Below are 114,015 nucleotides of genomic sequence, written 5' to 3'. Positions count from 1 at the left end.
CATGGTGGCCATCAGCCGGAAGCGGGCATTTTTCCGCTCCAGCTCTTGCAGCTCGCCAAGAAAGGCGGCATCTTCGGGCCGCCGATTCGAATACAGCAACAGTATTTGATGCGGCAGGGCTTCGTGCGCGGCCTGCCGCAGCATGCTCATGAATGGCGTAATGCCTATTCCGCCGGCAATAAAGACCGCCGCCCGCGCGGATCTGCCATGCAAGGCCAGGGAGCCGAAAGGGCCATCTATCTGGACCGACGCGCCCAGGCTCAGCGCATCCAGCCGGCGCTTATAAACCGTGTCGCGCATCCGCGTCGTTATACAAAGCTCATCCTGGAAGGGCGCGCCGACCAGCGAGAATGCATGGCGCTCGCCCTCGGCCCCCGGATGCTTCGGGTCGGGCAAGATCAGGTCGACCGCCTGGCCCGGCTTGAAAGTGAAACCCTCAGGCCGGGAAAAATAAAATGCAGTCGTGCTTTCTGCTACCGTGCGTTTCGATTTCAGCTGCGCAATATGGGTCATGGCTCATTCCGCTTGAAGGTGGCTTCAACGGATTAGATGTCATGAGGGATTCCGGCGTTCCCATAGCCGAGACAACGGAATCCAGGCTATGCGCCTTTCAACCGTCAGGTTGCCGATCGCGCACTGTCCTCACTTGTGCCTCTTGGAAGCCGGGCTCTCCAGGCATCGATATACGGCGCTTTCGATATATTCAAATGCTGGCCGCACAATGCCGCCAGCCTTCCAGGATCGCCGGCCTTGAGCGCATCAATCATTGCCCAGTGCTCTTCACGAGCCTTGATCGCATATTCTGGCTTTAAGACCGAATACGAGCGTATGACATGCGCCTTTTGTGCGAAATCCTCGATTGCCGTAGAAAGGTACGCGTTCTCGCACAAAGAGAACAGCCAGCGGTGAAATGCATTGTTGGCGTGAAAAACGCCTATCGGATCGCCCTGACTGATCGCTTCATCGTGCTTGCGCTGCAAATTGACAAGTTCGTCTATCCATTGCTGATTCGGCGGCATGGACATCCTGGCGACAGCGGATGTTTCCAGAATCTCTCGCACCGAATACAGGTCGTTAACCTCGCCCGGCATGAAATCACGCACTGCCGCGCCGCGATTGCGCTTGCGGTCTACCATCCCGATGCGCTCCAGTTCGATCAGCGCCTGCCGGATAATGTGCCGTTTGACCTGGAAGCGCACAGCCAGCTCTTCCTCGACCAAACGCTCGCGCGGCAGCAGCCGCCCCAGAACAATTTCAATTTCCAGCGCACCGACAACTTGCTGCACTTCGCCAGGCACCATATCGTGCGCCCGGCCGACCGAAAAATCTGTTGCTGGCAAATTCATGAGCAAATTCTAGTTAGCGATGGATGGAAGCGGAAGCGCTTCGACATTCTACGATAGCTCTTCGCCCTAGGACCAAGCGATCAAGAACGCCTGTTTCAATAGTAACGCGATTCCCAAAAATATTGGCAAATATATTGTTGACAATCTTTGAGTGCAGTTTTAGACTCCCTTCAACCTGGTTCACCTTCCCGGAAAAAAGATAAGCAACCAGGATAGCCAAGCCTCCTTCGGTCGAAGGCGGGCTAATTGAGGAGACACATTTATGTTTGCCGGACTATTCAGAAGCGCGACTTTTCTTGTCGTTACCACACTGGCCTTGGTGCTGCCGCAAGTCGTCAGCGCCCAGGATTACCCCTCCCGCCCGGTCAGGATAATCGTTCCCTTTTCGCCTGGGGGCGCGTCGGACATCCTGGCAAGGGTGGTGGCGCAGAAGATGACCGAAAGCATGGGGCAATCCGTAATAGTGGAGAATCGTCCAGGCGGATCGGGCATCATTGGCACGGAGGCGGTTGCCAGGGCGCAGGCAGACGGCTATACCTTGCTGTTTGGCACCATCAGCACTCTCGCCGTCAACCCCAACATTTTCTCGAAACTGCCCTACGATCCGCGGACAAGCTTTGCGCCCATCACGCTTGCCGCCGATGTGCCGCTGGTATTGGTGGCCAATTCCACGGTGCCGGCCCAAAGCCTGGCAGAGCTGATCAAATACTCCAAATCGGAGGCCGGCTCTTCGCTCAGCTATGCGTCGGGCGGCAATGGCACATCGCAACATCTTGCCGCGGAGCTTTTTAAATCGCTTGCCCATGTCAATTGGCTGCATGTGCCCTACAAAGGCAGCGCGCCGGGCATGGTGGATTTGGTGGGCGGCCAAGTCAACCTGATGTTCGATAACATCAATACGGCGATGCCGCACATCAAAGCGGGAAAACTGCGCCCTCTTGCGATCACAAGCTCTCGCCGCTCCTCCCTGATCCCGGATCTTCCAACCGTCGCCGAAGCCGGATTGCCTGAGTTCGAGGTCAGCACATGGTTCGCGTTCCTGGCCCCGGCGGGAACCCCCGCGGAAATCGTTTCCCGCCTGAATGCGGAGATGGTCAAAGCCTTGGCCGATGCCGAGGTCAAGAAAAAACTTAGCGTCCAGGGGCTGACCACCATAGGCAGCAGTCCCGAGCAACTTGCCGCATACATCCAGAAAGAAATTCAGAAATGGGGGCGGGTTGTAAAAACCGCCGGCATCAAAACCGACTGAACGCCGCGGCACCCGCTAAACCGCATTGCCACACCAATATCCTTCCAAACCTCATCAGGAGAAAACCCATGGCATCGACGCCTCCGGCTCTGGTCATCCGAAAGCATTTCCCCCGGCCTACGGCAGAACAGTTGGCCGCATTCACTAGCACCCAGACCGGCTTTGTCGTCGACGCCCAAGGCAGGCGGGGCGCGCTGAATCATCGTATCCGGCCGCTTTCGCAGGCAGTCCGCTTTTGCGGAGTAGCCCTTACTGTACAAAGCCGTGCACGCGACAACCTGGCCTGCTGGGCGGCGCTCGACGCATGTCGACCAGGTGACGTCGTCCTGATCGCCGTCGACGAGTATGAAGAAGCCTCTGTTGTGGGAGACGTTTACGTGGCAATGGCAAGGAACAACGGCGTTGTCGCCTGCGTGACCGATGGCATGGTCCGGGACATCCGCGGCATCAATGAAGCGGGTATCCCGGTTTTCGCCAAAGGCTTGTCGCCCAACTCGCCATTCAAGGATGGCCCTGGCGAAATCGGGACGGCCATTACGCTGGGCGGCGTACATGTCGGTTCGGGCGACATCGTCCTGGGCGACGAGGATGGGGTCGTCGTCGTTCCCTATGCAAACATCGACCAGGTCATCAAGGATCTTGCCCAAGTCCAAGCCAAGGAAGCCGTCATGGAGGCGGGCGTCAAAAAAGGCGACAAGACTCCGCCCTGGCTGCAACAAGCCCTTGCCGCCAAGGGAGTACGCTACATCGGTGCTGAAACGTCATGATTCCTGTTTTCTATAACAGCTACGCCACGGAACAGGTTTACGACATTATCCGCGGAGCAATGCCCAATGGTTTCAAGCTGCTTACATTAAGCAAGGACTCTGATGCCGAGAGAATGCGCCTGGCCAGTGAATGCGAGGTGGCGATATGTGCCGCACATCCGCTCTCGGCGGAAATAATCCATGCGGCAACCAGGCTAAGGCTGGTCCACCACCAAGGCGTCGGCTATCACGATACCGTAGATATCGCAGCGCTTCGCGAGCGCAAGATTGCACTTGCGCTCACTCCGGAAGGCACGACGACGGGCGTGGCGGAACACACAGTATTGCTGATGTTGGCAGCCTGCAAACAACTGTCATTTGCCGATTCAGAACTGCGGCAAGGGCGCTTCCATATCAATGAGCTCAGGCCGGTATCGCGCGAAGTGTCGGGCATGACCATAGGCTACATAGGCATGGGCCGTATTGCACAGGCCGTCGCGGAAAGGTTGCGGCCATTCGAAACCAGGGGTATTTATTACGACCAATACACCGGATTGAATACCAGCCGGGAACAGGCCCTTGGTCTTGAACGAATGGAGACTCTAGAGGCCTTGCTGCAAACAGCCGATATCGTCACGCTGCATCTTCCCCTGACACCACTGACCAGGCATCTAATCAACGCCGGGAGCTTGGCAAAGATGAAGCGGGGCTCCATTCTGATCAACACGGCGCGCGGATCCTTGGTAGACAACAACGCCCTGGCGGACGCATTGGCCGGACGGCACCTGGCGGCGGCCGGGCTTGATGTATTCGAACAAGAACCGTTGCCCATTTCCAGCCCGCTCGTCGGCCTGCCAAACATCATACTCACGCCCCACATTGCCGCGGGTACGCGTGATGCCCTGACCACGAAAATGCGGGCGCTATTCGCCAACATCGAACGGTTTTACCAAGGCATGCCGCTGCGCAACCAGGTAGCCCTTGATTGATGCGCCCAATCGCACGATCCGCATTCACCGCCCACCGATAATCGGATTCATGGTATGTCCGTATGATCCTTAAGCGGCATATCGTCGCGTATGGGTACGGTCTGGCGTTCTATCATGCGGTGTACACGGGGCGGGTTCTGGCCGCGGTGCAGCGCCTTCAAGCGGTCAAACACATCGGCGTCCGCCTGCGTGCGGCGCTGATGGTGGCGCACATACTCCAGCCATGTGGGCACATGGTAGCTTTCGGTCCAGATGCGGGGGTTTTCCAGGTCGCGCAACAGCGACCATTGGCGCGCGCCATCGCGCAGCCGGATGCGGCGCCGCTGCGACATGGCTGAAAGAAAGGCATTGACGTCCTGTTGCGCAATTTCATAGTCCACCATGATCATGATGGGTCCGCTGCGCGGCCTCAAATCCAGTTTCAATGCGGGTTCGTTGAAATGATCCAGTGGGTCCAGGCTAAGTTTGCTGAACTCGGGCAGTACATAGCGCAACCCCACTGCCGCGCCCAGTACCAGCACGACGCCCGATGCGGTCAGGGCGCCGTCCGTCCCATGGGCTTCGGCGCTTACGCCCCATATCCAGCTGCCCACCGCCATGCCGCCGAAGGTGGCCGTTTGGTATAGCGACAGGGCCCGCCCCACCACCCAACGTGGCGTCGAAAGCTGTACGGTCACATTAAAGAGGGACAGCGTCATGACCCAACATGCGCCCGCCGGCAGCACCGCCAGACAGCTCAGCCACATCTGGCGGCTTTGTGCCAGCACAAAGACACTCAGCGCAAAAATCAAGAAGGTGGCCCGCACAATGGTTTCATTGTTCCAGCGGTCGCGCACCCGCGCATTCAACAGGGCTCCGCAAATGGCCCCTGCGCCGAAGCAACCCAATATGATGCCGTATGAGAACGCACCGCCCGCCACGAGGTCGCGGGTGACCAGTGGGAGCAAGGCAAGAACCGACACTGCGGCGAGCCCAAAGATGAAGCTGCGGCACATGACCTTCAGCAGATTCGGCGACATGGCGATATAGCGCAGCCCCACCGATATGGCACTGCCGAAGGACTCACGCGGCAGCGTGTTTGCGGCGCGTTCCGGCTTCCAGCGCGCCAGCGCCCTTATCAGGGCGATGTAGCTGACAGCATTTAACGCAAAAGCAAACGCCGCGCCCGCGACCGCAACGATCAGGCCGCCGACCGCCGGGCCGATACTGCGCATAAGGTTGTAGCTCATGCTGTTCAGTGTGACGGCGCCTGGAAGATCCTCGCGCGGGACAAGATCGCCCATCGACGCCTGCCACGATGGGTTGTGCAACGCCGTGCCGCAGCCGATGAAGAAGGTAAAGGCCAGCAGCAGCCAGGGCGTAAGCAGTCCCGCCACGGCAAAAATTGCCAAGCCGGTGGACACCGCCATCATCAATATCTGCGCCACCAGCATGATATTGCGGCGGTCGAAGCTGTCGGCCAGCGCCCCAGCCGCCAGCGAGAAAATCATTATGGGCAGCGTGGTGGCCGCCTGTACCAATGCAACCATATCGTCCGAGGTCGAAATGGTGGTCATCATCCAGCCGGCGCCCACGGTCTGGACAAGGCCGCCCAAATTGGACGCCAGGGTGGCGGTCCAGAGAGCGCGGAAGGTAGCGTGCTGAAAAGGGGCTAAAGGGGAAACGCTCATAAGGATATCGGTCCATGGCGAGGCGAGGCTGTCCAAGTGCTAAATGGCATCTTATGACAGTTGGCCCGCAAGAGCTACGGACGGATATCTGGAATTTTGCGCCGCCAGGGAGGGGGCGCTAGTCAGAAAGTACCCGGATAGGCGCCGCCGTCAAGCAGTACATTCTGACCTGTCATATAGCCGGCATGAGCGCTGCACAGGAAAGCGCAGGTGGCGCCAAACTCTTCCGGGCGGCCAAAGCGGCGCGAGGGATTGCTGGCGATCCTGGCTTCGCGCACGCTGTCCACCGAGTCGCCCGACATGCGCGATGCGGCCTCCAGCGTGGACGCCAGCCTGTCCGTATCGAATGGGCCGGGCAGCAGGTTATTGATAGTGACATTATGCTGGGCCACGGCACGGGCCACCCCGGCGACGAAGCCGGTCAGGCCGGAACGCGCGCCATTGGACAAGCCGAGAATGTCGATGGGCGCCTTGACGGCGCTGGATGTAATGTTCACGACCCGTCCGAATTTGCGTTCGGTCATCGCGTCCACCGTTGCCTTGATGAGCTCAATGGGCGTCAGCATATTGGCATCCAGGGCCTTGATCCAGTCGTCCCGGTTCCAATCGCGGAAGTTTCCCGGCGGAGGACCGCCGGCATTGGTGACCAGGATATCGGGGTCCGGCAATACCGCCAGAACCTGCTCACGTCCTTGCGCGGTCGTGATATCGGCGGCGACGGTGGTCACTTTTCCAGAGCCCTGCTTGCGCAGTTCGCCGGCGGCCGCCTCAAGCCGCTGCGCGCCTCGCGCCACCATGACGACATCCACCCCGGCTTGGGCCAAGGAGCGGGCGCAGGCCAGTCCAAGCCCGGCGCTTGCGCCACACACAACAGCCCGTCTTCCCTTGATTCCCAAGTCCATGCTTCCCTCCGATCGAATATTCATGTGCCATGCACCAGTGCCAGACATTCTATAGCAGGTTCCTAGCGTTTCCCCGCTCTTGCTTGCCTCGCTATCATGGCGCATCGTGAAACACCAGTTCCAGGCCGATGCGCTCGCCGCTGCGCACGCGGCTGATCGCGTGCCTGGCGTTGACACGATAAAAGCCCTTGCCGCCCTTGAAAGGGCGTTGCGCTACCGCGATGATGGCCGCATCGCCCATGCCCAAAGGAAGCACCATGGATCGAGACTGCATCCGGGGCCGCTGCTCGATCATCACCAACTCGCCGCCCGTAAAATCCCGCTCCGGCTCGGACAGGAGCGCCACGAGTTGCAGCGGGAAAATCCACCGACCTTCGGCATATTGGTGCAAGGCTTGATAAGCCGGCCCGCGCAGCCTGCTCAGGCTCGATTGCGGACGGGCTTGGCCCGCCTTCCCGTTCTGTGCGCGAAACGCATCGAAAGTGGGCGGAAACCTTCCCTCGATTCCCAGTATCTCGTTCCATCGATTGGCAATGGGCAGCAGTTGCGCATAAAGGGCGGTGCGCAATGCATTCATGGGCTCGGGCAAGTTTTGCGTCAAGCGGAGCACCTCGCCCCCGCCTGACTCACACAAGCCCGGCATCGGATTCTGAACGGCTTCTGCGCCGATCAGCGCAGCCATGGCGCCTGCCTGTCCATGATCGAACAAGCCCGGCAGGACGGCGCATCCATCCTGATCCAGTTCGGCGGCAATCCGCTTCCAATCCAGCATGGCAAGACGATGACTGAAGGCAACCATGATTGATTTCCCGCCCTATCGATCCCGCGTTTCACGCCGCAGCAATTCGCGCTTGCGCTCGACGCCCCAGCGGTAACCCGAAATATTTCCATCGTGGCGCACCACCCGGTGACAAGGAATGGCCACCGCCAGGTGATTGGCCCCGCAAGCCTGTGCAACCGCGCGCACTGCCTTGGGCGCACCGATACGTTCGGCAAGCTGCGCGTAGCTGACCGTGGCGCCCGGTGGTATCTCGCGCAATGCCCGCCAGACTCTCTCCTGGAACACCGTACCCCGCACATCCAAGGGCAAATTCAAGCCTATCGCCGGCGCTTCGATAAAGCCCACAACCTGCGCCACCAGCCGCTCGAACTGGCCGTCGCCACCAACCAGCTGCGCCTTGGGAAATTGATCCTGCAGATCGCGCGCCAGTTGGTCGGGATCGTCGCCCAACAGTATTGCGCAAATGCCGCGCTGGCTTTGCGCGACCAGGATGGCGCCCAGCGAGCACTCGCCCACGGCAAAACGGATCTGCGCATTCCGGCCGCCGCCTCGATAATCCCGCGGACGCATTCCCAGTATAGATGCCGACTCCTCATAGAACCGGCCATTGGAGTTGAAACCGGCTTCATATATGGCGTCGGTGACCGTGCCAGGCTCACCCAGCTCTTCGCGCACTCTTGCGGCGCGCACGGCGTTGGCATAAGCCTTGGGGGTAAGGCCTGCTTCAGCCTTGAAGACACGGTGAAAATGAAATGGGCTCATACCGGCCCGCGCCGCCAGCTCGTCCAGGCTGGGCGGGGTTTCGGCCGCCTCGATCCGCCGGCACGCCTGCGCAACGATGGATGCGCGTTGCATCGCCGCCGCGGTTCGATCGCCCAGCGCACGCCGGCTGGCCCGGTACCCGGCAGCTTCAGCCGCTTTGGCGGTGGTGAAGAATTCGACGTTCTCCCGATTCGGCAGGCGCGCCGAAGAACTGGGCCTGCAATAGACGCCGGTCGTCCTGACCGCATAGACAAAGTGGCCGTCCGCCGCCGGGTCACGGTTTCGTACCGCCGCCCAACGCTGATCGTCCGTAAGATAAATGGAACGATCCGTGATCGAACCTGGATCGAGAGTCGCTTTCATGGCATTTCTATTGGCAGAGAGAGTACAGTCAGGATATGCCGGAATTCAAACGCAAGCACCCTGTTTCTTGCGCTTGAATTCAGCGCGAAGCCGGGAATCTTTCATCCTGCTTTGCGGAAAGTGAAGTTGATGCGCTGGCTGCCCAATAGCGGGTGGGGATGTTCTTTAAGCGGCATCACGCCGTGGTAGCGCAAGCGGTCCTCGCCGCCCCATACCACGACATCGCCGTGATAGAGCGGAACCTTCATCGCCTTGTCGGCCCGCTCATGCCCGCCGAACAGAAAAACGGCGCTCATGCCCAGCGACACCGATACGATAGGCGCGTCGTAGTCGCGTTCGTTCTTGTCCTGATGCAGCGACAGCCGCGAATCGGGCTGATAGCGGTTGACCAGGCAGGCGTCAGGCTCAAAGCCCGAAAAGCCCGCGGCTTGGGCCGCCTCGCGAGCCAAACGGTCGAATGCCGCCGGCATGGCCGGCCAAGGCCGGCCGCTATCGGGATCGATTTTCGCGTAGCGATAGCCGCGGCTGTCTGTCGTCCAGCCCAAGGCTCCGCAATTGGTCAAGGCCACCGACATGGAAAAGCCGCCCGGCGTGACCATATGCCTGAACGGCGCGTCTTGCTCGATGACCAGAATGGCGGGCAGCAGCGCGTCCACATACGGCAAGGCGAAGCCGCGCAGCACAAATGCGCATCGCCCCAAAGCCTCGCGCTCACCCGCTACGGGGGGAAACAATTCTCCATTCATATCCGAACGTTCATTTCGCCTTCATTGCATCAGCGCGCATCATGAAAGATAAGGCCGGCGGTGTAACGGCGTCCGCTATGGACTCGGCTGACGCCGTGGCGCATCGCCGCTTTACGCATCCCGCCCCGCCTGCCCGGGACCGGGCGCTGATTGACGGTGAAGATCACGGCATCGCCCTGCCGCAGCGGCACGACATCGGCGCGCTGATAACCCGAACCGCTTTCCGTCATGACAAACTCGCCTCCCGTAAAATCGGTGGCGGGGCGCGATAGCAGGATGGCAGCCTGCAATGGAAATACATGCTCGCCATATAGATCCTGATGCAGACAATTGTAATCGCCCAGGCCATACTTAAGCATCAGCGGTGTGGGCCGTGTCTGGCCGGCCGCATGGCAGCGATCCAGAAACGCCTGCAGCGTATCGGGATAGCGCACATCGATGCCAAGCTGCTGGTTCCACCGATTGGCAATGGGAGCCAGATGCGGATACAGGGAACGCCTTAGCTCCTGTATCAAGGACGGCAGCGGATACGCCCAGTATTTGTATTCCCCCCGCCCAAAGCCGTGGCGCGCCATGATGATACGCGCACGATAGCTTTCGTCCAGGGAATAGAGGGCAGCCAGATCAGCGCACTGCGGCGCCGTCAGCAAGCCAGGCATCACCGCATTGCCGTTCGCATCGAGTTCCCGCTCGATGGCTGCCCAATTTTGCCGATCAGCGCATAGCGCATCGTCGGTTGGCGGCATGATCGCCGTCACATCTGTTCCCGGCGCAAGAGATCGCGCTTCCGTTCAGGCCCCCAACGATAGCCGGTAATCGACCCATCGCTGCGCACGATCCGATGGCAAGGAACGACGATGGCCAGCGTATTGGCCGCGCAGGCGCTGGCTACGGCACGCACCGACTTGGGCAGGCCCAGGGACTGGGCCAGTTGGGTATAGCTAAGCGTCCGGCCCGCGGGGATATGGCACAGCGCCGACCAGACCCGCTGCTGAAAAGGCGTTCCGCCGATGTCCAGGTCGATAGGCGCAGCGGTTACCCGCCTATCGACATAATGGACGATGCGCTCAAGATCGTTGCGCATGGACTGTGCAGCTTCCACCAGCTCAATGCGCGGAAAAGCCTCACGCAGTTGATTGCGCAGTTCCGGGGCATCGTCTCCAAGAAAGATTGCGCAAATCCCCTGCGTACTGCGCGCAACAAGAATCGCGCCATGCGTGCAGTGGCCGATGGCATACTGTATGGAATCGGCCGGGCGTGATCCCGGCGCACGAAAATGAAGTGTGAAGTCAGGAATGTTTATCGTTTCCATGGTCGGCACTCGCGGTCATTGTGAAGGAATACCAAGTTTAGGAAAACCAGCCGCCTGGAACACTCCGCTCCTTGCGCTTGAATAAATTTAACAGACTTGGGGCGTCTTCAAAACGCAACGCCACCGCAGTGGCGACGTATAATTCAAAGATGCCTGAAAAAGACCATCATCCCGAGTTCGTCACCGCGCTTGCTCGCGGATTGGATGTCATTCAGGCGTTTTCCAGTTCAACGCCGGAAATGACGCTCAGCGAAATTGCTGCGCGCACCGGGCTTAGTCCCGCCACCGTCCGGCGCTCGCTTATTACCTTGGCTACCCTGGGTTATGTGCGCCAGCACGGCCGCCGCTTCGTCCTGACGGCCAAAGTGCTTCAGTTGGGCTCGGCCTTCGTCGAGTCGATGAACCTGAATGAAGTCGCTCAAATTTACTTGCAAGAGCTCGTTGACACCTTCCACGACGCCTCGTCCCTGACGACATTGGACGGCAACGATGTGGTCTACATCGTGCATATCCCCAGCAATCGCCCGGCGCGTCTGCGCCAGCACATCGGTGCGCGCATGCCGGCCCACGCCGCATCCACGGGTTATGTACTGCTGGCCTACCAGGACGAACGGCAGCGCGCCGATTACCTGGCGCAAGCGCCTTTTCCCGCGTTCACGCCGAAAACACCCGTGACGGCCGAAGCGCTGCAAGCGCATTTCAACGAGGTCGTCGAGAACGGCTACGGCATCGCGGAGGACGCGATTGCCTTCGGGACAATCGCTATTGCGGTTCCGGTGCGTGACCACCACGGCCGAGTGGTGGCAGCCATCAATTGCTCAGCCGACTCCACACGCATAGACAGGGAAACCCTGGTCCACAGCAGGCTGCCCGCGCTGCTGCATGCCTCGGGCGAAATCAGCCGACAGCTTGCCCGATACCCCGCCCTGACACTGGCCGTTCAAGCATGACAGCGTCCGGGCGGGCAAGCACGAAGGCGCCCCGGCCTGTTTAATCGATAGATATATTTGCCATTGCGGCGATTTTCTTGGTTCGCTCCACTTCAGTGGCCATTCTCTGCTTGAACTGTTCTGGCGTCAGTTTCAAGGGAATGGTTCCCTGCGCAATCAAGTCTTTCCTGAAGTCGGGCTTATCCAGCACCTGGGCCAGGGACTTGTTGAGCTTGTCGATCACTGTGTCGGGGGTTCCCGCTGGCGCCAGAAAGCCATACCAGCCGCCAATATTCATCTCGGGGTAGCCCGCTTCGGTGAACGTGGGCACATCCGGCAGCAAAGGCGAACGCGCCTCCCCCGACAGAGCCAGCACTTTTACTTTGCCGGCCTTCAGGTGGCCCTGCACGGTTGCCATTGCCGGAAAGGTGAACAGGGTCTGACCGCCGATCACATCGACCACCGCAGGCGAGGATCCTTTGTAAGGAACATGCGTCACTTTTGAACCGGTCAGCTTGTTGTACATTTCGCCCATTAGATGCGGCTGGCTCCCTACACCGAAAGAACCGTAAGCCGACTTGTCGAGATTTGCCTGCGTATATGCGGCCAGCTCCTTCATGGAATTGGCGGCCGTGGTCGACGACACCACCAGGCCCAAGGTCAGGTCGCATACCGTGCCAACGGGTTTGAATTCCTTGTCGATATCGTAGTTCAGCGATTTGAACAACGCGGGGTTCAGGACAAATGTCGCGTCATTGGTAAAGAGCAGCGTGTAGCCGTCGGCGTCCGCACGGGCAACCTGTGTCGCGGCAATACTGGTATTGCCGCCGGCCTTGTTTTCTATCACCACGGGCTGGCCCAGATTCTCCGACAACTGCTTGCCTACCATGCGGGCCAGTATGTCCGTCGCGCCGCCCGGCGCGTAGGGCACCAGGACACGAATGGGTTTATCGGGATAATTTGCGGCCATGGCGGGGCCGCACAGCGCCGCCGTGACAATGCCGGCAATCAATGCCTTGTTTAGGCGATGTACTTGATTCATGGTGAGTCTCCGTGGTTGGCACAGCGCTCTTGCCCCGCCGCGCCTATTATGTTGAGTTGCTAGCTGGCTGCTGAGGTGACCGTGGCGCGTGCCAGCAATTCGCGATCGGCCTTGAGCTTGAATTTTTCCACCCGATGCGTGGCGGTTTTGGGTAGCGCTTCTGAAAACACAACGTACTTCGGAATCTTTATGGCAGCCAACTGGCTGCCGACCCAACGCGCAATGTCGTCCGCTTGCAGCGTCGAACCCGGGCGGGCCACAACGACGGCCAAGACATCCTCCTCGCCCAAATCCGACGGCACGCCTATGGCCGCGGCCTCAAGGACATCCGGATGGCTAGCCATGATTCGATCCAATTCGACGCCAGAGATGTTTTCCCCTCGGCAGCGGATTATGTCCTTCTGGCGCGCCACGAACCAATAAAAGCCATCGGCATCGCGCCAGACGATATCGCCCGTGATGAACCATCCCTCGTGAAACGCAGCCTGGCTGCGCTGCGGGTCTCCGTAATAGCCTTGCATGACGGTTGGCGTACTAACCAGCAATTGCCCTTGCTGGCCGTCCGGCAGGTCGGTGAACGATTCATCCACGATGCGTAGCCGCGGCTGCGGCAAGCCCGGTGCAAGATGCGGCGAGACCTTGCCCATGCTACCCAGCTTGCGCGGCCCCTTGAAGGGATTGGATAGAACGCCTGGGATTTCCGTCATGCCGTAACATTCGATCAGCGTGGGCACATTGAAGTCATTGCAAAAGACGTCTATCAACCTCTGGTCCAGGGGAGCTACAAAGGCCTTGGACATCGCATGGCCCGCCACGTATTCTGCGCGGTCGCGCTTGGCCAGAATCGTAGCGGCCGCGCCAATCAGGTTGACGGTGGTCGCCCGGGTTTCCGATACGGTCCTCCAAAAGCCGCCGGCCGAGAACCGGCGCGCCAGCACCAGCGTTGCCCCCGCGGCCAAGGTGCCGCCCAGCGAATAGAACAGCGCATTGATATGAAATAGGGGCAACACGCATAGGATGCGGTCTTCCGGTTGAAGATATAGACGCACCACGAAACTTTCGGCGGTAATGACGTAGCTTCGCTGGCCATGCATGGCTCCTTTGGGCGAGCCCGTGGTGCCGGAGGAATATATGAATACGCAGGTGGAGTCAGGCGCCGGCGCCAAGACAGCGGCCTGACATGGCGCCGCGGCAACTTCCTGGTCCATAGACCTTGCGTCCTGAACACCCGTCTCGTTCGTCACGATCCACGGCGCGTAATCCAGGCTGGCGCAGGCTTGTAGCGTCCGGTCATAGGCTTCGGGGGAACACACCACGCCGCGCACCTTGGCATTGTTCAACACATAGGACGCTTCGGACACGCCGAACTCCGGATTGACCGGCACCATGACGCCTCCTATGCGAGCCAGGGCCAGAAAAAGCATGACGGTGGATGGGTGATTGGTGGAGAACACGCCTACGCGATCCCCAGCCTGTACACCGTTCTCGATCAGCCACCAAGCCGTACGCTCGACATCCCGCGCCAGCTCGCTGTATGTCCAGGTACGCCCTTCGAACACCAGGCAAATCTTGTCCGGCAAGGCCTGGACGCGGCTGGCCAGCAAACCGGTAACCGTATAGTCATGCGGTGGATAGAGGCCCATGACCTGCGCCGGTTCCTGTAGTACGGCGGCGATACTTTCCATCAGGCGCTCCGATCGCCAGGCGCCGGACCGTCGTAAGCTATGCCCTTCTCGGCATGCGCCGCGATCTTGAAACCCAGCGGATTATGTTTTTCTTCAAGCAGATGCGCAACCAGCGAACCGGTGCGTGCCACCAGGGGAACCCCGCGCAACGCTTCCAGCGGGAAGCCGGCATCCAGCAGTACCGCGGGAATCGCAGCGGATACATTCAAAGGCAAAAACCGTCCATAAGCGGATTCAATCTGCCGCTCCACCGCCTGCAGCGCCTGTATGTGCTTTCCACTCACGCCCAACTCAGCGGCCAGCGTCAACAGCCTGGTAGCGCGAGGATCCTCGGCTTTATGCACGGGATGGCCGAAACCTGGAACCGGCAGCCGGGCTACCCGCATCTCGCGCAGGATAACGGCGGCTGCGGCATCGATATCGATGGCATCGGCATCCCGCCGCTTCAGAACATCCGAGAACAGGACGCCCGCTGTTTCAGAGGCGCCCAGAATTACCGTGCCGCAGCCCAGCAAGCCTGCCGATACCGCGCCTTGCAGGGCATCGGGCGCCGCGGCGTATGTCAAGCGCGCCGCTTGTATGGAAGGCACAAGGCCGTGCTCGGCAATCGCCACCAGACAAGCGTCCGTCATGGCTACCAACTCCTGGCTAGGCTTCCCTCCCGTAAGAAGGAACAGAAAGTAATGCGTAAACGAGGTTTTCCCGATCAAGTCTTCGCATAAATCCTGGCCGCGGATCGTAATCCTGTCCGGTTCGACCTGGGCAATGGAGCTTGTACCGAATATTTGCGTTGTGCCTGCCACTTGCTTCTCCTGCTGGAAACGTAGCAACCCATTAAAGAAATGGACGATTTTCGTATACCGAATAAATATTCGATAAGCGAAATCAGTATCGCCCTGCTTGCCGTATCCTGTCAAGCGACTTCAAGAACCCCAAAAACCGGTACATTCCCCTCAAGCAGAACCATAATGACCAGGACAAATATGAATAGCCGCTCATCCTTGTCAGCCCGTCCGGCGAAAGCCGAAAATGAAGTCAAGCGCCGCAATCTTAAGGATATGAAGCGTCTTGCCGTGGCAGTCTTGGCTTTCTTCGCCATTATTTACTTCGCTTCGATAAAGCTTCAGGATGAATACACCTGGCTGGAATATCTGGCGGCGTTTTCAGAAGCGGCGATGGTCGGGGCGCTGGCCGACTGGTATGCCGTGGTCGTGCTGTTTCGCCATCCACTGGGCATAAAGCTGCCGCACACCGCCATCATCCCTAGAAACAAGGATCGCATCGCCGATAACCTTGGCGACTTTGTCCAAGGCGAATTCTTTTCCACCGACCGGATTATTTCGGTAATAAGAAAAATCGATCCCGCCACCCGGCTTGCCGAATGGCTGTCCAGCAAAGAAAACGCAGACAAGGCCGGCGGCATGGCTGCACGGTTCTTCTCTTATGCATTGACCTCATTGGATGATCAGAGTGTTCGGCACTTTCTGAAAGGCGCCGTCTCCGACAAGATAAGAGCGTTCGATCTGGCCAGCCTGCTGGGAAAAATCCTGGACCTGCTCACGCGCAACAACAAGCATCAGGAGCTGTTGAATCAGTTAATCGACTATCTGGCGCACTACCTGCAAGACCCCGCCGTCAGGGAAAAATTCAACAGCATGGTCGCGAAGGACATGCCGCTGTATTTCAATAGCCTGAAAGGCTGGGCCGGCACCGCCCTGAGCGAGCGGTTCATTACAGCGGCCGCCAAAATACTCGTTGAAATCAACGAAACCCCCGGGCATCCAGCGCGCATTGAACTGGACATTAAATTGAAAAACCTGATCGAGAAGCTGCAAACAGACCCCGCTTTTCGCTACTAGTTGGGTCAGTTCCAGGATCAGATCGCCAATCACCCTGCGGTGTCCGCCTATCTTGACAGCCTGTGGCAGGACTTTCTAGCCTGGGTCCGGCAGGACCTTGGCCGCAAGGATTCGCAAATCCAGGCCGCAATCACCGAGCAGACCTTGCAGTTCGGCCAGTCGCTCAAGCGCGATGACAACATACGCCAGTGGATGAATGAACAGCTAATTCAATATGCGCCCGGATTCATCGACGCATACCGCCCCAAGCTCGGCCGCTTCATTTCGGACAAGATGAAGGAATGGAAAGAAGATGAGATAGTGGAAAAGCTGGAGCTCAATATCGGGCGCGATCTGCAATTCATCCGAATCAATGGAGCCGTGGTCGGCGGCATTGTCGGAATAATCATTCATCTTGTGACTGGGTGGTGGGTATGAGGCATGACTTGCCGCTTGAGTTCAAGATGGTTTTACCTGACGCATACCAAAAAAGCCCCAGCATCTTGCCACGAGAATGCGGATGCTTTAAATCGACCCTATTAGTTCAAGCCGCCCAACCTCCGTCTATAAGATACGCATGGCCCGTGGTGTAGGTAGCCGTGGCCAAATATAAGGCAAGGTCAGCGACCTCGTCGGGCGTGCCAATACGGCCTAGTGGTTGGCGATCGATAAAGTCTCTAAGTGCCGCATCGTAATCACCGGAAGCGTGCAAGCGCTCGTGCAATGAAGGGCTATCCACCGTGGCCGGGCAAATGGCATTGCAACGAATACCATCGGCGATGTAATCAACAGCCACCGACTTGGTCAAGCCAATGACCGCCGCTTTTGTAAGACTGTAGGCGCAGCGGTTCGGCACGCCCTTTACGCTACTCGCGACAGAGGACATATTGATGATGACGCCTTCTTTCTGGTCCAACATGCTTGGCAAGTACGCCTGGATCATCCGCAGCATCGCCCTGACGTTCAGGTTGAATGCAAAATCCAAGGATTCATCATCAATGTCCATCACCGTCCCATCGTGCACAACGCCTGCACAGTTAAAAAGGATGTCGATCTTACCGATACTTTCCACACTGGCTTGAATGCCGCGCGCAGACATAACATCCAGCTGCAGGGTTTTGATGGCGGGATGCCTCAGTGTATCCAGCAAGTCGGTATTAATGTCCGTTGCGAATACCTGAGCGCCGGCCTGCGCATAGCGCAGCGCCACAGCCCGGCCTATACCCTGACCAGCTGCGGTCACCAGCGCTCTCTTGTTCTCCAATGTTTGAATCATGATCAATGCCCCTCCTTTTTGGGCCAATCAGCACTAAGAAAGACAGGCCAGGTACTTTTGCCATGGCTTGAGCTGATTCCGTATGGCGCCGGGAGCGTCCTTGCCTGATGGCCAGATCAACGTTTTCTCTTGACCCGTTTGTAGATCGATTACCGTGAGCTGATCGTTGGGAGCATCCATATTTGCCAACCACGATGCCACGTCGTGACCCTGCGAACCGGAAATGGAGAGGATGACGTCCTTGCTGCCGGCCCGAAGTTGTGCTTGCCAACCATCATGCTCATCGGTATGGCTGGATACAAAAACAGGGGCTTCGCCAAGTCGATCAAAGAGTTGGTGGACATTGCGCATCAATTGACCAGCGGGGCGCGGATCATAGCGTCTATCCATCACGCCATGTCGAGGGTAATAGCCTCGGTCCAAGTCCGAAAAGATGTCCAACATCACTTTGCAGCCAGGCACGGTGGCGGCTGCGGACAGCTTGAGAACGTAGCTTGTGATTGCCGCGTCATCGGCCTGAAACTCGCCCGGCTCCGATGGGGCCCAAGAAGCCGTCATAATCGTTTGCAAGGAAGAGTCTTTGAGCTGCTTTCGAGTCGCTTGGGCGAAGGCACTGGGATCCTCCGACCAGCTTGTACGATACACGAGGCTATTGAGAATTTCAGGAGCATCTGCGGTTTTGGCAATGAGTTCGGCAATCCATTGGTTGTCGAGTCCGGGATTAAAACCGGCCGCCAAGAAGTGAGGATAATTGATTTGCTCATGGCGATACTGAGCCGAATTCTCGAATTTGGCCAGCGCAACGCGCACGTGCCGATACGGCAACCGCGGCAAAAGCGAAAGCAACATGGAATGCTGCTCGACGGGCAAGACAATCTCCCAGCAATGGATATCCGAGGCATTTGACGTAATGAGCTGTATATCCTGATTGGTGGGCAGGCCCGCGGACTGAATATGAACCTCATATCCTAAGCTCGATAGCAAAGCCAGCCGCTGCCGACTGTCCTCGGCGTATAGATCGTCCATGAAAACCCGGATGGTCTTGATGCCCAGGTGCCAGATGCCTTCCAGGACATAGTCGGATCGAACCTGCTTGCGGATAAACTCGTCCGTGGTGTTGTTCGCTGACAATGTGGTGATTCCGAACCAGCGATGGCGCAGTGTCACTCCCAGTCCGATGCCATTCTGGCAGAAAACTGAAGAGGGTAAGGAATCGGCCGGGAGGGTATCGGCAACTTCAGTCAAGCCATAGCTACGTACATAATGCGGTCGGCATCCTTTAGCCAATACATCAACCAGCAGGAACCCCAGCTTGCCCGGTTCGTTACGGCCAAACTCCGCATCTTGTCCGGGCTCAATATTGAATAGCTCTGAATAATCACGGCGGACAAAGGCAGTGGAGGGCAGAATGTAATAGTCCGAGTTTTTTCTTCTGGTGTAGAAAAAGTTGTGTACATGACCCGCAAAGACCGCTTCAATTCCATAGCGGTCAATGCGTTCTAATAACCAGCCCCGGGCAGGCTCATCAATGTTGTCGTAATGGCTCGGCTCGTGCTCATCAAGCAAAAAAATCGGATAATGCGTGATAAGAAAAATTCGTTCACCCTTTGCTTTTTCAAGATAGGAATCCAGCCATACACGTTGCTCCTGCTCAATAGTGTGGCCCGAATTCAATATGGGAGAGTTTATGAAGACAAAGTGGCAGCCCTGATGCACGACACTTTGCCACGCCGGTCCATAATGCTGCTCATACATTTTGGTGTATTCGGGCGTGGCCGCCGGAGCCGGCATCCACGCTGACGGTTTGTCACCAATGTCCTGATTGCCCGGCGTCGAGTAGATGGGCATTTCCAGGGCGTTGTAAATCGATTTGGATATGCCGGCAGCATCGTGAAAATGAGGCCCAAAAGCGGGAACATGCAGGATGTCTCCACAATGAATAACAAACTCGGGCTGATGTGCGTTAAGCATGCGAACGACAGCGGCGTTACGCAGATTGTTCCGCGTCGACGTGCCGTTCGGCTCCGGTTCGATATGTGAATCAGCAATGACTGCAAATCGAAATAATGGTGATTGCATACTGTCTTGTCTCTTTTCCTGGCCGCGCCTGTGAATGTTTTGATAAAGCGTTAAATAGGCATTACCGGTTTTCAAGCTGTTCTACCGCTTTAGACCAACGGCCAATTTCTTCATCAAGAAATGCCTTCAAGTCATCCGGCGTACTCACGACAGGGTAGTTGCCGGCTGACACCACGCGATCCCGGATGGCGGGATTGTCCATCGCGGTTTTCGCTGCCTGGTATATCTTTTGGAGAATGGGCTTGGGCAGGTTGGCCGGACCGAATAGCGCCAGCCAACTTGATACCTCGAAACCAGGCAGCCCCGCTTGCGAAAATGTCGGGATATCTGGAAATTCCGACCAGCGCTCTGGTAAAGCAATAGCCAGAATTTTCAGTTCCTTGCTCTCTACAAAAGGCTGCACAGCAGAGATGTTGTTGAAGGAAAGCTGTACGCGGCCAGCGATCAGTTCCGGCACCAGGGCGTTCTGCCCCTTGTGCGGAATGTGGACAATGTCGGTATTGGCGATTTTGTTGAACATTACGCCCGCAAGATGCTGTGTAGTGCCCACGCCGCTGGTCCCATAGTTCAGTTTTCCCTGGTGGGTGCGCGCATAGTCTATAAATGACTGAACAGAGTCGGCCGGAATATTAGCGGGCACCACCATAACCGAAGGCACCATTGCAATCAGCGAGATCGGAGTGAAGTCATCGACCGGATCAAAAGGCGTGTTTTTGATCATGCTTTTATTGATCGCCAGCGATGCGCTTGACAAGATGATTGTGTAACCATCTGGTTTGGACTTTGCAACGTAGCTCATGCCGATATTGGCGCTGGCACCTGGCTTGTTCTCGACGATAATTGGTTGGCCAAGCGATTTCGCCATGTCATCGGCCATCAGACGCGCCACGACATCGGGTGCGCCCCCCGGAGGAAAGGGCACGATCAGGCGTATAGGATGAGAGGGGTACATGTTTGCGGCAAAGAGGTTGCCCAGAGGGGCGACCAGCAACGCCAAGCACAGTGCTATTTGTTTTTTCATAATGCTCCTCTTTGGTGGTAATAGTATGGTCGCTGAAAAGACGGCTTCATCACCGACCTAGCTTTTGAGCTATCAGGCCTATCTCTTTCTTAAGCAAAGTATCGATGCGGTTGCGGGTGCAATCATCAAAACGATTCTTCAAGCCCGATACGCTGATGGCCCCCAAGACATTGTTGGCACTGTCCAGAATCGGACGGCCAATGCAGTAGGCGCCCACTTCGTTCTCTTCGAAGTCCAAGGCTGCCTGCCCCTGCCGGATTGCGTCGAGTTGTCCGTACAGCACAGCAACATCGGTTATGGTGGATTCAGTAAGCGCAATCAAGGGCGATGCTTCACAAATATGGCGCCGTTGCTGCTCTGGCAGATGCGCCAGCATGGCTTTGCCGCAGGAAGTGGCATGGTAATAGGAGCGTGTGCCTGCATAATAGGCAGCACGCAAACCGTAGTTGCCTTCCAGGCATTCGACAATCAGCAGACGATCTGGCAATGGCTGCGCCAGATTGACGGTTTCCCGGGTTTCGCTGCATAGCCGCAGCAGGCTGTCGTAGACCAGATCCCGAAATGGCAGATGACGGCGCACCATGCTGCCCAGCTCCAGGTTCTTGAGCCCGAGGCGATATTTGCGATTGCCTTCGGCACGGCTGACGAAGCCCAAATCTTCGAGAGTGGCCAGAATGTGAAACGCTGTTGTTTTATGCAAGCCGCTTTGGCGCGACAGCTCGGCAATACCAACGCCTTCGGGCTCGTTGGCTGAAATCAAATCCAATAATTGACTCGCACGGGCGATGGCTTGAATACGTTGCGACCCGCCGCCATCCTTAACCTGTGTCGAACTCATCAAAACACACCGTAGCTTTTATACGTCTCTGCCGCGGAAGCTCCTGCTGCCAAGGCAGTGCGAACTTGATCCTCCGTGAGACTTTTATCGGCCGCCTCGCGAATCACCAATTCGATCATTTTCCCTGGTATGACAACGACACCGTCAGCGCCACCCAGAGCCAAATCGCCCGGCTCACAGTAAACGCCCGCGCATGAGACGGCCTGGTTGATGGCAATGATCTCGCGATGATAGAGCAGGTCGCTCATATGACGCCCACGGGCAAAGACCGGATAACCTGAAGCCAATACGCGTTCTGCATCCCGATAATATCCATCGATGATTACGCCGTTGCTGTTTCGGCGTTTGGCACGCTCCGCGCAGAGCTCTCCCCACACGCAGCAGTCGACGGTATCGGTGACGAGCACCTCCCCAGAAGATAGTTGATCGATCGCCTCAAACAGTAAACCGTATTCCTTGCTCGGATCGGGAGCCTGCTCGCGGGGGCGTGAAGACATGGTCCGAATGATGCCGGCTGTTTTCATTCCCGGCGCAATGCCTTGCAGATCGGCTCGCATGGTGCGTTGACTAAAGCCATACTTGTTGAGCACGTCTGATACGGCGCAAGGATCAACACTCAGGCACAGTTGCCACAACTCACTTGAATGAATCCCATTTGGTTGATGAAATTTATACACAGCCTCTCCAGTTGTTTTACATAGTAAAACCATTTAAATTCAATTAAATAGCTTTGTTTTTTCTGGATTATGTATGGCTTGTTATGCTTCAGTCAATGCGCATACTGGCTAATATTGTTTTTTATATTTAATTTATTATTATTGTTTTATATAGAAAAACTTTTCAGGCAATTCTGACGCTTATGACACACGTTCTTGGCGCGAACGCTGTGTGCGCAAGGGCCGCTGGCCGTCGATCTTGGCGCCTCACTCCTCTTTCATGTCCCTGAACGTCTGCGCCAGAAAATCCAACAGTGCGCGTACTGCCGGCAGTTGGCCCCGGCGCGATGCGTAGACAGCATGAATGATTTCCGGCCTTGGCTCCCAATCGGGCAAAACCCGAACCAGAGTGCCGTTGCTTAGTTCATCTTGAATGAACATGGTTGGCAACTGCACCACGCCCACTCCGCTGGCGGCGGCATCACGCAAAGCGAGCATGGATTGCGTCACGTAGCGCGGGCTATGTCGCACTTCAGCCTGTACTCGTTCCGGCCCCTGCAGCAGCCAACGATGTGTATCCTGCGGCAGCCCCATTTCCAGGGTAGGCCAATGCGATAAATCCATCGGCCCCGAAGGCGAACCACACTGCTTCAATAATTTGGGGGATGCGACCAGGCATTGGCGCCGCTCGGCCAACGTGCGCAAAATCAGATCGCTGTCCTGTAAAGGCGGTGGGCGCACGCGGATGGCCAGATCCAGGCCTTCCGCCACCACATCCACACGACGATTGGTTTCATCCACGTGGAGCACGACCCGTGGGTACTCGGCCATGAAGCGGCCCAATATCGGCCCCACGCGCGCAGCCAGCAGGGCGACGGGGCAGCTCATACGGATCACGCCGCTTGGCTCGGACTGCGCCAACGCCGCAAACTCCTCAGCGGCTTCCGCTTCGATCAGCATCGCCCGGCAGTGCTCGTAGTAGCGCCTGCCCACTTCCGTGACGGTAAAGCTGCGCGTCGAACGCAGCAGGAGCTGCACCCCAAGACGCTCTTCCAGCAGGGCAACGCGGCGGCTTAGTTTCGACTTCGGAATGCCTAGGGCACGGCCGGCCGAAGCAAAGCCGCCGTGCTCCACGACTTTCGCAAAGTAGTGCAGTTCATTGAGATCGGGCAGTTTCATCGTTTCAAAAATAGGACATTAAGGATGAAAATCAGGGTATAGCGAATCATTAATTACAAATATATACTGATTTCCATGTTCAGTGAATCGCATTGCGTCTCAGACAGCGATTCCGTCAAATGGAGAAAAGTCATGCTGAGAAAAATCCAAGGCATTTATCAAGCGCCCCGCCCTCATTGGGTAGGCGACGGTTTTCCGGTTCGTTCCCTGTTCAGTTATGGGGATCATGGCAAAGCGCTGAGCCCGTTTCTGCTGCTTGACCATGCCGGCCCATACACTTTCGACCCGACTACAACCCGGCGCGGCGTCGGTACGCACCCCCACCGCGGATTCGAAACGGTGACCATCGTCTACGAAGGTGAAGTCGCGCACCGCGACTCCACAGGCGCAGGCGGCACCATCGGACCCGGCGATGTGCAGTGGATGACTGCGGCTTCCGGCATCCTGCACGAAGAGTTCCACTCCGAAGCCTTTGCCCGCCAGGGGGGGCAAATGGAAATGGTGCAGCTATGGGTCAACCTGCCGGCCAAGGACAAGATGTCCGCACCCGGCTACCAGACGATCTTGAATCGCGACATCCCGACGGTGGCGCTGCCCGACGGTGCCGGCCAGGTCCGCGTCATTGCAGGCGAGTTCGATGGCCAGCGCGGCCCGGCACGCAGCTTCACGCCGATGGACGTATGGGACGTGCGGCTGGTTCAAGATGGCGTTATGCGCTTCGACACGACGCCGGGTCATACGCTGGCGCTGGTCGTATTGCACGGCACAGTGCTGGTCAATGGCGCCGAAATTGTGCGAGAGGGTCAACTGGTGCAGTTCGATCGCGACGGCAGCGGCCTGGAAATCGAGGCCAACAACGATGCGACGCTGCTGGTGCTAAGCGGTGAACCGATCAATGAGCCGGTTGTCGGCCACGGCCCCTTCGTCATGAATAGCAAAGCCGAAATCCTCCAGGCATTCGAAGACTTCAACAGCGGGCGCTTCGGACAAATGCAGGCCTGAACCACTTACTGCTGCCCGGCCGATTCGCCCCGGCGGCCGGCGCAGTCCAAGGTATCGCGGGCATTTAACCGTGCAGTTAAACTTTTCAAGGAGTCAATCATGACCAAGCCCTATGTTCGCCTCGACAAAAACAATGCCGCAGTGTTGCTCGTCGATCACCAGGACGGCCTCCTGTCGCTGGTGCGGGATATCGATCCCGACAAGTTCAAGAACAACGTATTGGCCCTGGCCGACATCGCTCATTACTTCAAGCTGCCGACCATCCTGACGACCAGCTTCGAAGACGGCCCCAATGGCCCGCTGGTACCCGAGCTGAAAGCACAATTTCCCGACGCGCCATACATTGCCCGGCCCGGCCAGATCAATGCCTGGGACAATGAAGACTTCGTCAAGGCCGTGGAGGCGACCGGCAAGAAGCAGTTGCTGATTGCAGGGGTCGTCACCGAGGTGTGTGTGGCCTTCCCGGCACTATCGGCCATCGAAGCCGGTTATGACGTCTTCGTCGTCACCGACGCCTCGGGCACTTTCAACCAAATGACTCGCGATGCCGCGTGGAATCGGATGTCGCAAGCGGGTGTGCAACTAATGTCCTGGTTCGCCGTGGCCAGCGAACTACACCGCGACTGGCGCAACGATGTGGAAGGCCTGGCCACGCTGCTGAACAACCATATCCCAGACTACCGCAATCGGATGAACTCCTATAGCGCGACTGCCAAGGCCAAATAACCTGGACGAGGATATCTGCTGAGCGAAGGGCCGCCCATACAAGCGGCCCTTCGCTCATTGGCGTCGGCGCCAAGCTGGACAGTTTTAATGCGGTGTACCATGAGCACAAAAATATCGCATACTTGCCGAAGACGTCCCTCCATCTTGTCATCATGATGCAATCCATACTGCAACTCATTGAAGAATACGGCCTGCTGGTCGTGTTCTTCAACGTGCTCATCGAGCAGGCCGGCGCCCCGGTGCCTGCCTACCCCATTCTCGTCATCACCGGAGCATTGCAGGATTCCGGCAGCTACAGTGGATTCGCCCTGGTGGGTATCGCCGTCCTGGCCGCAATGATTGCGGATTTTGGGTGGTATCTGGCGGGCCGGCGCTACGGCGCCAGACTGATCTCCACGCTTTGCCGCATATCCCTGTCTCCTGACTCCTGCATCAGGCAAACTGAATCAATCTATTTACGCTGGGGGCCGTCCTCGCTGATGGTGGCCAAGTTCATCCCCGGATTCGCATCCATCGCCAGCGTACTGTCCGGCACGGTAGGCACGCGCAAAAGAAGTTTTTTACTGTTCGACGGCATCGGTGCCGCCATCTGGTCGGGCTCCGCCGTCTATCTGGGTTCGCTGTTCAGCACGGCCGTTGATGAGTTGTTGAACGTACTGGTCAACCTGGGCATGCTGGGCGCGCTGTTGCTGGCCATCGCGCTTCTACTGTTCATCGCAAAAAAATGGTGGGAGCGCCAGCGCTTCATCAAGTCGCTGTGCATGGAGCGGGTCAGCGTTCAAGAGCTCTACGATATGTTGCAGTCGGAGTCCCGCCCCATCGTTGTCGATGTACGCTCCCCATTGGCGCAAGCCCAGGGCCGCATCCCCGGCGCCATCGCCTTTCGGGCTGGAGACATTGCACCAAGCGCAATGCCTGGCGAAGAAGTCATCGTGTATTGCGATTGCCCTAACGAAGCATCGGCCGCAATCGTATCCAAACGCTTGATGAAAAGCGGCTATAGCCGAGTCCGTCCACTAGCGGGCGGACTCGATGCCTGGCTGAACGCGGGATATGCGGTGGATACCGATACGTAATTGACATGGCCTGCTTATCGTTCCCACCTCCCTTCTGATCATTTCGGAGGCGCTTTTGCTCCGCTCATTTGAACGCTTGCTCAATCCCTTCCCACCCGAAGATACGCCTCTTCCGCCCAAGAGCCTGTTTTCCTTCCTGTGGGCATGCACACGCGGTTCGCGCCGCTATCTGGCGGCGCTGGCCCTGTTTAGCGCCAGCGTATCGATCTACGAGGCTTGGCTATTCGCCTTTCTCGGCCAGGTCGTCGAACTGCTCTCGGTCTGGCAAAGAGGCGAGCCCGCGTCCGCGCATGAGCAGCGTGTACTGTGGACGGTTGGCATCGTATTGCTTGCCAGCATCGGCCTGGTGGCGCTGCGCACCATGGTGCAGCACCAGGTGCTGGCCATCAATCTGCCGCTACGGCTGCGCTGGGACTTCCACCGCCTTATGCTACGCCAAAGCCTATCGTTCTTTTCCGACGAATTCGCCGGCCGCGTCACCACCAAGGTCATGCAGACGGCGCTGGCCGTGCGCGAGGTGCTATTCACCTTCATCGAAATCGTGCTGGGCATTGGGGTGTACTTCATCACTATCGTTGCGCTGGCGGGCGGGTTCGATGCGCGGCTGATGCTGCCCTTCATCAACTGGATCATCCTGTTCGGCCTGGCCATGGTGTATTTTGTGCCACGCCTGGGCAAAGTGGGGCAGGAGCAGGCCCATGCCCGATCCTCCATGACCGGGCGCGTCACCGATGCTTATGCCAACATAACGACCGTCAAGCTATTCTCGCACACCAGGCGCGAGGCCCATTTCGCGCGCGAGGCCATGGAGGATTTCAAGGACACCGGCTTTCGTCAGATGCGCCTGGTCAGTCAGTTCGAGATCGTCAACCAGGCTCTGGTGGTCGTACTGATCTTTACAGCGGGCGGTTATGCTCTATTGCTTTGGCATGACGGACAAGTCAGCACAGGTGCCGTAGCCGCCGTCACGGCCATGGCCTTGCGCGTAAACGGCATGTCGCACTGGATCATGTGGCAAATGACATCATTGTTCGAGAACATCGGTACCGTCCAGGACGGCATGGCCACACTCTCGCGCGTGGCCAAGGTGCAAGATATACCGGGCGCCCCCTCACTGAAGGTGGAATGCGGCAAAGTGGAATTCGACGACGTCTTCTTCAACTACAACGGCGAACGCCAAGTGCTTGACGGCCTGAGTCTGACGGTGAACCCCGGCGAGAAGATCGGCCTGGTGGGCCGTTCGGGCGCCGGAAAATCCACGCTGATCAGCCTGCTGCTGCGCTTCTACGATTTGGACAGCGGCCGGATACGCATCGATGGACAGGACATTTCCCAGGTGACGCAGGACAGCCTGCGCAGCGCCATCGGCATGGTCACGCAAGATACGTCATTGCTGCACCGGTCCATACGCGACAACATTGCCTATGGACGCCCCGACGCGAGCGATGCCGAGATCCAGGAAGCCGCCATCCATGCCCAGGCCGATGACTTCATCCACCAATTGAGCGATGCGCATGGACGCAGCGGCTACGACACTTTGGTGGGTGAGCGTGGCGTCAAGCTCTCCGGCGGGCAACGCCAGCGTATCGCTATTGCCCGCGTCATGCTAAAAAACGCACCTATCCTGCTACTGGACGAAGCCACCAGCGCCCTGGACTCCGAAGTGGAGGTGGCCATACAGGAAAGCCTGGACGAAGTGATGGAAGGCAAGACAGTCATCGCCATCGCCCACCGGCTTTCCACCATTGCCGCCATGGATCGCCTGATCGTCATGGATCAGGGAAAGATCATCGAACAAGGGACCCACGCCGAGCTGCTGGCGAAGAACGGCACTTATGCGCGACTATGGCGACACCAGTGCGGCGGATTTCTAGCCGATGAGCGAGACGAGATGGCAGACTAGTTCCGTTGCTCAAATGCCGGCTCGTTGTATCCTATGTTTGCAGAAGGAACTTTAGCGCGCTCGAAGAAGTGCATTCAAGTCAAGCAAGAAGGGCTCCAGAAATGAGCAACAAACGGTTATTGAACACGGTGGAAAGCCTGACACGCCTGATGGAAGGCCGCGCCCCCGGGGATGACGGAGTCCTGGATCAAGCCCGCGAATTAATGAGCGGCCTGGTCGCTCAAGACGACTGGCTGGCTGAAGCCTTTGCGGAACCGCATCCGGAGTTCTATAGGCAATATCTGCTGTACGGCGATCCGCTGGACCGCTTTTCGCTGGTTAGCTTCGTCTGGGGGCCGGGGCAGAAAACGCCCATTCATGACCACACCGTATGGGGCGTCATTGCCATGCTGCGAGGCGCCGAACTGGAACAACACTATCGATGCACCAGCGAAGGCATGATGGCTGTCGGCCCGGAAGTTCGCTTGAACCAGGGCGAAGTCTCTTGCGTATCACCCACTATCGGCGATATCCACCGGGTCAGCAATGCCTATGCGGATAAAGTTTCCGTAAGCATCCATCTATATGGCGGCAATATCGGGCGCATACACCGCTCGGTGTATGACCCGCAAAGCGCTGAACCAAAGGAGTTTGTATCGGGCTATTCAAATGCGCTGACACCTAACTTGTGGGCAGGCTGACGGCAACCGGCAATGGCATTCCGCCGGTTCGCAAAACTATCTACTCTTGTCTGCCCAGCTTTCGCCCGCCATATTCAGCCAGACTGATTCCTGCCAGAATCGCTATCAGCGCCACCGCGTGATAGAGGTGAAACTCTTCTCCCAGAATGGTCACCGCCAGCAAGGCTCCCCACACGGGCAGCAAGTTGATGAACAGGCCGGCTCGATTCGCGCCGATAAGTTCGACTGCCCGGATGTACAAGACTTGACCTATAAGGGATGGGAATATAACGACATAGGCAATGACTGCCCAGCCTCGTGTATCCGGCAGAATGGTTTGACCCCGAGCCGCTTCGAAAGCCAGCATGGGCAGAGACGCCAAAGTGGCCCCCACGCACAGAATGAATATCAAGCTTGTCCAATGCATCTGAGGCTTGCTGCGTAGCGCGGCGGTATAGATGCCGTAAGCCATGACGGCGATAAGCATCAACGCATCGCCAACATTAATGTCAAGGCCAATCAAGTTGCCCAGATCGCCGCGCATGGCGATGACGATCACGCCTAAAAAAGAGAAAGCAAAACCTGCCGCCTGCTCTGCGCTTATGCGGCTGGAAAATAAAATGAAGCTCGCCGCAAACACGAAAAGAGGCATGCCCCCTTGCAAAATACTGGTGTTGATTGCGGTGGTGTAGATAAGCGCGTAATAAAGCGCCACGCTAAAGACGGTGAAGCCAAGCGTTCCCAGCAAAAGCAGATAGCCCAATCGCGGCCGGATCGCCGTCCAGTCGGCGGCAATCTGCCCTCTCTTTAGCAAATACAGCACCACCATCACACCGGCCCATCGCAGGGTAACAAGAACCATCGGCGAAGCATGGCCGACCGCCAACTTGCCCGCAATCGAATTACCCGCCCAGAAAAGTGTTGTCAACGCCAGAAGAATGTAGGCTTTATAGATGGCAATTCTCCGCATCGGAGCCAGAGCAAACAACTCGGGCCCCACCCCGAATCAAGCCAACAATATACCGCGTCACGTCGGCGAAAGCCTTGCTTCCACTGCGGATTCTTCGACGAGTTGGCGGGCTTGCAGGACGCGGTCCGCCATTTCGACGAAGCCGGCGCCATGGCCAGCGTCGCAAACCCAACGGGGAGGATGGGACAAACTGTTCAGATGAGGCTTTATGTTCGCCACACCCACGCTTAATGCGTAGGCGCGAAAAAGCGACTCGTCATTGGGCGCGTCGCCAATGAACAATACCCGCCGCGACTGATCCCGAGGATCAATATCCAGGTCCTCAGCTAGCATTTCAATTGCCATGGTGGCCTTGTCATAGTCGCCAAACCAGGCATTGACGTGTATGGAACTGGCGCGCGCCCGTGCGCCGGCGTCCTCGAATATCTTGATGATCGTGGCTATGCTGGATGCGGGCAGTGGGCCCACATCCTGCGAGTGGTCAATGGCCACATCGGCAAGCCGGTATGCCTGGTCGGCTGCCATGCGCGCCTCGGGCACGGCAGCCAGCGCCCGACGCGCAATTTCCAATAGCCGCTGCTGGTCGGCCCGCAATTGTTCGAGCGGCCGTACGAAACGCCGTCCGAGTCCGCCGTTGGCCCGCATCTGAAATCTGAATGCGCCGCTTTCTCCGATAACGGCGGCCACCGGCCATGCGCGCACGATGTGGTCGCACCAGCCCGCGCAGCCGCCCGTAACCGGTATGACCCGCAGCCCGCCGCATGCCAACCGTTCCATGGCGTCAAGCGTCAAGGCCGACAACTTGCCGCCCCGGGTCAGGGTATCGTCCACATCCGTCAAAATAACGTCGACCTGGGCGAGCAATTGCAGATCCGCATCGGCGAAACGGGTCATTTTTCCTCCTGGGAATGGGGCAAAACGGGATCGGTCGTGTCGGCGTTCGACGCGACATGGCAGGCGACGCCGGCCTCACGCAACGCATGTGCCAACGGACCGGGAGGCGCCCGGTCGGTGATCACCCCGCTTAATGCATCCAGGGGGGCCACGACCTCGAGCACATGCAGATCGAATTTCGTATGGTCCACCAGCAGATAGATGTGTTCGCAGCGCTCGATCATGGTTCGCTTGACCCAGGCGGCCTGGCGGTTTACATCCATGACACCGCCGGCCCCCAGGCCGCTGGCGCCGATAAAGGCAATGTTGGCGTGGAAGCGCCCCAGAAACTCGGTGGTGTCCTGCCCGAACACGCCACCCTCGTGCCCATTGAATTCCCCCGGGCAGACTATGGTCGTGCACCGGGATGGCGTCAGTGCCGAGGCCACCGGGTAGCTGTTGGTGATCACCGTCAAAGTTTCGGTGCCGCGAGCCAGTTGCCAGGCCAATTGCGTGGTGGTCGAACCGGCGTCCATCATCAGCACCTGCCCGCTGGACACGAACGAGGCGGCCAGCGTTGCAATGCGCGATCGTTCATCCACGGTCGATTGTTCACGCTCGAATATCGACGGTTGCACCCCCATGGGCTGGGCAACCACCCCTCCGTGCGCACGATTGACCAGGCCGCGCCTGCTTAACGACTCAAGATCGCGGCGTATGGTCTCGGTCGTAACCTTGAAACGCTCGGCCAGCAATGCGATGCGAATATGAGGCGTGTGGCGCAATGCCTCGAGAATCCGGGCTTGCCGTTCATCTTTGCGTGGTTTACGGATCATGACGTGAGAGGCCTGATAAGAAGTTGGCTGCGCTGCTACGTCGCCTTGTAAAAGAAAATTTGCGGCTATGGGAAAGACGCCTGCCACATCGAAAGTGTGATGATAGCAACATTTTTTGCCAACAATTATTGTAATAAACAACTTTTATGGGTAATCTACGTTGGCAGACAACAACATTTCTGTTGAATAGACGTAAAAATCAAAAAGAGAGAGGAGCCATGAAAATATCTTTAACCGGTATGACTCGCCCCATCTGGCGGCTCACCTGCCTGGCAGCATTTGCCGCCATGATGCTTCCCGCAACGAACGCCGGAGCAGCCGAATGCAGCAATCGCGGCGCGCTCGCCAAAATTTATTGCGACGTAAACGGCGACCTCGTCGCCGATCCTCCTACTGATCCGAAAAAGCTGTTGAATCCCGATACGCTGGTATTCGCCTACACGCCGGTCGAAGATCCCGCCATCTACGCCGACATATGGAAACCGTTTATCGAGCATCTCAAAAAGGTAACGGGCAAAGATGTACGTTTCTTCGCCGTTCAGTCCAATGCCGCCGAAATCGAAGCCATGCGCAGCAATCGGCTGCATATTGCGGGCTACTCAACCGGCCCCACCCCATTTGCCGTGAATCTGGCGGGCGCGGTGCCATTTGCCCTGATGGGTTCGGAAACGGGCAATTTCGGATACACGCTGCAGGTCTATACGCGCAAAGACAGCGGCATCAACACCATGGCCGACCTAAAAGGCAAGCGCGTTGCCCATACATCGCCGACATCCAATTCCGGCAACCTGGCTCCGCGCGCGCTATTCCCCAAGCAGGGGGTCACGCCTGAAAAAGACTATAAGGTCGTGTACTCGGGTTCGCACGATCAATCCATGTTGGGCGTGGTCGCTGGCGATTACGATGCCGCGCCAGTGGCGTCGGAAGTTGTCGAACGCATGGCCGAGCGCAATCTTTACGACCCCAACGACGTCAAGATTATCTATGAATCCAAGCGCTTTCCCACCACATCCTACACATACGCCCATAACCTTGATCCCAAGCTGGTCGAGAAGATCAAGGAAGCTTTCTTTAGCTTCGACATGAAGGGCACGGCGCTGGGCAAGGAGTTTTCAGGCGTGACCAAGTTCGTTCCTATTACGTACAAGGAAAACTGGTCGGTCATACGAGACATTCAGGAAGCCAACGGCGTTACCTACACCACTGAAAACCTGAAATAACCTCCGTCGACATCAAGGCCCGGCATGCCACTCGACGGCGGGCGGCATCCCGGCAAACACGCTGCAAGAAACACAAAAGAGCCACCTATGCTTCGTATTACCCGCCTGGTCAAACGCTACGGTGACGGGAATCCCGTCTTGCAGGGCCTCGATCTGGAGGTTCCCGACGAGTCGATCGTATCCATCATCGGCGCATCCGGGGCCGGCAAAAGCACGTTGCTGCGCTGTATCAACCGCCTGGTGGAACCCACCTCGGGCAGCATTGAATTGAACGGCGTCGAACTGACATCGCTCAAACGCGAGGGGCTGCGCCGTTCGCGCCGGCATATCGGCATGATCTTTCAAGGCTTCAACCTGGTCGACCGCCTGACCGTCATGGAAAACGTGCAGTGTGGCCGCTTGGGATACATCCCGTACTGGCGAGCCGCCATGAGACGCTATCCGGCCCAGGACATAGAGCGTGCATTTCATTTGATGGAACGCGTAGGGATCGCACACTACGCCAACAAGCGTGCGGATGAATTGTCCGGAGGCGAACGCCAGCGCGTCGGCGTCGTGCGCGCGCTTATGCAAGAACCACAGATTCTGCTGGCCGACGAACCGACCGCCTCGCTCGACCCGGTGACATCGCGCCAGATTATGGAGCTGCTTCAAAAGCTGGCCGACGAGTTCAAGCTGCCGGTGCTGATCAATATCCACAATGTCGCCGAAGCCAAGGAATTCACACGCCGCATCGTGGGCATGCGCTTCGGCCGCTTGATTTTCGACGGCACGCCCGATGAGCTTGATGCGGATGCGATGCACCGCGTATATAGCGGCACACCAGCTGACGAAAGAGTCAATGCCCCGCTCGAAGCACTGGAAACCGCAGCCTTATGACCCGCCAGTCATCCGCATTGCCACGAACCTGGCGCAAACCGCCCTTTATCGCCAATCCGCTGCTGCGTTGGGGGCTGATCGCGGCGACGATTATTTATCTGGTCTGGGTTGCCTACACTCTGCCCTTCAACTGGGCGCGCATCAGTGAAGGCCTGACTCGGGCCGCCCGCATTTTTTCCGGCGCCATTCCACCCAGCTTTGTCCGTCATGAATTATTGATCGACGGCTTTCTGGAAAGCATGCAAATTGCGATTCTATCGACGCTGCTGGGCGTGGGGCTTAGCATTCCCATCGCATTCATGGCGGCACGCAATATCGCCGCCCAGCCGATTTACCTGTTGGGGCGCACCCTGATCATCCTGGCGCGCAGCTTTCATCCTGTGATTGTCGCAATCATATTCGTCAAGGCGGTGGGTTTTGGTCCTGTCGCCGGCATCCTGACCCTGACTATTTATTCGATCGGATTCGTGGCCAAGATGCTTGCTGAACGAATCGAGGAAATTGACTGGGGCCAGGTCGAGGCCCTGCGCAGCACTGGCACACGCTTCTTTACCGTGCTGCAGTTTGCGGTTTTGCCGCAGATCATGCCGCGCCAGATCGGCCTGTCGATGTATCAACTGGACAGCAATCTGCGCGCGTCCGCCGTGGTCGGCATTGTGGGCGCCGGCGGAATCGGTTCAACGCTCATGAATGCCTTTGGCCGCTACGACTACGATTTCGCCCTGGCCATAACCATGATCATCATTGCCGTCATTTTAATAAGCGAAGCCGTCAGTGGCCGCATTCGGAGGGCTATCTGGTGACACAGTCCATTGCCGACCGGGCCTGGGCCCGTTATACCGGACGCGAGCGCTGGGCGCGCCTGGGAATTTTTGCCATCATGGCACTGGCCGTCAGCTGGTCTCTGGCTTCCATCAATATCATCTGGCCCTGGGTGTGGGACGCCCCTGCCCAGATCAGCGATCTGGCAGGCCGCATGATGCCGCCCGATTTCTCCAGCATTCACGCGATCATGTGGGCACTGATCGAAACCCTGAATATTGCCACGATCGCAACTTTTATTTCGATTTTCGTCTCGCTGCCGGTGGCCTATATCTCGGCGCAGAACACCACGCCAAACCGCGCAACCTTATGGCTGGGCCGCTTCATACTGGTATCGAGCCGCTCGGTCAACACGCTGATCTGGGCTCTCTTGTTTGTGGCCATTTTCGGCCCGGGCGTGCTGGCAGGCATCATTGCCATCATGTTCCGGTCGCTGGGTTTCCTGGGCAAACTTCTGGGCGAGGCGATTGAAGAGATCGACCGCCGGCCGGTCGAAGCACTGGAAGCCACCGGCGCCTCGCGTGCCAAAGTCATTCTATACGCCATTGTCCCGCAGGTTGTACCCACCTTTTTCGCGGTCAGCATATTGCGCTGGGACATCAATCTGCGCGAATCGACCGTACTGGGCCTGGTGGGCGCCGGCGGCATAGGTGTAATCCTGCAAGGCTCCATTGATACGCTGGACTGGCGCACGGTAGCCACCATTTTGCTGGCCATCATCGGGCTGGTAGTCGCAGGCGAGGCCATTGCCGCATGGTTGCGTAAAAAGGTGATTTAGCTAGCCGCACTCTGCAAAGCGAAGAGCAAAAATGCACGCAGCGGTACCAAGCCCCCAATATCGAGCGGCTAGTGTCCCAGTCTGTTGATAGCGCGACAGGCCTGCCTGTGATTCTCAGGCAGGCCTCCAGCGTGATCAGAATTCGACGATAGCGCCGTCTTCCGGGATCTCGACACGATCCTGTATGTTCTTTTCCTGTACATATTCCCTTAGTTCCTTGCGGGTTTGGAACATGTGATTGATCGCATCCATATGGGTGGCGACAATGCTTGCGTCTGGGGCGGCTTGAGAAGCACGCAGCACGTCTTCCTTGCCCATGATGATCGAGCCTTCATAGCCGTCCATTACCGCATAGCCCGCATTGATGACGATGATTTGCGGATCGTACTGCGCCAATGCCTGATCGACGTCGTCGCGCCAGATGGTATCGCCGACCAGATAAAGCGTCTTGTGACCCGGTGCTTCGAACACGACGCCCATGGCAGGGCCGAGGGCCTTGGCCACTTCCGCCGAGGCAAACATTTCATCGGTTCCGTGCTGCCCACCGGTCTTGCTGAGCGTCACGCCGCCGAACTTGGCCTTATCGGAAAGGACACGAACATTGGTGAAGCCCTGGGAACGAATAAGGCTTGCGTCGGCTTGGTTCTGGACAAAAAGCGGGATGCCTTTGGGCAGGAATTGCTGTGCGGCATCGTCCCAGTGGTCAAGGTGGGTGTGGGTGATAATTACCGCGTCAGCGCCGGCAATCACCTCTTTCTCGGACATCGGCAGCTCGACCAGGGGATTGCGCAGTGTGCTGCGGTAGGTCCCGTCAAAGCCCGGATAAGCGCCTTTCCTGGCCAGCATCGGGTCGATCAGGAATGTGGTGTCGGCGTAGGTGATTTTTACCGTTGCATTGCGGATCTGTTGCAACTGGACTTTTTCGTTAATCGGCTGGCGGCCGGCGGACGCTTTCGTTTGGGCCAATGCGGCGCCGGTTGTAACGCTAAGGGCCAAAGCCAGGGTCCCGGCGAGAGTTTTCATGTACATGCGCTTACTCCAATGTGTCGCTAGTTAAAGAGCCTCCATTGTGGGTTTGGAGCGCCGAACGCAACAGTGGCCTGAATGACAATATAAGTAAAAATCAGGCCAATCTATTGGCCCAAACAGCCTTATAGACTAAAATTAGGCCAATCCCACCACTGCTATCGCCCTTTTACCTATGTCTTCCATCCGCGTCGCCGTCTTCGCCTTCGATGGCGTAAGCCTGTTTAATCTGTCTGTGCCGGGCGTTGTCCTTGGTACTGATAACGGCCCCGACCATGCCCACTACGATCTACAGTATTTCGCCCAAAGACCCGGGCAAGTACGCAGCGATCAGGGCGTCGCCATCGAGGTCGTCAATGGATTGGAAGCCATGGACCAAGCCGATATCATCATCATCCCCGCCTGGAGCGACCCCGAAGTGCCGGCGCCCGCCGAGCTCACAGAGGCGCTGCGGCGGGCCCATGAACAAGGCACGTTGATCGTGGGCTTATGCCTGGGTGCGTTCGTGCTGGGCGATGCGGGCTTGCTTGATGGAAGGGAGGCCACGACCCACTGGGTGGCGCGGGAGGTGTTTGCGCGGCGCTTTCCAGCAACCCTGTTCCGTCCAGATGTACTGTATGTGGCCAGTGACAACATCATCACATCAGCCGGAACGGTCGCCGCGATTGACTGCTGCCTGTATTTGCTTCGCGAGCGCCATGGCTTCGAGGCGGCGAACCATATCGCCCGCTTGCTGGTCACGCCGCCACACCGGGCGGGCGGCCAAGCCCAGTACATCGAGCGGCCCGTGCCAAAGCTTCTTAACGATAATCGCCTGCCCGGCGTGCTGGAATGGGCGCGTGAAAACCTGGCGGAGCCTCTGTCGCTCGACACACTTGCCGATGTCGCGAAAATGAGCCGGCGCACCTTTACCCGGCGCTTCCGGGAAGCAACGGGCACCACCGTCACCAAGTGGCTGAATGCCGAGCGGGTCGCCAGGGCGCAGCAGTTGCTGGAAACCACCGACATGCCGATCGAATGCATCACCTCGGAAGCCGGCTTCGGCACGACCTTGGCTCTGCGCCAGCAGTTTGCCGCCCAACTGGGCACGTCGCCATCAAATTATCGACGCAACTTCTGCAAAACGTTGAGTCCGGCAGCGCAGCTTTAGTTCGGGAACGTCAACTAATTATTGGCGTTATCACTCCGCAGCGAAGTATGCCTGCGTGGATTTCACGGTACCGTAACCGAACTCGAGAGCCGCCATCATTGCCGCATGCACATGGGCCGCCGGTACCGTCACGCCGTCAAAAGTCAGATCGAGCGTTGCGCAGGCGTCATGCAGCACCGTAGTCGGGTAGCCCATATCCACCCCGGCGCGCACGACAGCGTCAATACACATGTGGCTCATTGCACCCACAACCACAAGCTCTTCGACACCTTTGGCATCGAGCTGTTGCTTCAGATCGGTTTCGCGGAATGAATTGATGTAATTCTTGACGATCACCGGCTCATCTCCGACCGGGGCCACCGACGGCTGAATCTTCACGCCATCGGAGCCCCGAACAAACACGGGGGCATCCGCGGCGGCGAATTCGTGGCGGATATGGAAGACCGGGATGCCCTTGCTTCGGGCGTCGCCGAGTACCTGGGCGGCATTGGCGGCAGCCGCCTCGATACCCGACAGCGGCAGCTTGCCAGTGGGCAAGTATTCGTTCTGCAAATCAACGATGATCAGACCGCGCTTCTTCATGGTGTCATTCTCCTGTATTCGGTAAGCGAAAGCCTACATCTTCGCCGGCAAACCTCCCGGCGTGAAGTGGCGCCACCGACAATTTAAGAGCCAATATCGACATCAAGGTCCGGCACGGCGGGCATCCCGCCAGCCCGCCCATGCTTTTATTTGACTGCGCCTTGGCCTGCGCTAAAACGGCGGCGGTATTCGCCTGGCGATAATCCCACGATGCGTGTAAAGACCTTTCGAAAAGCCCCTGGGTCGCTATAGCCAACTTCCCAGGCCACGCGATCGATGGACGCGTTTCCGAACTGCAACAGCTCGCGAGCCTTGCCGACCCGCAGGCGCTGGGCGTACTCGGTGGTCGTCATGCCGGTCGCCTTCTGGAAGCGGCGCAAGAAAGTGCGCTCTTCCAGCCCGGCCTGTGCGGCAAGAGCCGCCAATGCTGTTTCCTTGGCCTGGGTGGCTTGCAGCCAGTGCTGCGCTTTGAGCACCGCCGCATCTCCGTGCGTCAGGCGGGGAGAGAACACGCTGTAGTAGCGCTGCTCGCGGCCAGGAGGATCGACAAGCAGCATGCGTGCCGTCTCGAACATGACCGTGGGACCCAGAAAGCGATCCACCAGCCGCAGTCCCAAATCCGTCCATGCCATGAGGCCGCCAGCCGTAATGATGTCACCGTCATCGATGATCAATTGATCGGCATCCACGGAGACATCGGGAAAGCGTTGTTGCAGCAGCTCGGCATAGGACCAGTGCGTCGTCACTCGCCTGCCAGCCATCAAGCCGGTGGCCGCCAGGACAAACGCGCCGGCGCAAACCGATGCCAAGGCAACCCCGTCCGCATGCCGATCGCGCAGCCAGGCCGTCAAGGACGCGGCCTCGTTCACGCTGATCGGTTCGCTTAAGGCGGGCGGCAGGATCAAGGCCGACAAAGCTTCCGGAGGTTGACTCGGGCAAGTGTCGAACACACAGCTTGGCTTGCGAGTGGGGTGGTCCTGTCGCCAGTGAGTGACCCGTAATGCAGGCTCTTGCGCTTTCCGATGCGACGCCACAATTCGATTCGCGACGCCGAACAGGTCTGTCAGCCCCAGCACGGCGGCCTGCTGCGCGCCGGGATAAATCATCAGGCCTATCCCGATCATCTTCCACCCCCCTTTGCATCGATTGCGACGGTATACTGGCGAAAAGCTTTACAAGGCGTGGCCCTCGGCGCCGAGCCATTCGAGCACATGGCAAGGCCTTCGCAGCACACAGTTATATCATAGGCAGTCGCGCCAACTTCCCGCCCTTCCCCCCATGGACCCACTCGATCGTCAGCTACGCTACTTTCTTAAAATCGCCGAACTTTCATCCCTGTCGAAGGCCGCCGAGGAGCTTGACGTAAGCCAGTCCGGCCTGAGCCGCCAACTGGCCAGCCTGGAAGCCTTTCTGGGGCAGGCTTTGTTTACGCGCACGGGCAGGGGCGTGACGCTGACCGAAGCGGGCAAGCGGCTGCAGCAAGGCACGGAGCAACACTATGCTCAGATCGATGCTGCGCTGGAGGCCGCCAGGATCACCGAAGGCGGGCAGGAAGGCAGTTTGCGCGTAGCCACCATTCACACCTTAAGCCATTATTTCGCCAATCTGCTGACCAAGTTCGTCAGCCAGCACCGCCGCGTCAATCTGTCCGTCATGGCGCGCAGCTCGCCCGATGTGGTCGAACTGGTGGAAAAAGGAAAGGCCGACATCGGCTTTGTCTATGACTCGGCCGTAGCATCCGAAACGCTCACCTCGGTCACGCTGTTCGATGACAAGATGTGCTTCATTGTGCAGAAGGGGCACTACCCCGCCGACGCACGCATCAACTTGCATGATGCTGAAATCGCACTGGTCGCTTTTCCGGAAGACTATGCCTTGCGCCGCATGCTCAAAAGCGCCGACCTGGACGACGTGGTCGTGGCCGAGGCCAATACCATCGATGCCATGCTGCAACTGGTGTCGCTGGGCATCGGCGGCTGTATCTTGCCCGAACACACTCCCTCGGGACTGCTGGACGATCACGGCCTGACCAAGCTGCCTTTGGCCGAACCGCTATTGCAGCGCCGGGTGGTGGCCATTGTGCGCAATACCGGCACGGTACCATCGTTGGCCCAGCAACTGCTCGAGATGGCCGCGGGTTTTACCCGATAAAATCAACGGCTCTGGCCGCATCGCCGCGGGGCCTTCCCGCATAACTGCTATGAGCGCTGCTTCATGGTTCTTTGCCGTTGGTATTCCTAGAATTGATCCATATCAATATTTGCCCAGATTGGGTCAAGTTGATGATATCCAGCATGGGAATACATTATGAATGCACCACTACGAGCAAAAGAGTATTTTGACGAACGCGCCACGTCTGAAATGAAGCAGCATTTCAAACCTGTGCAGCGCAACGTCCAGGAGAGCCTGGCATACACCTGTCGCATCCTGGCCGCCACAGGCCAGGAGGCCGGCCTGGCGGGACAGATCAGCGCACGATCCGAACGGCCGGGCGCGTACTGGACGCTCCGATTTGGCCTGGGCTTTGACGAAGCCACGCCCGACGATTTCATCGAAGTGGGGCCCGATCTGGAAACCCTGACCGGACAAGGCATGGCCAACCCGGCCACGCGCTTTCACCTGTGGGTTTACAAAGAGCGCCAGGACGTGAATGCCATTGTGCATGCGCATTCGCCGTGGGTCTCGGCCCTGGCCGCCGCACGGCAGCCCCTGGTCATCTCGCAAATGGACATGACCCCTTTTCATGACGACTGCGCCTTCCTGGCAGACTGGCCGGGGGTGCCCATCGCCGACCAGGAAGGGGTGCTGATCTCTGAAGCCCTGGGCGGCAAGCGCTCCATTATTCTGGCGCATCACGGCTACCTGACCGCGGGCAACACGGTCGAAGAGGCCACGTACCTGTCCGTGTACCTGGAACGCGCCGCACGCATGCAAACGCGCGCCCGTGTCTACGGCCCCTTGACGCCGGTGGCGGATGATCTGGCCAGAGAAGCCCATGACTATCTGCTGAAACCATCCATCGTCAAAGGCACCTTCGATTATTGGTGCCGGCAAGTCGACAGCGGCAAGCCGATGGCGGACAGCGCCACCCGGTAATCCCTTACACACAACAACCATTACATCCAGCCCCTGGAGGAGATCATGTCTTCTATACACACCCGGTCCTCTGCGACCACGCATGGCACACGCTCACGCCGGCAATACGTCACCGCCGGCGTGGCCAGCATGATGGGCACCACCATCGAGTGGTATGACTTTTTTCTTTACGGCACCGCCGCCGCGCTGATTTTCAACAAGATATTCTTTCCCGAGTTCGACCCGCTGATGGGCACGCTGGCGGCCTTCGCCACCTATTCTGTCGGTTTCTTTGCACGTCCCTTGGGCGGCATCATCTTTGGTCACTTTGGCGACAAGGTGGGCCGCAAGTCCATGCTGCTGATCACACTGGTCATGATGGGGGTGCCGACCATACTGATCGGGTTGATCCCCTCGTACGACACCATCGGCTATTGGGCCGCTGTGTTGCTGGTCCTCATGCGCTTCCTGCAAGGCATTGCAGTCGGCGGCGAATGGGGCGGCGCGGTATTGATGGCCGTTGAACACGCCCCCGAAGGCAAGAAAGGCTTCTTTGGCAGCCTGCCTCAGGCAGGCGTCGCACCCGGGCTGATTCTTTCATCGCTGGCCATGGGCGCCGTCGCCAGCATGCCCGACGAAGCCATGCTGGCTTGGGGCTGGCGCATTCCCTTCCTGGCCAGCGTCGTCCTGCTGGCGGTGGGCTGGTTCATCCGCATCAAGGTCGCCGAATCTCCCGACTTCGAAGCCATGGAGCAAGCCGGCAAGAAGGCGGACGTGCCCATCCTGACCGTCCTGAAGCAACACCCCAAAGACGTCTTGCTGGTGGTCGGCGCACGCCTGGCCGAAGTGACCTGGTTCTATACCGTCGTGACCTTCGCCCTGGCCTATGCCACCGGCACGCTGGGCGTTGAAAAAACCATCATGCTCGACGCCATCATCTGGGGCGCGTTGCTGGCCTTCTTTACCATGCCCCTGTTCGGCATGCTGGGCGATCGCATCGGCCACAAGTGGGTCTTCATGCTGGGCGCCATCGGCATCGGCCTGTTCAGCTCCTACTTCTTCGATCTGCTGGGCACGCGCCAGGAAACCTGGATCACGGTCGCCATGGTCGTGGCGGTGGGCGTGGTTTATGCCTGTCTGTACGGCCCTGAAGGCATCCTGTTCTCGAACCAGTTCCCTTCCGAAGTCCGCTACAGCGGCATATCACTGGCCGTGCAAGTGTCCGGCGCAATCGGCGGCGGCATGGCGCCCATCGTCGCCACCTGGCTATTGGCCGCTGGCGATGGCAGCCCGCACTACATCGTCTGGTACCTGACCGGCCTGGGTGTGATTGCCTTCCTTAGCGCCTGGCGCATGCGCTCCAGCCCGCCGTTGCTGCACCACACAGCGAAGCTGGCAGGGCAACACGCATGAGCATCATTGACTACTACTTCTGGATCAACTCGGACTGGGCCTACCTGGGGGCCGACCGTCTGGAAGCGATCGCTGTCCGCTGCAACGCGACGATCCGCTACAAGCCGGTCGACCTCCTGGACGTATATGCGCGCACCGGCGGAATCCCGCTGGGCCAGCGCGCCCCCGAGCGGCGGGCCTACCGCGAGGCGGAGCTGAAACGCTGGATGCAGCGGCTGAACATGCCCCTTAACATCACGCCCCGCTATATGTGTCCCAACGGCGACCTGGCGTCACGCTTCACCATCGCGGCTGATCAACTGGGCTTGAATGTGGCCGCGCTGTACAAGGCCATACTGGAAGCCGAATGGTGCAAGGAGCAAGACATCTCTGACGCGAAGGTTCTGCTAGCCGTCGCGGCAACGCTGGACTTGCCGGGCGACCGCATCATGCAAGGCGCATTGGCGGATGAGATCAATGCCTTGTACCGGCAATACACCGACGAGGCCGTGGCGCAAGGCGTCTTCGGCTCGCCCACCTATGTGTTCAACGGGGAACTGTTCTGGGGTCAGGATAGACTTGAGTTTCTGGAAGTAGCGGTGGCGGCCGCACCCTCGCCAGTCCGTTCCTTGTGCCAATCATAGATTCACGTCAACCACGGTACGCCCCCGGACCTTGCCTGCAAGGACATCGCCGGCGACACGAGGCACGTCCGCCAGTCCGACCTCTTGCGTGCTGCGGGCGAGCTTGTCCAGATCCAGGTCGCGGGCAAGACGCGACCACGCCTGCAATCGCACCTCCCGCGGCGCGTTGACCGAATCGATGCCAGCGAGCGTCACGTTGCGCAGGATGAAGGGCAGCACCGACGCGGGAAGATCCGCACCTTGCGCGAGTCCGAAGGCCGCGACTACGCCGCGATATCGGGTCTGCGCCAAAACGTTGGCCAGCGTATGGCTGCCAACGGAATCTATGGCACCGGCCCATTGTTCGGAAGCGATAGGCTGGCCCGGCTCGGACAGTGTGCAGCGATCGATGATTTCCGCTGCGCCCAGCGCGTGCAGGTAATCGGCCTCTTCAAGACGGCCGGTCGATGCGATCACCCGATAGCCCAGCTTCGATAGCAGCGCGATCGCCACCGATCCGGCGCCGCCGTTGGCGCCGGTCACCAGAATGTCGCCACGGTCGGGGGTGATGCCGCCATGTTCCAGGGCCAGCACGCTCAGCATCGCAGTGTAGCCAGCGGTGCCGATAGCCATGGCATCGCGGGTCGAGAACACATCGGGAATCTTGACCAGCCAATCGCCCTTGACCCTCGCCTTCTGCGCAAAGCCGCCGTGGTGGGTATGGCTCAGTTCCCACCCATTGGCGACCACACGATCGCCAACAGCGAAGTCTGCATGCGAGGACGCTTCGACGACACCCGCGAAGTCGATGCCGGGGACCAAAGGAAACTTGCGAATGACCGGTCCACGGCCGGTGACCGCCATTGCGTCCTTGTAGTTCACCGTCGAGTATTCGACCGCGACAGTGACGTCGCCCTGCATGAGGTCTCGCTCATCGAGCGTCACAATCTCTGTCGAAATTTTTTCGGCGGTCTTGGTTGCCAGCAATGCTTTGAATGTCATGATTCTCTCCTTGTTTACGTTCAAGTAGGTATTCCAGCGGAACCCCAGCTTGTGGACTGAAAACCTCCACAGCGCCGAGGGGGACCGAAGTGGCTGCGTGTCGGGGATGGCGGCATCACTCGCTCGATGGCTCGTCAGGATGGCTATCAAGGCATTCAATGCAGGCATCGAGCAGATCGTGCAAGGCGGCGACCCGCTCTACACCCAAGCGCTCGTTGAGGGCCGTTTGCGCCGTTTGCCATGCACGCTGTCCTTCGGCTTGTTTCATACGCCCCGTCTCGGTTGCTTCGACCAGACGACTGCGTGCATCCTTGCCCGCGCCGGTCTCCAACAACCCCTGCGCGGCCAGCGGCTGCAGGTTGCGCGTCAAGGTCGACGCATCCATCCGCATGTGTCTGGCCAGATCGACCGGTTGAATAGGGCCCAGCCGCACGACATACGACAGCAATGCGTATTGCGTATTCTTGAGCCCCGTCTGGGCGACATAGTCATCGTAATGACGCGTCACCATGCGCGTAAGCTGGCGAAGTTTCAGGTTGGTGCAACCCTGCGGCTTGCTTGAGTTTTTCATGTAGTATATTGTACCTACAACTATTGTATATACAACTTTAATAGAACGGGAATGGCTAATGGACGTTGATCAGGTGGTGGCGCGCTGGGTAGCGGACGAAAAACACGTTCGAGCGAGATGGAGCGCGTCTGATACTGAGCCCAAAGCACAGATGTTTGGACTCTCGGGCATGCAGGTGCTTGACGCGATCTTCTCCGGCAAGCTGCCGCCACCGCCCATGGGCGACACGCTCGATTTCGTCCCGATTCACATTGAACCGGGTGCCGCGGTCTTCCAGGGCCGGCCGCAGCGCCGGCACTACAACCCACTGGGCACCGTGCACGGCGGTTGGTTCGCCACACTGCTCGACTCCGCCATGGGCTGTGCGGTGCATTCGACGTTGCCCGCCGGCAAAGGCTACACCACCTTGGAGCTCAAGGTAAACATGGTTCGCTCGCTGAATGACGGGGTACCGCTGGTACGCGCCGAGGGCAAGGTGATCCACGCAGGGCGGCAGGTGGCGACGGCCGAGGGCCGCCTCGTCGGCCCGGACGGCAAGCTGTATGCGCATGCCACTACGACATGCCTGATCTTCGAGCATTCCGCGGCAGCTTAACCGTGCAAGGCTGATTCAGTGGGACTCTTGCATCTTCGATGCCTGGCCGAACTCGTATTCCGTACGTATTGCTCAAAGAAAATAGAAATCAACACACTCTATTTTCAATCTTCACAACCCGTACAAAGAAGCCCCCTATCACTCCACCGTCACGCTCTTGGCCAGGTTCCTGGGCTTGTCCACATCCGTTCCCCTTGCACACGCGGTGTGATACGCCAGCAGTTGCAGCGGTATCGTATGCAAAATCGGCGACAGTTTGCCGTAGTTTTCAGGCATGCGAATCACATGAATCCCGTTGCTGTTCACAATCTTGGTGTCGGCATCGGCGAACACGTATAGCTCGCCGCCGCGGGCGTGCACTTCCTGCATGTTGGACTTCAGTTTTTCCAGCAGCTCGTCATGCGGTGCAATGGTCACCACGGGCATGGCCTCGGTCACCAGAGCCAGCGGGCCGTGCTTCAGCTCGCCGGCGGGGTAGGCCTCGGCGTGGATGTAGCTGATTTCCTTCAGCTTCAGTGCGCCTTCCAGGGCGATGGGGTAATGCATGCCGCGGCCCAGGAACAGGGCGTTTTCCTTGCTGGCAAAGCGGTCGGCCCAGGCCATGATCTGCGGTTCCAGCGCCAGTACGGCGCCTATGGCAACCGGCAGGTGGCGCAGGGACTTCAGCATTTCGGCTTCGCGCTCGTCGCTTAGCTGTCCCTTGGTTTGCGCCAATGCCAGCGTCAACAGGCATAGCGCCGTCAATTGGGTGGTAAAGGCTTTGGTGGATGCCACGCCGATTTCAACACCGGCCCGGGTGATGTAGTTGAGCTTGCATTCGCGCACCATGGCGCTGGTCGACACATTGCATATGGTCAGCGTATTTTGCATGCCCAGGCTGCGGGCGTGCTTCAGGGCGGCCAGGGTATCGGCCGTTTCACCCGACTGCGATATCGTAACGACCAGGGTGCGCGGATTGGGAACGCTGTCGCGATAGCGGTATTCGCTGGCGATCTCGACATTCACAGGGATCTTGGCGATGGATTCTATCCAGTAGCGCGCGGTCAGGCCGGCGTAATAGCTGGTGCCGCAGGCCAGGATCAGGACGTTGTCGATCTCCTTGAATATCTTGTAGGCGCCGTCGCCGAACAGTTCCGGTGTGATGCTTTCGATGTCCTGCAAGGTATCGCCCACGGCGCGGGGCTGCTCGAAGATTTCCTTCTGCATGTAGTGGCGATAGGGGCCGAGCTCGGCGGCGCCGGTATGCACTTGCACGGTATGTACGTCGCGCTCGACCGGACGTCCGTCGATGTCCACCACCCAGACCCGCGCAAGTTGCAGGTCGACGACATCGCCGTCTTCCAGGTACATGATCTGGTCGGTGGTGCCGGCCAGCGCCAACGCGTCGGATGCCAGGAAGTTTTCGTTATCGCCGCGCCCCACCACCAGCGGCGAGCCATGACGGGCGCCGACGACGCGATGCGGCTCGTCGCGGCAGAATACGGCAATAGCATAAGCGCCGGTCAAGCGGCGGGTGGCCTGTTGCACGGCCTCGAACAGGTCGCCGGCATACATATGATCGACAAGGTGAGCCACCACTTCGGTATCGGTCTGGCTTTCAAAGACGTAGCCGGCCGCCTGCAACTCGGCGCGCAGCTCGTCGTGATTTTCAATGATGCCGTTATGCACCAGCGCGATCCGCGCAGCGCCTTTGCCCTGGCCGGAAAAGTGGGGATGCGCGTTGTGCGTGGCCGGCGCGCCATGGGTGGCCCAACGGGTGTGGGCAATGCCGGTGAAGCCTTGGATATTTTCCTTGGCAACCTGGGCGACCAGCTCGGCAACGCGCTCTGTGCTGCGCGCTCGGCGCAATTCGCCATCGGCGTGAACCGCAACGCCGCAAGAGTCGTAACCCCGGTATTCCAGGCGTTTAAGCCCTTCCAGAAGAATGGGGGTGATGTCGCGTTGCGCTACAGCGCCAACTATGCCGCACATGGAGTTGCTCCTGCAAATTTAAGAGATAGGCTATTGTGCGCAAGTTATCAAGAAATATGATTTCTTATTTAACTTAAATATGATATTTTATTTCTGTGTCAAATAATGACGCAATTTTATTTCATTTATATGGATAAATAGGAATAAATATGAATACCGAGGCACTTACTGAGCTGGATGAACTCGATCTACGCATACTCGAGCAGATGCAGGCCGACAGCTCACTGACCAATCAGGATCTGGCTCGGCGTGTGCATGCATCCGCCCCTACTTGTTTGCGCCGAGTGCGGCGGCTGATCGACGAAGGCGTTATCGAAAAGCAGGTTGCCATCGTTAATCCGGCGAAAGTGGGCAGCACGCTGACCGCCATCATCGAAATCACCCTGGATGTACAAACCGCCGAGCGCATGCATGCCTTCGAGGCGGCTCTGGCGGATGAGCCCGCCGTGCTGCAATGCTACCGGGTGTCGCCGGGGCCGGACTTTGTCGTCGTCGCGCAAGTGGCCGACATGCCGGCCTACCATGCCATGGCTCACCGAGTCTTTACATCGCAGGCCAATGTGCGCAATGTGCGCAGCTTCTTTTCCATGCATCGCAGCAAGTTCGAAACCCGCATAGCCTTGACGGCCAAGCCCGCCTAGGCGGCGTGCATGCCGCCATCCAGCAACTGTTCGTACAGGGCCAGATAGGCTGCGGCCATACCCTTGGCATCGTGCTTGCGCAACACATAGTCGCGCGCCCTTTCCACCATGGCCGCACGCAAGCCCCGATCGGCAAGCGCCCGGTCCATGGCTTGCGCCAAGGCCTCGTGATCGCCCACCGCGCATAACAGCCCCCGTCCTTCAGCCAGGCTTTCTTTCAGGCCGCCCGCCTCTGTCGCCACCACGGGCACCGAATACAGGAAAGCGTCCAGCACGCTGGTTCCCAGCGCCTCGTGGCGAGAGCTCAGTACGAACACGTCCATCAGCCGGTAAAGGTCATCGATGCCGGGCTGGAAGCCCGCAAATACATAATGCTGTTCCAGGCCCAGCTCGCGCACCAGCGCGCGCGCCGGTGCTTCGGCATCGCCGCCGGCTCCCAGGTGCAGGAATACAAAGTCATCGCGCCGCCGATGCAAGCCGTGTACAGCACGCACCAAGGTGCAAGGGTCTTTCTCCGTGGTCAGCGCGGCAGCCGTGGCCAGTACGTGCTTGCCGGATAGATTGAATTCCTGCGCGAAGGCATTGACATGCGCCTGATCCACCGGCTTGGCTTCAATGGCGCTGGGAATGACGCATACCGGCACACCCAGACGCCGCGGCTCGTCCGCCGCCGCCTGGCTGATGGCGATCAGCGCATCCGCCCGCCGCCACTTCCATGCCGTTCTGCGCTCTTTGCGTGCCGGCACGGGAAATGCCGTGCGCCGGGTGAACACCACACGGGCGCCGCCCAGCCAGCGCCTGAATAAGGCCAGCCAGGTCATCATATTGGCTGTCTGTGCATGCAGAATGTCGTAGCGGCGTCCTTTGCGCATCAGAAATCCGCTGACGCCCGCCGCCGTCGCATATTCATATACCGTAAAACCTTCCTGCCTGGCTTGCATCGCCAGCTCGCCGCCGGCGCGCGCCAGCAGCGATACCGTGTGACCTGCCGTCCGGAAGTGCCGCATGGACAGCAGTGTTTGCCTTTCGCCGCCGCGCCAACCGCGCTCGAAGTTCAGTTGCAGGATATCCATGCGCCTAGAGATCCAGATCGGCGGCGGGGCTGAAAAAGTGCCGTACGATATTGATGCCCATGGCAACCAGCGCGCAGGATATTCCCGCCACCACACCCAGCGTGGCGCCATGAGCGGCGCTTAAAGTAAAAGCCACCCCCACCAGCGCCGTGCCGAAGCTCTGGCCGAACACACGGGTTGTGGCCTGCATGCCGCCGGCGGCCCCGCTGCGATGCCGCGGAGCGCCAGCCAGCAAGGCCCTGTTGTTGGGTGTCTGGAAAAAGCCGAAGCCCACGCCACCCAGCAACATGCCCGCCATGGACCAGACAAAGGCCGCGTCTATCGGCAGCAGTATCAGCCACAACATCCCCAGGGCCATGCAAGCCGCGCCCAAGCCGCAAAGCACCGCGATTGAATGACGGGTGGACAAATGGCCTGCCAAAGGAGCCATGACGGCGACTCCCACCGACCAGGCACCGAGCAAGATGCCCACATCTCCGTAGGAATAGCCCATGACTTGCTTGAAGTAGAACGGCATCGCAACAAAGGCCGACATTTGCGCGGCAAAAGAAAAGGCCGATGCGCCAACCGCATAAGCGATAGGCGTGATACGCAGCAAATCGATGGGCACAATGGGCGCGACCTGGTCGCGCGAACGGCGCACCAGAACCCAGCCAGCCAAGGCCGCCACCAGCAGGCATAGGGCCGCACGCGCCGGATCCTTGACTACAGCGTCCAGCCCGACAATGGACAAGCCGAATACCGGCACGCTTAATACGCAAGCCACCCAATCGAAGCGCCCGCGGCTGCGCGGCACATCGGGCAGGAATCGGATGCCGAAATAGGTGCCGATGCAAATGGGTATATTGACCAGGAAGATCCAGTGCCAGGATGCCAATTGCAAGATGAAGGCCCCTATGGTGGGGCCCAGAACCGCCATCAACCCCACTGTCATGGCATTAAGGCTTATCCCCATGCCCAGCTTGTTCAAGGGATATATATTGCGCACCAGCCCGCCGAACAGACACATCAGCATGGCCGAGCCCAAACCCTGAGCCATGCGGGATAGCAGCAAGCCAAGCAAAGACTCCGATGCGGCCGAGGCCAGCGAAGCCAGCATGAACAGCGTCATGCCGATGGCGAACATGCGCCGGAAGCCGATGCGCTCGGCCACCGCCGACAAAGGCAGCAGGGAAACGACAACGATCAGGTTGTACGCAATGACGACCCAAACCACATCGGCCGGGTTGATGGACAAGGCATGCGCGATGGCGGGCAAAGCCACATTGGCCATCGAGGCATCGAACACCGTAATGGTGATCGCCAAAAGCAAGGTCAGGGTGGCCCAATGCCGCCTGGGTGTTTCCAGACCGTCGGCCAGTGGCGCTGCCTTGCTTGCTGTTTCAATCACGTTCAGGCTTTCTTGCTGGGACGTTTCCAGGATTCTATGGTTTTCTGAACCGAGCGGGACAAAGTCAGCTTGTCGGCCGGCGCGTCTTTGGTCAGCGTCGTGCCGGCCCCCAGCGTGGCGCCGCGCCCCACCCGGACCGGCGCCACCAGTTGGCTGTCGGAGCCGATGAAGGCGTCGTCTTCTATGACGGTCTGGAACTTGTTGACGCCATCGTAATTGCAGGTAATGGTGCCCGCGCCGATATTCACGCGCTCGCCCACCTGGGCATCGCCAATGTAGGCCAGATGGTTGGCCTTGGAACCGCGGCCCAGCGTGCTTTTCTTGATTTCGACGAAATTGCCCACATGGGCCTGCGGCCCGATATCCGCCCCGGGGCGCAAGCGCGCGTAGGGTCCGATGCGCGCTTCGTCGGCCACCCGCGCCTGCTGCACATGGCTGTATGCGTCGATATGCGTACCCGCGCCGATAATGGCGTCCTTGATGACGCAATGCGGTCCGATGCGCACGCCGTCAGCCAGTTCGACTCGGCCTTCGAACACGCAGCCCACATCGATGAATACGTCGCGGCCGCAGATCAGTTCGCCGCGCAAATCGAACCTGGCCGGATCGGCAAGGGTCACGCCCTGCTCCAGCAAGCGGCGCGCCTGTTCGCCCTGCCAGTCGCGTTCCAGCTGCGCCTGCTGAACCCGGCTGTTGACCCCCAGCGTCTCCCACGAGGCCGATGGCTGCGCCGCGTGCACCGGCAAGCCGTCGCTGACCGACAGGCCGACCACATCGGTCAGGTAGTATTCGCCCTGGGCATTGTTATTGTCTATGCGCGACAACCAATCTTTGAGCCGGCTGGTGGGCGCCGCCAGGATGCCGGTGTTCACTTCAGTGATGGCGCGTTCGTCGTCCGTGGCGTCTTTATGCTCGACGATGCGCTGCACCTGGCCCGAGCCGTCGCGCACGATGCGGCCATATCCGCTTGGATCGCTTAGATTCTCGGTAAGCACGGCCATGCCGCCTGCCCGCGCATCCAGCAGGCCTTGCAGCGTTGCGGCCTGTACCAAAGGCACGTCGCCATAAAGGACCAGTGTGGCGCTGTCGTCGCCATCCTGCAGCAAGGGCACCGCCTGCTGCACTGCATGCCCCGTTCCATATTGCGGGCTTTGCAGGGCGAACTGTATGTCGTCCTGACCGGCAAAGGCCTGCTTGACGCGGTCGGCGCCATGCCCCACCACCACCACGATACGATCAGGTCCAAGCTTGCGTGCATTGTCCAGCACATGCGCCAGCATGGGTTTGCCCGCCAAAGGATGCAAGACCTTGGGCAGGTCGGATTGCATGCGCTTGCCGAGGCCGGCAGCCAAAATAACGATGTTCAACATGAAAGTACTTGATGGATGCATGTAAGAGTCAGAATACCCGGAAAGCCGAAATGATACACAGGCGTTCCAGACAAGAGTCAAAGCGCCTGCATGCGCCGTACCCGCTAGCGATCGTCTTTACGCGAAGCCGGAGCGCGGCGGCGCGGCCGGGCGGCTGCCTTTCCGGCTGATTTGGCCGGCGCAGCCGCGCTTTTCCTTGTGGCTTTGCGCGCCGTGCCGGCGGCTTTGCCCATTGTCGAGTTGGAAGAAACGCTGGTGGCTGACTGCCGGGCAGCCTCGGCCGCCGCTTCCGCCCCTTGCAAGGTGGCGCTGGTTGCCGCCGCAAGAGAGTCGAACTGTTTTTGCAGCATATCCCACCAGCCTTGCGCGGCAGCCGTCGCCTGCGCCGTATACGCCTCGCCGGCGACGGACGAAGGCTGGTCCGGCGTCTCGGCGGACGCAGTTGCCGGTTTAATGCCCAGCACTTGCTCCAGCGGCGAAGGCCCTCCAGTCGGGGAACCGCCTGCCGCCCCGCCCATGAAAGACTTGAGCGTGGAAATCGTGGCGCGCTGTACCTCCAGCCCCTGTATTGTGCTGGACAACATAGCCTGGTTCATGCGCAGCCAGTTCTCGACTGCCCGCAGATCGGCAATACGCCGATCCAGCTCTTCCAGCGAGGCCGGCGCAGCCATGGCCGCCTGATCCAAGCCGGCCGAGCCTGCCAGCCCCTGCCAGGCCTGCCGCATCATTTCCAGGCTGGCCATCAGCGGGTTGCCGGCCATGTCGCCGGTTTGCCCAAACCCCGGCAAGACAAAGGGATTATGATTTTGAGTAGTCATGGCGGCTCCTGGACGGAATCGTTGTGGATACGCGGCAGCCGGAAAGGCGCCGCAAGATGTACCGATAGCTTAAACTGAAGCCGTGCAGCCGTCTAATGGCCGGCCGCCTTTGCCACGATGTCCCATCACGCTTACACCTGGCGCACATGAAAACACTGTGTACTCTTGCCGACATGGAAGCCGCGATCAATTACTGGCGATCGAAGTCGCCCTCGGTGGGCGAAGAACTGGCGCTATGCCCGCAGGCCTCGGCGTTGGCCGAACCCTATGCGCTGATGATCATGGACAGGAAACGCGAAATCGCCCTGGAAACCCTGGACGAAAAAGCACGCAAGGCCCTGCTTGGCTGGCAGGAAAGCCTGTAGCCGGCCACGCTAATAGTTGACACTAATAAATAAGAAATAGAACAAGCGGCCGGACCCGGCTTACAGAATCAGCCCTTCGCGGATCCTTTTCTGCAGGCCTTCCAGGATGACCAATTCGGCTTCCCGAGTGAATTCGTCCGCCTGGACCATGGACCACAGATCGTCGACCGAGACCAGCCTGATCTCGCTGACTTCACCATCCAGATTCCTGGGTGCGACGGATTCGGCCAGCGTGCAATCGCTGACCAATACATCTTCGACCTGGTAGCCTTCCGGCAAGCGCCTGTGCATGCGCAGGATAATCCGCAGGGGCGACCGGCCTTCAATGTCCGCAGGGGCGAGACCCGCTTCCTCGTTGCTTTCCCGCAACAGCGATACATCCAGATTTTCGCCGGCGCCCGCCAGCCCGCCGACCAAGGTGTCCCACATGCCCGGGTCGGTGGATTTATTGGAGGATCGGCGCGCAATCCACAGGCGGCCGTCGGGCGACCATGCATTCAAATGAACTGCTTTGGTCAATAAACCCAAGGGACGGACCGCCGCCCGCTCGATCACGCCCAAGCGGCGCCCTTCGCCGATGACATCGAGCAGTTCGTCGCGCCAGCCGCGCAGGCAACCGGTATCTTTCAATGACACCGCAAGTTGCGCCAACACACTGTTCAACGGTAAACGCTGCGTGGGGGCCGCGGTGACATGCACCGCTTCGGGTTCGATATGCACGCCGGGCAGATCGCACAAGTGACTGGTGGCTTTCGCGGTGATCCAGCCTGCGACCTTGCCTGCGACTGTCAAAGGCCGCGAACCGCCCGGAGGCAATTGCTGGATTCGTTTGGAAAGCAGTTTGTAACGCGTGTCAAGTACTGGCGCCAGCACGCGGGCGTGTGCATCATTCATGCATTAATTGTAGTGTAAGCCGGTCCGATTATGCTGTGTTTTCGGGGCATATGACCACATCGCTGGCATGGGTCCAACCCAGCGGCGCTCTAGTTCGCTATAATTCTGCGGTCTTTAAGTAAATTCGAGCAGGTAGTTAACGGCTTTATTATTTTAAGCCTGCCGTCCAATAATTGTGTGCTCATCCGGCGTTTTTCCGATCAAGATGTTTGACCAGAATCAACGTTTGTTAAGAGCGCGTCGTATTTCGAGGTCAGCATGAAGAAGTTGAGAGGGTTACTGGGCACTGGCGCATTGCTATTGGCGGGCGTTGCCGGTGCACAGGTCAAGGATATGCCCGGAGGCCCCCGAGTCAATCAGCTCAATCTCCACGAAGGGGTCACGCAAATTGCGCAGGACATCATGTGGATACACTGGATGATGTTGATCATCTGTGCGATCATTTTCGTCGGCGTGTTCGGGGTAATGTTCTACTCCATCATCATGCACCGAAAATCGCGCGGCGCGGTTCCCGCAAAATTCCACGAGCATGTCGGCATCGAGATCGCCTGGACCGTCATTCCTTTCCTGATCGTCATCGGCATGGCGCTGCCCGCAACACGCACCGTCGTCGCCATGAAGGACACCTCCAGCTCCGACCTGACCGTCAAAGTGACAGGCTACCAATGGAAATGGGGCTATGAATACATCGACGGCCCGGCGCAAGGCGTCAAGTTCCTGTCCAATCTGGCCACTCCCCGCGAACAGATCGTAGGCACCGCGCCTCGTACCGACCTGTACCTTATGGAAGTCGACAAGCCGCTGGTCGTGCCGGTCAACAAGAAGGTTCGCATCGTCCTGACGGCCAACGACGTTATCCACTCCTGGATGATTCCCGAGTTCGGCGTCAAGCAGGACGCCATGCCCGGCTTCCTGCGCGACACCTGGTTCCGCGCCGAGAAAATCGGCACCTACCGTGGCCAGTGCGCCGAGCTTTGCGGCAAGGACCATGCCTTCATGCCCATCGTGGTCGACGTGGTTTCTCAGGAAGACTACGAAAAATGGGCCGCCGGCGAAAAGAAAGCCCTGGCTTCCGCCGCCGACGATCCCAATAAAGAGTGGACCAAGGACGAACTCGTCACCCGTGGCGAAAAAGTGTTTGCCGCCAATTGCGTGGCTTGCCACCAAGCCAACGGCAAGGGCATTCCCGGCACGTTCCCCGCGCTGGACGGCGACGAAAAATATGTACTCGGTCCCATGAAAGACCAGATTCTCACCGTGCTTAACGGTCATCCCGGAACCGCCATGGCGGCTTTCCGCGACCAGCTGAACGACGTTGAAATCGCCTCCGTCATTACCTACACCCGCAATGCATGGAGCAACGCAGGAAAAGGTCAAGATCCGATAGTTCAACCTGCCAATGTCAAAGCCTTGCGCTAAGCCAGCGGCACGTGTAAAACGAATTTGAATGTTTTTTACCGGGTCGCCGCACAGCGGCTTCCTGGTTGAGTAGGAAGGAGTCCACCATGAGCAGTGTTACTGCCGATCACGTCCCGGCCAGCCACGGTCACGACGACCACGACCACAAGCCGCATGGCTGGCGTCGCTGGCTATTTGCCACCAACCACAAAGATATCGGTACGATGTACCTGATCTTTTCTTTCTGCATGCTGCTGGAAGGCGGCGTGCTGGCCCTGTTGCTGCGAACAGAGTTGTTTTCGCCGGGCCTGCAATTCTTCCAGCCTGAATTGTTCAACCAGTTCACCACCATGCATGGCCTGATCATGATTTTCGGCGCCATCATGCCGGCCTTCGTGGGCTTTGCCAACTGGATGATCCCATTGCAGATCGGCGCGTCCGACATGGCCTTCGCCCGGATGAACAACTTCAGCTTCTGGCTGCTGCCCATCGGCGCGATCCTGTTCACCGTGTCCTTCTTCGTGCCGGGCGGCGCCAACGCGGCCGGCTGGACCATGTACGCCCCGCTGTCGCTGCAAATGGGTCCGGGCATGGACTTCAACATTTTCGCGGTGCACATCCTGGGCGCCTCGTCCATCATGGGCGCCATCAACATCATCGTCACGGTGCTCAATATGCGCGCGCCCGGCATGACCTTGATGAAAATGCCGCTGTTCTGCTGGACCTGGCTGATCACCGCCTACCTGCTGCTGGCCATCATGCCCGTGCTGGCTGCGGCCGTCACCATGCTGCTGACCGACCGCCACTTCGGCACGGCCTTCTTCAATGCGGCCGCCGGCGGCGACCCCGTCCTGTATCAGCACGTGTTCTGGTTCTTCGGCCACCCCGAAGTCTACGTCATGATCCTGCCGGCCTTCGGCATCGTGTCGGCCGTCGTTCCCGCGTTCTCGCGCAAGCCTCTGTTCGGCTACGCCTCCATGGTGTACGCAACCGCCGCGATTGCCATCCTGTCCTTCCTGGTCTGGGCGCACCACATGTTCGCCACCGGCATGCCCGTGACCGGGCAGTTGTATTTCATGTATGCGACCATGCTGATTTCCATCCCGACAGGGGTAAAGGTGTTCAACTGGGTTGCCACGATGTGGCGCGGGTCCCTGACCTTCGAAACGCCCATGCTGTTCGCGATCGGCTTCATCTTCGTGTTCACCATCGGCGGCTTTACCGGCCTGATCCTGGCGGTTGCCCCCATCGACATCGCCGTCCACGACACCTACTACGTGATCGCCCACTTCCACTATGTGATGGTGGCCGGCTCGCTGTTCGGCATGTATGCCGGCGCCTACTACTGGCTGCCTAAATGGACGGGCCGCATGTACGACGAAAAACTGGGCAAATGGCACTTCTGGTCCAGCATGATTTCGTTCAACATCACCTTCTTCCCCATGCACTTCCTGGGCCTGGCCGGCATGCCGCGCCGCTACGCGGATTATGCGGCGCAGTTCACCGACTTCAACGAAATCGCCACCATCGGCGCATTCTGGTTCGGCCTGTCGCAGCTTATTTTCCTGTACCTGGCCCTTAAGGCATGGAACGGCCGCGGCGAACCCGCTCCCGCCAAGCCATGGGAAGGCGCCACCGGGCTGGAATGGTCCGTGCCTTCGCCCGCTCCGTTCCATACCTTCGTTACGCCCCCTGTTGTCAAATAAGGTTTGCATATGACACCCGAACAACGCCGGAAGAATCGCAACACCGCCTTTGCCCTGGTCATCATGGTGATAGCCGTCGTGGTGTGGGCCTTCTGGCGCGGCGGGTCCATGGGAAGCTGATGCGACATGACTGAAGACATCAAGGAGCTGTCGCGCCGCAAACTGAACTTCTTCCAGACCATGAAAGCAGTGGCGTGGGGATTTTTCGGCGTCCGCAAGGGCAAGGGCTACACTGAGGATATCGGCAACCTGAATCCGGTTCACCTGATCATCGCCGGCCTCATCGCCGCCATTGTTTTTGTTGTAGGGCTGGTCTGGATTGCCCGTTCGCTCATTGGCTATTTGACCTAATATTTTTAATTCAATAATTCGCAGGAGAACACCATGAGTGCAAGTCACTTGGCTCAGGGCAAAGAGGCACCTTACTATTACGTGCCCGCCGAATCAGTCCACCCGGTACGCGCCAGCTTTTCGCTGCTGCTGACGCTGCTGGGCGCCGCGCTATGGATCAACAGCTACAGCGCCGGCTTCTGGCTTTTCATTGTCGGTATCCTTAGCCTTTTCACCGTGCTCTACGGCTGGTTCGGCGACGCCATCCGCGAATCCGAAAGCGGCATCAACAGCGTGCGCGTCGACCACTCCTACCGCTGGAGCATGGCCTGGTTCATTTTCTCGGAAGTCATGTTCTTCGCCGCGTTCTTCGGCTCGCTGTGGTATGCCCGCGAAGTGACGACCCCCTGGCTCAGCAACCTGGACCACCAGACGCTGCTATGGCCCAATTTCGCCGGCACCTGGCCTAATCTGGGACCCGCGGGCGTCGTCCCCGACTTCAAGACGGTCGGCCCCTTCTGGCTTCCCACCATCAACACGGCCCTGCTGTTGACATCGGGCCTGACGCTGACCATCTCGCACCACGCCTTGCGCGCCAGCCATCGCGGCAAGGCCATCTTCTGGCTGGCTGCAACCGTTATCCTGGGCTTCACCTTCGTAGCTTGCCAGGCCTATGAATACCACCATGCCTACCAAGAGCTGAACCTGCGTTTCGACTCCGGCATTTATGGTTCGCTGTTTTACATGCTGACAGGCTTCCACGGTTTCCACGTCATACTGGGCTCCGTCTTCCTGACCGTCATCCTGTTCCGTCTGATCAGGGGCCACTTCACCGCCAATCATCACTTTGGCTTCGAAGGCGCCGCCTGGTACTGGCACTTCGTTGACGTGGTCTGGCTGGGCTTGTACCTGTTCGTATACTGGTTCTAAGCCAATACGCCCGACACGGCTGCTTGCAGAATAGAAGCATCCGGAAAAAGGCTGGCTCCGCCGGCCTTTTTTTCTGCCCTAGCGGGTTACGAAGCCGGTGCTTTGTATCCAGCCCATATGATGGGCAAACAACACGAACAGGAACAGCGCGATAGACAAGCCAATGCGCACGGTCAATGCATTCACTGTGCGGTTGGTGCCGCCTTTGTCACGCATTAGATAGACGAGGGCAGAGGCTAAACTTCCTAAAATGCCCAGGAACGCTAGGATGACTACGATACGCATTTCGGCCTCCGGTAAAACCTGAATTATTGCAGACATGGCACGCCCACACACGACTTTTCACACTCTGACCGCCCTGGTTCTGCTTGGCGCGCTGGTATTCGTGTTCGCATCGCTGGGCAACTGGCAGCTAAGCCGCGCCGCGCAGCGCGATGCCATCAGGTTGGCCATCGATGCCGGACGGGGCAGCGCGCCGCTGGCCCTTGGTGTGGACACGCCAGCCGTGGAAATGGTGCCCTGGAGGCCGGCGACGGCCCACGGCCACTGGCGGCACGACCTGACAGTACTGCTGGAAAACCGAAATTATCAAGGCCGGCCGGGATACTGGGTGGCGACGCCACTGGTGCTGGACGAGTCCTCAAGCACAGCCGTGCTGGTCCTGCGGGGCTGGCTGCCGCGTCAGGCATCGTTTCCTCAGAGCCCGCCCACCGTTCCCGCCCCGGCCGGCGAACAGGCCATATCCGGCGAATTGCTGGACCGCGTTCCTAGGCTGTTCGAACTTTGGTCATGGTCCGACAACAGCGCAACCCAGCTGCCCAAGAAGCTGCCCGACCCCGAACGGCCCCTGCCCAGCCTTCAGAACCTGGACCTGGCCGCCTACTCGGCGGCAACTGGCTTAAAATTCAAGCCTGCCGTCCTGGCCCAGACGTCCGCCGCGGCGTCGCCGGAAAGCGCGGATGGCGGCGCACAGCTACTGCACGAATGGCCGGAACCCTCCCTGGATTCGGACAAGAACCGCGGCTATGCGTTGCAATGGTTCGGTTTCGCCCCCATTGCAGCAATTGCCTGGCTCGTCATCGCCTGGCGGGCCCTGCGCCGCCGTAAATCGCCCCCCATTTTGTAAGGAACCCCATAGTGGTCAGCTCATCTCCTGCAACACCGCAACACCGCAAGCCGCGATCCGCCTGGCCCCTGTTCCTGATCGTGGCCATGTGCCTGGCGCCCGTCGTCTTTGCCCTGCTGGCTTATTACGTCCCGTCGCTGGGCCTGCGTCCCCAGGAAAGCACCAACTACGGCGCCCTTGTCCAGCCCCAGCGGCCGATTCCAAGCGCCGAAGCCTTGCCGCTGACCACACCGGACGGCCAGCCTTTCGATTTGGCCAGCCTGCACGGAAAATGGCTGCTGGTCAGCGCCGATGCCAGCGCCTGCCCCGAATCCTGCGTCAAGAAGCTATTCATACTGCGAAATTCGCATGCCAGCCAGGGAAAGAATGTAGAACGCCTGGCCCGCATCTGGTTCCTTACCGATAAGGGCACCGTGCCGGACAAGATCCTCGAAGCCTACAAGGGCACGCACATGCTGCAGGCCGACCCCGACAAGCTGGCGGCCTTCCTGGCGCCGCAGGCAAGTCCGGCTGAACGCGAGGCGGCGCTGAAAGCGCCGATGTGGATCATCGACCCGCTGGGCAACCTGATGATGCAGTTCCCGGCCGACGCCGACCCCATCTCGGTTCGAGACGATATCAGCAAACTCATCCGCAACTCGCGCATTGGCTAGGAATATGGTCGAACGCATTACATCGCGCTATCGGAAGCTGGTATTCGTCACCTGGTTCCTGACGCTGGACCTGATCATGTTCGGCGCATTCGTGCGCCTGACCGATTCAGGCCTGGGCTGCCCCGACTGGCCGGGCTGCTACGGCAAGATCAGTCCTATCGGGGCCAGCGGCCACATAGAGCAGGCCCTGCAAGCCATGCCTTACGGCGCGGTCAGCTTTTCGAAGGCATGGATCGAAATGATTCATCGCTATGTCGGTTCGCTGCTGGGCATGATGATCATCGGCATCGTTTACCTGGCCTGGCGCCATCGCCGCGAACTGGGCAACACCCCGCGCCTGGCCATCGTCACCCTGGTCGCGGTGTGCGTACAGGGCGCATTCGGCGCATGGACCGTCACGCATCAACTGATGCCACTGGTGGTTACCAGCCATCTGCTGGGCGGCATGCTGCTGCTGGCCCTCATGACCTGGCTGGCCGCGCGCGAAAAGCCGCACGCTCCCATTGCGGCCGCGGCGGCGCGATGGCGGGGCTGGATGGCCGGCGGACTGATCCTGCTCTTCATGCAGGTGGCGCTGGGCGGATGGGTCAGCACCAACTATGCGGCGTTGGCCTGCATGGATTTCCCCATGTGCCACGGCCGCTGGGTTCCCGACATGGACTTTCACGGCGGATATTCGCTGTTCAGGGGCCTTGGCCTGCTTCCCTCGGGCGAAATGATTTCGCAGAATGCATTGACCGCCATCCATTGGGTGCATCGCAACTTCGCCTTCCTGGTGTTCGCCTACCTGGGTGTGCTGGGATGGAAAATGCTTGCCGAACCCGGATTGCGCGGCCCCGCCAGGCTATTGCTGGTTCTGTTGGCCGCGCAACTGCTTACCGGGCTTACCACCATCTTCTTCCAGTGGCCCCTGCTGATCGCCGTGCTGCACAACGGCGGCGCAGCAGGCCTGGTTCTGGCCAGCGTTACTCTACTGGTGCGCCTGTCGCGCGCCCATGGGGCTAAAATACCGGTATGACTTCCGTACCCATTCCCACCCCGCCCTTGCTCCGGCAATACTTGGTGCTGACCAAGCCCCGCGTTACACAGCTGGCGGTGTTCTGCGCCGTGATAGGCATGTTCCTGGCCAGCCCCGGCCTGCCCGAGCTGGTCCCCGTCGTGGCCGGCACCGTCGGAATCTGGCTGCTCGCGGCGGCGGCCTTCGCCGTTAACTGCCTGATCGAACAGGAAATCGACGCCCGGATGCTGCGCACGGCGCGGCGCGGCACCGCCCGAGGCACCATCAGCAATGCGCAGGTCATCCTGATGTCGGGCGTACTGGGCGGACTGGGCATGGTCATCCTGTACAACCTGGTCAACCCGCTGACCATGTGGCTTACATTTGCCACCTTCGTGGGCTACGCCATCATCTATACCATCATCCTGAAGCCGCTGACGCCGCAGAACATCGTCATTGGCGGCCTGTCGGGAGCCATGCCGCCCGCCCTGGGATGGGCCACGGTGGCCGATTCGGTGCCGGCCGAGGCCTGGATACTGGTGCTTATCATCTTCATCTGGACGCCGCCGCATTTCTGGGCCCTGGCGCTGTACCGCAACAACGATTACGCCAAATCCGGCTTGCCCATGCTGCCGGTCACCCATGGCAAGCGGTTCACACGCCTGCATATCCTGCTGTACAGCTTCGTGCTGTTCGCCGCCACGCTGTTGCCTTTCATCATACGCATGAGCGGTCTGCTGTACCTGGCCTCGGCCATTGTGCTTAGCGGCATGTTCGTGTGGTATGCCTGGTGCTTGTACAGGCAGTACTCCGACGAGCTGTCGCGCAAGCTGTTTCGCTTTTCCATTTTGTATCTGGCCCTGCTTTTCGCAGCCCTGCTGCTCGACCATTGGGTCAGGCTGATCTGATTTTTCATACCGGAAGTCCTATGTCTGTGTTCTCCAGCAAGCGCCGCACCCTGTTGACCCTGCCGCTGGCCGCGGCGCTCGCCGTTTCCATTGCCGCATGCGGGAAAAAGGAAGTCGCCTTCAAGGGCTCCGACATCAGCGGCACCAAGCTGGGCCAGGACATGGCCATGATTGACGGCAGCGGCAAGCTGCGCACGCTGGCCGACTACAAAGGCAAGGTCGCCGTTGTGTTCTTTGGATTTACCCACTGCCCCGATGTTTGTCCCACCGCCATGGCCGAGCTTGCGCAAACCATGGAAATCCTGGGCAACGACGCCGGCAAGGTACAGGTTTTGATGGTCAGCGTCGATCCCGAACGCGATACGCCTGAGATCCTCTCGGCCTACGTCAAGGCCTTCAATCCCGATTTCGTCGGCCTTACAGGCACGCAAGAGCAGTTGAGCAAGACAGCGAAGTCCTTCAAGGCCTACTACGCCAAGTCGGCCGGCGCGACCCCCGACCAGTACTCCATGGACCATGCGTCCTCGTTCTACCTTATCGATCCCGAAGGCGAGTCACGGGTGCTGATCAGCGGGAACGCATCCGCCCAGGATATCGCCAGCGACATCCGCCAGTTGCTATAGCCCTGCCGACGGATTCAGGCAGCACCCGTAGCGGCCGGATCGCCTGACGGCGGCGCCGGCGACGGATCCAAATCCGAAGGCTTCTGAGCCCGGGCGCCGGCATGCAGCTCGGGCAGGGGTTCGTGCTGGCGCTCGCCCGACTGGAATTCCTGCCATACCTCCAGCGCGCGCAAGCGCTGCTTGACCACCGTGTCTATTTTTTCCCGCAAGGCCGGGTCGCGCTTCAGCAGGGTGTCGAAATCGCCCTCCAACAGCATCAGCAAGCGGCTATAGCCCAGAGACGTCACCTTGGCTTCGAATTCGGTGCCGGCGACCATGGCCATTTCCCCGAAGATCTCCCCCGTGCCCAATTCAACCGTCGTCTTGTCCGGCAAGTGTATGGTCACCGCGCCCGACGCCACGATGTACATGGCGCGGCTTCTGCCGACCTGCATGCGGATATGCTGGTCAGGCACCGCCAGGCGCGGCTTGAGCAGCTTGGCTATCGCCCTCAGGGCTTCAGGGGCCAGGCCTTCGAACAAGGGTACCCGCTTGATCAGATCGCTGGCGCTCATGGCGATGTCCAGGGCGGGATGCTTCTGGACATGGCTCCAGCGGAGATCTATCTGCTTGACCAGGTCGGAATACATTTCGCCGGTAATCAGAAACTGCGCCAGCATGTCGCGGTAGCGCAGACGCTCCAGCGCGCGTGCCATGCGCCCCAGGTACGCCTCTTGCAGCCATTGAGCGAAGATGGGGTACTGGAGATTCATGGCCTGCAGGGCGTTTTCCAGCAATACCAGGCGATGCCTATGCGCCTGGATGATGGTGTCAGTGGCTTCAGGACCCAGCAGGGGCTGGATCTCTTTCTCGGCGAAGCGTATCAGTTGCTGAGCCACTGAGCGCTTGGCCATCAAATTGGTGAACCGCTTGGCCAGCTCGCGGGCCAGCCAGCCTTGAAGGCCGAACAGGTAGTGCATGCGCAGGGCCATGCGAAAGCCCGTGGAGTAGCGCAGGTCGGCGGCGATGGCCGCCTCGAAGCCTTTTACACCGCCCGAACGCACGGCGTCGCTCATGTGCTCCGCCCTGGCCAGCAGCGATTCGGCCGCACGCCAATCGACCACTTGCGCTTTCAGGGTGTCGAAGAACATTTCCTCTTCGCGGGCCGCCACCATGGCCAATCCCATGGATACTTTCTGCTCGTGGGACAGCTGCGCCAGCTCGCCGCCGTCCACGCTGGCCAGCGTGGCATCGAAGACGGCATGCACGCGCTGCCTGACATCGGCGCCGATATGCTCGTTGCGCGCCAGCTCGTCGGTTTTCTCGCGCAGATCGTCCAAGGCGACAACCACGGCCTGATTGCGCAACGTGCGCTCGAAGGGCGAGAGTTCGTTCAGGCCCAGGCGCCGTATCAAGAAGCGAAGACTGGTGCCGTTGATGAACAGGGTCATCAATACGAAGCCGGTCGTGGCCACCGCAATGAATTGGCGCGCCTCGTACGGGACGTTATGCTGCTCGGTCACAGCCAGTGCCAGCGCCAACGATACGGCGCCGCGCAAACCGCCCCACCACATCACCGTCTTATAGGCTCGGCTGACCTTGGTGCCGAAACGGGTCAGGCCCAGCAGCGGCAGCACGCCAAACACCATCACGCCGCGCGCGGCCAGCGTCGCCGCGAACACCAGCAGGATAAGCAATACCTGCATCCATGTGATATCGGCAATCATGCGGGGGATCAGCATGGCGGCGAAAACGAAAATAAGGGAATTGGCCCAGAAACCGAATTGCGACCAGGAGCTGGACAATTGCTCGAACGTCGCCGGAGACATGCGCGTACGACCGGTGGAACCCACGACCAAACCGGCGATGACGGTGGCGACCACGCCGGAAACACCCAGATAGTGCTCGGATATGTAAAAAGTCAGATAGGCCAGGGCAACGGTCAACGTTATCTCGGCCGTGGGCCAGCCCCGCAGCCAGATAAACAGGCCGCTGGCCAGCCGTCCCATCAGAAAACCCGCTGCTCCGCCGCCCAGGAAACTGAAGACGAAGCTATAGAACACCTTGCCGGTCGAGAGGTCGCCTCCGCCATAGAGCACGGTCAACAGTACCGAGTACAGGGAAATGGACGCCGCATCGTTGAACAACGATTCGCCTTCCACCAGGGTGGTCAGCCGTTTTGGGGCGCCGACCTCGCGGAATACGCCAATGACCGCCACCGGATCGGTGGTCGCCACAATGGCGCCCAGCATCAGGCACACCACCAGGCCATAGCTGGATACCGCGCTCAGCGAAAACCCGACAGCCACGGTGCAAACGATAACGGCGACGATGGCCATCATCAGGATCGGACCGATATCGTCGAGCAGGCGCCGCACATTCAACGCCAAGGCGGTCTCGAACAGCAGAATGGGCAGGAAAACGAACAGAAAGGTTTCGGAGGAGACCTCGAAATGCTGCAGGGAATCCAGGAAATCCGACATGACCAGCGGAGCCCAGCTATGGACATGTATGATCAGGCCCAGCACAAAACCCACGATAGCCAAAAGCACCGAATACGGCAGGCGCAGGCGGCCGGCCACCGGCGGCATGAAAGACACCAGGGCAAGCAGGCCGGCCAGTCCGAATACCAGGTGTCCTATCTGCATGATCGCAGTCCTTTCGCCGTTCAGCGCACTTGAAGCTCAAGAATATCGCTTTTTTCGGCAAATTTTTCCGAGGCCCCGCTTTTTTTATTCGAAATGGCAAAAGCCATAAAAAATGGGACACCTGGAAGGTGTCCCATAAACATCCGCTTCAAAAGGGAGGGGAAGAGGAGAAGCCGAAGCGGACGATGATCGGCGGCTCGCGCATCGTAGGCAATACGCCGTTCATACAGATTAGTCAGAAGCCGTGCGATTAAGTTCTGGCATTGGCCGGGAAAGGTGTAATAAAAAATTTCCCGATAACTGCTTAATCAGCCAAGGCCAGGCGCAATTTCTTGAATGCGGCGGTTTCGATCTGGCGGATGCGCTCGGCCGACACGCCGAATTCGGCAGCCAGTTCGTGCAGCGTAGCGCCGCCCTCGTCCTGCAGCCAGCGGGCCTGGACAATACGGCGGGACCGGGGATCGAGGCCCTCCAGGGCGTCGGCCAGGCCAGCGCCCTGAAGGTGATCGTAAGAGCGCCGTTCCAGTATGCGCGAGGGCTCTTGCCGCCCTTCGTCGGACAGGTAGGCGATAGGCGCGTAGCCGTCCTCGTCATCGCCAGCGGTTTCCAGCGCCATTTCGCGGCCGGACAGGCGCACTTCCATTTCGCTGACGTCTTCGGGGCGGACATTGAGTTCACGCGCGATATCGTTGACCTGCTCGGTATCCAGCGTTTGGCCATCGGGGCGCATGCGGCGCAAATTGAAGAACAGCTTGCGCTGGGCCTTGGTCGTGGCAACCTTGACGAGACGCCAATTGCGCACGATGTATTCGTGGATTTCGGCCTTGATCCAGTGGACCGCGAATGACACCAGTCGCACGCCGCGATCGGGGTCGAAACGCTTCACAGCCTTCATCAGCCCGATATTGCCTTCCTGGATAAGATCGGCGTGCGCCAGCCCGTAGCCCAGGTATTGGCGGGCAATGGACACGACCAGCCGCAAATGCGAAGTAATAAGCTGCCGGGCGGCATCCAGATCGGATTCATCGCGCAAGCGCTTGCCCAAAGCCACTTCCTGCTCTTGCGTGAGCATGGGCAAACGATTTACGGCGCTTATATAGGCTTCGATCGTGCCTAACGCACCCGGGTTGGAAATAGCCATGGCCAGTTGATTGTTGCTAAGGGCCAGGGATTGCGGATGTTGAGTCATCGGTTGAGCGATCCTCTTAAAAAGCATATCTCTAATATTAGCACTCCAGCAGCGTGAGTGCTAATCTTGCGAAAAACAGCTATGTGTATAGTTATATGAGCATTTTTCGTGCCGAAAGTTCGAAATTCGCCCCGCTTAGCCTATAAAATCCTGGTTTCGGAACCACTGCAAGCTCGCCCCTTTTTCATGCCCCTGCCCGGGGTCACGGAGACCATCCCCATGCTATTGAAGAAATTCGCCTGTTCAGCCGCCCTGCTTGCCCTGGCGGGAGTCTTTCCCGCCGCGGCACAGGTAAAAATAGGCGTGGTCACCTCGGCCACCGGCCCCACAGCCATGGTGGGCATCCCCCAAAAGAACACTGTTCCGCTATTGCCCGCCAAAATCGGCGATCTGACCGTGCAATACATATCGCTGGACGATGCCAGCGACCCGACCCAGACCGTCACCGCCTTCAAGAAGCTGATCAGCGAGGAAAAGGTCGACGCCTTCATCGGCCCAACCGGTTCGCCCAATGCCATGGGCGTCATCCAGTTCGTGGCCGAATCGGGCACCCCCATGCTGGCGCCCGTAGGTACGGCAGCCGTCGTCCTGCCCATGACGCCGCAAAAGAAATGGGTATTCAAGACCACCCAGAACGACGACATTATCGCCAAGGCCCTGGTCGGCCATATGGTCAAGGCGGGCGTCAAGACAGCCGGCTTCATCGGCTTTAACGATGCCTACGGCGAAAACTGGCTGAAGGTATTTACGGAATTGGCCAAAGCCCACGACATCAAGATCGTGGCGACCGAGCGCTACCAGCGCTCGGACAGCTCCGTTACGGGGCAGGCGCTGAAGGTCCTGTCGGCCAAACCCGATGCCGTCCTGATAGCCGGCACGGGCACGGCCGCGGTCCTGCCGCAGGCCACTCTGGCCAAACAAGGCTACAAGGGCCAAATCTACCAGACCCATGGCGCCGCGCTGCCCGCCTTCCTGAAGCTGGGCGGCAAAGACGTGGAAGGCACCATACTGGCCGCCGGCCTGATGCTGGTGCTGCCGGAGATCGCAGACAGCAATCCATCCAAGAAAATCGCCGAAGACTACGTTGCCCGCTACACCAAGATGTACGGCGAACGACCCGCCACCTTCGGCGCCAACGTATTCGACGCCGGCCTGTTGCTGGAAAAGGCCATTCCGCAAGCGGCTAAGATCGCCAAGCCCGGAACCAAGGAGTTTCGCAGCGCCCTTCGCGACGCCCTGGAGAGCACCCGCGAACTGGTCGCCACGCAAGGCGTCTATAGCATGACACCCGAGGACCACAGCGGCTTCGACGACCGTGGCCGCGAGCTGCTGACCGTGAAAAACGGCGAATGGCGCCTGCTTAAATAGCCAGGCGCCCGCTGTTCAATCGGTGCCCAGGCGTTCCGCATGGAACGCCACATGGTCTTCGATAAACGTGGAAATGAAGTAGTAGCCATGGTCATAGCCGGCATGGCGGCGCATGACCAGAGGCTGCTGCGCCAGGGCGCAAGCCGCTTCAAAGGCCTCGGGATAGAGCTGTTCCTTCAGGAAATTGTCGGCCAGCCCCTGGTCGATCAGTATGCCTTTGGGAAAAGGGCGTTGCGATTGCTCCATCAGCAACGAGGCATCGTAGCCCGCCCACGCCTGCCGGTCGCTGCCCAGATAGGACGAAAATGCCTTTTCGCCCCAAGGGCAGCGCGAAGGCGCGGCAATGGGCGCGAAGGCCGAGACCGATTGGAACTTGGCGCGGTGGCGCTGAGCCAGCACCAGGGCGCCATGCCCGCCCATGGAATGGCCGAATAGGCCCACGCACGACGCATCGCCCGGCAACTGGCCGGTGACGATGCCGAAGAGCTCGTCCACCACATAGCTTTCCATGCGGTAGTGTTCGCTCCAGGGCGCTTGCGTGGCATCCAGATAGAACCCCGCGCCTGTGCCGAAGTCCCAGTTATCGTCCTCGCCGGCTATGCCGGCCCCTCGCGGACTGGTATCGGGCGTGACCAGCATCAAGCCATGCTGCGCGGCGTAGCGCTGTGCGCCCGCCTTGATCATGAAGGTTTCCTCGGTGCAGGTCAGGCCGGCCAGGAAGAACAGCACCGGCACGCGGCCCTGCTCCGCCTGGGGCGGCAGGAAGACAGAGAATCGCATGGGCAGCCCTACGGCTTGCGAAGGATGGCGATAGTAGCGTTGCACCCCATCGAAGCAGCGATGCTCGCTGATCAGTTCCAGATTATTTTGCGGCATGGCGGCATCTCCTTTTGCGGCGATTGCGTTCGGCACCCTGCATCAGTACACCACCACGGACCGGATGGACTCGCCGCGCTTCATCAATTCGAAACCTTCGTTGATCTGATCCAGGCGCAGGGTATGGGTAATGAGATCGTCGATATTGATCTTGCCGTCCATATACCAATCCACGATCTTGGGCACATCGGTGCGGCCGCGCGCGCCGCCGAAAGCGGACCCCTTCCATTCGCGTCCGGTTACCAGCTGGAAGGGCCGCGTGGAAATTTCGGCGCCCGCCTCGGCCACGCCGATGATGATGGACTGGCCCCAGCCGCGATGGCAGCATTCCAGGGCCTGGCGCATGACCTTGGTATTGCCTATGCACTCAAAGGAGTAGTCGGCGCCACCATCGGTCAACTGAATGATGTGGTCGACAACGTTCTCGACTTCGTTCGGATTGATGAAATGGGTCATGCCGAACTTGCGCGCCATGGCTTCGCGCTCAGGGTTCAGGTCGACGCCGATGATCTTGTCGGCTCCCACCATTTTGGCGCCCTGGATGACATTCAAGCCGATGCCGCCCAGGCCGAACACCACCACATTGGCGCCGGCCTCTACTTTGGCGGTGAAAAGCACCGCACCCAGGCCGGTGGTGACCCCGCAGCCTATGTAGCAGACCTTGTCGAAGGGCGCGTCGCTGCGTATCTTGGCCAAGGCGATCTCGGGCACGACAATGTGATTGGAAAAGGTCGAGGTGCCCATGTAATGGTGCACCGGCTTGCCGCCCACGGTGAAGCGCGAGGTGCCGTCCGGCATCAAACCCTTGCCCTGGGTGGCGCGTATCGCCGTGCAAAGATTCGTCTTGCGCGACAGGCAGGATTTGCATTGGCGGCATTCAGGGGTGTACAGCGGGATGACGTGATCCCCCGCTTTCAGCGAACTGACGCCAGGGCCTGTTTCCAGCACCACGCCGGCCCCTTCATGACCTAGTATCGACGGAAAAATCCCTTCCGGATCGGCGCCGGACAAGGTGTAATAATCCGTATGGCAGATGCCGGTAGCCTTGATCTCGACCAATACTTCGCCAGCCTTGGGACCCTGAAGTTCGACATCTTCAATAGTCAGTGGTTCGCCCGCCTTCCAGGCTATCGCCGCTTTCGTTTTCATACCATACTCCTGATTACTGTTTAAACGCGGCGGCCGCCGTCCGCCTGGACCGCGCCGCCAGGACGATGTTAAACGATAAACTCAGTATTCCGACGATTTCCCGGTCAGGGCGACACCGGCACGCAGCATGAAGTAGGAAAATGCATCCACCCAGCGGCCCAGCCAGCTGCGCCGCTGCAATTGCTCTTCGGTGACGCGCTCGGCGTCGCCATGCATTTCCGCCTCGATAGCCGTCTTCAGCTCGTCGGCGAATTGCGCATCCTGCACAAAGACGTTGGCTTCGCGGGCCAGCAGCAGGCTGAAGGGGTCCAGGTTGGACGAACCCACCATGGCGCAGCGGTCGACGACGGCGACCTTGGCATGCAGATAGCTGGCCATGTATTCATGGATTTCTATGCCATCGTCCAGCAACTGGCAGTACATATAGCGGCAGGCCCGATACTGCATGGGGTACTCGGAGCGTCCCTGCAGCAGCAAACGCACCTTCACGCCGCGCTGCGCCGCCTCTTGCAATGCCTTGCGCAAGCGCCGGCCGGGAAAAAAATACGCATTGGCGATCAGGATGTCGTTCTCGGCTCTTGCCATGGTTGCCAGGTACACGTTCTCTATGGTCTGACGAAACCGGATATTGTCGCGCAGCAGCAAGGCGGCCAGCCGCCCCGGATCGAACGTGGGCGGCGCTTCTTTCTCCCGGGCCTTGCGCCATTCACCCAGATGCGTCAGCCGCCGATAGAACGCGGCCCAGTCGTCGCGCCGGCGCCAGGCCATGCGCAGCCACAGGGCGCGCTGCGCCCGGGCGGCGTCGGCGACAATAGGGCCTTGCAGGCGCACGGCGAAATCAAAGCGCGGCTTCGGCCCCTGGCCATCGTCGGGCACATCGACGTAATCATCCAGCACGTTGATGCCGCCCACGAAAGCAATGGCGCCATCGACCACCGTCACCTTGCGGTGCAGCCGGCGCAAGCGCCGCAGGTTGAAACGCACAGCCCGCAGGCCCGCGGGTTCGGGCCGGTAGATGCGGTACTGGGCGCCCATCTCCGCCAGCTTGCGCGCAATGGCCCAGGCATGCTCCTGGCTGCCGAAGCCGTCGATGACGACTCGTACTTTCACACCCCGGGCGCAGGCCCGGCTCAAATGCTCCAGGACCCGCAATCCGGTCCGGTCGAGACTGAAAATATAGGTTTCCAGATGCACTTGGCGCTGCGCGGCGTCGATCGCCTCGCACAGCGCGGGAAAGAATTCGCCGCCGTTACGCAGCAGATCGATCCGGTTGCCTTCCCGCCAGGTCAGGCGCAGTTCTTTCTGGGCCATGTCCGCCTTCCTTCCCCTGGCCGCATCGCGTTGCCATCGATGCCGATCACGGCAGCTCCAGCTCGGCGAACAAGGGCGCATGGTCGGATATCTGCCGCCACGGCAATCCATGCAACACGCGCGCCTTGCGCACGGCGAATCCCCGCTGATAGATGCGATCCAGCCGCAGCCACGGGAATGCCGCGGGAAAGGTCCGCGGCGGCGGCGTCAGGCGCGCCGCACCGTTGACGCCCAATTCATGCACTTTCTGCGCCAGCGGCAGGGGCCGGGGCAGGTTGCGCAGGCTATCGCGCAAGCGCGTCACCGAATGGCGCAGCTTGCGCGGCTCCATATCGTCTTGCGGTGCAATAGCGAACACTTCGTACAAGCCCAATTGCTGGACGAACAAAGGCGCAAGCCGGTTGTTCCAGTCGTTGAAATCGCCCGCGATCAGCATGGGCTCGCCCTCGGGCACCAAACGCCGTATGCGCTCGACCAATGCTCCGACCTGCCGCGAACGACCGCCCGCGAACAAGCCTAAATGGACGACCAGGCAATGCACCGGCACGCCCTGGACTTCGACCAGCGCATGCAGCAGCCCGCGCTGCTCCAGCTTATGGTCGGAAATATCCTGGTTCTCGTGTTGGAGTATGGGAAAGCGCGACAACAGGGCGTTGCCATGGTCGGTGTGCGGCCGCACCGCATTGCATCCGTAAGCGGTATGCATGCAAAGGGCCGCGCCCAGCGACTCGTGCTGGGCATCCAGGCTGATGCGCTGTTCGTTGCGGCCCTGGACCTCTTGCAGGAAAAGCAGGTCGGGGCGCAATCCGTACAAGCCAAGGCGCAAGTCCGACAACGATTCACGACTGCCCGTTGCCGACCGGCCCTTGTGGATGTTGTAGCTTACGACCCGGATGACCGACACGCCCCCTCCTTTGTTGCTCCTGCTACTTTACTTCGGTATTGCGCAAGCGGATATGCAGCTCGCGCAGTTGCTTCTCGTCCACGGCGGACGGCGCTTGCGTCAACAGGCACTGCGCGCGCTGCGTCTTGGGGAAGGCGATGACGTCGCGTATGGACTCGGCGCCCGCCATCATGGTCACCAGGCGATCCAGGCCGAACGCCACCCCGCCGTGCGGAGGCGCTCCGTATTGCAAGGCATCGAGCAGGAAGCCGAACTTGTTGCGGGCTTCTTCCGCGCCGATGTTCAAGGCGCGGAACACTTTGCTCTGGATCTCGGCGCGATGGATACGGACCGAGCCGCCGCCCACTTCCCAACCGTTCAGGACCATGTCGTAAGCCTTGGCCAAGGCCTGGCTGGGATCGGTTGCCAGGAAGTCCTCATGGCCGTCCTTGGGGCTGGTAAAGGGATGGTGTGCCGCGAAGTAGCGGCCTTCTTCCTCGTCGTATTCGAACATGGGAAAGTCCACGACCCACAGAGGCTTCCAGCCGGCCTCGAACAGGCCGCCCTGTTTGCCGAATTCGCTGTGGCCGATCTTGACGCGCAGCGCGCCAATGGCGTCGTTTACGACCTTGGTCTTGTCCGCCCCGAAGAAAATCAGGTCGCCGCTTTGGGCGTCGCAGCGCTCGATCAGCTTGGTCAAGGCATCGACATGGATATTCTTGACGATGGGCGACTGCAGGCCATCCGGAATGGAAGCCGCGTCGTTGACCTTGATATAGGCCAGGCCTTTGGCGCCGTAGATGCCCACGAACTTGGTGTAGGCATCGATCTCGCTGCGGGGCATGCTGGCGCCGCCCGGAATGCGCAAGGCCACCACGCGGCTGGCCGGATCGTTCGCAGGCGCCGAAAACACCTTGAAATCGACATCCTGCATCAGGTCGCCGATGTCGACGAACTCCAGCTTGACGCGAAGATCGGGCTTGTCGGAACCATAACGGCGCATGGCTTCTTCCCAGGTCATCGTCGGGAAGGACGCGGGCAGCTCCACTTTTTGCACATTGGCAAAAACATGGCGGATCATACCCTCGAAAATTTCGCGTATCTGCTCTTCGTTCAGGAAGGATGTTTCGCAATCGATCTGGGTGAACTCGGGCTGGCGATCGGCGCGCAGGTCTTCATCGCGGAAGCACTTCGTTATCTGATAATAGCGGTCGAAACCCGACACCATCAGCATCTGCTTGAACAACTGGGGCGATTGCGGCAAGGCGAAGAACTGACCTTCGTTCACGCGGGAAGGCACCAGGTAGTCGCGCGCGCCTTCGGGCGTGCTTTTGGTCAGCATGGGCGTTTCGATATCGATGAAACCCAGATTGTCCAGGTACTTGCGCACTTCGATGGAAACCCGATAACGCAGCATCAAGTTGTGCTGCATCTGCGGGCGTCGCAAATCGAGCACGCGGTGCGTCAGCCTTGTGGTTTCCGACAGATTGTCATCGTCGAGCTGGAAGGGCGGAGTGACCGATGCATTCAGCACTTCGATTTCGCGGCACAGCACCTCGACCTCGCCGGACTTCAGTTCCGGATTGCTGGTGCCCGCGGGACGCAGCCGCACCAAGCCGGTCACACGTACGCAGAATTCATTGCGTATGTGCTCGGCGGTGGAGAATGCCTTGACGTTGTCCGGGTCGACCACAATCTGGGCAAGACCTGCGCGATCGCGCAGGTCGATGAAAATCACCCCCCCGTGGTCGCGGCGACGATGAACCCAGCCAAACAAGGTGACTGTCTGGTCAAGATGTTCTTTACTGACCTCGCCGGTATAGCAGGTACGCATCAAGGATTACTCCGTATATAAAATTCTTGTAAATAAAAATCAGGGCCGGTCGTTGCCGGACGAGTCCGCTTCCTGGGCCGCGTCGATGCGCTGGGCCGCCTCGACCACCGATAGAGCCTCTTGGCCGGCTTCCAGCGCCTTGACCGATCCAGGAGCCACAACGCCCATGGAAACAATGTACTTCAACGCCGCGTCGACGCTCATGTCCAGCATTTGCACGTCGTCGCGAGGCATCATCAGGAAAAAACCCGAAGTCGGGTTGGGCGTGGTCGGAACATACACACTGACAAAATCGTTGCCCAGTTTTTCCGCCACCTCGCCGCTCGGTGCGCCGGTCAGGAAAGCAATGGTCCAAGATCCCTGCCTTGGGTACTGCACCAGCACCGCTTCGCGGAAAGCCTGGCCGTTGGGCGCAAGCACGGTATCGCTGACTTGCTTGACCGAATTATAGATGGAGCGCACCAACGGGATGCGGCCAAGCAGCTGTTCCCAGCGTTCCACCAGGGCGCGGCCCAGGAAATTGGCACCCAGCAGGCCGGTCAGCAGCACGACCGCCAGCACCAGCACCAGTTGAAAACCCGGAATGCGATAGCCGAACAACGACTGCGACGACAGAAATGCCGGCACGACGCTTTCCAGCGTGCCGATCAGCAAGGCAATGACCCAGACCGTGATGATCAGGGGTATCCAGATCAGCAGCCCGGTAATGAAGTAGCGTTTAAAAAAACGCATTCGGCTCTGCTGCGGCGCGGTCACGAGGACGCCGTGCCGGCCGGCGGCGCGGCGGGCGCGCTGGCGGCGGTGCCGCTGCTAGCGCTTGCGCTGGCTGGCGCTTCAGAAGATGCGGCGGGCTTGGCGCCCGACGCGCCCCCATTATTACGAAAATCGGTTACATACCAACCCGAACCCTTCAATTGGAAGCCGGCGGCGGTAACCTGCTTGGCATAGGTACTTTGCCCGCATTCGGGGCAATCCGTCAGTACAGGGTCGGAAATCTTTCGCAGCACATCCTGCGCATGTCCGCAGGCGCTGCATTTGTAAGCATAAATAGGCACGAGAAAATCCCAAGAAGAAATGTCTAAGGAACAACCGCCATAAGCCGTCCGCCGTGCAGGAACGGAAAAAACGCGGCCAAGCGCCAAAAACGGCTAATTTTAGCCGTTTTTAGCTGGTGGCACCGGCTACGGGCAGGACCGGCGGCCGGAAGCTGTCCTAAAAGGAATTTGGCAGCAAAAACATGAACGCCGCCACCAAAGTAGGTATGGAGGCGGAGAGCAGTAATTTCAACGGCGAGATGGCCCCGTCGGGAAAACAACCTTTAAGTATCGAGAACCCCGCCGGATTCGGCGCATTGGCGATGACGGTCAGGCCGCCGCCCGTGACGGCGCCGGCAACCAGCATGTAGCGCCACAATTCGCTCGTGCCTTCAACCAGCGAACCCAGGTAGGTCAGCGCGGCATTGTCGGTTACCGCGGTCAGCGCCGTGGCGCCCCAATACAGGACAATGGGCGACAAGCCCGCCAGCAAGTCCTGCAACCACCATTTCTGCAGTCCGCCCAACACCACCAGGCCGGCCAGGAAAAAGCCCACCATCAGGCCTTCCCGTATCAACAATGGATTCTGGTGCCGCTTGTAGGCATGGGCGTAGCCTATGAACAGCATCATGAAAGCCAGGAAAAGAATAGGGTGGTGCGCCGACAGGACGACACCCACCAGAAAGAGAGTATGAATGGCGATCACGATAAGCGGCACGGGAGGCCGTTCGGATGCCTGATTGGCATCGACCCCGCCCAGCGTGCCGTCCAGCAGGTGCGTCCGGCAGATAAAGGTCAGCACGCCCGCATTGACGCAAACCGCCAGCGCCGCACGCCACCCGAAATGAGTGGCCATATAGGCCGTATCCCAATCGAAGGTCTGCGCCACCATCAGTACGGGCGGCGCGGCGTAGGCGGTCAGGACGCCGCCGATGGATACGTTCACGAACAACACGCCCAGGGTCATGTACTTGAAACCATCCTGGCCCGGCTTGCGGAAATAGGCGTCGCGCAGCAGCAGGGCCGCCAGCGTCATGGCGGCGGGCTCGGTAATGAAAGAACCGGCCAGTGGGACGAACGACATGGTTACGAAGAACATGGCCAGTTCATTGCGTATGGGCAGGAGCCTGGCCAGCGCGCGCACCGCCATATTCACCAGTTCGATAATGGGGCGGCTGGCCGCCACCACCATGATTACGAAAACGAAGGCGGGCTCGGTGAAGTTGCGCGTGTCGATATAGCCGACCGCCTCGCCGACGCCCGACACCAGGGCCATGCAGGCCAACAATACGCAGGCCCATACGCCGAACACGGCCTCGACTTCGGACAGCAGATGCCACAAGCCTGCGTGCGGACCGCCGCGATTGGCCAGGCGCGCAAAAACCGGCACCGAAAAGGTATGAATAATGGCAATCGCAAACAAGGCGGTTGCCAGGTACTCCATAAAACTAGCCATGCCTCAACCCTTATAGAAAACTGGCACGAATTGTCGCACGATCGATTCTGTGGCCGATACGCCGTATCGGGCCAGGGCGATCCCGGCCTCGTGCAAGGCCTTGTTCATTTATGTGGAGCCATCATGCCGCGTGCCGCTTGCCCAGGATGAAGCTTGCGCCTTGTTCGGCAATCATGATGGTGGGTGAATTGGTATTGCCCGACGTGATGGTCGGCATGATGGATGCATCGATGACGCGCAAGCCCTCGATGCCATGCACTCGCAACTCGGGATCGACCACCGCCATGGCGTCCATCCCCATTTTGCAGGTGCCCACTGGATGAAAAATGGTGGTTCCGATATCGCCCGCGGCTTTCTCCAGGTCGGCCTGCGATTCAATCTGGGCACCCGGCTTGTATTCCTGGGGGCGGTAGGAAGCCAGGGCCGGCTGCGCCATGATCTTGCGAGTCACTCGTATACTGTCGGCTGCCACGCGGCGATCTTCGTCCGTCTGCAGATAATTGCACAGTATGGCGGGCGCATCGGTGGCCTTGGGCGAAACAATCCGGACATGGCCCCGGCTAGTGGGGCGCAGATTGCACACTGAAGCCGTAATGGCCGGAAAGGTATGCAGAGGATCGCCGAATTTTTCCAGAGACAAGGGCTGCACGTGGTATTCCAGGTTGGCGCGCGACTGTTCGGGACCGGAACGCGCAAACGCGCCTAATTGCGAGGGCGCCATCGTCAGCGGCCCGCGCTTCTGGGCCGCATATTGCAAGCCCATCAGGGCTTTCCCCCACAAGGTTCCCGCAATGGTGTTCAGCGTCTTGGCGCCTTCGACCTTGTAGATCATGCGCAACTGCAAGTGATCCTGCAAATTGCCGCCTACGCCGGGCAAGTCGTGCACGACCGGAATGCCCAGCGATTGCAGCAAAGCGCCCGGGCCCACGCCCGATACCTGCAGCAGTTGCGCCGATCCGATGGAACCCGAGGACAGGACGACCTCGGCCTTGGCGCGGGCGAATCGCGCATGGCCATCATCATGGATGAAATGCACGCCCTGGGCACGCTTTCCGGAGAAGGCGATCCGCTCGGCCTGGGCTCCGGTCAGCACCGTCAGGTTGCCGCGGTGGGCAACGGGATGCAGGAAGGCTTTGGCGGAAGTCCAGCGCACGCCGCGCCGCTGGTTGACCTCGAAATAGGCGCAGCCCTCGTTGTCCCCGCGGTTGAAATCGTCAATGGCGGGAATGTCGGCCTGTTGCGCCGCCTGGCGGAAGGCGTCCAGTATTTTCCATGACAGCCGCTGGCGCTCGACGCGCCATTCTCCCGTCCTGCCATGGAATTCGCTGTCGCCCGCATGATGGTCTTCCAGTTGCTTGAAAACGGGCAGCACGTCATTCCAGCTCCAGCCCGGATTGCCCTGGGCCGCCCAGCCATCGTAATCGGCGGCCTGGCCGCGCATGTAGATCATGCCGTTGATGGCCGAACTGCCGCCCAGGACGCGGCCGCGCGGATAGCCCAGGCTGCGGTTGTTGATGCCGGGGTCGGGTTGCGTGGTGTAGCACCAGTCTGTGCGCGGATTGCCGATGCAGTATAGGTAACCCACGGGAATGTGTATCCAGCGCCAGTCATCGCGCCCGCCGGCTTCAAGCAAGAGCACTTTCCGGTTCGGGTCGGCGGAAAGCCGGTTGGCAAGCAAGCAACCTGCCGAGCCTGCCCCAACAATGATGTAATCGAACTCCAATTGCTCTTGCCGCGGTGCTGAATCCGCCATTTTCTTGTCTCCTGCCGACCGTTTATGCAGATTTTTTGTATTGCTTTGATACAGCCATTCTAGTCCTTCGCGTCCTGTCCTTGCACGGCTCCATCCATCCCGGATGCCGGCGGCCCTGATTCAGAGGGGCAGCACGGTGCCCGCCAGCGCCGCAACCAGGAGCAGGACGCCCACCGCCATATTGGCGCGGAAGAGCATGAAATTACGATCCGGCCTGTCCAGGCTGAAAACCCGCATTTGCCAGAAGAAATGCGCGGCAATGGCGGCGATGACCACATAATAGGGCCAGGCCATGCCCATGCCCGCGCCGCCATAGATCCACAAAGCGATGGTCGCGATGTAGAAGCCGCTGATCCAGGCCTTGCCCTTGTCGGCGAAGCGCAAGGCGGTGGAATGCAGGCCCAGCTTCACGTCGTCGCGCACATCCACATAGGCGTAGATGGAGTCGTAGCCGACCTGCCACAGAACGGCGCCCAGCCACATGGCAATGGCGGCCAGGGGTACGGTGTTTTGCGTATCGGACCACGCCATCAGCATGCCCCAATTGAATCCTATGCCCAGCACCACTTGCGGCCAGTAGGTAAAGCGCTTGCAAAGCGGATAGACGATGACGATAGGCATGAGCGCCACGGCCAGCCAGCGGCTGTATTCGTTCAAGGCCAGCAGTAAAAGCGCACATACGAGCAACTGGGCGAATACGAACCACAAGGCGTTTTTCAGCGTAAGCTGGCCGCTGGTCAAGGGCCGAAAACGTGTGCGTTCGACCAGCTTGTCGATATCGCGATCAAAGATATCGTTGAAGCAGCATCCTATGCCGCGCATCAGCAGGGCGCCCAGCGAGAAGATGAACAGGCGCAAGAGCGTCGGCCAGCCGTCGGCGGCCTGTACCAGCGCCGCCAGGCAGGGAAGCAGGGTCAGCCAGGTGCCCACGGGCCGGTCCAGCCGGCACAGCCGCGCATACGGCCCCCAGGAACGCGGCAGCCATCGCTCCACCCAATCGTCGGGGCGCATGTCCGACAGATCGGAGGCGCTGGCGTTTGTGCTGGATTCGAGATTGGGGTCGGAAGAGTGAAGCGGCGTCATTGCAAGCTTAAGGAGTATCCGGTTTCCGGTCTGTCAGGTAGGGGATCAGTTCAGGCACAGCCTGCTGCGCCAGCCCCGCCTGGCAGGCATCGGCATAGACACGTTCGATAGCCTGGGCGGCGCTTTGCGCGGCGCCCGCTTCTTGCGCCATGGCATTGTAGTAGCCCATGTCCTTCAGTGCGTTGGACATCGAAAAGCGGAAGCCGGATGCATCGCCCTTTTCAATGTAAGGCCCTAATCGTTCCAACACCACGCCGCCGCCCCCGCCGTTGGCCAAGATGTCAGTAAAGACCTCGGGGTCGATACCGGCCTTCCGGGCGCAGGCGGCCGCTTCGGCCAGCACCGTGGAAAAACCCAGCGACACGTAATTATGCAATAGCTTCAGTTGGTGCCCCGTTCCTGTCTTGCCCGCATATACGATGTTTTCGGCATAGCAACGCAACAGCGGCAGACAGCGTTCGTATACGGCATGGTCGCCGCCGACGATCAGGTTGAGCCTGCCTTCGGCGGCCTCTTTGGGTGTGCGCGTCATGGGTGCGTCCAGGAACAGGCCACCCGCCTGCTCCACCGCGCCGGCTATCCTTGCGGTCGATGATGGAATGGCCGTGGAACAATCAATGACGATGGCTCCAGCCCTTAGTCCTTCCAGCACTCCGTCCCGGCGGAACAATACATCTTCCACCTGGGGAGAACCGGTGACGCAAAGAATAAGGACATCCACCTTGCGCGCCAGTTCGGCCGCCGTTGATACCGTCGAGGCGCCGGCCGCCAGCAAATCGCCCAAGGGTTGATTGCCCGGGTGTTCCAGCAGCGTCAGCGCATGCCCGTGCCGCAGGATGCTGGCGGCGATGCCGTGCCCCATCAGGCCAACGCCAACGAGTCCTATGCGCGCGTCCTTCATTTCCATACCGGGGTTCTCCTTGCGGGCGTCGTTGGGTTGGGCGAAAGTGCAAGCCGCGCTATCAGCTTTCCTTGATCAGCTTGCCGAGTATGGCGATGCCTTCGCGGATCTTTTCCTCGGAAACAGTAACGAAGCTAAGGCGCAAGGTATTGGCTTGCGGCTCGGCTCCGGCAAAGAACGGCGCGCCCGGAACAAAGGCGACATTGTTCTGGATGGCGCGGGCCAGCAATTGGGTGCCGTCGATATGAGCCGGCAGCGTTACCCAGATGAACATGCCGCCTTCGGGCCGGGTCCAGCTGGCCGTGGCCGGAAAGTGCTTGTCCATGGCGTCGAGCATATAGCCGCACTGTTCTTTGTACAGATCGCGCACCATGGGCAAATGATCGGTCAGGAAGCCGTCTTTCACGGTTTCATAGACGGCCATCTGGGTCAGCGAGGCGGTGTGAAGGTCGGTGGCCTGCTTGATCTGGACCAGCTTGGCGATGATGGGCTTGGGCGCCACGATATAGCCCAGGCGCAGGCCTGGAGCCAGCACTTTGGAAAACGTGCCCAGGCGGATGACGGTGGCGCCCGCCGCGCGGCCCAATCCCAGCAAGCCGGGTTGCGCCGTGCCGGCATAGCGCAGCTCGCCGTACGGATCGTCTTCGATAATGGGCACTTGCAGGGCGGCGCAGCGCTCCACCAAGGCCTTGCGGCGCTCCAGGCTTAAGGTCAGGCCGGTCGGGTTCTGGAAGTTGGGCAGGACATAAATAAAGCGGGCCCCGGCTGCGCGTTCGCTGGTCAATGCTTCCGGAATCAGGCCGCCCTCGTCGGTCGGAACGGCCACATAATTGGGTTCGAACAGGGAAAACGACTGGAGCGCCCCCAGGTAGCTGGGCGCTTCGACCAGGGCTTTGCTGCCGGGATCGATGAACAGCTTGCCCAGCATGTCCAGCGCCTGCTGCGAACCGGAGACGATAAGCACCTCATCGGGCGACACGTCCGCGCCCACGCGCTTCAGGTCTTCGGCAACCCAGGCGCGCAATGGCGCATAGCCTTCGGTGGGGCCGTATTGCAAGGCGCTGCGGCCATTGGTCTCCAGAACGCGGTCGAAGGCGTTCTTCATGACATCCACCGGAAAACCCTTGGGTGCGGGCAAACCGCCGGCGAACGAAATGATTTCCGGCCTCTCGGTAACTTTCAGGATTTCTCGGATGGTGGAACTGGTAAGTTTCTGCGCGCGCTGCGAAAAAGTGTAAGGAAGGCTATACGAATCCATAATTCTGAAAAATCCCGATAAAGAGCAAAGCGATAACCTCGTAGATTAACGCAACTGGCGGCAAGATTCAGTGCAATACCCCCCGCCGCGCGCCATTCGGCCGGCTTTCGCAACACTTTTACAACGTGTCGTCCTTGCGCCGGCTGTCCCGCCGCACCGTTCGGATCAACCACCAAAACAACGAAAACGAGCAGGCCAGGCCCACTCCGAAAATTCCAAGTACGATCCAATCGCCCGTAGTCACTGGCTATCACCTATATATGTGGTTTATTGTTGCTGAATGCCTGCGCCGGGAATCCACACGCCTGCGTCTACGCCGATTTTACGTCCACCGCCTGCTCGGCGGCGATCAGGGCCTGGACCTTCTGGCGAAAACGCAAAGGACCCGCGTCCAGCGGCAGATTCATTTTGGATGGGTTTTTTACCATGCCGGCATGAACGGCCTCGAGCACAACGCGATCTTCGCTGAAAGCATGCCGCACGTCTTCGGCGAATTGGCGCGACACGGCTTCATCGTCGGGACTGAAATTACGCATCTGAAACCAGTAATAGCGCGTTGTCGATTCGTCTACCGGCGTCAAAAAGTTATAGGAATCCATCAGGAACACATCGGGATGGAAGGGCTCTGTGTCGGTACCCGTTCCGGCGGGCGCAAAAATGGCCTTGATCAGGGCATGCGATGGCACGCGCACCTCGTAATGCTGCTTGCGATCGCAATTGCCGGTGAACTTGACGAATTTCGCGTAAAAAGGCGCGACCTCGACGTCGCGCATCCAGCGCGAAACCACGACCCCGTTTTCATTGACCTGGGTTTCGAGCGGTTCGCCTATCATGGCGGCATTGCCGAACGAAGTTCGGTGCACCCAGGAAACATGGGAGGGATCAAGCAGGTTGTCGGTCAGGTATTGGTAATTGCAGCGTACCGTCATGGCATCGCCCCGATTCACGCCCCATGCCGGATCGCCCCAGTGCTCGACTTGCATGATCGCGGCCGGATCGGCCTTTTCGGGCTCGCCCATCCATATCCACATCAGGCCGTAGCGCTCGATTGCGGGATAGCTGCGCACCACCGCGCGGGCCGGAGCATGAGCCAGGCCCGGCGCGCGGACACAGCTGCCCGAACAATCAAAAACCAGGCCGTGGTAGCCGCATTCCACGGTGTCATCCAGCAAGCGTCCCATGGACAAAGGAAGCCTGCGGTGCGGACAGGCATCTTCCAGCGCCGTTACGCCGCCGTCCAGCGTCCGGTATAAAACAATATCTTCGCCCAGTATCCGGGTGGAATGCAGGTGGCGTCCAACTTCGTGATCGCTTGCCGCCACATACCAAGCATTCTTCAAGAACATGGGTACTCCTTCGCATGATTCGATTCCAACAATCGAATCATAGTCCACGCGGCGGCCGGCCAACGCGCCGCAAGCCTGAACAACGCGGACAGCCGCCATGTTTTATAATTCTTCCCCCACTTTTTTGCGCGCGCCAACAGCGCCGACGGCCAAATACCTTGATGAACGCTATGCACCCTATTACAACGGCGGTGCACCATGCACCAGCGTGAACAATTGCTGGAATCCCTGGCCGACCAGGGCTGGGCCGTCTCGGACGGCCTGATCGATGCACATCTGTGCCACCGCCTGCGCGAGCAATGCCGGCAAACCTGGGAGCAGGGCGGGTTCAGGCCGGCCGGGGTGGGGCACGGCCGCAAGTTGGCATTACATACCGACATTCGCGGCGATTCGATTTGCTGGATCGAACCCCAACTGGCCGAATCGGCAACGCTTGAGTTCCTGCAATGGGCCGATGTTTTCCGCCGGGACCTTAACCGTACGTTCTACACAGGCCTGACCAACACCGAGTTTCATTTTGCGCGCTACCCCGAGGGCCACCGCTACCGCAAGCATATGGACCAGCATCAAGGCCAAAGCCAGCGCAAGATATCGCTGGTGCTTTACCTGAATTCGGAATGGTCCGAGACCGACCATGGCGAGCTGTGCCTATATTCGCCCCGGGACGAGAATACGATCATCGAACGCGTCCTGCCCATGCCGGGCAGGCTGGCCGTGTTTCGCAGTGACCTGATTCCGCATGAAGTTATGCCATGCGCCCAGCCGCGCTGGAGCCTGGCCGGCTGGTTCCGCAGCGACGCCATCGGCCTGCCGCAGGGGGCCTAGCGGCGGGCCGCCTCGTTCGCGAGCGCTGTAGTCAGTGGTGCAAAATCTTCGACAGGAACTGCCGCGCACGCTCGGATCGCGCGTCCAAATTGCCGAAAAATTCCTCGGTGGCTGTATCTTCGACGATCTTGCCCAGGTCCATGAACACCACACGGTCGGCCACTTTGCGCGCAAATCCCATTTCGTGCGTCACCACCATCATGGTCATCCCCTCGCTTGCCAAGTCCACCATGACGTCCAGCACTTCGTTGACCATTTCGGGGTCCAGCGCCGAGGTCGGCTCGTCGAACAGCATGGCGATGGGATCCATGGCCAGCGCCCGCGCGATCGCCACCCGCTGCTGCTGCCCGCCCGACAGCTGGCTGGGGAATTTATCCTGGTGCGCCCGCAGACCGACGCGATCAAGAAGCGCGCCGCCGCGACTGGCCGCCTCGTCCCGGCTGCGGCCAAGCACCTTGACCTGCGCCAGCACCAGATTCTGCGTGACCGATAAATGCGGGAACAGCTCGAAGCTCTGGAACACCATGCCTATGCGCGCGCGCAGGCGCGGAAGATTGGTGTCCGGCGCGCCCACGGACACGCCATCAACGAAGATCTCGCCCTTCTGGAAAGGCTCGAGTCCATTGACCGTCTTTATAAGCGTCGACTTGCCTGAACCCGAAGGACCGCAAACGACGACGACCTCGCCCTGCGCGACCTGAGTAGTGCAGTCGTCCAGCACCTGCGTCGTCCCGTACCACTTGCTGACCTGCTTGATTTCTATCATTCCCGTACCTGCGACTCGAATCCGGATTGTCGTGCATGATAACGCGGGCAGCCCGCCTGGGGCAGGCGGGCCGCTGATGAATCGCATCAATGCGCGGCCGGCGGCCGCAGCGTCGATGGACCGCAGTTCGATGGCCGGCCGCTAGCCGCCAAGATGCTTGTCGAACCAGGCCAGGGCACGCTTCCAGCCGTCTTGCGCCGCGTCGGGCCGGTAACTGGGGCGGTAATCCGCATGGAATGCGTGCGGCGCATCGGGATAGATCACAAACTCCGACTGCCGGGCGGCGTCCGGCCCCTTGGCCAGTTCCGCCTTCATGGCATCGATGGAGTCTTGCGTGATGCCGGCGTCCTTGCCGCCATATAGTCCCAGGATCGGACCATGCAGCTTGGCCGCAACATCGACGGGCTGGCTGGGATGCAGGGCGTCGGCATTGCCCACCAGGCGGCCATACCAGGCCACCCCGGCATCGACTTCGGGATTATGGGCCGCATAGAGCCATACGATGCGGCCTCCCCAGCAGAATCCCGTTATACCCAGCTTGCCGACATCGCCGCCATTCTTGCCCGCCCACGCCACCGCCGCATCCAGATCGCTCATGACCTGCGGATCGGGCACCTTGTTCACGACCTGGCTGATCAACTGCGCCACTTCGGTATATTTGCTCGGATCGCCTTGCCTGGAATACAGCTCGGGGGCGATCGCCATATAGCCGACTTTCGCCAGGCGCCGGCAAACGTCCTTGATGTATTCATGCACGCCGAAGATTTCCTGCACCACCAGGATCACCGGCGCGGCGGCGTTCCCGTCCGGCGCCGCGCGGTAGGCCGGTATGCGGCCGCCCTCGACCGGAATCTGTATCTGCCCCGCCACCAGTCCCTTGTCGTCCGTTGCAATGGCGGTCGCGGCGGCCGGGCCCGCCGCAAGCGCAAATCCACCCGCCAGCGTGGTTGCCATGAATCCCCGCCTGTCCAAAATCAGCGGTGGCAACAAACTATCGAAATCCGTATCCGGCAAACGACTCATGGCGATCCCCTTTTTGGATAAAAAAAAGCATGCTTCGCGTTGAAGCATGCCTTGCATGGCTATGAACTGGATTTATGTTCCGGCTTACCCTTGCGCTTGGTGGAAGCCAACTCGTCGAGCTCTTTTTCGCTCATGGAGTCATACATGCTTCGTGAAGCGCCTTTGAGCTCGCCCACCTTGATCTCGCCGCGCTTGGCGGCCAAGGCCGCGCCTGCGGCCTTTTGCTGAGCCTGCGATTTGGCTGGCATGGAGCACCTCCTGATCAAGAAAACCTGATTGGAAATTCAGCAGCTCCATTATTGACGCCCGATCCCGGCATTTCAACCGGCAGGGCGATCCAACATGTAACAGCCCTTAGCCTTCAGCGACCCGCCCCGCGATATGAGCCAGCGCCTCCTCCACCTGATCGATCAGAACCAGGCACAGCTCGCCTTCCCGCAAGCCGGCCAGCGCGGTATCGATGGCCAGGAACTCGCCTCGTATCTCCTGCAACTGCTTGGCGCGCTGCGCATTGGCCAGGCCCTGGCGAAGCAGGGCAAGGACCTCGCCGTCCTCGCGGCCGCGCTGGCACATATCCTGGTAAAGAATGACTTCGTCGAACGCGTCGCCCAAGATCTCGGTCTGACGGCGTATGTCTATGTCGCGCCGATCACCGGCTCCGCTTATAACCACGCTGCGCCGGCTCGCCGGCATGGCGTCCACCGCCTGGACCAGCGCCATGATAGCGTCGGGATTATGGCCGTAATCGGCAATCAGCGTGGCGCCTCGATACGAAAACACGTTGAAGCGGCCTGGCGCGGTCTGCGCATCGTTCACGAAAGTTGCCGCAGCGGCCTGGATGCTGGTCAACTCCAGACCCAGCGCCCATGCGGCGGCCAGGGCCGCCATGGCATTATCGACCTGGAAGCCGATAGTGCCGCCGCGCACCAGCGGAATGCCGTCCATGCCGATCCGGTACTCGAAAGCGCCTTCGGCCAACACGATGGCGCCGTCTTCGACGTACACCGTCCGCCGCCCTTGCGCTTTGTGGGTTGCCAGGATGGGATTATTCCGGTCAGCGGCGAAAAAGATCACCGAGCCCGGGCAGTTCTCCCCCATGGCCGCAACGATGGGGTCGGCGGCATTCAGTACCGCCACGCCCTCAGGCGAGACATTTTCCACAATCACGCGCTTGACGATAGCCAGGTCCTCGACCGTGCTGATAAAGCTCAGGCCCAGATGGTCGCCTGTGCCCACATTCGTTACCACGGCGACGTCGCAACGATCGAATCCCAGCCCTTCGCGCAATACGCCTCCGCGCGCCGTCTCGAACACCGCCGCTTCCACATCCGGGTGCAGCAGCACATTGCGCGCGCTGCGCGGCCCGCTGCAATCGCCACTGTCGATGCGCCGGCTTCCTATGTACACGCCGTCGGAGTTCGTCATGCCAACGCACGCGCCGGTGCCGGCGATCAGGTGCGCAATCAGGCGCACGGTGGTTGTCTTGCCATTGGTGCCCGCTACGGCCACCAGTGGAATACGGCCGTTTTCCCCTTCAGGGAACATGCAATCGATGATGGCGTCGCCCACGGCCCGGCCTTTTCCAAAGGAGGGATTCAGGTGCATGCGCAGGCCCGGCGCCGCATTGACTTCGACGATGCAGCCGCTTTGCTTGTCCAGCGGCTCATAGACGTGTTCACTGACCAGGTCGATGCCGCAAACATCCAGCCCGACCATTTGCGCCGCCGCCACGGCGGTCGCCGCCAAATCCGGATGGACGTGATCAGTCACATCGGTGGCGGACCCCCCGGTACTCAGGTTGGCATTGTTGCGCAACGTCACCAATACGCCTTTTTCCGGTATGGAATCGGCCTCGTAGTTCTGCGCCGCCATCGTCGCCAGCGCGATATCATCCAGCCTGATCTTGGTCAGTGAACTGCCGTGTCCTTCGCCGCGCAGCGGATCCGCATTGATTTGCTCCACCAACTGCGCAATGCTTCGTTCACCGTCGCCAATAACCTGGGGAGGATCGCGGCGCGCGGCCGCAACCAGCTTGTCGCCCACCACCAGCAGACGGAAATCATGGCCGGGGAAATAGCGCTCGACGATCACTTCCGACCCGTAGCCCGATGCCGCCGCGTAGGCCGTCTCGATCTGGTCGCGGCCCTGGATGTTGACCGCCACGCCCTTGCCTTGGCTGCCGTCGCGCGGCTTGAGCACCACGGGTCCGCCGATTTCGCATGCCGCCTCCCAGGCGTCTTGCGCACTGTTGGCGCAGCGCCCTTCGGGCACCTGCACGCCAGCCGCCGCAAGCAGGCTCTTGGTCAATTCCTTGTCCTGGGCAATGGACTCGGCGATCGCTCCGCTGCTATCCGTTTCGGCCGCCTGAATGCGGCGCTGCCTGCAGCCCCAGCCAAACTGCACCAGACTGCCTTCAGTCAATCGGCGATAAGGAATATCGCGCTTCAGGGCGGACTGAACGATGGCGCCGGTGCTTGGACCCAGGCGTATGTCCTCGTTCAGGTCGCGCAAGCGAATCAGGCCTTCGGTCAAATCGAAGGGCACATCCTGCATGGCGGCAATGCAAAGCTGCTCCGCCAGTGCAAAAGCCATCTGGCCCACGGCTTCTTCGGAATATTCGACCACCACCTGGTACACGCCCAGCTCGGTCGTTGGCGCGGCGCGGCTGAAGACGACCTGGCAGCCGGCCAGCGTTTGCAGCCGCAGGGCCGCATAAGCCAGCGCGTGCGCCATGGAATTGGCCGGCTCCTGGCTGGAGGTCCTGAGAATATCGATGTCGGGAAAGCGCGCTCGCAAGCGGTTCTCGAAAACTTCCACGTTATCGATGACACGCTCGACTTCAGTGCATGAGACGATCGCTTCGATTACGGTTTGCCTGCACCACAAATTGGGGCCGCGCAGCGCCCGTATGCGGGAAACTTCCATTAGATAATATTCCTTCTTGCCTGGACAGGCCTGGGACGAAAGCCTGATTTATTGCATTGGATGGCCGTATATCAGGCCGGCGCTTCGACAAGGGAGCCAGGCGCCTCGGCGAACGACTCGCCCGCCTCCAGGCCAAAGGTTTCTATGCCCGCCCGTATCAGATCCTCGTGCACGTTCAGCGCCCAGGCCGCGGCAACAGCGGCCAGGACATTCATGTTCTGGAACTCAAGTGTCCCGCCTTCGGTCAAGGGTATGGCTTGCAGTTCGGTCAAGAAGGTCTCTTGGGGGCCTTCCGCCAGCACGATACGCGAGCCATCCAGGAACACGGCGCGTCCGCCCTGGATTCTGTGCGCCGCGATCGTCGGCGCGCGGGCATCCCTGCCAAAGAAGATCACGCTTCCATCGCAGAGGCCGGCCATGTCGGCCACCAGCGGATCGTCGGCATTCAATACAGCGGTTCCCCCCGGAAGCACGACATCGACCTGGGTGCGCAGGACTTTGGCCAACTGCTCCGCGTCGTCAATGTAGAACTCCGGCAAGATGCCATCGGGGTCGAGATTGGTCACGATGCCGACCTGGCAGCGATCGTAGGCCAGGCCTTCGCTAAGAATACTGAGCGGGCCGTTTTCCATGACGCCTGCCTGGACGCCTCTGTTCAACAAGACCCGGCGCGCCGCCGCCCAATTGGCGCCATCCGTCTTCTGCACATGCCTGCGGCCAAAGAAAAGTCCGTTGCCGCATGCCAGGCCCGTATGCAGATTGCTAAGCTGCAGCATGCGCGCAAGCAAGCGTGCAACGGTGGTTTTTCCTTTGCTGCCCGTGATCCCGGCCAGCGGGACGTGGCCGGTGTCTCCGGGAGGGAACAGATAATCGACGATAGCCTGTCCCACCGGGCGTGGTTCGCCAGCGGCCGGTTTCAGGTGCATGAGCAGTCCGGGGCCGGCATTCACTTCGACAATCGCGCCGCGCTGCTCTTCGAGTGGAACCGAAATATCCTCGGCGACCAGATCGACACCGGCAATGTCCAGGCCGACGATGCGCGCCGCCAGCTCGACTGCGGCGGCCACGCTTGGATGCACCGCATCGGTTACGTCGATGGACACATTCCCGTTGCGCTGTATCAGTACACGGGTGCCCGCGGCGGGAATGGCGCCCGGCCCCAGGTTCTGGCGCGCCAGCTCCAGCCGCGCGGCGGAGTCAATGCGTATCAGATTTAGCGGATGATCCTCGTCGCGACCGCGGCGGGGATCGGAATTCAATTGCGACTCGATCAGTTCTTCTATCGTGCTCGCGCCGTCGCCGATCACAGTGGCGGCGTCGCCGCGCGCGGCCGCCACCATGCGCCCGCCCACGACCAGCACGCGATGTTCGTCGCCGCGCACGAAGCGTTCGACAACCACACCGCTGCCTTCATCCACGGCAACGGCAAAGGCGGTCTCTATTTCGGCCAGCGTCGTCAGGTTCGTGAACACGCCGCGCCCATGATTGCCGTCGGACGGCTTCACGACCACCGGCAGGCCTATGTCTTGCGCGGCCTCCCAGGCCTCTTCGACGCTATTTACCAGTTGGCCCTCGGGGACCGGCACGCCGCAAGCTTGCAGCAGGCTCTTGGTCAAATCCTTATTGCGGGAGACGCTTTCGGCAATCGCGCTGGTGCGATTGGTCTCCGCCGTCCAGATACGCCGCTGCCGGGCGCCATAGCCCAACTGGACCAGGTTGGCCTCGCTAAGGCGGATTGTGGAAATATCCCGATCATCGGCCGCCTCGACGATGCACGCGGTGCTGGGCCCCAGGCGCAGGTCTTCGGCCAGATCGCGCAGCTCTTCAACCGCGGCCTCGACGTCGAACTCACGGTCCTCGATGGCCGCCATCACCAGGTCGCGGGCGAAATACAAGGCAGCGCGCGTAACCGGCTCGTGCCAGGCGCGGACTATGACTTTGTAAACGCCGCGCACGGATGTTTCGCGAGCTCTTCCCAAGCCGCCGGGCATGCCGGCCAGGTTCTGCAGCTCAAGGGTGACATGTTCGAGAATATGGGCCGGCCAGGTACCCTGGCGCAGGCGCTGCAGGAAGCCGCCGCGCTCTCCGACGCTGCAACGGTGCTCCACCAATGAGGGCAGCCACTCCACCAGGCGCTCGTAGAAGCCCGGAATGACATTGGAGGGATAGTCCTCCAGCTCGCCTATATCTACCCATGCCTCGATGACCGGACGGTATGCCCAGATATTGGGGCCGCGCAGCATCATCATGTTGATGAACTCGATGTATTTCTTTTGCATCTTGGATGGGAATAAGAGCGAACATGGAACTACACAAACCAACTGGAGTGTATTTAACGGCAATTGACCCCGGATGTGTTTGCCAAGTTGCCTGGAAGAGAAGAAAATTGTCAGTCAGAGGCAAAAAAACCACATCTTTCCCCAGCCTTTTTACAAGGCGCGCGCATTCGACGTGACAATATCGCACCTGCATCCTTAAGAATCCCCTATTTTGGGGACGGAACATCGCTGTTCAATGAACAAAACACCTGACGAAACCCATCTCGCAGCCGCCGGCTTGCCCGACGACAGCAGCGCAACACTGGCTCCTTGGCTGAGCCAGGGAGAAACCGTGCTTGCCTGGATAAGCACAGACCTGGATCCGCAATTGCGCTTCGCCCCCGGCACGATCGTGCTGACAGGCAGGCAATTGCTCGTAAAAGGACCTTACGATACCGACTGGCAGGCCTGGACGCTGCAGCCGGACCTGAAGCTTCAGCATCATGACCACGCCGGCGTCGGCACCCTGGAATTGCACGATACCCAGGCACGCCTGGGCATCTGGCGCTATACGCTCAGGAACAATTCGGCCGCATTGTCGCTGGTCGAACGCTTCGAACGCCTGCGCGGACAGCACGGAACAGCGCAAACGCCGCCGCAGCAAGCCGACACCTTGCTGGGCGGCTCCGTCCAAGCCACATCGGCGCCTTCCACTTGGGCCCTGCTGCGGCTTTGGCGCTTTGCCAGGCCCTATCGCAACGCCCTGCTGCTGGGTTTCTTGTTGACGGTCACATCGACTGCCGCCGCCCTGGTCGCGCCTTACCTGACCATGCCGCTCATGGACGATATCCTTATCCCCTTCCAGAACGGCAAGCCCATCGACTACGGATTGGTCCGGCTTTACCTGGGCGGCCTGCTGGCATCGTCGGCGCTTGCCTGGCTGCTGGGTTGGGCCCGCACTTACATCCTGGCCTGGGTCAGCGAGCGCATTGGCGCCGACCTGCGCACCGCCACCTACCAGCACTTGCAGGCGCTGCCCCTGCAATACTTCGGCGGCAAGCGCACCGGCGACCTGATTTCCCGCATCGGCTCGGAATCCGACCGCATCTGCATCTTCCTGTCGCTGCATCTGCTGGATTTCGCCACCGATGTGCTGATGATCGTCATGACGGCGGCCATCCTGTTTTCCATCAATCCCTGGCTCGCGGCGGTCACGCTGATTCCCCTGCCTTTCATCGCCTGGATGATCCACATGGTGCGGGACCGCCTGCGCCATGGTTTCGAAAAGGTCGACCGCATCTGGTCCGAGATCACCAACGTATTGGCGGACACCATTCCGGGCATACGCGTGGTCAAGGCCTTCGCGCAGGAAAAGCGCGAGGTGGCGCGCTTCCGGGAGGCCAACAACCGCAACTTGCTGGTCAACGATAGGGTCAACACCCTGTGGTCGCTTTTTGCGCCCACGGTTACGCTGCTGACCGAAATCGGCCTGCTGATCGTGTGGGCCTTCGGCATCTGGCTGGTGGCGCACAACGAGATCACCGTCGGCGTACTGACCGCCTTCCTGACCTACATCGGACGGTTCTACCTACGGCTGGACTCCATGAGCCGCATCGTTTCGTTCACCCAGAAAGCCGCGGCGGGCGCCAAACGCATATTCGATATCCTGGACCATGTATCGACGGTCCCCGAGCCCGCCAGGCCGGTGCGCATCGAGCATGTGACGGGACGCATCGAGCTGCGCAATGTGGGCTTCCGCTATGGCAACCGCTCGGTCATGCGCCGCATCAATCTGGATATAGCGCCGGGCGAAATGATAGGCCTGGTGGGCCACAGCGGCTCGGGCAAGAGCACACTGGTCAATCTTATCTGCCGCTTCTACGACGTTTCGCAAGGACAGATCCGGCTGGACGGCACGGACATCCGTTCGCTATCCATCTCCGACTATCGCCGCCATATCGGCCTGGTCCTGCAAGAGCCTTTCCTGTTTTTCGGCACGATTGCCGAGAACATCGCCTACGGCAAGCCCGAAGCCACGCGCCGGGAAATCATCGCCGCGGCCCGCGCGGCCAACGCGCATGAGTTCATCCTGCGCCTGCCTCATGGCTACGATTCGCTGGTGGGCGAACGCGGCCAGGCGCTATCGGGCGGCGAGCGTCAACGCATCTCCATCGCGCGCGCCTTGCTTATCGATCCCCCCATCCTGATTCTCGACGAAGCCACCTCGTCGGTGGACACCAGCACCGAAAAAGAGATCCAGAAGGCGCTGGACAACCTGGTTCGCGGCCGCACGACGATATCCATCGCCCACCGCCTGAGCACCCTGCGCCAGGCGGACAGGCTGGTGGTGCTGGATAAGGGCGAGATCGTAGAAGTGGGCCGGCATGACGAACTGCTGGCCAAGAACGGCCATTACTTCAAGCTTTACCAGGCGCAGGAAGGAAAGATGAATCCCGGCTCGGCGGACGAAGACTGGATTGAAGACGAAGAACGAGGCATCGCATGAAAAACAGCAAGACCGCAAACCGCCACAATCTGCCGCTGGAACGCGATGCCTTCGGCCGTCTGTATCTGGCCTCGGAGGGCGCGGCCCGACGCGCCTTGACACCGGTGCGCAGCTTTCCGATTTCGGCGCCCGGCGAAGGGATTGCGCTGGTCGATGCGGAAGGCGCGGAACAGGCCTGGATAGAAAGCCTGGACGATTTGCCCGACGATGTGCGTTCCATGCTGCAAGAAGAACTGGCCAGCCGGGAATTCATGCCGCGCATCCAGCGCATCCGGCATGTTTCCAGCTTCGCCACCCCCAGTACCTGGCAGGTGGACACCGACAGGGGCGACACCACCCTGTTGCTCAAGGCCGAAGAAGACATACGCCGGCTGTCGGCAACGGCGCTTTTGATCAGCGACGGCCACGGCATCCAGTTCTTGATCGGCAACGTAAGCGAACTGGACAAGGGCAGCCGCCGGCTGCTCGACCACTTCCTATAGATTGGCCTGCGCCCGTGCGGGACTGATTTCCGGTAGCGCGATTTCCGATGTCCCCGGCCGCAACAGGCGGACGCATTCCCGGCTGGTGTCTATGCATCCTCCGTCGCGGTAGACGCCGCCCGGATCGCGCAAGCGCAACATGCTTTCCAGGATTCCTGCCACCTCATCCGGATCGCGCAATGTGGCGGCCACCCGCTCATCGACCACATCATCATCCATCAGAAGCTTGCCGGCCGCATCGCGATACGTCGCGTTGCGCCAATGAAAAAGCTCCACGCATTTCGTCGTCAAGGTAAAGGGCTGGTCCCGCTTCCAGAAATTCGTGAACAGCCCGTCACCCACGTAGAACACCCATGACCCCTCATATCCCTCGACGTTCGAAGAATGTTCATCGGGGTTCCTGAACCACAGGCGGTCGCCGGGAATATAGTATTTGGGCGGCAAGGGCTCGCTCATCGACCCGAACTCACGCAGAAACACATCATGGAACTGTCCCGACATGATGGCCCGCGTTTCCCACTGGCGCTGCAGCATGGCCAGCAAGTCGGGATTGCTGACCGCCAGCTCCTGTGCGACGGCCAGCAGAATCACGTATTCAGTCGCCCGGTAGCAGGAAAAGGAATACAGCTTGTGGGAGCGGTCCGGTTGAGTGGTCTTCTGCAAGGCTTCGATCAGCCGCGCGCCGTCCTTGACGGTAAAGCCGCACTCTTCCGAATAAGTCCAGTACTCTTGGGGCCGTTCGGCATGCTCCGTATCGAACGCGAGCGCGGTCATCCGCGCGGCCTGAACGATGTTCTTGCGCACCCGTACCGCCGACGTCAGCTCCGCATGGCTGGGAAAGAGGAAAGGGATAGGGCTTAAAAGCAGGGCGACAAGAATTTCACGCTCCAGGTCGTCCGGATTGCCGCAGGTATCCAGCTTGAGCTTGGCGCATAGTCCCGTCGTGTCGTGATCGGGCGCCCACTGGGCAGCGGCCTGCGCATTCAGGCGGAACTGCGCCCAGGCCCCGTCCTGGCCGGCATGCCGGACCAGGTCCACATGTCCGGCCAGATTCACGGCCTGGAGGTCGGCCATGAAGCCTTGCAGCGACGGCTCAAGAAGCACCTCCGTCCTCGCGTGAAGCAGAATTCCCGGCGAGTGCCGGTCTATATCGTGTCGGCGTGTTGCGCTCATCGAGCCTTTTCTCCCAGAGAGCAGAAAGCGGGTGATTGAAATTGCGCAATATTACTCTTGGCGTCCATTTTCTTGTATGAAAATCGACGTCATCGCACATACGCAACACGTGCCGGTCCATTGACAGACAAAAATAAATATCTATAAAATAATAGAACGCCGTTCTATAAGAAAGAACGATAACTTCCCTCCACTGGAGACAACACACATGGCAAGCAACAAGGATTCCTTACACGCGGTCTCGTCCGCCATCGCGGCGCCGGGCCGCCGCAATATACTCAAGGCCGGCATGGCCGCATTGGCCGCTCCTCTTCTCGGACATGCGGGCGCCGTCTACGCTCAAGAAAAATGGCCCACACGAGCCGTGCGTGTTGTCGTTCCGTTCTCGGCCGGCGGAGCCGCCGACACCTCCGCCCGCACCGTAGGCGCCAAGGTCGCCGAAATACTGGGCCAATCGCTGGTCATTGAAAACCGCACCGGCGGAAACGCCGTCGTGGCCGCACTGGCCGTTCTGCAAGCGCCCAAGGACGGCTACACCCTTATCTGGGACGCGGCCAATCAACTTACCAATCAGCTGCTGATCAAGAACCTGAAGTTCGACTACGAGACGTCATTCACGCCCATCACCATGGCCGTGCGCGTCCCGCAAGTCATCGCTGTGCGACAGGACTTTCCCGCAAAGAACCTGAAGGAGTTCGTGGACTACGTCAAAGCGCATCCGAATTCCGTTTCCTGCGGCACACCTCCGTCCGGCGCCATGGCTCATCTGGCCTTGATGCGATTCCAGGAGCTGTCGGGAACCAAGCTGATTCATACGCCCTATCGCGGCGGCGCCGATGCGGGCCGCGACCTGATGGGCGGCCAGATCGACTCGGCGCTCATTACCTTGTCCACGGCCCGGGGCGGAGCCGAAGCCGGAAAAACCCGCATCCTGGCCGTCACAAGCCTGGAGCGCAGCCCGCAATACCCTGACATCCCGACCATCGCCGAGCAGGGCTACCCGGGATACGATATGGACGATTGGTTCGGCTTTTTCGCTCCTGAAGGCACCCCGGACAATGTCATTGCCCGTGTCCAGCAGGCTACGGCCCAGGCCGCCAAGGACCCGGAACTCATCAAGTCCATCGCGCCATCGGCCGCCGTACTCGTCGCCAACACGCCGCAGGAATTCTCTTCGTGGCTGGATCAGCAACGCAAGCTGCTGGCCAAACTCATCAAAGACGCCAATATTTCCATAGGTTAAGCACATGCCGTCCACCGTCGATCTGAACCGCCGCATCGTTTTTTCCAAGCGTCCCAACGGAATGCCCACCGTGGATTGCTTCCAGCTGGAGCACATCCCATTGGAGCAGCCGGGGCAGGACCAGGCATTGGTGCACAACCACTACCTGTCGGTGGATCCGTATATCCGCATGCGCATGGAAGAGAAGGATTCCTACACCTCTGTCATGCAATTGGGTGATGTTCTGGTGGGGCGGACGGTGGGGAAGGTCGTCGCCAGCCGAATGGATGGATTCGAACCCGGCGACTGGGTGGTCGGCCGTCTGGGCTGGCAGGACTACAGCCTGGCCAATGCCGGCGATCTGCAAAAGATCGACATTCAGGCGGCGCCCCCGACAGCCTATCTTGGCTCGCTGGGTTCCACCGGGATCACCGCCTGGGTGGGTTTGATGGAATTCGGCAAGCCGAAAGCCGGGGAAACCGTGCTGGTTTCCGCCGCTTCCGGCGCCGTTGGCAGTGTGGTGGGCCAACTGGCCAAACTGGAGGGCTGCCGCGTGGTCGGAATCGCGGGCGGCGCACAAAAATGCGAAGTCGTACGCAAGGAATTCAATTTCGATGCCTGCGTCGACTACAAGTCGCCCACCTTCGAGCGCGATCTGGCGCAAGCCGTGCCGCAAGGTGTGGACATCTATTACGACAACGTCGGCGGTCCCATTGTCGACGCCGTCCTGCCCCTGCTTAACAACTTTGCCCGCATACCCTTATGCGGACTGGTCTCCCAATACAACGCCACCGAGCCGTATGGCATCAAGAACTATCGCGAACTGTTCAACCGCCGAGTGACTCTGCGCGGCTTCGTGCTGTCCGATCACAAAGACCTGTGGCCCGCCGCAACGAAAAGCCTGGCGCAGGCCTATGCATCGGGAAAACTGAAATACCGCGAATCCATTACCGATGGCCTGGAGAACGCTGCACAAGCCTTCATCGACATGCTCAACGGTTCGAACATCGGCAAACAACTGGTGCGCCTGCGCGCCGACGCATAAGCGGCCACTCACGGATTACAGAAGATGGAACACGCTCACTCTTTCATAGCGGGCCGGCACTACCTGCCCGGCGGACTGCCCGTCTCGCCCGTTTACAACCCGGCCAATGGCCAGGTGATCGGACAGGTCGAGATCATCGATACGGCCGGCCTGGACGCGGCCTTGCAGGCTGCGGCCGAAGGTTTCCTGAAATGGAAAAACACCTCCGCCTATGAGCGCGGTCGGATCCTGCAGGAAGCCGCTAGGCTGATACGGGCACGCAAGGAAGGCATCGGCCGCATCATGACCCTGGAACAGGGCAAGCCTCTGGCCGAGGCCATAGGCGAAGTCGCCACCTCCGCCGACAACACCGAATGGATGGCGCAGGAAGCAACCCGCGCGTACGGCCGCGTGCTGGTCCCGCGCAGCGCCGATGTCGAGCAAATGGTGCGTCGCGAACCCATAGGCCCCGTCGCCAGCTTCTGCCCATGGAACTTCCCCGCCATGACCCCGGCGCGCAAGATTGCGGGCGCGCTTGCCGCCGGATGCTCGCTGATACTCAAGCCGTCCGAGGAAACCCCCTTTACCGCGCGAGAGATCGTCCAGGCCTTCGTCGATGCCGGCGTGCCCGATGGCGTGCTCAACCTGGTGTACGGCAAATCTCGCCATGTTTCCCCATACCTGATCGCGTCGCCCGTGATCCGCAAGATTTCCTTCACCGGTTCCACCGCCGTCGGCAAGGACCTGCTGGAGCTGGCCGCCAAAGGCGTCAAGCGCGCGACCATGGAACTGGGCGGCCACGCCCCCGTCATCGTGTTCGACGACGTGGACCCTGTCAAGGCGGCACGCCAGGCGGTAGCCTCCAAGTTCCGCAATGCAGGGCAGGTCTGCACCAGCCCCACCCGTTTTTACGTACAAGCAGGCGTGTACAAGGAGTTCGTTGCCGCCTTCACCGAAGCGGCGCGATCCCTGCGTGTCGGCGATGGCCTCGACCCATCGTCGGAAATGGGCCCCCTTGCCAACAGTCGGCGCGTGCAAGCCATGGAAAGTCTGGTGGATGACGCCATAGGACACGGCGCCCGCCTGGAATGCGGCGGTGCGCCGGACAAGGGTCCTGGCAACTTCTATCCGCCCACCGTCCTGTCCGATGTACCCGAAACAGCACGCATCATGAGTGAAGAACCTTTCGGTCCTGTCGTTCCCATCGCATCCTTCAATACCATCGAAGAAGCTATTCAGCTCGCAAATGCCTTGCCCTTCGGCCTGGCCGCCTATGTCATGACCCGGTCGCTGGCACGGGCTTGCGCCATGAGCAATGCGATCGAAGCGGGGATGGTTGCCGTCAATTACTTCACCGTCTCGACACCGGCCTCGCCCTTTGGCGGCGTCAAGGATAGCGGCTACGGCTCCGAAGGCGGCATCGAAGGGCTGGACGCTTATCTCGTTACCAAGTCCGTCACACAGCGCATCGCCGGCGACGACCTACATCCCACCAGGACAGCCTGACATGATCAACCTTTCATTCGGAACCGCCGTTCGATTCGGAGATGGCGCCCGCAAAACGCTGCCAGCCGTGCTGGCCCAGGCCGGCATCAAACGCCCGCTGTTCGTCACCGACAAGGGTGTCATGGCCGCCGGCGTATTCACCCAGGCGATCGAAGCCCTTGCCGATGCGGCCTCGCTGCCGGTGTTCACCGACGTTCCCGTCAATCCCACCGAAGCGGCTGCCGTTGCCGGCGCCGCCAGCTACAAAGCCCAGCACTGTGATGGCGTGGTCGGCATCGGCGGCGGCGCCGCGCTGGACCTGGCCAAGGCCGTGGCCATCCTTGCCACGAATGAGCCGCCGCTATGGAATTACTGCAACCGGCACGCCGCTCCGCGAGACATTCGCAACCCGCCTCCGCTGATCCTGATGCCCACCACGGCAGGAACCGGCAGCGAAGTCGGCCGATCGGCGGTCATCGTCTTCGACAACGGCATCAAGGCCGGCGTGCGCTGTCCGGAAATCGTCACCATGGCGATCTGCGACCCCGAACTGACTGTTGCGCTACCCCCATCCATCACGGCCACTACCGGCATGGATGCCTTGGCGCATTGCATTGAAACCTTCTGCTCTCCCGCCATCAACCCGCCCGCCGACGCCATTGCCCTGGATGGAATGAAGCGCATATTCGATCACATCGAACGCGCGGTCGCCGATGGACGCGACAAGGAAGCCCGCTGGAACATGATGATGGGTTCGGTGGAAGGCGCCATGTGCTTTCAGAAAGGAATGGGAGCAGTGCACGCCCTGTCCCATCCGCTGGGTGCATTGGGCCATCACCATGGCACCCTGAACGCCATCCTTCTGCCGCACGTGCTGGCGTACAACCTGCAAGCCCTGGACGGCAAGGCGGCGCTGATCGCCCAGCGGGCGGGATTGCAGAACGAGCGTCAATTGCCCCAAGCCATGGCCGGCCTGACCGCCCGCATCGGCATACCTGCGCGATTGCGCGATCTGGGCGTGCCGCAATCGGCTCTGGACGGTATCGCCGCCGCGGCGCTTGAAGACAATGCGCACAAGACCAATCCCAGACCGCTGGACAAAAGCGATTACAACGCGATCCTGCAGTCTGCCTATTAAGCGGACCTTAGCCGTATGACCCAATTATTGATCAGTGAAGTCGCCCCGCGCGACGGCCTGCAAAGCATCAAGAGCATTATGCCGACCGCCGAGAAGTGCCGGTGGATAAGCGCCCTGGCCGATGCGGGCCTGAAGGAAATAGAAGTCGCCTCTTTCGTCCCGGCCAAGCTGCTGCCGCAGATGGCCGACGCCGCCGAGCTCCTGCGGTTCGCCCGCGGGATACCGGGCCTGCACGTCGCTTGCCTGGCTCCGAACCTGAAAGGCGCACAAGCGGCGTTCGAAGCGGGTGCGCATAAAGTGACGATGCCGGTATCGGTCAGCGAAGCGCATTCGCTGGCCAACGTGCGCAAGACCCATGCACAGATCATCGACGAAGTCCGGCAGGTCGTCCAACTGCGCAATCAACGCTATCCCGGCGTGGCCATCGAGGCGGGCCTGTCCACGGCCTTCGGCTGCACCCTCATCGGCGCCATCAGCGACGATGAGGTCATGCGCATGGCCAATACCGTCGCCCAATGCGGCGTCGATGAGGTCGGCCTGTCGGATACGTCGGGCTATGCGAATCCCACACAGATCCGCCGATTGTTCCGCCGCTTGCAGAGCGAGCTGGGCGACAAGGCGGGCGGCGCGCATCTGCATAACACCATGGGACTGGGCCTGGCCAATGTCGTGGCGGCGCTGGAAGTCGATGTCAGTACTTTCGACTCCAGCCAGGCCGGCATCGGCGGCTGCCCCTACGCACCCGGCGCGACGGGCAACATCGTTACGGAAGACCTGGTGTTCATGCTGGAAGCCATGGGTTGCGACACCGGCATCGATCTGGATAAGCTGCTTGCCGCCCGCGACATACTGGCCGGCGCCCTGCCGAACGAGACACTGTATGGCTATACCGCCGCGGCGGGATTGCCCAAGAATTTTTCGCCACGCGGCAAGGCTTGAACATGAATCAGAACACCTCCAATCCATCTCAACATCCGGCCGGCGGATCGCCCCCGGCGCGCTTGCCCTTCGAAGGCATCAGGGTGGTCGAATTTTCCCATATGGTCATGGGACCGACCTGCGGCATGGTGCTGGGCGACCTGGGTGCGGAAGTCATCAAGATCGAACCCATAGACGGCGACAATACCCGCAAGCTGAAAGGATCGGGGGCCGGCTTCTTTCCCATGTTCAACCGGAACAAGAAGAGCTTGCCCGTCGATTTGAAAAGCGCCGAAGGCCGCGCGCTGGTCCTGAAGCTGATCGGCACGGCCGATGTGGTCACCGAGAACTTCAAGGCGGGCGCCATGGCCAAGCTGGGTTTCGATTACCCAAGCCTGAAGAAACTGAATCCGGGACTGGTGTACGTGTCGCACAAGGGATTCCTTCCCGGGCCCTATGACCATCGCACCGCCCTGGATGAAGTGGTCCAGATGATGGGCGGACTGGCCTACATGACCGGTCCCGAGGGCAGGCCGCTGCGCGCCGGCGCCGCCGTCAACGACATCATGGGCGGCGTCTTCGGCGCCCTCGGAGCCATTGTCGCCCTTTGGGAAAGAACCCGTACCGGCGTCGGCCAGGAGGTGTGTTCGGCCCTGTTCGAAAACAACGTCTTCCTGGTCGGCCACCACATGCTGCAGTATGCGATGACGGGGCAGGCGGCCGCCCCCATGCCCAGCCGCATTTCAGCCTGGGCCATTTACGATGTGTTCACCGTCAAGGACGATGGGCAGATTTTTCTGGCCGTGGTGTCGGACACCCAATGGAAGAAGTTCTGCCAGGTTTTCGGCTTCGACGATCTGGCGAACGATGCCAGCCTGGACACCAACAATAGCCGCGTAAGCGCCAGGCCATGGCTCATGCCGCTGCTGCGCGAACGCCTGGGCGGTTATGCGGTAAGCGAGATCGAGCGCCTGTTCGAGTCCAACGGCCTGCCGTATGCGCCGATAGGCAAGCCGGAGGATCTGCTTCACGATACGCATTTGCTCGAGACAGGCGGCCTGGCCGACATCAAGCTGACCGACAGCCGGCACGGCGCGGACGCCAAAACCCCTTTGCTGCCCTTCACCCTGGACGCACGGCGTCTGGGCGTGCGGCTGGACCCGCCTGAAATCGGCGAGCACGCCCAACAGGTGCTGGCCGGATTGAATATCGATCCGGCGCAGATCCGCGAGCTTCAGGAAAAGGGAATACTGGGTCCCGTCAGCTAGGATCGGGACAGCCGCCTAGCCGAAGCGCCCCTGGCCGCCCAGCAAGACGGTTATCTTGTCCGCGGCGGCCTTTACGGCTTTGGCGAAATCCGCCTTCAACCTGGACGTCGGCATGGTCAGCGTGACCGCGCCGACCAGTTCCTTGCGATCATTGCAGACCACCGCCGATACGCCCGACAACTCGGGCAGGCGATCGCCTTTCAGGACGATGAAGCCGTCACGGCGGATCTGGTCGTAGAGCTTGCCTTCGGCCCCCAGGAAAGCGCTCAGCACACGTCCTCCCGCGCCGCGATCCAGCGGCAGCACATCGCCTTCGCTGGTGTGATAACGGATGGCCTGCGGCGAGTCGACACGATGCACGCAAACCCGGTGCTTGCCCTGCACAATATGGAAGGCCGCGCTTTCGCGCGTCGCGGCCACTAGATCGCGCAAGACCGGCATGACCACGCCTCCCAGCGAAAAAGAAGCGGCATATATGGTGTTCAAGCGGGCGACTTCGTAGCCCAGGGCGTAGCGTCCATCCGCTTTGCGTTGCATCAGCCCGGCATGCTCCAATGACGCCAGCAGGCGCAAGATGGTGCTTTTATACAGACCGGAACGCTCGGAAAGCTCTATCAGCGTCAGCTCCGTATCGCCCGGCTTGAATGCCGCCAGCAATGAAATCGCCCGATCGACGGCAGCCACGCCGCCCGGCGCCGGATTCGCGTCTGCCACAGAAAGAGAAACTGCTTTTTTTGGCATCTTAGACTTTCTCCTGCCCTGAAACTCAATGCCGACCGCAAACAGGCGCGCGACAAGTCCGCTCCCGATTCAAGCGAGCATGATACCAGCAGGAGTCGCCGCCTTTGGCGGGCAGACAGTAAACTTGATCTGACCGCTGCATGGACCGTGCAGCCGCATAACACAACTGGTGCCAACATTGACCAAGCCTATCGCCCTTTTCATTCTGGGCCATGCCGGAACCGGCAAATCCTTCCTGACCCGCCATTTCATCCAGCAGCAGCGGGAAAGGGGCCGGGCCTGGTGCGTCCTGGACAAGGATGTGGTCAGCGAATGCTGGTCGGGGCCTTACCTGGAAACGCTGGGCGCGGATCCCAATGATCGGGACAGCCCGCTATTCAAGGACAAGGTCCGCGATCTGGAATACGCCAGCACGCTGCGCATAGCCAGGGATCAACTGGAACTTGGCCTTAGCGTGGCGTTCCCGGGTCCCTGGAGCCGGGAGCAGGCCTCGGGATCCTTGTTTTCCACGCAGCAGCTGGGCCTGCCGCCCGAAACGCAATTGCGCCATGTCTGGCTGGAACTGCCCATACATATCCGCAAGGACCGCATCGTCGAGCGGGGCGATCCGCGCGATGCGTGGAAGCTGACCCATTGGGAGCGCTACATCGATGCTCTCAAGCGCTCTGCGGCGGTCCAGGACGGGCGCGTACCCGTGCTGGACGCCAGCCTGCCGCTGGCCAGGCAACTGGAAGCGCTGGAGGCGCTGCTGCCATAAGGCCCGCTACAAAGTTTAAGAAGACAGCTTCTGCATCTGGCTGTACAAATCGGCCTTGCCCTCGAAACCTATGCCAACCAGATCCGGCATGGTGATGTAGCTGTTTTCGACCTTGACGCCATCGGGGAAGCCGCCAAAGGGCTGGAACAGATCAGGATAGGACTCGTTGCCTCCCAGCCCCAGCCCCGCGGCTATGTTCAGCGACATCTGGTGCCCGCCATGAGGTACGCAACGGCTGGGCGACCAGCCATGCTCGCGCAGCATGTCCAGGGTACGCAGGTACTCGACCAGCCCGTAGCTAAGCGCGCAATCGAATTGCAGCCAATCCCGGTCCGGGCGCATGCCGCCGTAGCGGATCAGGTTGCGGGCATCCTGCATGGAAAACAGGTTTTCGCCGGTCGCCATCGGGTTCTTGTAATAGCTGCGCAGCGCAGCCTGCAGTTCGAAATCCAGCGGATCACCCGGCTCTTCGTACCAGAACAGGTCGTACTGCGACAGCGCCTTGGCATACGCAATGGCGGTATCCAGATCGAAGCGGCCATTGGCATCCACGCACAGCCGCTGGCCGTCCTGCAGAATGCTCAGAATGGAATCGATGCGCCGCAGATCTTCGTCCAGCGATGCGCCGCCGATTTTCTTCTTCACCACCGTATAGCCGCGATCCAGGTAGCTGCGCATTTCATCCTTCAACTTGCCGTGATCCTGTCCGGGGTAGTAGTAGCCGCCGGCGGCATAGACGAAGACCTTGCGGTTCGGCCGACCGTTGCCGTATTCGTCCGCCAGATGCTGGAACAAAGGCTTGTTGGCAATCTTCGCCACCGCATCCCAGACCGCCATGTCTATCGTGCCGATGGCCACCGAGCGCTCGCCATGGCCGCCCGGCTTCTCATTGGTGTACATGCAGTCCCAGATCCTGTGCGGATCCAGGTTATCGCCGGCGTCGTTCACCAGGCTTGCCGGATCGGCCGCCAGGATGCGGGGAATGAATCGCTCGCGCATCAGATTGCCCTGTCCGTAGCGCCCATTCGAATTGAAGCCGTAGCCGACAACGGGCTTGCCGTCCCGGATCACGTCCGTCATGACGGCCACCAGGCTTAGCGTCATTTTGCTGAAATCGATATAGGCATTCCGTATGGACGAACTGATCGGCAGGGTTATTTCGCGGATTTCCAGGATTTTCATGATGCATCTTCCAAATGTGTGGATGGCGGCATGTTTATCCGCCCTACGCAAAGAATAACCAAGCATGCCCTCATTGTTATGTACTTATAATTAATTCACTATTAATTAAATCTAACTAATATATGGAATCCACCCTGACGTTCTTCGTATTGCTGGCCCGGCACAAGAATCTGTCGGCCGTGGCCAGGGCGCTGGACATCACGCCTCCGGCCGCCACGCGTAAGCTCAAGCAGCTTGAGCAGCACCTTGGCGTCCGCTTGGCCAATCGGACCACGCGCAGCATCAGCCTGACCAGCGAAGGCGAATTGTTCCTGGCGCAGGCCACTCGCATACTGGCCGATATCAAGGCCATGGAAGATTCCGTTTCCAACCATCGCCAGCAGCCCCGCGGCCTGCTGCGCATCAACGCCAGCCTGGGCTTCGGCCGCAGGCGCATTTCGGCACTGGCCTCCCAGTTCGCCCTGAAGTATCCCGAAATAGAACTCGACCTGCATGTCACCGACAAGCCGGTCGACCTTGTGGCCAACAATATCGACTTGGCCATACGCTTCGGATCGCTGCCCGACCGACGGCTGGTGGCCCGCCGGCTTCTAAGCAACCGCCGGTTCCTGTGCGCTTCGCCCAAATACCTGAAGAAGCACGGCGAACCGCAAACCCTGGCCGAACTGGCGGACCATCGCTGCATCATCCATAACCAGAACGACGAGGCGCACGGGATCTGGCGGTTTACGCATCAACAGCACACCGAAGTCATAAAGGTCAGGGGCGCAATGTCCAGCAACGACGGCGATATCGCCCTGAGCTGGACCCTGGAGGGACACGGGATCATGATCCGTTCGGAATGGGACCTGAACAAATACGTGGCCGCCCGGCGCCTGAAAGTCGTCTTGCCGGAATTCACGCTGGAGCCGGCAGACCTGTTCGTGTACTACCCCAACCGGCAGAACCTTCCCGCCCGGGTCAGGGTGTTCATCGACTTCCTGGCGGAACAATTTCAGCTTGTTCCATCGTCTCCGCAGATGCGTGCTTTAAATTGAAAACTGTTTATTGTTGACAATTTTACAATTAGGGCGCTCTAATGCTCTTTTTAATAGTTGATTGGAGCAGGAGAAGACATGAAACGAATGGGATCCTTATTACTTGCAGGAACCGTCGCATTTGCAGCTTTTGGCGCAGCGGCAGCGCAGGAAAGGCCGACAGCGCGCATCATTGTGCCGTTCGCAGCGGGAGGCCCCAACGACGTGGTGGCCCGGCTGGCCGCCAAGGGATTGACTGAAATCCTGGGCCAGAACATCATTGTTGACAACAAACCCGGCGCCACGGGAGCAATCGGCACGCAATTCGTCGCGGACGCGGCGCCTGACGGCTTGACCATGCTGCTGGCAAGCAGCAGCTCCATGTCGACCGGCCCCTTGCTGATGCCGTCGGTCAGGTTCGATCCGGTCAAAGACTTCATTCCTGTGGATCTCATTGCCCTGGACGAGAACATTCTGGTCGTCCACCCATCGGTTGCCGCCAAAACCACGCAGGAACTGATCGATTATGCCAAGGCCCATCCTAACGATCTGAACTATTCCACTTCGGGGATAGGCAGCAGCTACCACTTGGGCACCCAGTTATTCAGCTCGCGAGCGGGCATAGAAATGACCCATGTTCCCTACAAGGGCACGGCCCCCGCGGTGCTCGATCTGCTCGCTGGACGGGTACAAGTCCAGTTTCAGGCGGTGTCCCAGGCGCGTGGAAACATCGAATCAGGCAAGGTGCGGCCACTTGCCATTGCAAGCCCGAAGCGCCATCCGGCCTTTCCCAATATCCCTACCGTTGCCGAATCCGCCAATCTTCCAGACTTCTCTTTCATGACCTGGATGGGGCTGTTCTTTCCCGCCGGAACGCCGGAAGCGGAAGTGGACAGGATGCGCGATGCCTTGCATAAAGCCATGCAATTGCCTGAATTGAAAAAGCGGATCACCGATCTGGGCATGCAACCGACCAGCCAGAGTCCCGAAGCCATTGCAGCCCAGATCGAAGGCGACCTGGCGCGATGGGGCAAGGTCATTAAGGACGGAAACATCGTATTGCAATAGAATCGGGCACGCCCGGACGCTTCAAGCGCGCTTTAGCCAATTGATAATGGACGTAGCACCATGAACCCACGATACCTTGCGGACCACCCCAGCTTTTCTTCCGTTGTTCAGGACTTCAAGCAAGGCCGTACGACACCTCGGGACTATCTGGAAACCTGCATCGCGGCGATCGAACGCTGCAATCCGGTCATACAGGCGTTCACCCATACCAACCTGGATAAAGCGCGCGAGCTGGCCGATCAGTCGACGGCGCGCTACCGCAACGGCTCCGTCTTGTCGCCGATAGACGGCATGCCTATCGGCGTCAAGGACATCATCGACACCGCCGACATGCCCACGCAGATGAACAGCCCGATCTACGAAGGGCACTATCCCAAAAGCGACGCGGCGGCGGTGCGAGCTCTGTACGAAGGGGGCGGAATACCCGTCGGCAAGACCGTTACAACGGAATTCGCCATCGGCGTATCCGGGCCCACCGTCAACCCGCACAATACGGACCATTCGCCGGGCGGCTCCTCATCCGGCTCGGCCGCCGGCACAGCCGCCGGCATGTTCGCGGCGGCGCTGGGTACGCAAACCCAGGGGTCCATCATCAGGCCAGCCAGTTTCTGCGGCGTAATAGGCTACAAGCCCACTTGGTCGGCGCTTTCTTCCGACGGCATACATCCGCTGTCGACCACACACGACCACCTCGGGGTCATTGCCGGCAGCGTCGACGATGCGTGGAAGCTGGCGCGCTGGATTTCCGAGCGCGCGCCTCAGCAGAACGCCCCCGGCTTGTCCGGACCTCTGGACGATGCCGCCATTCCCTCGCAGGCCTTGCGCACGGTCGCCGTCTTGCGCACGCAGGGCTATGACACACTGGATGCAGCCAGCCTGGCTGCCTTCGAGGCCGCACTGGAGCGCCTTCGCGCAGAGGGCGTGCACGTGGTCGAGCCCCATATGGACGATGCGCTGGCAAGCCTGGCGGCGCGAATGGACGCCATCCCGGAGATGTCCCAGGACCTGCTTTGCTTTGAAATGCGCTGGCCCTATATGGGCTATGCAAGCGCCTATCCCGACAAGCTCAGCGCAAAAATCCGCGCCATGGTCGAACATGGCAGCAGCTTGTCGCGCGAGCGGTATCGCCAGATCCTGGCCCTCCGATCCGAGCTCTGCACACTTATCGCCGCGCAGAGCAATCGGTATGACGCGTTTGTGCTTCCCTCGGCGTCGGGCCCGGCCCCCAAGGGATTGGAATATACTGGCGACCGTACTCTGTTGGTATACGGCTCTTTGCTGGGAATCCCGGCTTACAGCCTGCCTCTGATGAACGTCGGCTCCATGCCGCTGGGCTTGCAATTAATGGGTTACGCCGATGCAGATTACCGTCTGACATGCCATGCCGCGTGGGTCATGGATAAACTCGGACCCCGGGCGCGATAAACGCGCGGCACATGGTGCCGCCTGCGAATATCCACACCCGGATGTGTCGCACCCGATAACAAAGAATGAATACACCATCCTTGACCCTGGACGCCTCAAGATCGAAAGAAATCAGCGAAGAGGCATTAGGCGAGTCGCTCAACGCATCATCGCTTGCCGACCTTGCCTACAAACGCATTGAAGCAATTATTCTTTCGGGCAAGCTGCAGGGCGGCGAACGCCTGAACGATTCGAAGCTGGCCAAGGCATTTTCCATCAGCCGCGGCCCCGTACGAAGCGCCCTGGCCCGCCTGGCCGACGCCGGTCTGGTCGAATTGATTCCGTACCGGGGCGCCTTTGTTCGAAGGATCGACCTGGCCGATGTCCTGGAAATCTACGACGTCCGCGCAGCGGTCGAGCGCGCCGGTGTCCTGGCCGCCAGCCGCAACATGACGCCGGATATCCTTGAACGGCTTGCCGGATATGCGGCAGATATGGATGAAAGCGTCGGCAACGGCGACCGGGAAGCTTATTTCAAGATCAACCTGGCCTTCCACCAATTGCTGCACCAGACCAGCGGCAACAGCCGGCTGCTGGAACTGTACGAACGCTATACCCGCGAGCAGACCCTGTTCCGGCATTTTTCCCTGGTCACCGCGGGTATCGAAGAGTCCAACCAGGAACACCAGCGCATCGTACGCGCCCTACAAGCGGGCGATGCTGAGGCGGCCGCAACGGAAATGGAAAAACACGTTCTTTCCGCCAAAAGCCGGCTGGAGCAAGCAGTAAAGAAAGTCCGCGACGAATATAACTAGTCCAGTGGCTTGCCGATGCGTGAGCACACCACTGGCAATCAATTGTGGCAGATACAGCAAGCCCCCTTCAGGCGCACAACATCAGCCAGAGGTTAGCCTGCTGATTACGTCAGAACGGAATATCGTCGTCCATGTCGGCCAGATTGGCCGCTGGGGATGCCTGCGGCGCGGCGGGACGCGGCTGCGCGGGGCGCTGGCTGCGTTGCTGCTGCTGTGCAGGCGCCTGGTTGTATTCGGTACCGCCGCCCATGCCGCCTTCGTCGCCGCGTCCGCCCAGCATTTGCATCTGATCGGCAACGATGTCGGTGCTGTAGCGGTCGGCGCCGGTGTCCTTGTCTTGCCACTTGCGTGTCTTAAGGCGGCCTTCCACATACACCGAACGGCCTTTCTTAAGATATTCGCCAGCGATTTCGGCCAGGCGGTTGTAGAACACCACGCGGTGCCATTCGGTTTCTTCGCGCTTTTCGCCCGTGGCCTTGTCTTTCCATTGCGAGGTGGTGGCAATGGATACGTTACAAATGGCGGCGCCGTCGGGGCTGTAGCGTACTTCGGGGTCTCGCCCTAGATTGCCGACGAGAATGACTTTATTGACTGAGGCCATGACAATACCCTTAACTTTAGAATTTCACACTGACGTCATTATCGACGATAAGAGGCATACTTGCACGACTAACGAGTACTAACACGAAGTAACCAAATCGTCCCGGTCAGGACTGCGCCTTGAACCCGCGCGCCGTCAGGAACCACACGAAGGCCAGGGCGGCCGACACCAGGAAGACCGCCGACGAACGATTCACCGAAGCCAGCAAGCCGCCCACCGCGCCGCCCAGGAATACTCCCAGGGATTGCGCCGTATTGTAAAAGCCCAGCGCCAGGCCTTTATATTCGGGCGGCGCCACCCGCGAAACCAGTGAAGGCTGCAACGCTTCCAGTATATTGAAGGCAATGAAAAAGCCGATCAACATCGCCACAGTCCAGAAAAAACTGTGGCTGGCCAGCGGCATCAGGGCCAGCACGACCACCAGGCCGGCCACCGCGATTTCCAGCGCGACCTTGTGGGCACGCCGAGTCTCGGTATAGAAGACCGCGGGCACCATCAGGACGAAGGACATCAAGATGACCGGTAGATACACCTCCCACAGATTCGCGGATTTGTAACCGCCCAGGGCCGCCAGCAGCCCCGGCGCCACGATGAACAGCGCCATCAGGATGAAGTGCAGACAGAACACGCCGAAATTCAAGCGCAGCAGGTCGATATGGCCCAGCACATCGCGCGGGCGGGCCTGCACGATGGGGGCTTTGGCCAGGGGAACGGCGGGCACCACAAAACATGCGATCAACAGGCAGACGAAACCGAGCAGGCTGATGGCCCAGAACAGGCCGGACAAACCGAATTCGCCCACCAGCATGGGCGACAGGACCAGCGACACCGCGAAAGATATGCCTATGGAGCCTCCCACCATGGCCATGGCCCGCGTGCGCACTTCCGGGCGGGTGGCATCGGCCACCCAGGCGGTGATGGCGGCGGACACCGCCCCCAAGCCCTGAATCACCCGGCCGGCGATGATCCAATCCACATTCTCGGCCAGGGCGCAAATGACCCCGCCGATGATGAACAGCAGCATGCCAAAGACGATCACCGGGCGGCGCCCGTAGCGGTCCGACGCCATGCCCAGCGGGATCTGCATGATGGCCTGCGTCAATCCGTAGGCTCCCAGCGCCAGGCCGACGCGGGCCGCATCGTTGCCGCCCGGGATGGCCTGGGCCGCCACCGCAAAGATAGGGGTCAGCAGGAACAGCCCCAGCATGCGTGAAGCGAAAAGCAGCGCCAGCGTGACGCTGGCGCGGCGCTCGGTGGGCGTAAGCCGCAGCTTCGCTCTGGAAGAAATACCGGGGTGATCGGCGGGATGACTCATAAAAACTCGATAGATGGATAAGCACACAAGAGGCCCGGCTCCGCATGGCCCCCTGCATACGGGCTAGCGCACGGAACCGGGCTGCGCGTTATAGTAGCAAGTTAGCCTTTGAAAGACCTGAACCTTGAACCTTATGGAAGCGATACGCATCCGGGGCGCCCGAACGCATAACCTTAAGAATATTTCGGTCGATTTGCCGCGCCACAAACTGGTGGTGGTAACGGGTCTGTCCGGATCGGGAAAATCGTCCTTGGCCTTCGATACCCTGTACGCCGAAGGCCAGCGCCGCTATGTGGAGAGTCTTTCAGCCTACGCGCGGCAATTCCTGCAGCTTATGGACAAGCCCGACGTCGACCTGATCGAAGGGCTGTCGCCGGCCATCTCGATCGAACAGAAGTCGGCGGGTCACAACCCGCGCTCCACGGTCGGCACCATTACGGAAATCCACGATTACCTGCGCTTATTGTACGCACGGGTCGGCACGCCCTATTGTCCCGACCACGGCCTGCCGCTGCAGGCGCAAAGCGTCAGCCAGATGGTGGACAAAGTACAAAGCTGGGCGCCGGATACCCGGCTGGCCATCCTGGCGCCGCTGGCGCGTTCGCGCAAGGGCAGCTTCGAAGAGGAATGCGCAAGCTTGCAGGCGCAGGGTTTCGTGCGGCTGCGCGTGAACGGCGAGATGGTGTCCATCGACCAACTGTCCCCCTTGAAGAAAACCGGGAAGCACGATTTCGATGTCGTGGTGGACAGGCTGCGCGTCAAGCCGGAAAGCCAGCAGCGACTGGCCGAAAGCTTCGAGACGGCATTGAACCTGGCCGAAGGCCGCGTCATTGCGCTGAACATGGACACCAGCGAAGAGCATGCCTTTTCCAGCCGCTACGCCTGTCCGGTCTGCCATCACAGCCTGACCGAGCTGGAGCCGCGCCTGTTCAGCTTCAACAATCCAGTGGGCGCCTGCCCGACCTGCGACGGCCTGGGCTGCGTGGACTTCTTCGATCCCAAGCGCGTCGTGGCCTTTCCGGAACTGAGCCTGGCAAGCGGCGCCATCAATGGATGGGATCGGCGCAATGCGTTTACACACACCCTGCTTACCAGCCTGGCGGCCCACTATGAATTCGACATCGACACCCCGTTCGAGGAGCTCCCTGAAGAGATCCGCGATCGCATCCTGTTCGGTTCCGGCGACGAAGCCATACCTTTCCTGTATTTGAACGAGAAAGGGCGCAGCACGGTCAAGAATCATCCTTTCGAGGGGGTTATCCCGAATCTGGAGCGGCGTTGGCGCGAAACCGACTCCAGCGCGGTACGCGAGGAATTGGGCAAGTACCGACACACCAAGACCTGTCCCGACTGCCATGGCTCGCGCCTGCGCGCCGAGGCCCGCCACGTCCTGATCGGCAACGAGCCCGGCGAGGCCGAACGCCGCGGCCGCGCCATCTTCGAAGTCGAGGCGCTGTCGCTGGCCGATTGCCTGGCCTGGTTCCAGGCCCTGACCCTTGGGGGTGCCAAGAAAGAAATTGCCGACCGCATCGTGCGCGAAATCGAAGCACGCCTGCAGTTCCTGAACAATGTGGGACTGAACTATCTTTCACTCGATCGCAGCGCCGACACCATATCGGGCGGCGAGGCCCAGCGCATACGCCTGGCCAGCCAGATCGGATCGGGGCTGACGGGTGTGATGTACGTGTTGGATGAGCCCTCCATCGGCCTGCACCAGCGCGACAACGATCGCCTTATACAGACACTGCAGCATTTGCGCGACTTGGGCAACAGCGTCATTGTGGTGGAACACGATGAAGACATGATCCGCTCGGCGGATTTCGTACTGGACATGGGCCCCGGCGCGGGCGAGCACGGCGGCCAGATCGTTGCGCAAGGCACGCCGCGGGAGCTGGCCGCGAACGATCAATCGCTGACCGGCCAGTACCTGAGCGGCGCTCGCGCCATCGCCATCCCGCAGCGCCGCGCCATCGCGCCGGACCAGGCCTGGCTGGAACTGAAGGGTTGCCGCGGCAATAACCTGAAATCCGTGGACCTGGCCATACCCATGGGCAGGCTGGTGTGCATCACCGGGGTTTCGGGTTCGGGCAAGTCCACGCTGATCAACGACACCCTGGCCACCGCTGTGGCCCAGAAGCTGCACCGGGCCCAGACCGAGCCGGCGCCCTACGAGTCGCTTGAAGGCCTGTCGAACTTCGACAAGATCATCAGCGTGGACCAGAGCCCCATCGGCCGCACGCCGCGCAGCAATCCCGCCACTTATACCGGCATGTTCACCCCCATACGCGAACTCTTCGCCGGTGTTCCCGAGTCGCGCACGCGCGGCTACGACCCCGGCCGCTTCTCATTCAATGTCAAGGGCGGCCGTTGCGAGGCCTGCCAGGGCGACGGCGTGGTCAAGGTGGAGATGCATTTCCTGTCTGATATGTACGTGCCTTGCGATGTTTGCGGCGGCAAGCGCTACAACCGCGAAACATTGGAAATCCGCTATCGGGGGCGCAACATCAGCGAGGTGCTGGATCTGACCGTGGAGCAGGCGCTGGCCTACTTCGAGGCCGTGCCCACCGTTTCGCGCAAGCTGCACACCCTGATGGATGTCGGCTTGTCGTACCTGCGCCTGGGCCAAAGCGCCACCACCCTGTCGGGCGGCGAAGCGCAACGCGTCAAGCTGTCGCTGGAACTATCCAAACGCAGCACCGGCCGCACCCTGTATATCCTTGACGAACCCACCACCGGCCTGCACTTCCAGGACATCGCCCTGCTGCTGGAGGTGTTGCGCAAATTGGTCGAAGGCGGCAATACCGTGGTCATCATCGAGCACAACCTGGACGTCATAAAGACGGCCGACTGGGTCGTGGACATGGGTCCGGAAGGCGGGGGAGGGGGAGGGCGCATCGTTGCACAGGGCACGCCGGAAGACATCGCGGCCTGCGCCGCCAGCCATACGGGCAGCTACCTGAAACCGCTGTTGGGCGGCTAAGGCCTACTCCATACGGAAAAGCTGGCGGTGCTCACGGATGGCATACCGGTCCGTCATGCCGGCGATATAGTCGGCAATGGCCCGGGCTTGCGCCACCTCGTCGTCGCGCCGGTAGTCATCGCCAAGCAAACGGGGGTCTTCCAGGAAAGCCGTAAACAGTTCACGCACGATTATCCGCGCCTTGGTCGTCATGCGCATGACCCGGTAGTGCCGGTACAGGTTTTCCAGCAGGAAGCTTTTCAGGGCATCCGCCTGACGCCGCATCGAAGCCGAAAACGACGCGAGCGGCGGAGCCGCGCGCACCGCATCGGCGCTGTCGGGCTTATGCACGCCGATGTTCGCCAATGTGGTTTCCGTCAGATCCAGCACCAGGGTGTTGATCATCGAACGGATGATCTCGGCCACCAGCCGCCGCTTTTCCAGCGAGGGATACCTGCGCTTTACGTTGGCATGATGCGTGGCGAAGATCTCCAGCATCTGCAACTGTTCTATCGTGATAAGCCCAGAACGCAACCCGTCGTCGATATCGTGATTGTTGTAGGCGATTTCATCGGCAAGGTTGGCGATTTGCGCTTCCAGCGATGGCTGCGTCTTGTTCAGGAAACGTTCGCCCACATCGCCCAGCAGCCTGGCATGCTTGACCGAGCAATGCTTAAGGATGCCTTCACGCGTTTCGAAGCATAAGTTCAGGCC

106 protein-coding genes and 1 pseudogene (2 of these 107 only partly in view) are annotated in these 114,015 nt (G+C 60.0%); 48 read left to right on the top strand and 59 right to left on the bottom strand.

Annotation, left to right across the window (positions count from 1 at the left end):
* On the bottom strand, positions 1-513 hold the 5' portion of the coding sequence (locus V0R37_RS05120) for a ferredoxin--NADP reductase (protein ID WP_420373467.1). It extends 207 nt beyond the left edge of the window; only the first 513 of its 720 coding nucleotides appear in the window; its start codon is at positions 511-513; its stop codon lies beyond the left edge, outside the window.
* 104 nt (positions 514-617) lie between these two features.
* Complete coding sequence (locus V0R37_RS05115) at positions 618-1,346, bottom strand: GntR family transcriptional regulator (protein ID WP_420373466.1); 729 nt, start codon at positions 1,344-1,346, stop codon at positions 618-620.
* Between the two features lie 262 nt (positions 1,347-1,608).
* On the opposite strand from V0R37_RS05115, the gene V0R37_RS05110 reads away from it, so the two are divergent.
* The 3 genes from V0R37_RS05110 (at position 1,609) to V0R37_RS05100 (ending at position 4,330) form a co-directional block, all read left to right on the top strand.
* Positions 1,609-2,595: a Bug family tripartite tricarboxylate transporter substrate binding protein gene (locus tag V0R37_RS05110; RefSeq protein ID WP_420373465.1), complete on the top strand. Its 987-nt coding sequence runs from the start codon at positions 1,609-1,611 to the stop codon at positions 2,593-2,595.
* Between the two features lie 68 nt (positions 2,596-2,663).
* Positions 2,664-3,362 carry an RraA family protein gene (locus V0R37_RS05105; RefSeq protein ID WP_420373464.1) on the top strand — a complete coding sequence of 233 codons (699 nt, stop codon included), beginning with the start codon at positions 2,664-2,666 and terminating at the stop codon, positions 3,360-3,362.
* Entirely contained in the window at positions 3,359-4,330 is a 972-nt protein-coding gene (locus V0R37_RS05100; protein ID WP_420373463.1) for a 2-hydroxyacid dehydrogenase, read from the top strand. Before V0R37_RS05105 ends, V0R37_RS05100 begins: the two co-directional genes overlap by 4 nt.
* Positions 4,331-4,377: 47 nt before the next feature.
* On the opposite strand, the gene V0R37_RS05095 is transcribed toward V0R37_RS05100, so the two are convergent.
* The 7 genes from V0R37_RS05095 to V0R37_RS05065 all read right to left on the bottom strand — a co-directional run bounded on the left by V0R37_RS05095 (position 4,378) and on the right by V0R37_RS05065 (position 10,866).
* Positions 4,378-6,000 carry an MFS transporter gene (locus tag V0R37_RS05095; RefSeq protein WP_420373462.1) on the bottom strand — a complete coding sequence of 541 codons (1,623 nt, stop codon included), beginning with the start codon at positions 5,998-6,000 and terminating at the stop codon, positions 4,378-4,380.
* Between the two features lie 122 nt (positions 6,001-6,122).
* Entirely contained in the window at positions 6,123-6,902 is a 780-nt protein-coding gene (locus V0R37_RS05090; protein ID WP_420373641.1) for an SDR family oxidoreductase, read from the bottom strand.
* A gap of 94 nt (positions 6,903-6,996) precedes the next feature.
* Positions 6,997-7,701, bottom strand: coding sequence for a 2OG-Fe(II) oxygenase (locus V0R37_RS05085; protein ID WP_420373461.1), 705 nt, complete (start codon positions 7,699-7,701; stop codon positions 6,997-6,999).
* Between the two features lie 15 nt (positions 7,702-7,716).
* Positions 7,717-8,808: a bifunctional DNA-binding transcriptional regulator/O6-methylguanine-DNA methyltransferase Ada gene (gene ada, locus V0R37_RS05080; protein ID WP_420373460.1), complete on the bottom strand. Its 1,092-nt coding sequence runs from the start codon at positions 8,806-8,808 to the stop codon at positions 7,717-7,719.
* Positions 8,809-8,909: 101 nt separating this feature from the next.
* The gene (alkB, locus tag V0R37_RS05075) at positions 8,910-9,554 is read right to left on the bottom strand and encodes a DNA oxidative demethylase AlkB (RefSeq protein ID WP_420373459.1); all 645 of its coding nucleotides are present in this window, start codon (positions 9,552-9,554) and stop codon (positions 8,910-8,912) included.
* Between the two features lie 29 nt (positions 9,555-9,583).
* On the bottom strand, positions 9,584-10,300 hold the full coding sequence (locus tag V0R37_RS05070; protein ID WP_420373640.1) for a 2OG-Fe(II) oxygenase: 717 nt from the start codon (positions 10,298-10,300) through the stop codon (positions 9,584-9,586).
* A gap of 8 nt (positions 10,301-10,308) precedes the next feature.
* Entirely contained in the window at positions 10,309-10,866 is a 558-nt protein-coding gene (locus V0R37_RS05065; RefSeq protein ID WP_420373458.1) for a methylated-DNA--[protein]-cysteine S-methyltransferase, read from the bottom strand.
* Between the two features lie 149 nt (positions 10,867-11,015).
* On the opposite strand from V0R37_RS05065, the gene V0R37_RS05060 reads away from it, so the two are divergent.
* Positions 11,016-11,816 carry an IclR family transcriptional regulator gene (locus V0R37_RS05060; RefSeq protein ID WP_420373457.1) on the top strand — a complete coding sequence of 267 codons (801 nt, stop codon included), beginning with the start codon at positions 11,016-11,018 and terminating at the stop codon, positions 11,814-11,816.
* 40 nt (positions 11,817-11,856) lie between these two features.
* On the opposite strand, the gene V0R37_RS05055 is transcribed toward V0R37_RS05060, so the two are convergent.
* From V0R37_RS05055 to V0R37_RS05045, 3 genes are read right to left on the bottom strand one after another with little or no spacing between them, the layout of a single operon-like run.
* Positions 11,857-12,837, bottom strand: coding sequence for a Bug family tripartite tricarboxylate transporter substrate binding protein (locus tag V0R37_RS05055; RefSeq protein ID WP_420373456.1), 981 nt, complete (start codon positions 12,835-12,837; stop codon positions 11,857-11,859).
* A 59-nt stretch (positions 12,838-12,896) separates the two neighbouring features.
* Positions 12,897-14,522 carry a class I adenylate-forming enzyme family protein gene (locus V0R37_RS05050; protein WP_420373455.1) on the bottom strand — a complete coding sequence of 542 codons (1,626 nt, stop codon included), beginning with the start codon at positions 14,520-14,522 and terminating at the stop codon, positions 12,897-12,899.
* A complete protein-coding gene (locus V0R37_RS05045) occupies positions 14,522-15,325 on the bottom strand; it encodes a citryl-CoA lyase (RefSeq protein WP_420373454.1) in 804 nt (267 codons plus the stop codon). Before V0R37_RS05045 ends, V0R37_RS05050 begins: the two co-directional genes overlap by 1 nt.
* Before the next feature lie 39 nt (positions 15,326-15,364).
* Here V0R37_RS05045 and V0R37_RS05040 point away from each other — a divergent pair.
* Positions 15,365-16,798: pseudogene (locus V0R37_RS05040) on the top strand (DUF445 domain-containing protein).
* Between the two features lie 106 nt (positions 16,799-16,904).
* On the opposite strand, the gene V0R37_RS05035 reads toward V0R37_RS05040, so the two are convergent.
* The 6 genes from V0R37_RS05035 to V0R37_RS05010 all read right to left on the bottom strand — a co-directional run bounded on the left by V0R37_RS05035 (position 16,905) and on the right by V0R37_RS05010 (position 23,409).
* Positions 16,905-17,636 (bottom strand): SDR family oxidoreductase, encoded by a 732-nt coding sequence (locus tag V0R37_RS05035; RefSeq protein WP_420373453.1) that lies wholly within the window; start codon positions 17,634-17,636, stop codon positions 16,905-16,907.
* A gap of 33 nt (positions 17,637-17,669) precedes the next feature.
* Positions 17,670-19,790, bottom strand: a complete 2,121-nt coding sequence (locus V0R37_RS05030) for a metallophosphoesterase family protein (protein WP_420373452.1) — start codon at positions 19,788-19,790, stop codon at positions 17,670-17,672.
* Positions 19,777-20,736, bottom strand: coding sequence for a tripartite tricarboxylate transporter substrate binding protein (locus V0R37_RS05025; RefSeq protein ID WP_420373451.1), 960 nt, complete (start codon positions 20,734-20,736; stop codon positions 19,777-19,779). Before V0R37_RS05025 ends, V0R37_RS05030 begins: the two co-directional genes overlap by 14 nt.
* A gap of 49 nt (positions 20,737-20,785) precedes the next feature.
* A complete protein-coding gene (locus V0R37_RS05020; protein WP_420373450.1) occupies positions 20,786-21,574 on the bottom strand; it encodes an IclR family transcriptional regulator in 789 nt (262 codons plus the stop codon).
* Complete coding sequence (locus V0R37_RS05015; RefSeq protein WP_420373449.1) at positions 21,574-22,251, bottom strand: RraA family protein; 678 nt, start codon at positions 22,249-22,251, stop codon at positions 21,574-21,576. The genes V0R37_RS05020 and V0R37_RS05015 overlap by 1 nt, the downstream gene beginning before the upstream one ends.
* Positions 22,252-22,497: 246 nt before the next feature.
* Positions 22,498-23,409: a LysR family transcriptional regulator gene (locus V0R37_RS05010; RefSeq protein ID WP_420373448.1), complete on the bottom strand. Its 912-nt coding sequence runs from the start codon at positions 23,407-23,409 to the stop codon at positions 22,498-22,500.
* A gap of 132 nt (positions 23,410-23,541) precedes the next feature.
* On the opposite strand from V0R37_RS05010, the gene V0R37_RS05005 reads away from it, so the two are divergent.
* The 5 genes from V0R37_RS05005 (at position 23,542) to V0R37_RS04985 (ending at position 28,796) form a co-directional block, all read left to right on the top strand.
* Positions 23,542-24,411, top strand: coding sequence for a pirin family protein (locus V0R37_RS05005; RefSeq protein WP_420373447.1), 870 nt, complete (start codon positions 23,542-23,544; stop codon positions 24,409-24,411).
* Positions 24,412-24,510: 99 nt separating this feature from the next.
* On the top strand, positions 24,511-25,137 hold the full coding sequence (ycaC, locus tag V0R37_RS05000; RefSeq protein WP_420373446.1) for an isochorismate family cysteine hydrolase YcaC: 627 nt from the start codon (positions 24,511-24,513) through the stop codon (positions 25,135-25,137).
* A 155-nt stretch (positions 25,138-25,292) separates the two neighbouring features.
* Entirely contained in the window at positions 25,293-26,213 is a 921-nt protein-coding gene (locus V0R37_RS04995) for a rhodanese-like domain-containing protein (RefSeq protein WP_420373639.1), read from the top strand.
* 55 nt (positions 26,214-26,268) lie between these two features.
* A complete protein-coding gene (locus V0R37_RS04990; RefSeq protein WP_420373445.1) occupies positions 26,269-28,116 on the top strand; it encodes an ABC transporter ATP-binding protein in 1,848 nt (615 codons plus the stop codon).
* Between the two features lie 101 nt (positions 28,117-28,217).
* Positions 28,218-28,796 carry a cysteine dioxygenase family protein gene (locus tag V0R37_RS04985; RefSeq protein WP_420373444.1) on the top strand — a complete coding sequence of 193 codons (579 nt, stop codon included), beginning with the start codon at positions 28,218-28,220 and terminating at the stop codon, positions 28,794-28,796.
* Between the two features lie 40 nt (positions 28,797-28,836).
* Here V0R37_RS04985 and V0R37_RS04980 read toward each other — a convergent pair whose 3' ends face one another.
* Genes V0R37_RS04980 through V0R37_RS04970 form a run of 3 tightly spaced genes read right to left on the bottom strand, consistent with a single transcriptional unit; the run spans position 28,837 to position 31,454 of the window.
* Entirely contained in the window at positions 28,837-29,763 is a 927-nt protein-coding gene (locus tag V0R37_RS04980; protein ID WP_420373443.1) for a DMT family transporter, read from the bottom strand.
* Positions 29,764-29,802: 39 nt separating this feature from the next.
* The gene (locus V0R37_RS04975; protein WP_420373442.1) at positions 29,803-30,639 is read right to left on the bottom strand and encodes a Cof-type HAD-IIB family hydrolase; all 837 of its coding nucleotides are present in this window, start codon (positions 30,637-30,639) and stop codon (positions 29,803-29,805) included.
* Positions 30,636-31,454: a DeoR/GlpR family DNA-binding transcription regulator gene (locus V0R37_RS04970; protein WP_420373441.1), complete on the bottom strand. Its 819-nt coding sequence runs from the start codon at positions 31,452-31,454 to the stop codon at positions 30,636-30,638. Before V0R37_RS04970 ends, V0R37_RS04975 begins: the two co-directional genes overlap by 4 nt.
* 218 nt (positions 31,455-31,672) lie before the next feature.
* On the opposite strand from V0R37_RS04970, the gene phnD reads away from it, so the two are divergent.
* The 4 genes from phnD to phnE (V0R37_RS04950) all read left to right on the top strand — a co-directional run bounded on the left by phnD (position 31,673) and on the right by phnE (V0R37_RS04950) (position 35,153).
* Positions 31,673-32,674, top strand: a complete 1,002-nt coding sequence (gene phnD, locus V0R37_RS04965; protein ID WP_420373440.1) for a phosphate/phosphite/phosphonate ABC transporter substrate-binding protein — start codon at positions 31,673-31,675, stop codon at positions 32,672-32,674.
* 87 nt (positions 32,675-32,761) lie between these two features.
* Positions 32,762-33,553: a phosphonate ABC transporter ATP-binding protein gene (gene phnC, locus V0R37_RS04960; RefSeq protein WP_420373439.1), complete on the top strand. Its 792-nt coding sequence runs from the start codon at positions 32,762-32,764 to the stop codon at positions 33,551-33,553.
* Positions 33,550-34,356, top strand: coding sequence for a phosphonate ABC transporter, permease protein PhnE (phnE, locus tag V0R37_RS04955; protein ID WP_420373438.1), 807 nt, complete (start codon positions 33,550-33,552; stop codon positions 34,354-34,356). Before phnC ends, phnE (V0R37_RS04955) begins: the two co-directional genes overlap by 4 nt.
* Positions 34,353-35,153, top strand: coding sequence for a phosphonate ABC transporter, permease protein PhnE (phnE, locus tag V0R37_RS04950; RefSeq protein ID WP_420373437.1), 801 nt, complete (start codon positions 34,353-34,355; stop codon positions 35,151-35,153). The genes phnE (V0R37_RS04955) and phnE (V0R37_RS04950) overlap by 4 nt, the downstream gene beginning before the upstream one ends.
* A gap of 135 nt (positions 35,154-35,288) precedes the next feature.
* On the opposite strand, the gene V0R37_RS04945 is transcribed toward phnE (V0R37_RS04950), so the two are convergent.
* Positions 35,289-36,182, bottom strand: a complete 894-nt coding sequence (locus V0R37_RS04945; RefSeq protein ID WP_420373436.1) for an MBL fold metallo-hydrolase — start codon at positions 36,180-36,182, stop codon at positions 35,289-35,291.
* A gap of 172 nt (positions 36,183-36,354) precedes the next feature.
* Between V0R37_RS04945 and V0R37_RS04940 the strand changes: the two genes are divergently transcribed.
* The gene (locus V0R37_RS04940) at positions 36,355-37,329 is read left to right on the top strand and encodes a GlxA family transcriptional regulator (protein ID WP_420373435.1); all 975 of its coding nucleotides are present in this window, start codon (positions 36,355-36,357) and stop codon (positions 37,327-37,329) included.
* Between the two features lie 30 nt (positions 37,330-37,359).
* On the opposite strand, the gene V0R37_RS04935 is transcribed toward V0R37_RS04940, so the two are convergent.
* Together V0R37_RS04935 and V0R37_RS04930 are read right to left on the bottom strand one after the other, a co-directional pair.
* Positions 37,360-37,911, bottom strand: coding sequence for a cysteine hydrolase family protein (locus V0R37_RS04935; protein WP_420373434.1), 552 nt, complete (start codon positions 37,909-37,911; stop codon positions 37,360-37,362).
* A 146-nt stretch (positions 37,912-38,057) separates the two neighbouring features.
* Positions 38,058-39,035 (bottom strand): GlxA family transcriptional regulator, encoded by a 978-nt coding sequence (locus V0R37_RS04930; protein ID WP_420373433.1) that lies wholly within the window; start codon positions 39,033-39,035, stop codon positions 38,058-38,060.
* Between the two features lie 154 nt (positions 39,036-39,189).
* Here V0R37_RS04930 and V0R37_RS04925 point away from each other — a divergent pair, with 154 nt between their 5' ends.
* The 4 genes from V0R37_RS04925 to V0R37_RS04910 all read left to right on the top strand — a co-directional run bounded on the left by V0R37_RS04925 (position 39,190) and on the right by V0R37_RS04910 (position 43,022).
* Entirely contained in the window at positions 39,190-40,062 is an 873-nt protein-coding gene (locus V0R37_RS04925) for a LysR family transcriptional regulator (RefSeq protein WP_420373432.1), read from the top strand.
* Positions 40,063-40,218: 156 nt separating this feature from the next.
* Positions 40,219-41,007: an aldolase gene (locus V0R37_RS04920; RefSeq protein WP_420373431.1), complete on the top strand. Its 789-nt coding sequence runs from the start codon at positions 40,219-40,221 to the stop codon at positions 41,005-41,007.
* Positions 41,008-41,052: 45 nt separating this feature from the next.
* Positions 41,053-42,399 carry an MFS transporter gene (locus V0R37_RS04915; protein ID WP_420373430.1) on the top strand — a complete coding sequence of 449 codons (1,347 nt, stop codon included), beginning with the start codon at positions 41,053-41,055 and terminating at the stop codon, positions 42,397-42,399.
* Complete coding sequence (locus tag V0R37_RS04910) at positions 42,396-43,022, top strand: 2-hydroxychromene-2-carboxylate isomerase (protein WP_420373429.1); 627 nt, start codon at positions 42,396-42,398, stop codon at positions 43,020-43,022. Before V0R37_RS04915 ends, V0R37_RS04910 begins: the two co-directional genes overlap by 4 nt.
* Here V0R37_RS04910 and acuI read toward each other — a convergent pair.
* Positions 43,017-44,003, bottom strand: a complete 987-nt coding sequence (acuI, locus tag V0R37_RS04905) for an acrylyl-CoA reductase (NADPH) (RefSeq protein WP_420373428.1) — start codon at positions 44,001-44,003, stop codon at positions 43,017-43,019. The two genes, V0R37_RS04910 and acuI, sit on opposite strands and share 6 nt — an antisense overlap.
* Positions 44,004-44,118: 115 nt before the next feature.
* The gene (locus V0R37_RS04900) at positions 44,119-44,574 is read right to left on the bottom strand and encodes a MarR family winged helix-turn-helix transcriptional regulator (protein ID WP_420373427.1); all 456 of its coding nucleotides are present in this window, start codon (positions 44,572-44,574) and stop codon (positions 44,119-44,121) included.
* Positions 44,575-44,632: 58 nt separating this feature from the next.
* Between V0R37_RS04900 and V0R37_RS04895 the strand changes: the two genes are divergently transcribed.
* Positions 44,633-45,169, top strand: coding sequence for a PaaI family thioesterase (locus tag V0R37_RS04895; protein WP_420373426.1), 537 nt, complete (start codon positions 44,633-44,635; stop codon positions 45,167-45,169).
* Positions 45,170-45,307: 138 nt separating this feature from the next.
* Here V0R37_RS04895 and glmS read toward each other — a convergent pair whose 3' ends face one another.
* A complete protein-coding gene (glmS, locus tag V0R37_RS04890; protein WP_420373425.1) occupies positions 45,308-47,140 on the bottom strand; it encodes a glutamine--fructose-6-phosphate transaminase (isomerizing) in 1,833 nt (610 codons plus the stop codon).
* A 149-nt stretch (positions 47,141-47,289) separates the two neighbouring features.
* On the opposite strand from glmS, the gene V0R37_RS04885 reads away from it, so the two are divergent.
* Entirely contained in the window at positions 47,290-47,781 is a 492-nt protein-coding gene (locus V0R37_RS04885) for an Lrp/AsnC family transcriptional regulator (RefSeq protein ID WP_420373424.1), read from the top strand.
* Here the strand turns inward: V0R37_RS04885 and V0R37_RS04880 are convergent.
* The 4 genes from V0R37_RS04880 to V0R37_RS04865 all read right to left on the bottom strand — a co-directional run bounded on the left by V0R37_RS04880 (position 47,778) and on the right by V0R37_RS04865 (position 52,432).
* On the bottom strand, positions 47,778-48,854 hold the full coding sequence (locus V0R37_RS04880) for a glycosyltransferase family 4 protein (protein ID WP_420373423.1): 1,077 nt from the start codon (positions 48,852-48,854) through the stop codon (positions 47,778-47,780). The two genes, V0R37_RS04885 and V0R37_RS04880, sit on opposite strands and share 4 nt — an antisense overlap.
* A gap of 4 nt (positions 48,855-48,858) precedes the next feature.
* Positions 48,859-50,244 (bottom strand): MFS transporter, encoded by a 1,386-nt coding sequence (locus V0R37_RS04875; protein ID WP_420373422.1) that lies wholly within the window; start codon positions 50,242-50,244, stop codon positions 48,859-48,861.
* A 2-nt stretch (positions 50,245-50,246) separates the two neighbouring features.
* The gene (gene glmU / locus V0R37_RS04870; protein ID WP_420373421.1) at positions 50,247-51,614 is read right to left on the bottom strand and encodes a bifunctional UDP-N-acetylglucosamine diphosphorylase/glucosamine-1-phosphate N-acetyltransferase GlmU; all 1,368 of its coding nucleotides are present in this window, start codon (positions 51,612-51,614) and stop codon (positions 50,247-50,249) included.
* A 104-nt stretch (positions 51,615-51,718) separates the two neighbouring features.
* Positions 51,719-52,432: a PhaM family polyhydroxyalkanoate granule multifunctional regulatory protein gene (locus V0R37_RS04865; protein WP_420373420.1), complete on the bottom strand. Its 714-nt coding sequence runs from the start codon at positions 52,430-52,432 to the stop codon at positions 51,719-51,721.
* Positions 52,433-52,578: 146 nt separating this feature from the next.
* On the opposite strand from V0R37_RS04865, the gene V0R37_RS04860 reads away from it, so the two are divergent.
* Positions 52,579-52,797, top strand: a complete 219-nt coding sequence (locus V0R37_RS04860; protein ID WP_420373419.1) for a DUF3717 domain-containing protein — start codon at positions 52,579-52,581, stop codon at positions 52,795-52,797.
* A 60-nt stretch (positions 52,798-52,857) separates the two neighbouring features.
* Here V0R37_RS04860 and V0R37_RS04855 read toward each other — a convergent pair whose 3' ends face one another.
* On the bottom strand, positions 52,858-53,691 hold the full coding sequence (locus V0R37_RS04855; protein ID WP_420373418.1) for an NUDIX hydrolase: 834 nt from the start codon (positions 53,689-53,691) through the stop codon (positions 52,858-52,860).
* A gap of 258 nt (positions 53,692-53,949) precedes the next feature.
* Here V0R37_RS04855 and coxB point away from each other — a divergent pair, with 258 nt between their 5' ends.
* The 4 genes from coxB to V0R37_RS04835 all read left to right on the top strand — a co-directional run bounded on the left by coxB (position 53,950) and on the right by V0R37_RS04835 (position 58,055).
* Positions 53,950-55,110, top strand: a complete 1,161-nt coding sequence (gene coxB, locus V0R37_RS04850; RefSeq protein WP_420373417.1) for a cytochrome c oxidase subunit II — start codon at positions 53,950-53,952, stop codon at positions 55,108-55,110.
* 86 nt (positions 55,111-55,196) lie between these two features.
* Positions 55,197-56,795 (top strand): cytochrome c oxidase subunit I, encoded by a 1,599-nt coding sequence (gene ctaD / locus V0R37_RS04845; protein WP_420373416.1) that lies wholly within the window; start codon positions 55,197-55,199, stop codon positions 56,793-56,795.
* A 126-nt stretch (positions 56,796-56,921) separates the two neighbouring features.
* On the top strand, positions 56,922-57,146 hold the full coding sequence (locus tag V0R37_RS04840) for a DUF2970 domain-containing protein (protein ID WP_420373415.1): 225 nt from the start codon (positions 56,922-56,924) through the stop codon (positions 57,144-57,146).
* 33 nt (positions 57,147-57,179) lie between these two features.
* Entirely contained in the window at positions 57,180-58,055 is an 876-nt protein-coding gene (locus V0R37_RS04835; RefSeq protein ID WP_420373414.1) for a cytochrome c oxidase subunit 3, read from the top strand.
* 78 nt (positions 58,056-58,133) lie between these two features.
* On the opposite strand, the gene V0R37_RS04830 is transcribed toward V0R37_RS04835, so the two are convergent.
* Positions 58,134-58,340: a twin transmembrane helix small protein gene (locus V0R37_RS04830; RefSeq protein ID WP_420373413.1), complete on the bottom strand. Its 207-nt coding sequence runs from the start codon at positions 58,338-58,340 to the stop codon at positions 58,134-58,136.
* A 34-nt stretch (positions 58,341-58,374) separates the two neighbouring features.
* Between V0R37_RS04830 and V0R37_RS04825 the strand changes: the two genes are divergently transcribed.
* The 5 genes from V0R37_RS04825 to V0R37_RS04805 are packed head-to-tail and all read left to right on the top strand — an operon-like array spanning position 58,375 to position 62,362.
* A complete protein-coding gene (locus tag V0R37_RS04825; RefSeq protein WP_420373412.1) occupies positions 58,375-59,181 on the top strand; it encodes an SURF1 family protein in 807 nt (268 codons plus the stop codon).
* An 8-nt stretch (positions 59,182-59,189) separates the two neighbouring features.
* Complete coding sequence (locus V0R37_RS04820) at positions 59,190-59,834, top strand: SCO family protein (RefSeq protein WP_420373638.1); 645 nt, start codon at positions 59,190-59,192, stop codon at positions 59,832-59,834.
* A 4-nt stretch (positions 59,835-59,838) separates the two neighbouring features.
* Entirely contained in the window at positions 59,839-60,852 is a 1,014-nt protein-coding gene (locus V0R37_RS04815) for a COX15/CtaA family protein (RefSeq protein WP_420373411.1), read from the top strand.
* Positions 60,849-61,739 (top strand): heme o synthase, encoded by an 891-nt coding sequence (gene cyoE / locus V0R37_RS04810; RefSeq protein ID WP_420373410.1) that lies wholly within the window; start codon positions 60,849-60,851, stop codon positions 61,737-61,739. Before V0R37_RS04815 ends, cyoE begins: the two co-directional genes overlap by 4 nt.
* A 20-nt stretch (positions 61,740-61,759) precedes the next feature.
* Positions 61,760-62,362 (top strand): SCO family protein, encoded by a 603-nt coding sequence (locus V0R37_RS04805; RefSeq protein WP_420373409.1) that lies wholly within the window; start codon positions 61,760-61,762, stop codon positions 62,360-62,362.
* Positions 62,363-62,376: 14 nt separating this feature from the next.
* On the opposite strand, the gene V0R37_RS04800 is transcribed toward V0R37_RS04805, so the two are convergent.
* Positions 62,377-64,989 (bottom strand): cation:proton antiporter, encoded by a 2,613-nt coding sequence (locus tag V0R37_RS04800; RefSeq protein ID WP_420373408.1) that lies wholly within the window; start codon positions 64,987-64,989, stop codon positions 62,377-62,379.
* Between the two features lie 29 nt (positions 64,990-65,018).
* Between V0R37_RS04800 and V0R37_RS04795 the strand changes: the two genes are divergently transcribed.
* Entirely contained in the window at positions 65,019-65,243 is a 225-nt protein-coding gene (locus tag V0R37_RS04795; protein WP_420373407.1) for a hypothetical protein, read from the top strand.
* A gap of 50 nt (positions 65,244-65,293) precedes the next feature.
* Here V0R37_RS04795 and rpoH read toward each other — a convergent pair whose 3' ends face one another.
* On the bottom strand, positions 65,294-66,178 hold the full coding sequence (gene rpoH, locus V0R37_RS04790) for an RNA polymerase sigma factor RpoH (protein WP_420373406.1): 885 nt from the start codon (positions 66,176-66,178) through the stop codon (positions 65,294-65,296).
* 219 nt (positions 66,179-66,397) lie between these two features.
* Here rpoH and V0R37_RS04785 point away from each other — a divergent pair, with 219 nt between their 5' ends.
* Positions 66,398-67,546, top strand: a complete 1,149-nt coding sequence (locus tag V0R37_RS04785; RefSeq protein WP_420373405.1) for an ABC transporter substrate-binding protein — start codon at positions 66,398-66,400, stop codon at positions 67,544-67,546.
* Between the two features lie 15 nt (positions 67,547-67,561).
* Here the strand turns inward: V0R37_RS04785 and fghA are convergent, their stop codons facing one another.
* The 13 genes from fghA to V0R37_RS04720 form a co-directional block, all read right to left on the bottom strand.
* Positions 67,562-68,422 carry an S-formylglutathione hydrolase gene (fghA, locus tag V0R37_RS04780; RefSeq protein ID WP_420373404.1) on the bottom strand — a complete coding sequence of 287 codons (861 nt, stop codon included), beginning with the start codon at positions 68,420-68,422 and terminating at the stop codon, positions 67,562-67,564.
* 42 nt (positions 68,423-68,464) lie between these two features.
* On the bottom strand, positions 68,465-69,571 hold the full coding sequence (locus V0R37_RS04775) for an S-(hydroxymethyl)glutathione dehydrogenase/class III alcohol dehydrogenase (protein WP_264130523.1): 1,107 nt from the start codon (positions 69,569-69,571) through the stop codon (positions 68,465-68,467).
* Positions 69,572-69,652: 81 nt separating this feature from the next.
* Positions 69,653-70,882 (bottom strand): cardiolipin synthase ClsB, encoded by a 1,230-nt coding sequence (gene clsB, locus V0R37_RS04770; RefSeq protein WP_420373403.1) that lies wholly within the window; start codon positions 70,880-70,882, stop codon positions 69,653-69,655.
* A gap of 46 nt (positions 70,883-70,928) precedes the next feature.
* Positions 70,929-71,786: an endonuclease/exonuclease/phosphatase family protein gene (locus V0R37_RS04765; RefSeq protein WP_420373402.1), complete on the bottom strand. Its 858-nt coding sequence runs from the start codon at positions 71,784-71,786 to the stop codon at positions 70,929-70,931.
* Positions 71,787-71,808: 22 nt separating this feature from the next.
* Positions 71,809-73,599, bottom strand: coding sequence for an aspartate--tRNA ligase (gene aspS, locus V0R37_RS04760; RefSeq protein WP_420373401.1), 1,791 nt, complete (start codon positions 73,597-73,599; stop codon positions 71,809-71,811).
* Between the two features lie 39 nt (positions 73,600-73,638).
* Positions 73,639-74,331, bottom strand: a complete 693-nt coding sequence (locus tag V0R37_RS04755) for a DUF502 domain-containing protein (protein ID WP_420373400.1) — start codon at positions 74,329-74,331, stop codon at positions 73,639-73,641.
* A 20-nt stretch (positions 74,332-74,351) separates the two neighbouring features.
* Positions 74,352-74,654: an FmdB family zinc ribbon protein gene (locus V0R37_RS04750; protein ID WP_420373399.1), complete on the bottom strand. Its 303-nt coding sequence runs from the start codon at positions 74,652-74,654 to the stop codon at positions 74,352-74,354.
* A gap of 157 nt (positions 74,655-74,811) precedes the next feature.
* Positions 74,812-76,089, bottom strand: a complete 1,278-nt coding sequence (locus tag V0R37_RS04745; protein ID WP_420373398.1) for a putative Na+/H+ antiporter — start codon at positions 76,087-76,089, stop codon at positions 74,812-74,814.
* 121 nt (positions 76,090-76,210) lie between these two features.
* Positions 76,211-77,842, bottom strand: a complete 1,632-nt coding sequence (locus tag V0R37_RS04740) for a GMC family oxidoreductase (RefSeq protein WP_420373397.1) — start codon at positions 77,840-77,842, stop codon at positions 76,211-76,213.
* Positions 77,843-77,962: 120 nt separating this feature from the next.
* Positions 77,963-78,925 (bottom strand): 4-hydroxybenzoate octaprenyltransferase, encoded by a 963-nt coding sequence (gene ubiA, locus V0R37_RS04735; protein WP_420373396.1) that lies wholly within the window; start codon positions 78,923-78,925, stop codon positions 77,963-77,965.
* Between the two features lie 7 nt (positions 78,926-78,932).
* Complete coding sequence (locus V0R37_RS04730; protein WP_420373637.1) at positions 78,933-79,826, bottom strand: NAD(P)-dependent oxidoreductase; 894 nt, start codon at positions 79,824-79,826, stop codon at positions 78,933-78,935.
* 61 nt (positions 79,827-79,887) lie between these two features.
* Entirely contained in the window at positions 79,888-81,084 is a 1,197-nt protein-coding gene (locus V0R37_RS04725) for an aminotransferase-like domain-containing protein (protein ID WP_420373395.1), read from the bottom strand.
* 311 nt (positions 81,085-81,395) lie between these two features.
* Positions 81,396-82,430, bottom strand: coding sequence for an aromatic ring-hydroxylating dioxygenase subunit alpha (locus V0R37_RS04720; RefSeq protein ID WP_420373394.1), 1,035 nt, complete (start codon positions 82,428-82,430; stop codon positions 81,396-81,398).
* 198 nt (positions 82,431-82,628) lie between these two features.
* Here V0R37_RS04720 and V0R37_RS04715 point away from each other — a divergent pair, with 198 nt between their 5' ends.
* Positions 82,629-83,255: a 2OG-Fe(II) oxygenase gene (locus V0R37_RS04715; RefSeq protein WP_420373393.1), complete on the top strand. Its 627-nt coding sequence runs from the start codon at positions 82,629-82,631 to the stop codon at positions 83,253-83,255.
* Between the two features lie 31 nt (positions 83,256-83,286).
* Here the strand turns inward: V0R37_RS04715 and V0R37_RS04710 are convergent, their stop codons facing one another.
* The 5 genes from V0R37_RS04710 to V0R37_RS04690 all read right to left on the bottom strand — a co-directional run bounded on the left by V0R37_RS04710 (position 83,287) and on the right by V0R37_RS04690 (position 90,248).
* Entirely contained in the window at positions 83,287-84,021 is a 735-nt protein-coding gene (locus V0R37_RS04710; RefSeq protein WP_420373392.1) for an amino acid ABC transporter ATP-binding protein, read from the bottom strand.
* Positions 84,022-84,162: 141 nt separating this feature from the next.
* Positions 84,163-85,044 (bottom strand): dienelactone hydrolase family protein, encoded by an 882-nt coding sequence (locus tag V0R37_RS04705; RefSeq protein ID WP_420373391.1) that lies wholly within the window; start codon positions 85,042-85,044, stop codon positions 84,163-84,165.
* Between the two features lie 59 nt (positions 85,045-85,103).
* Complete coding sequence (locus tag V0R37_RS04700) at positions 85,104-85,292, bottom strand: DUF3008 family protein (RefSeq protein ID WP_420373390.1); 189 nt, start codon at positions 85,290-85,292, stop codon at positions 85,104-85,106.
* Positions 85,293-85,398: 106 nt separating this feature from the next.
* Complete coding sequence (gene cphA, locus V0R37_RS04695) at positions 85,399-87,969, bottom strand: cyanophycin synthetase (protein ID WP_420373389.1); 2,571 nt, start codon at positions 87,967-87,969, stop codon at positions 85,399-85,401.
* A 71-nt stretch (positions 87,970-88,040) separates the two neighbouring features.
* The gene (locus V0R37_RS04690; protein WP_420373388.1) at positions 88,041-90,248 is read right to left on the bottom strand and encodes a cyanophycin synthetase; all 2,208 of its coding nucleotides are present in this window, start codon (positions 90,246-90,248) and stop codon (positions 88,041-88,043) included.
* 235 nt (positions 90,249-90,483) lie between these two features.
* Between V0R37_RS04690 and V0R37_RS04685 the strand changes: the two genes are divergently transcribed.
* On the top strand, positions 90,484-92,733 hold the full coding sequence (locus tag V0R37_RS04685; protein ID WP_420373387.1) for a cyanophycin metabolism-associated ABC transporter: 2,250 nt from the start codon (positions 90,484-90,486) through the stop codon (positions 92,731-92,733).
* Complete coding sequence (locus tag V0R37_RS04680) at positions 92,730-93,215, top strand: cyanophycin metabolism-associated DUF1854 family protein (protein ID WP_420373386.1); 486 nt, start codon at positions 92,730-92,732, stop codon at positions 93,213-93,215. The genes V0R37_RS04685 and V0R37_RS04680 overlap by 4 nt, the downstream gene beginning before the upstream one ends.
* Here V0R37_RS04680 and V0R37_RS04675 read toward each other — a convergent pair.
* Positions 93,210-94,388: a hypothetical protein gene (locus tag V0R37_RS04675; RefSeq protein ID WP_420373385.1), complete on the bottom strand. Its 1,179-nt coding sequence runs from the start codon at positions 94,386-94,388 to the stop codon at positions 93,210-93,212. The two genes, V0R37_RS04680 and V0R37_RS04675, sit on opposite strands and share 6 nt — an antisense overlap.
* 208 nt (positions 94,389-94,596) lie before the next feature.
* Between V0R37_RS04675 and V0R37_RS04670 the strand changes: the two genes are divergently transcribed.
* Genes V0R37_RS04670 through V0R37_RS04645 form a run of 6 tightly spaced genes read left to right on the top strand, consistent with a single transcriptional unit; the run spans position 94,597 to position 101,443 of the window.
* Positions 94,597-95,631 (top strand): Bug family tripartite tricarboxylate transporter substrate binding protein, encoded by a 1,035-nt coding sequence (locus V0R37_RS04670; protein WP_420373384.1) that lies wholly within the window; start codon positions 94,597-94,599, stop codon positions 95,629-95,631.
* Between the two features lie 4 nt (positions 95,632-95,635).
* A complete protein-coding gene (locus V0R37_RS04665; protein WP_420373383.1) occupies positions 95,636-96,655 on the top strand; it encodes an NADP-dependent oxidoreductase in 1,020 nt (339 codons plus the stop codon).
* A 24-nt stretch (positions 96,656-96,679) separates the two neighbouring features.
* Positions 96,680-98,140, top strand: coding sequence for an NAD-dependent succinate-semialdehyde dehydrogenase (locus V0R37_RS04660; RefSeq protein ID WP_420373382.1), 1,461 nt, complete (start codon positions 96,680-96,682; stop codon positions 98,138-98,140).
* 1 nt (position 98,141) lies between these two features.
* Positions 98,142-99,257, top strand: coding sequence for an iron-containing alcohol dehydrogenase (locus V0R37_RS04655; protein WP_420373381.1), 1,116 nt, complete (start codon positions 98,142-98,144; stop codon positions 99,255-99,257).
* 15 nt (positions 99,258-99,272) lie between these two features.
* Positions 99,273-100,196, top strand: coding sequence for a hydroxymethylglutaryl-CoA lyase (locus tag V0R37_RS04650; RefSeq protein WP_420373380.1), 924 nt, complete (start codon positions 99,273-99,275; stop codon positions 100,194-100,196).
* Between the two features lie 2 nt (positions 100,197-100,198).
* Positions 100,199-101,443 (top strand): CaiB/BaiF CoA transferase family protein, encoded by a 1,245-nt coding sequence (locus tag V0R37_RS04645; RefSeq protein WP_420373379.1) that lies wholly within the window; start codon positions 100,199-100,201, stop codon positions 101,441-101,443.
* A 15-nt stretch (positions 101,444-101,458) separates the two neighbouring features.
* Here the strand turns inward: V0R37_RS04645 and V0R37_RS04640 are convergent, their stop codons facing one another.
* On the bottom strand, positions 101,459-102,184 hold the full coding sequence (locus tag V0R37_RS04640; protein ID WP_420373378.1) for an IclR family transcriptional regulator: 726 nt from the start codon (positions 102,182-102,184) through the stop codon (positions 101,459-101,461).
* A 178-nt stretch (positions 102,185-102,362) separates the two neighbouring features.
* On the opposite strand from V0R37_RS04640, the gene V0R37_RS04635 reads away from it, so the two are divergent.
* On the top strand, positions 102,363-102,941 hold the full coding sequence (locus tag V0R37_RS04635) for a P-loop nucleotide/nucleoside kinase family protein (protein WP_420373377.1): 579 nt from the start codon (positions 102,363-102,365) through the stop codon (positions 102,939-102,941).
* Positions 102,942-102,956: 15 nt separating this feature from the next.
* Here the strand turns inward: V0R37_RS04635 and V0R37_RS04630 are convergent, their stop codons facing one another.
* Positions 102,957-104,123, bottom strand: a complete 1,167-nt coding sequence (locus V0R37_RS04630; RefSeq protein WP_420373376.1) for a mandelate racemase/muconate lactonizing enzyme family protein — start codon at positions 104,121-104,123, stop codon at positions 102,957-102,959.
* Positions 104,124-104,245: 122 nt separating this feature from the next.
* Here V0R37_RS04630 and V0R37_RS04625 point away from each other — a divergent pair, with 122 nt between their 5' ends.
* The 4 genes from V0R37_RS04625 (at position 104,246) to V0R37_RS04610 (ending at position 108,426) form a co-directional block, all read left to right on the top strand.
* Positions 104,246-105,160: a LysR family transcriptional regulator gene (locus tag V0R37_RS04625; protein WP_420373375.1), complete on the top strand. Its 915-nt coding sequence runs from the start codon at positions 104,246-104,248 to the stop codon at positions 105,158-105,160.
* 78 nt (positions 105,161-105,238) lie between these two features.
* Positions 105,239-106,207, top strand: a complete 969-nt coding sequence (locus tag V0R37_RS04620) for a Bug family tripartite tricarboxylate transporter substrate binding protein (protein ID WP_420373374.1) — start codon at positions 105,239-105,241, stop codon at positions 106,205-106,207.
* Between the two features lie 60 nt (positions 106,208-106,267).
* A complete protein-coding gene (locus tag V0R37_RS04615; RefSeq protein WP_420373373.1) occupies positions 106,268-107,632 on the top strand; it encodes an amidase in 1,365 nt (454 codons plus the stop codon).
* Between the two features lie 65 nt (positions 107,633-107,697).
* The gene (locus tag V0R37_RS04610) at positions 107,698-108,426 is read left to right on the top strand and encodes a GntR family transcriptional regulator (RefSeq protein WP_420373372.1); all 729 of its coding nucleotides are present in this window, start codon (positions 107,698-107,700) and stop codon (positions 108,424-108,426) included.
* Between the two features lie 109 nt (positions 108,427-108,535).
* On the opposite strand, the gene ssb is transcribed toward V0R37_RS04610, so the two are convergent.
* Together ssb and V0R37_RS04600 are read right to left on the bottom strand one after the other, a co-directional pair.
* Entirely contained in the window at positions 108,536-109,027 is a 492-nt protein-coding gene (gene ssb, locus V0R37_RS04605; RefSeq protein ID WP_420373371.1) for a single-stranded DNA-binding protein, read from the bottom strand.
* Positions 109,028-109,133: 106 nt separating this feature from the next.
* On the bottom strand, positions 109,134-110,342 hold the full coding sequence (locus V0R37_RS04600) for an MFS transporter (protein ID WP_420373370.1): 1,209 nt from the start codon (positions 110,340-110,342) through the stop codon (positions 109,134-109,136).
* A 133-nt stretch (positions 110,343-110,475) separates the two neighbouring features.
* On the opposite strand from V0R37_RS04600, the gene uvrA reads away from it, so the two are divergent.
* On the top strand, positions 110,476-113,322 hold the full coding sequence (uvrA, locus tag V0R37_RS04595; RefSeq protein WP_420373636.1) for an excinuclease ABC subunit UvrA: 2,847 nt from the start codon (positions 110,476-110,478) through the stop codon (positions 113,320-113,322).
* 3 nt (positions 113,323-113,325) lie between these two features.
* Here uvrA and V0R37_RS04590 read toward each other — a convergent pair whose 3' ends face one another.
* Positions 113,326-114,015, bottom strand: partial view of a deoxyguanosinetriphosphate triphosphohydrolase gene (locus V0R37_RS04590; RefSeq protein ID WP_420373369.1) — the 3' portion only. Its footprint extends 441 nt past the window's final position; only the last 690 of its 1,131 coding nucleotides appear in the window; its start codon lies beyond the right edge, outside the window — the gene reads right to left on this strand; it ends in the stop codon at positions 113,326-113,328.

This window comes from Pollutimonas rozaliensis, from assembly GCF_048751585.1.
Taxonomy (GTDB): Bacteria; Pseudomonadota; Gammaproteobacteria; order Burkholderiales; family Burkholderiaceae_B.
This window is presented reverse-complemented; position numbering and strand designations above follow the sequence as displayed.

Excerpts from the sequence above, each read along its gene's own strand:
- V0R37_RS05115 (WP_420373466.1), bottom strand. The coding sequence starts at position 1,346 with ATGAATTTGCCAGCAACAGATTTTTCGGTCGGCCGGGCGCACGATATG.
- V0R37_RS05110 (WP_420373465.1), top strand. The coding sequence starts at position 1,609 with ATGTTTGCCGGACTATTCAGAAGCGCGACTTTTCTTGTCGTTACCACA.
- V0R37_RS05105 (WP_420373464.1), top strand. The coding sequence starts at position 2,664 with ATGGCATCGACGCCTCCGGCTCTGGTCATCCGAAAGCATTTCCCCCGG.
- V0R37_RS05100 (WP_420373463.1), top strand. The coding sequence starts at position 3,359 with ATGATTCCTGTTTTCTATAACAGCTACGCCACGGAACAGGTTTACGAC.
- V0R37_RS05095 (WP_420373462.1), bottom strand. The coding sequence starts at position 6,000 with ATGAGCGTTTCCCCTTTAGCCCCTTTTCAGCACGCTACCTTCCGCGCT.
- V0R37_RS05090 (WP_420373641.1), bottom strand. The coding sequence starts at position 6,902 with ATGGACTTGGGAATCAAGGGAAGACGGGCTGTTGTGTGTGGCGCAAGC.
- V0R37_RS05085 (WP_420373461.1), bottom strand. The coding sequence starts at position 7,701 with ATGGTTGCCTTCAGTCATCGTCTTGCCATGCTGGATTGGAAGCGGATT.
- ada (WP_420373460.1), bottom strand. The coding sequence starts at position 8,808 with ATGAAAGCGACTCTCGATCCAGGTTCGATCACGGATCGTTCCATTTAT.
- alkB (WP_420373459.1), bottom strand. The coding sequence starts at position 9,554 with ATGAATGGAGAATTGTTTCCCCCCGTAGCGGGTGAGCGCGAGGCTTTG.
- V0R37_RS05070 (WP_420373640.1), bottom strand. The coding sequence starts at position 10,300 with ATGCCGCCAACCGACGATGCGCTATGCGCTGATCGGCAAAATTGGGCA.
- V0R37_RS05065 (WP_420373458.1), bottom strand. The coding sequence starts at position 10,866 with ATGGAAACGATAAACATTCCTGACTTCACACTTCATTTTCGTGCGCCG.
- V0R37_RS05060 (WP_420373457.1), top strand. The coding sequence starts at position 11,016 with ATGCCTGAAAAAGACCATCATCCCGAGTTCGTCACCGCGCTTGCTCGC.
- V0R37_RS05055 (WP_420373456.1), bottom strand. The coding sequence starts at position 12,837 with ATGAATCAAGTACATCGCCTAAACAAGGCATTGATTGCCGGCATTGTC.
- V0R37_RS05050 (WP_420373455.1), bottom strand. The coding sequence starts at position 14,522 with ATGGAAAGTATCGCCGCCGTACTACAGGAACCGGCGCAGGTCATGGGC.
- V0R37_RS05035 (WP_420373453.1), bottom strand. The coding sequence starts at position 17,636 with ATGATTCAAACATTGGAGAACAAGAGAGCGCTGGTGACCGCAGCTGGT.
- V0R37_RS05025 (WP_420373451.1), bottom strand. The coding sequence starts at position 20,736 with ATGAAAAAACAAATAGCACTGTGCTTGGCGTTGCTGGTCGCCCCTCTG.
- V0R37_RS05020 (WP_420373450.1), bottom strand. The coding sequence starts at position 21,574 with ATGAGTTCGACACAGGTTAAGGATGGCGGCGGGTCGCAACGTATTCAA.
- V0R37_RS05010 (WP_420373448.1), bottom strand. The coding sequence starts at position 23,409 with ATGAAACTGCCCGATCTCAATGAACTGCACTACTTTGCGAAAGTCGTG.
- V0R37_RS05005 (WP_420373447.1), top strand. The coding sequence starts at position 23,542 with ATGCTGAGAAAAATCCAAGGCATTTATCAAGCGCCCCGCCCTCATTGG.
- ycaC (WP_420373446.1), top strand. The coding sequence starts at position 24,511 with ATGACCAAGCCCTATGTTCGCCTCGACAAAAACAATGCCGCAGTGTTG.
- V0R37_RS04995 (WP_420373639.1), top strand. The coding sequence starts at position 25,293 with ATGCAATCCATACTGCAACTCATTGAAGAATACGGCCTGCTGGTCGTG.
- V0R37_RS04985 (WP_420373444.1), top strand. The coding sequence starts at position 28,218 with ATGAGCAACAAACGGTTATTGAACACGGTGGAAAGCCTGACACGCCTG.
- V0R37_RS04975 (WP_420373442.1), bottom strand. The coding sequence starts at position 30,639 with ATGACCCGTTTCGCCGATGCGGATCTGCAATTGCTCGCCCAGGTCGAC.
- V0R37_RS04970 (WP_420373441.1), bottom strand. The coding sequence starts at position 31,454 with ATGATCCGTAAACCACGCAAAGATGAACGGCAAGCCCGGATTCTCGAG.
- phnD (WP_420373440.1), top strand. The coding sequence starts at position 31,673 with ATGAAAATATCTTTAACCGGTATGACTCGCCCCATCTGGCGGCTCACC.
- phnC (WP_420373439.1), top strand. The coding sequence starts at position 32,762 with ATGCTTCGTATTACCCGCCTGGTCAAACGCTACGGTGACGGGAATCCC.
- phnE (WP_420373438.1), top strand. The coding sequence starts at position 33,550 with ATGACCCGCCAGTCATCCGCATTGCCACGAACCTGGCGCAAACCGCCC.
- V0R37_RS04945 (WP_420373436.1), bottom strand. The coding sequence starts at position 36,182 with ATGTACATGAAAACTCTCGCCGGGACCCTGGCTTTGGCCCTTAGCGTT.
- V0R37_RS04940 (WP_420373435.1), top strand. The coding sequence starts at position 36,355 with ATGTCTTCCATCCGCGTCGCCGTCTTCGCCTTCGATGGCGTAAGCCTG.
- V0R37_RS04935 (WP_420373434.1), bottom strand. The coding sequence starts at position 37,911 with ATGAAGAAGCGCGGTCTGATCATCGTTGATTTGCAGAACGAATACTTG.
- V0R37_RS04930 (WP_420373433.1), bottom strand. The coding sequence starts at position 39,035 with ATGATCGGGATAGGCCTGATGATTTATCCCGGCGCGCAGCAGGCCGCC.
- V0R37_RS04925 (WP_420373432.1), top strand. The coding sequence starts at position 39,190 with ATGGACCCACTCGATCGTCAGCTACGCTACTTTCTTAAAATCGCCGAA.
- V0R37_RS04920 (WP_420373431.1), top strand. The coding sequence starts at position 40,219 with ATGAATGCACCACTACGAGCAAAAGAGTATTTTGACGAACGCGCCACG.
- V0R37_RS04915 (WP_420373430.1), top strand. The coding sequence starts at position 41,053 with ATGTCTTCTATACACACCCGGTCCTCTGCGACCACGCATGGCACACGC.
- V0R37_RS04910 (WP_420373429.1), top strand. The coding sequence starts at position 42,396 with ATGAGCATCATTGACTACTACTTCTGGATCAACTCGGACTGGGCCTAC.
- acuI (WP_420373428.1), bottom strand. The coding sequence starts at position 44,003 with ATGACATTCAAAGCATTGCTGGCAACCAAGACCGCCGAAAAAATTTCG.
- V0R37_RS04900 (WP_420373427.1), bottom strand. The coding sequence starts at position 44,574 with ATGAAAAACTCAAGCAAGCCGCAGGGTTGCACCAACCTGAAACTTCGC.
- V0R37_RS04895 (WP_420373426.1), top strand. The coding sequence starts at position 44,633 with ATGGACGTTGATCAGGTGGTGGCGCGCTGGGTAGCGGACGAAAAACAC.
- glmS (WP_420373425.1), bottom strand. The coding sequence starts at position 47,140 with ATGTGCGGCATAGTTGGCGCTGTAGCGCAACGCGACATCACCCCCATT.
- V0R37_RS04885 (WP_420373424.1), top strand. The coding sequence starts at position 47,290 with ATGAATACCGAGGCACTTACTGAGCTGGATGAACTCGATCTACGCATA.
- V0R37_RS04880 (WP_420373423.1), bottom strand. The coding sequence starts at position 48,854 with ATGGATATCCTGCAACTGAACTTCGAGCGCGGTTGGCGCGGCGGCGAA.
- glmU (WP_420373421.1), bottom strand. The coding sequence starts at position 51,614 with ATGTTGAACATCGTTATTTTGGCTGCCGGCCTCGGCAAGCGCATGCAA.
- V0R37_RS04865 (WP_420373420.1), bottom strand. The coding sequence starts at position 52,432 with ATGACTACTCAAAATCATAATCCCTTTGTCTTGCCGGGGTTTGGGCAA.
- V0R37_RS04860 (WP_420373419.1), top strand. The coding sequence starts at position 52,579 with ATGAAAACACTGTGTACTCTTGCCGACATGGAAGCCGCGATCAATTAC.
- V0R37_RS04855 (WP_420373418.1), bottom strand. The coding sequence starts at position 53,691 with ATGAATGATGCACACGCCCGCGTGCTGGCGCCAGTACTTGACACGCGT.
- coxB (WP_420373417.1), top strand. The coding sequence starts at position 53,950 with ATGAAGAAGTTGAGAGGGTTACTGGGCACTGGCGCATTGCTATTGGCG.
- ctaD (WP_420373416.1), top strand. The coding sequence starts at position 55,197 with ATGAGCAGTGTTACTGCCGATCACGTCCCGGCCAGCCACGGTCACGAC.
- V0R37_RS04840 (WP_420373415.1), top strand. The coding sequence starts at position 56,922 with ATGACTGAAGACATCAAGGAGCTGTCGCGCCGCAAACTGAACTTCTTC.
- V0R37_RS04835 (WP_420373414.1), top strand. The coding sequence starts at position 57,180 with ATGAGTGCAAGTCACTTGGCTCAGGGCAAAGAGGCACCTTACTATTAC.
- V0R37_RS04830 (WP_420373413.1), bottom strand. The coding sequence starts at position 58,340 with ATGCGTATCGTAGTCATCCTAGCGTTCCTGGGCATTTTAGGAAGTTTA.
- V0R37_RS04825 (WP_420373412.1), top strand. The coding sequence starts at position 58,375 with ATGGCACGCCCACACACGACTTTTCACACTCTGACCGCCCTGGTTCTG.
- V0R37_RS04815 (WP_420373411.1), top strand. The coding sequence starts at position 59,839 with ATGGTCGAACGCATTACATCGCGCTATCGGAAGCTGGTATTCGTCACC.
- cyoE (WP_420373410.1), top strand. The coding sequence starts at position 60,849 with ATGACTTCCGTACCCATTCCCACCCCGCCCTTGCTCCGGCAATACTTG.
- V0R37_RS04805 (WP_420373409.1), top strand. The coding sequence starts at position 61,760 with ATGTCTGTGTTCTCCAGCAAGCGCCGCACCCTGTTGACCCTGCCGCTG.
- V0R37_RS04800 (WP_420373408.1), bottom strand. The coding sequence starts at position 64,989 with ATGCAGATAGGACACCTGGTATTCGGACTGGCCGGCCTGCTTGCCCTG.
- rpoH (WP_420373406.1), bottom strand. The coding sequence starts at position 66,178 with ATGACTCAACATCCGCAATCCCTGGCCCTTAGCAACAATCAACTGGCC.
- V0R37_RS04785 (WP_420373405.1), top strand. The coding sequence starts at position 66,398 with ATGCTATTGAAGAAATTCGCCTGTTCAGCCGCCCTGCTTGCCCTGGCG.
- fghA (WP_420373404.1), bottom strand. The coding sequence starts at position 68,422 with ATGCCGCAAAATAATCTGGAACTGATCAGCGAGCATCGCTGCTTCGAT.
- V0R37_RS04775 (WP_264130523.1), bottom strand. The coding sequence starts at position 69,571 with ATGAAAACGAAAGCGGCGATAGCCTGGAAGGCGGGCGAACCACTGACT.
- clsB (WP_420373403.1), bottom strand. The coding sequence starts at position 70,882 with ATGGCCCAGAAAGAACTGCGCCTGACCTGGCGGGAAGGCAACCGGATC.
- aspS (WP_420373401.1), bottom strand. The coding sequence starts at position 73,599 with ATGCGTACCTGCTATACCGGCGAGGTCAGTAAAGAACATCTTGACCAG.
- V0R37_RS04755 (WP_420373400.1), bottom strand. The coding sequence starts at position 74,331 with ATGCGTTTTTTTAAACGCTACTTCATTACCGGGCTGCTGATCTGGATA.
- V0R37_RS04745 (WP_420373398.1), bottom strand. The coding sequence starts at position 76,089 with ATGGCTAGTTTTATGGAGTACCTGGCAACCGCCTTGTTTGCGATTGCC.
- V0R37_RS04740 (WP_420373397.1), bottom strand. The coding sequence starts at position 77,842 with ATGGCGGATTCAGCACCGCGGCAAGAGCAATTGGAGTTCGATTACATC.
- ubiA (WP_420373396.1), bottom strand. The coding sequence starts at position 78,925 with ATGACGCCGCTTCACTCTTCCGACCCCAATCTCGAATCCAGCACAAAC.
- V0R37_RS04730 (WP_420373637.1), bottom strand. The coding sequence starts at position 79,826 with ATGAAGGACGCGCGCATAGGACTCGTTGGCGTTGGCCTGATGGGGCAC.
- V0R37_RS04725 (WP_420373395.1), bottom strand. The coding sequence starts at position 81,084 with ATGGATTCGTATAGCCTTCCTTACACTTTTTCGCAGCGCGCGCAGAAA.
- V0R37_RS04720 (WP_420373394.1), bottom strand. The coding sequence starts at position 82,430 with ATGTTCTTGAAGAATGCTTGGTATGTGGCGGCAAGCGATCACGAAGTT.
- V0R37_RS04715 (WP_420373393.1), top strand. The coding sequence starts at position 82,629 with ATGCACCAGCGTGAACAATTGCTGGAATCCCTGGCCGACCAGGGCTGG.
- V0R37_RS04710 (WP_420373392.1), bottom strand. The coding sequence starts at position 84,021 with ATGATAGAAATCAAGCAGGTCAGCAAGTGGTACGGGACGACGCAGGTG.
- V0R37_RS04705 (WP_420373391.1), bottom strand. The coding sequence starts at position 85,044 with ATGAGTCGTTTGCCGGATACGGATTTCGATAGTTTGTTGCCACCGCTG.
- V0R37_RS04700 (WP_420373390.1), bottom strand. The coding sequence starts at position 85,292 with ATGCCAGCCAAATCGCAGGCTCAGCAAAAGGCCGCAGGCGCGGCCTTG.
- cphA (WP_420373389.1), bottom strand. The coding sequence starts at position 87,969 with ATGGAAGTTTCCCGCATACGGGCGCTGCGCGGCCCCAATTTGTGGTGC.
- V0R37_RS04690 (WP_420373388.1), bottom strand. The coding sequence starts at position 90,248 with ATGCAAAAGAAATACATCGAGTTCATCAACATGATGATGCTGCGCGGC.
- V0R37_RS04685 (WP_420373387.1), top strand. The coding sequence starts at position 90,484 with ATGAACAAAACACCTGACGAAACCCATCTCGCAGCCGCCGGCTTGCCC.
- V0R37_RS04680 (WP_420373386.1), top strand. The coding sequence starts at position 92,730 with ATGAAAAACAGCAAGACCGCAAACCGCCACAATCTGCCGCTGGAACGC.
- V0R37_RS04675 (WP_420373385.1), bottom strand. The coding sequence starts at position 94,388 with ATGAGCGCAACACGCCGACACGATATAGACCGGCACTCGCCGGGAATT.
- V0R37_RS04670 (WP_420373384.1), top strand. The coding sequence starts at position 94,597 with ATGGCAAGCAACAAGGATTCCTTACACGCGGTCTCGTCCGCCATCGCG.
- V0R37_RS04665 (WP_420373383.1), top strand. The coding sequence starts at position 95,636 with ATGCCGTCCACCGTCGATCTGAACCGCCGCATCGTTTTTTCCAAGCGT.
- V0R37_RS04660 (WP_420373382.1), top strand. The coding sequence starts at position 96,680 with ATGGAACACGCTCACTCTTTCATAGCGGGCCGGCACTACCTGCCCGGC.
- V0R37_RS04655 (WP_420373381.1), top strand. The coding sequence starts at position 98,142 with ATGATCAACCTTTCATTCGGAACCGCCGTTCGATTCGGAGATGGCGCC.
- V0R37_RS04650 (WP_420373380.1), top strand. The coding sequence starts at position 99,273 with ATGACCCAATTATTGATCAGTGAAGTCGCCCCGCGCGACGGCCTGCAA.
- V0R37_RS04645 (WP_420373379.1), top strand. The coding sequence starts at position 100,199 with ATGAATCAGAACACCTCCAATCCATCTCAACATCCGGCCGGCGGATCG.
- V0R37_RS04640 (WP_420373378.1), bottom strand. The coding sequence starts at position 102,184 with ATGCCAAAAAAAGCAGTTTCTCTTTCTGTGGCAGACGCGAATCCGGCG.
- V0R37_RS04630 (WP_420373376.1), bottom strand. The coding sequence starts at position 104,123 with ATGAAAATCCTGGAAATCCGCGAAATAACCCTGCCGATCAGTTCGTCC.
- V0R37_RS04625 (WP_420373375.1), top strand. The coding sequence starts at position 104,246 with ATGGAATCCACCCTGACGTTCTTCGTATTGCTGGCCCGGCACAAGAAT.
- V0R37_RS04620 (WP_420373374.1), top strand. The coding sequence starts at position 105,239 with ATGAAACGAATGGGATCCTTATTACTTGCAGGAACCGTCGCATTTGCA.
- V0R37_RS04615 (WP_420373373.1), top strand. The coding sequence starts at position 106,268 with ATGAACCCACGATACCTTGCGGACCACCCCAGCTTTTCTTCCGTTGTT.
- V0R37_RS04610 (WP_420373372.1), top strand. The coding sequence starts at position 107,698 with ATGAATACACCATCCTTGACCCTGGACGCCTCAAGATCGAAAGAAATC.
- ssb (WP_420373371.1), bottom strand. The coding sequence starts at position 109,027 with ATGGCCTCAGTCAATAAAGTCATTCTCGTCGGCAATCTAGGGCGAGAC.
- V0R37_RS04600 (WP_420373370.1), bottom strand. The coding sequence starts at position 110,342 with ATGAGTCATCCCGCCGATCACCCCGGTATTTCTTCCAGAGCGAAGCTG.
- uvrA (WP_420373636.1), top strand. The coding sequence starts at position 110,476 with ATGGAAGCGATACGCATCCGGGGCGCCCGAACGCATAACCTTAAGAAT.